Annotated in this window: 89 protein-coding genes, 1 other RNA gene and 1 pseudogene; 45 read left to right on the top strand and 46 right to left on the bottom strand. The window is 58.8% G+C overall.

Features of this window, described 5'->3' with window-relative positions; genetic code table 11:
- Window positions 1–327, top strand: a 327-nt coding sequence (locus ABI171_RS01450; protein ID WP_348090851.1) for a TssQ family T6SS-associated lipoprotein, incomplete at its 5' end; no start/stop codon positions are given.
- Window positions 328–361: 34 nt separating this feature from the next.
- On the opposite strand, the gene ABI171_RS01445 is transcribed toward ABI171_RS01450, so the two are convergent.
- Window positions 362–1279, bottom strand: a complete 918-nt coding sequence (locus ABI171_RS01445; RefSeq protein WP_348090850.1) for a LysR family transcriptional regulator — start codon at window positions 1277–1279, stop codon at window positions 362–364.
- A 136-nt stretch (window positions 1280–1415) separates the two neighbouring features.
- On the opposite strand from ABI171_RS01445, the gene ABI171_RS01440 reads away from it, so the two are divergent.
- The gene (locus ABI171_RS01440) at window positions 1416–2690 is read left to right on the top strand and encodes an SGNH/GDSL hydrolase family protein (protein ID WP_348090849.1); all 1275 of its coding nucleotides are present in this window, start codon (window positions 1416–1418) and stop codon (window positions 2688–2690) included.
- A gap of 179 nt (window positions 2691–2869) precedes the next feature.
- Window positions 2870–4945 carry an NADPH-dependent 2,4-dienoyl-CoA reductase gene (locus ABI171_RS01435; RefSeq protein WP_348090848.1) on the top strand — a complete coding sequence of 692 codons (2076 nt, stop codon included), beginning with the start codon at window positions 2870–2872 and terminating at the stop codon, window positions 4943–4945.
- Between the two features lie 143 nt (window positions 4946–5088).
- On the opposite strand, the gene ABI171_RS01430 is transcribed toward ABI171_RS01435, so the two are convergent.
- Entirely contained in the window at window positions 5089–5400 is a 312-nt protein-coding gene (locus ABI171_RS01430) for a hypothetical protein (RefSeq protein WP_348090847.1), read from the bottom strand.
- Between the two features lie 30 nt (window positions 5401–5430).
- On the opposite strand from ABI171_RS01430, the gene pip reads away from it, so the two are divergent.
- Together pip and ABI171_RS01420 are read left to right on the top strand one after the other, a co-directional pair.
- Complete coding sequence (pip, locus tag ABI171_RS01425) at window positions 5431–6414, top strand: prolyl aminopeptidase (protein ID WP_348090846.1); 984 nt, start codon at window positions 5431–5433, stop codon at window positions 6412–6414.
- Between the two features lie 76 nt (window positions 6415–6490).
- On the top strand, window positions 6491–6997 hold the full coding sequence (locus ABI171_RS01420) for a BON domain-containing protein (protein ID WP_348090845.1): 507 nt from the start codon (window positions 6491–6493) through the stop codon (window positions 6995–6997).
- Between the two features lie 6 nt (window positions 6998–7003).
- On the opposite strand, the gene ABI171_RS01415 is transcribed toward ABI171_RS01420, so the two are convergent.
- A complete protein-coding gene (locus tag ABI171_RS01415) occupies window positions 7004–8326 on the bottom strand; it encodes a cytochrome c peroxidase (RefSeq protein WP_348090844.1) in 1323 nt (440 codons plus the stop codon).
- 128 nt (window positions 8327–8454) lie between these two features.
- Window positions 8455–10878, bottom strand: coding sequence for an alkaline phosphatase family protein (locus tag ABI171_RS01410; RefSeq protein WP_348090843.1), 2424 nt, complete (start codon window positions 10876–10878; stop codon window positions 8455–8457).
- Window positions 10879–11108: 230 nt separating this feature from the next.
- Between ABI171_RS01410 and ABI171_RS01405 the strand changes: the two genes are divergently transcribed.
- The 8 genes and pseudogenes from ABI171_RS01405 (at window position 11109) to ABI171_RS01370 (ending at window position 19932) form a co-directional block, all read left to right on the top strand.
- Complete coding sequence (locus tag ABI171_RS01405) at window positions 11109–11579, top strand: hypothetical protein (RefSeq protein ID WP_348090842.1); 471 nt, start codon at window positions 11109–11111, stop codon at window positions 11577–11579.
- A 145-nt stretch (window positions 11580–11724) separates the two neighbouring features.
- Entirely contained in the window at window positions 11725–12987 is a 1263-nt protein-coding gene (locus ABI171_RS01400; protein WP_348090841.1) for a glycosyltransferase family 9 protein, read from the top strand.
- A gap of 223 nt (window positions 12988–13210) precedes the next feature.
- The gene (locus tag ABI171_RS01395; protein ID WP_348090840.1) at window positions 13211–14350 is read left to right on the top strand and encodes a branched-chain amino acid ABC transporter substrate-binding protein; all 1140 of its coding nucleotides are present in this window, start codon (window positions 13211–13213) and stop codon (window positions 14348–14350) included.
- Between the two features lie 56 nt (window positions 14351–14406).
- Window positions 14407–15111 (top strand): YafY family protein, encoded by a 705-nt coding sequence (locus ABI171_RS01390; RefSeq protein WP_348090839.1) that lies wholly within the window; start codon window positions 14407–14409, stop codon window positions 15109–15111.
- A 90-nt stretch (window positions 15112–15201) separates the two neighbouring features.
- Entirely contained in the window at window positions 15202–15834 is a 633-nt protein-coding gene (locus ABI171_RS01385) for a glutathione S-transferase family protein (protein ID WP_348090838.1), read from the top strand.
- 326 nt (window positions 15835–16160) lie between these two features.
- Window positions 16161–16280: pseudogene (locus ABI171_RS01380) on the top strand (helix-turn-helix domain-containing protein); the annotation flags it as partial.
- A gap of 220 nt (window positions 16281–16500) precedes the next feature.
- Complete coding sequence (gene aspT / locus ABI171_RS01375) at window positions 16501–18186, top strand: aspartate-alanine antiporter (RefSeq protein WP_348090837.1); 1686 nt, start codon at window positions 16501–16503, stop codon at window positions 18184–18186.
- 81 nt (window positions 18187–18267) lie between these two features.
- On the top strand, window positions 18268–19932 hold the full coding sequence (locus tag ABI171_RS01370; protein WP_348090836.1) for a bifunctional aspartate transaminase/aspartate 4-decarboxylase: 1665 nt from the start codon (window positions 18268–18270) through the stop codon (window positions 19930–19932).
- A 54-nt stretch (window positions 19933–19986) separates the two neighbouring features.
- Here the strand turns inward: ABI171_RS01370 and ABI171_RS01365 are convergent, their stop codons facing one another.
- On the bottom strand, window positions 19987–21264 hold the full coding sequence (locus ABI171_RS01365; RefSeq protein WP_348090835.1) for a cytochrome-c peroxidase: 1278 nt from the start codon (window positions 21262–21264) through the stop codon (window positions 19987–19989).
- Between the two features lie 204 nt (window positions 21265–21468).
- Here ABI171_RS01365 and acpA point away from each other — a divergent pair, with 204 nt between their 5' ends.
- Window positions 21469–23634 (top strand): acid phosphatase, encoded by a 2166-nt coding sequence (acpA, locus tag ABI171_RS01360; protein WP_348090834.1) that lies wholly within the window; start codon window positions 21469–21471, stop codon window positions 23632–23634.
- A gap of 82 nt (window positions 23635–23716) precedes the next feature.
- Here the strand turns inward: acpA and ABI171_RS01355 are convergent, their stop codons facing one another.
- The 3 genes from ABI171_RS01355 to ABI171_RS01345 all read right to left on the bottom strand — a co-directional run bounded on the left by ABI171_RS01355 (window position 23717) and on the right by ABI171_RS01345 (window position 26125).
- Window positions 23717–24700: a pyridoxamine 5'-phosphate oxidase family protein gene (locus ABI171_RS01355; RefSeq protein ID WP_348090833.1), complete on the bottom strand. Its 984-nt coding sequence runs from the start codon at window positions 24698–24700 to the stop codon at window positions 23717–23719.
- 59 nt (window positions 24701–24759) lie between these two features.
- Window positions 24760–25395, bottom strand: a complete 636-nt coding sequence (locus ABI171_RS01350; protein WP_348090832.1) for a glutathione S-transferase — start codon at window positions 25393–25395, stop codon at window positions 24760–24762.
- Window positions 25396–25558: 163 nt separating this feature from the next.
- Window positions 25559–26125, bottom strand: coding sequence for a TetR/AcrR family transcriptional regulator (locus tag ABI171_RS01345; RefSeq protein ID WP_348090831.1), 567 nt, complete (start codon window positions 26123–26125; stop codon window positions 25559–25561).
- Window positions 26126–26270: 145 nt separating this feature from the next.
- Here ABI171_RS01345 and ABI171_RS01340 point away from each other — a divergent pair, with 145 nt between their 5' ends.
- The 3 genes from ABI171_RS01340 to ABI171_RS01330 all read left to right on the top strand — a co-directional run bounded on the left by ABI171_RS01340 (window position 26271) and on the right by ABI171_RS01330 (window position 28178).
- On the top strand, window positions 26271–26687 hold the full coding sequence (locus ABI171_RS01340) for a MarR family transcriptional regulator (RefSeq protein WP_348090830.1): 417 nt from the start codon (window positions 26271–26273) through the stop codon (window positions 26685–26687).
- Window positions 26688–26784: 97 nt separating this feature from the next.
- Window positions 26785–27048 carry a hypothetical protein gene (locus ABI171_RS01335; protein WP_348090829.1) on the top strand — a complete coding sequence of 88 codons (264 nt, stop codon included), beginning with the start codon at window positions 26785–26787 and terminating at the stop codon, window positions 27046–27048.
- A gap of 128 nt (window positions 27049–27176) precedes the next feature.
- A complete protein-coding gene (locus tag ABI171_RS01330) occupies window positions 27177–28178 on the top strand; it encodes an alginate lyase family protein (RefSeq protein WP_348090828.1) in 1002 nt (333 codons plus the stop codon).
- A gap of 166 nt (window positions 28179–28344) precedes the next feature.
- Here the strand turns inward: ABI171_RS01330 and ABI171_RS01325 are convergent, their stop codons facing one another.
- From ABI171_RS01325 to ABI171_RS01315, 3 genes are read right to left on the bottom strand one after another with little or no spacing between them, the layout of a single operon-like run.
- Complete coding sequence (locus ABI171_RS01325) at window positions 28345–29082, bottom strand: LuxR C-terminal-related transcriptional regulator (RefSeq protein WP_348090827.1); 738 nt, start codon at window positions 29080–29082, stop codon at window positions 28345–28347.
- Window positions 29083–29096: 14 nt separating this feature from the next.
- Entirely contained in the window at window positions 29097–30110 is a 1014-nt protein-coding gene (locus tag ABI171_RS01320; protein ID WP_348090826.1) for a response regulator, read from the bottom strand.
- Window positions 30111–30163: 53 nt separating this feature from the next.
- Window positions 30164–31483 (bottom strand): HAMP domain-containing sensor histidine kinase, encoded by a 1320-nt coding sequence (locus tag ABI171_RS01315; protein ID WP_348090825.1) that lies wholly within the window; start codon window positions 31481–31483, stop codon window positions 30164–30166.
- Between the two features lie 161 nt (window positions 31484–31644).
- On the opposite strand from ABI171_RS01315, the gene cqsA reads away from it, so the two are divergent.
- A complete protein-coding gene (gene cqsA, locus ABI171_RS01310; RefSeq protein ID WP_348090824.1) occupies window positions 31645–32895 on the top strand; it encodes an alpha-hydroxyketone-type quorum-sensing autoinducer synthase in 1251 nt (416 codons plus the stop codon).
- 64 nt (window positions 32896–32959) lie between these two features.
- Here cqsA and ABI171_RS01305 read toward each other — a convergent pair whose 3' ends face one another.
- The gene (locus tag ABI171_RS01305) at window positions 32960–33385 is read right to left on the bottom strand and encodes a helix-turn-helix domain-containing protein (RefSeq protein WP_348090823.1); all 426 of its coding nucleotides are present in this window, start codon (window positions 33383–33385) and stop codon (window positions 32960–32962) included.
- Between the two features lie 100 nt (window positions 33386–33485).
- On the opposite strand from ABI171_RS01305, the gene ABI171_RS01300 reads away from it, so the two are divergent.
- Window positions 33486–34097: an NAD(P)-dependent oxidoreductase gene (locus tag ABI171_RS01300; protein WP_348090822.1), complete on the top strand. Its 612-nt coding sequence runs from the start codon at window positions 33486–33488 to the stop codon at window positions 34095–34097.
- Window positions 34098–34148: 51 nt separating this feature from the next.
- Here the strand turns inward: ABI171_RS01300 and andAb are convergent, their stop codons facing one another.
- From andAb to andAc, 3 genes are read right to left on the bottom strand one after another with little or no spacing between them, the layout of a single operon-like run.
- Complete coding sequence (gene andAb, locus ABI171_RS01295) at window positions 34149–35225, bottom strand: anthranilate 1,2-dioxygenase ferredoxin subunit AndAb (RefSeq protein WP_348090821.1); 1077 nt, start codon at window positions 35223–35225, stop codon at window positions 34149–34151.
- 8 nt (window positions 35226–35233) lie between these two features.
- Window positions 35234–35719 (bottom strand): anthranilate 1,2-dioxygenase small subunit AndAd, encoded by a 486-nt coding sequence (andAd, locus tag ABI171_RS01290; RefSeq protein ID WP_348090820.1) that lies wholly within the window; start codon window positions 35717–35719, stop codon window positions 35234–35236.
- A 3-nt stretch (window positions 35720–35722) separates the two neighbouring features.
- Window positions 35723–36997, bottom strand: coding sequence for an anthranilate 1,2-dioxygenase large subunit AndAc (gene andAc / locus ABI171_RS01285; RefSeq protein ID WP_348090819.1), 1275 nt, complete (start codon window positions 36995–36997; stop codon window positions 35723–35725).
- A gap of 227 nt (window positions 36998–37224) precedes the next feature.
- Between andAc and ABI171_RS01280 the strand changes: the two genes are divergently transcribed.
- The 4 genes from ABI171_RS01280 to pcaD are packed head-to-tail and all read left to right on the top strand — an operon-like array spanning window position 37225 to window position 40490.
- The gene (locus ABI171_RS01280) at window positions 37225–38376 is read left to right on the top strand and encodes a muconate/chloromuconate family cycloisomerase (RefSeq protein ID WP_348090818.1); all 1152 of its coding nucleotides are present in this window, start codon (window positions 37225–37227) and stop codon (window positions 38374–38376) included.
- Between the two features lie 21 nt (window positions 38377–38397).
- Window positions 38398–38688 (top strand): muconolactone Delta-isomerase, encoded by a 291-nt coding sequence (gene catC, locus ABI171_RS01275; protein ID WP_348090817.1) that lies wholly within the window; start codon window positions 38398–38400, stop codon window positions 38686–38688.
- 56 nt (window positions 38689–38744) lie between these two features.
- On the top strand, window positions 38745–39656 hold the full coding sequence (gene catA, locus ABI171_RS01270; protein WP_348090816.1) for a catechol 1,2-dioxygenase: 912 nt from the start codon (window positions 38745–38747) through the stop codon (window positions 39654–39656).
- 57 nt (window positions 39657–39713) lie between these two features.
- Window positions 39714–40490 carry a 3-oxoadipate enol-lactonase gene (gene pcaD / locus ABI171_RS01265; RefSeq protein WP_348090815.1) on the top strand — a complete coding sequence of 259 codons (777 nt, stop codon included), beginning with the start codon at window positions 39714–39716 and terminating at the stop codon, window positions 40488–40490.
- Here pcaD and ABI171_RS01260 read toward each other — a convergent pair.
- Window positions 40459–41376: a LysR family transcriptional regulator gene (locus tag ABI171_RS01260; protein WP_348090814.1), complete on the bottom strand. Its 918-nt coding sequence runs from the start codon at window positions 41374–41376 to the stop codon at window positions 40459–40461. The genes pcaD and ABI171_RS01260 overlap by 32 nt on opposite strands.
- 107 nt (window positions 41377–41483) lie before the next feature.
- Here ABI171_RS01260 and ABI171_RS01255 point away from each other — a divergent pair, with 107 nt between their 5' ends.
- Entirely contained in the window at window positions 41484–42479 is a 996-nt protein-coding gene (locus ABI171_RS01255) for an AraC family transcriptional regulator (protein WP_348090813.1), read from the top strand.
- A gap of 69 nt (window positions 42480–42548) precedes the next feature.
- Here ABI171_RS01255 and ABI171_RS01250 read toward each other — a convergent pair whose 3' ends face one another.
- The 4 genes from ABI171_RS01250 to ABI171_RS01235 are packed head-to-tail and all read right to left on the bottom strand — an operon-like array spanning window position 42549 to window position 48138.
- Window positions 42549–44162, bottom strand: a complete 1614-nt coding sequence (locus ABI171_RS01250) for a carboxylesterase family protein (protein WP_348090812.1) — start codon at window positions 44160–44162, stop codon at window positions 42549–42551.
- A gap of 56 nt (window positions 44163–44218) precedes the next feature.
- Window positions 44219–45511 carry an MFS transporter gene (locus ABI171_RS01245; protein WP_348090811.1) on the bottom strand — a complete coding sequence of 431 codons (1293 nt, stop codon included), beginning with the start codon at window positions 45509–45511 and terminating at the stop codon, window positions 44219–44221.
- The gene (locus ABI171_RS01240; RefSeq protein WP_348090810.1) at window positions 45508–47019 is read right to left on the bottom strand and encodes a carboxylesterase family protein; all 1512 of its coding nucleotides are present in this window, start codon (window positions 47017–47019) and stop codon (window positions 45508–45510) included. Before ABI171_RS01240 ends, ABI171_RS01245 begins: the two co-directional genes overlap by 4 nt.
- A gap of 39 nt (window positions 47020–47058) precedes the next feature.
- Window positions 47059–48138: a porin gene (locus tag ABI171_RS01235; RefSeq protein ID WP_348090809.1), complete on the bottom strand. Its 1080-nt coding sequence runs from the start codon at window positions 48136–48138 to the stop codon at window positions 47059–47061.
- A 279-nt stretch (window positions 48139–48417) separates the two neighbouring features.
- Between ABI171_RS01235 and ABI171_RS01230 the strand changes: the two genes are divergently transcribed.
- Complete coding sequence (locus ABI171_RS01230; RefSeq protein WP_348090808.1) at window positions 48418–49374, top strand: LysR substrate-binding domain-containing protein; 957 nt, start codon at window positions 48418–48420, stop codon at window positions 49372–49374.
- A gap of 2 nt (window positions 49375–49376) precedes the next feature.
- Here the strand turns inward: ABI171_RS01230 and ABI171_RS01225 are convergent, their stop codons facing one another.
- Window positions 49377–50171 carry an IclR family transcriptional regulator C-terminal domain-containing protein gene (locus tag ABI171_RS01225; protein WP_348090807.1) on the bottom strand — a complete coding sequence of 265 codons (795 nt, stop codon included), beginning with the start codon at window positions 50169–50171 and terminating at the stop codon, window positions 49377–49379.
- 165 nt (window positions 50172–50336) lie between these two features.
- Here ABI171_RS01225 and ABI171_RS01220 point away from each other — a divergent pair, with 165 nt between their 5' ends.
- The 5 genes from ABI171_RS01220 to ABI171_RS01200 all read left to right on the top strand — a co-directional run bounded on the left by ABI171_RS01220 (window position 50337) and on the right by ABI171_RS01200 (window position 54148).
- Complete coding sequence (locus ABI171_RS01220; protein ID WP_348090806.1) at window positions 50337–51035, top strand: 3-oxoacid CoA-transferase subunit A; 699 nt, start codon at window positions 50337–50339, stop codon at window positions 51033–51035.
- A gap of 21 nt (window positions 51036–51056) precedes the next feature.
- Entirely contained in the window at window positions 51057–51698 is a 642-nt protein-coding gene (locus tag ABI171_RS01215; RefSeq protein WP_348090805.1) for a 3-oxoacid CoA-transferase subunit B, read from the top strand.
- 40 nt (window positions 51699–51738) lie between these two features.
- A complete protein-coding gene (gene pcaF / locus ABI171_RS01210; RefSeq protein ID WP_348090804.1) occupies window positions 51739–52941 on the top strand; it encodes a 3-oxoadipyl-CoA thiolase in 1203 nt (400 codons plus the stop codon).
- Window positions 52942–53026: 85 nt separating this feature from the next.
- Window positions 53027–53566 (top strand): isochorismatase family protein, encoded by a 540-nt coding sequence (locus ABI171_RS01205; RefSeq protein ID WP_348090803.1) that lies wholly within the window; start codon window positions 53027–53029, stop codon window positions 53564–53566.
- Between the two features lie 108 nt (window positions 53567–53674).
- Window positions 53675–54148 (top strand): transposase, encoded by a 474-nt coding sequence (locus tag ABI171_RS01200; protein ID WP_348090802.1) that lies wholly within the window; start codon window positions 53675–53677, stop codon window positions 54146–54148.
- A 155-nt stretch (window positions 54149–54303) separates the two neighbouring features.
- Here ABI171_RS01200 and ABI171_RS01195 read toward each other — a convergent pair whose 3' ends face one another.
- The gene (locus ABI171_RS01195; protein ID WP_348090801.1) at window positions 54304–54750 is read right to left on the bottom strand and encodes a ProQ/FinO family protein; all 447 of its coding nucleotides are present in this window, start codon (window positions 54748–54750) and stop codon (window positions 54304–54306) included.
- Between the two features lie 242 nt (window positions 54751–54992).
- On the bottom strand, window positions 54993–55943 hold the full coding sequence (locus ABI171_RS01190; protein ID WP_348090800.1) for a YafY family protein: 951 nt from the start codon (window positions 55941–55943) through the stop codon (window positions 54993–54995).
- A 108-nt stretch (window positions 55944–56051) separates the two neighbouring features.
- Here ABI171_RS01190 and ABI171_RS01185 point away from each other — a divergent pair, with 108 nt between their 5' ends.
- The 7 genes from ABI171_RS01185 to treF all read left to right on the top strand — a co-directional run bounded on the left by ABI171_RS01185 (window position 56052) and on the right by treF (window position 66996).
- Complete coding sequence (locus tag ABI171_RS01185; RefSeq protein WP_348090799.1) at window positions 56052–56696, top strand: LysE family translocator; 645 nt, start codon at window positions 56052–56054, stop codon at window positions 56694–56696.
- Window positions 56697–56998: 302 nt separating this feature from the next.
- The gene (locus ABI171_RS01180) at window positions 56999–58348 is read left to right on the top strand and encodes an MFS transporter (protein WP_348090798.1); all 1350 of its coding nucleotides are present in this window, start codon (window positions 56999–57001) and stop codon (window positions 58346–58348) included.
- Window positions 58345–60912 (top strand): nitrite reductase large subunit NirB, encoded by a 2568-nt coding sequence (gene nirB, locus ABI171_RS01175; protein ID WP_348090797.1) that lies wholly within the window; start codon window positions 58345–58347, stop codon window positions 60910–60912. Before ABI171_RS01180 ends, nirB begins: the two co-directional genes overlap by 4 nt.
- Window positions 60913–60922: 10 nt before the next feature.
- Window positions 60923–61270, top strand: a complete 348-nt coding sequence (gene nirD / locus ABI171_RS01170) for a nitrite reductase small subunit NirD (RefSeq protein WP_348090796.1) — start codon at window positions 60923–60925, stop codon at window positions 61268–61270.
- Window positions 61267–62505 (top strand): FAD-dependent oxidoreductase, encoded by a 1239-nt coding sequence (locus ABI171_RS01165; RefSeq protein ID WP_348090795.1) that lies wholly within the window; start codon window positions 61267–61269, stop codon window positions 62503–62505. The genes nirD and ABI171_RS01165 overlap by 4 nt, the downstream gene beginning before the upstream one ends.
- 12 nt (window positions 62506–62517) lie before the next feature.
- Window positions 62518–65268, top strand: a complete 2751-nt coding sequence (locus ABI171_RS01160; RefSeq protein ID WP_348090794.1) for a molybdopterin-dependent oxidoreductase — start codon at window positions 62518–62520, stop codon at window positions 65266–65268.
- Between the two features lie 84 nt (window positions 65269–65352).
- A complete protein-coding gene (treF, locus tag ABI171_RS01155) occupies window positions 65353–66996 on the top strand; it encodes an alpha,alpha-trehalase TreF (RefSeq protein WP_348090793.1) in 1644 nt (547 codons plus the stop codon).
- A 26-nt stretch (window positions 66997–67022) separates the two neighbouring features.
- On the opposite strand, the gene ABI171_RS01150 is transcribed toward treF, so the two are convergent.
- Window positions 67023–68216, bottom strand: coding sequence for an MFS transporter (locus ABI171_RS01150; RefSeq protein WP_348090792.1), 1194 nt, complete (start codon window positions 68214–68216; stop codon window positions 67023–67025).
- 92 nt (window positions 68217–68308) lie between these two features.
- A complete protein-coding gene (locus ABI171_RS01145) occupies window positions 68309–68614 on the bottom strand; it encodes a hypothetical protein (RefSeq protein ID WP_348090791.1) in 306 nt (101 codons plus the stop codon).
- Between the two features lie 196 nt (window positions 68615–68810).
- Here ABI171_RS01145 and vapB point away from each other — a divergent pair, with 196 nt between their 5' ends.
- From vapB to ABI171_RS01130, 3 genes are all read left to right on the top strand, one after another.
- The gene (gene vapB, locus ABI171_RS01140) at window positions 68811–69047 is read left to right on the top strand and encodes a type II toxin-antitoxin system VapB family antitoxin (protein ID WP_348090852.1); all 237 of its coding nucleotides are present in this window, start codon (window positions 68811–68813) and stop codon (window positions 69045–69047) included.
- Window positions 69047–69457, top strand: coding sequence for a type II toxin-antitoxin system VapC family toxin (locus ABI171_RS01135; protein WP_348090790.1), 411 nt, complete (start codon window positions 69047–69049; stop codon window positions 69455–69457). Before vapB ends, ABI171_RS01135 begins: the two co-directional genes overlap by 1 nt.
- Window positions 69458–69568: 111 nt before the next feature.
- Window positions 69569–71623: a M3 family metallopeptidase gene (locus tag ABI171_RS01130; protein ID WP_348090789.1), complete on the top strand. Its 2055-nt coding sequence runs from the start codon at window positions 69569–69571 to the stop codon at window positions 71621–71623.
- A gap of 52 nt (window positions 71624–71675) precedes the next feature.
- On the opposite strand, the gene ABI171_RS01125 is transcribed toward ABI171_RS01130, so the two are convergent.
- From ABI171_RS01125 to ABI171_RS01030, 20 genes are all read right to left on the bottom strand, one after another.
- A complete protein-coding gene (locus ABI171_RS01125) occupies window positions 71676–72614 on the bottom strand; it encodes a S1/P1 nuclease (protein ID WP_348090788.1) in 939 nt (312 codons plus the stop codon).
- A gap of 319 nt (window positions 72615–72933) precedes the next feature.
- Window positions 72934–73227, bottom strand: a complete 294-nt coding sequence (locus ABI171_RS01120) for a phage protein Gp27 family protein (RefSeq protein WP_348090787.1) — start codon at window positions 73225–73227, stop codon at window positions 72934–72936.
- Window positions 73228–73268: 41 nt separating this feature from the next.
- Window positions 73269–73619 carry a Mor transcription activator family protein gene (locus tag ABI171_RS01115; RefSeq protein ID WP_348090786.1) on the bottom strand — a complete coding sequence of 117 codons (351 nt, stop codon included), beginning with the start codon at window positions 73617–73619 and terminating at the stop codon, window positions 73269–73271.
- A 26-nt stretch (window positions 73620–73645) separates the two neighbouring features.
- Window positions 73646–74269, bottom strand: a complete 624-nt coding sequence (locus tag ABI171_RS01110) for a regulatory protein GemA (protein WP_348090785.1) — start codon at window positions 74267–74269, stop codon at window positions 73646–73648.
- Window positions 74256–74322, bottom strand: an RNA gene (locus ABI171_RS01105) — hammerhead ribozyme type II. Before ABI171_RS01105 ends, ABI171_RS01110 begins: the two co-directional genes overlap by 14 nt.
- Window positions 74323–74327: 5 nt before the next feature.
- On the bottom strand, window positions 74328–74600 hold the full coding sequence (locus ABI171_RS01100) for an HU family DNA-binding protein (protein WP_348090784.1): 273 nt from the start codon (window positions 74598–74600) through the stop codon (window positions 74328–74330).
- Between the two features lie 160 nt (window positions 74601–74760).
- Window positions 74761–75381, bottom strand: coding sequence for a DUF3164 family protein (locus tag ABI171_RS01095; protein ID WP_348090783.1), 621 nt, complete (start codon window positions 75379–75381; stop codon window positions 74761–74763).
- A 13-nt stretch (window positions 75382–75394) separates the two neighbouring features.
- A complete protein-coding gene (locus ABI171_RS01090; RefSeq protein WP_348090782.1) occupies window positions 75395–75748 on the bottom strand; it encodes an HTH domain-containing protein in 354 nt (117 codons plus the stop codon).
- A gap of 2 nt (window positions 75749–75750) precedes the next feature.
- Window positions 75751–76014 (bottom strand): hypothetical protein, encoded by a 264-nt coding sequence (locus ABI171_RS01085; protein ID WP_348090781.1) that lies wholly within the window; start codon window positions 76012–76014, stop codon window positions 75751–75753.
- Window positions 76015–76026: 12 nt separating this feature from the next.
- Window positions 76027–76227 carry a hypothetical protein gene (locus ABI171_RS01080; RefSeq protein WP_348090780.1) on the bottom strand — a complete coding sequence of 67 codons (201 nt, stop codon included), beginning with the start codon at window positions 76225–76227 and terminating at the stop codon, window positions 76027–76029.
- Between the two features lie 17 nt (window positions 76228–76244).
- Window positions 76245–76520 carry a hypothetical protein gene (locus tag ABI171_RS01075; RefSeq protein WP_348090779.1) on the bottom strand — a complete coding sequence of 92 codons (276 nt, stop codon included), beginning with the start codon at window positions 76518–76520 and terminating at the stop codon, window positions 76245–76247.
- Window positions 76513–77301: a hypothetical protein gene (locus ABI171_RS01070; protein WP_348090778.1), complete on the bottom strand. Its 789-nt coding sequence runs from the start codon at window positions 77299–77301 to the stop codon at window positions 76513–76515. The genes ABI171_RS01075 and ABI171_RS01070 overlap by 8 nt, the downstream gene beginning before the upstream one ends.
- Window positions 77298–77498 carry a hypothetical protein gene (locus ABI171_RS01065; RefSeq protein ID WP_348090777.1) on the bottom strand — a complete coding sequence of 67 codons (201 nt, stop codon included), beginning with the start codon at window positions 77496–77498 and terminating at the stop codon, window positions 77298–77300. The genes ABI171_RS01070 and ABI171_RS01065 overlap by 4 nt, the downstream gene beginning before the upstream one ends.
- The gene (locus ABI171_RS01060; protein WP_348090776.1) at window positions 77495–77782 is read right to left on the bottom strand and encodes a hypothetical protein; all 288 of its coding nucleotides are present in this window, start codon (window positions 77780–77782) and stop codon (window positions 77495–77497) included. The genes ABI171_RS01065 and ABI171_RS01060 overlap by 4 nt, the downstream gene beginning before the upstream one ends.
- Before the next feature lies 1 nt (window position 77783).
- A complete protein-coding gene (locus ABI171_RS01055; RefSeq protein WP_348099202.1) occupies window positions 77784–78947 on the bottom strand; it encodes an AAA family ATPase in 1164 nt (387 codons plus the stop codon).
- Window positions 78948–79027: 80 nt separating this feature from the next.
- Window positions 79028–80812 (bottom strand): integrase, encoded by a 1785-nt coding sequence (locus ABI171_RS01050; RefSeq protein WP_348090774.1) that lies wholly within the window; start codon window positions 80810–80812, stop codon window positions 79028–79030.
- Between the two features lie 18 nt (window positions 80813–80830).
- Window positions 80831–81826 (bottom strand): hypothetical protein, encoded by a 996-nt coding sequence (locus ABI171_RS01045; RefSeq protein WP_348090773.1) that lies wholly within the window; start codon window positions 81824–81826, stop codon window positions 80831–80833.
- Between the two features lie 13 nt (window positions 81827–81839).
- On the bottom strand, window positions 81840–82157 hold the full coding sequence (locus ABI171_RS01040) for a helix-turn-helix domain-containing protein (RefSeq protein ID WP_348090772.1): 318 nt from the start codon (window positions 82155–82157) through the stop codon (window positions 81840–81842).
- Window positions 82154–82432 (bottom strand): hypothetical protein, encoded by a 279-nt coding sequence (locus ABI171_RS01035; protein WP_348090771.1) that lies wholly within the window; start codon window positions 82430–82432, stop codon window positions 82154–82156. Before ABI171_RS01035 ends, ABI171_RS01040 begins: the two co-directional genes overlap by 4 nt.
- Window positions 82433–82443: 11 nt before the next feature.
- Window positions 82444–82935, bottom strand: coding sequence for a hypothetical protein (locus ABI171_RS01030; RefSeq protein WP_348090770.1), 492 nt, complete (start codon window positions 82933–82935; stop codon window positions 82444–82446).
- Window positions 82936–82938: 3 nt separating this feature from the next.
- On the opposite strand from ABI171_RS01030, the gene ABI171_RS01025 reads away from it, so the two are divergent.
- The gene (locus ABI171_RS01025) at window positions 82939–83361 is read left to right on the top strand and encodes a hypothetical protein (protein WP_348090769.1); all 423 of its coding nucleotides are present in this window, start codon (window positions 82939–82941) and stop codon (window positions 83359–83361) included.
- Window positions 83362–83645: 284 nt separating this feature from the next.
- Here ABI171_RS01025 and ABI171_RS01020 read toward each other — a convergent pair whose 3' ends face one another.
- Window positions 83646–83840, bottom strand: coding sequence for a DNA-binding protein (locus ABI171_RS01020; RefSeq protein WP_348090768.1), 195 nt, complete (start codon window positions 83838–83840; stop codon window positions 83646–83648).
- 61 nt (window positions 83841–83901) lie between these two features.
- Between ABI171_RS01020 and ABI171_RS01015 the strand changes: the two genes are divergently transcribed.
- From ABI171_RS01015 to ABI171_RS01000, 4 genes are all read left to right on the top strand, one after another.
- Complete coding sequence (locus tag ABI171_RS01015; RefSeq protein WP_348090767.1) at window positions 83902–84342, top strand: helix-turn-helix transcriptional regulator; 441 nt, start codon at window positions 83902–83904, stop codon at window positions 84340–84342.
- A gap of 2 nt (window positions 84343–84344) precedes the next feature.
- Window positions 84345–85073, top strand: coding sequence for a hypothetical protein (locus tag ABI171_RS01010; RefSeq protein WP_348090766.1), 729 nt, complete (start codon window positions 84345–84347; stop codon window positions 85071–85073).
- Between the two features lie 89 nt (window positions 85074–85162).
- Window positions 85163–86041 (top strand): hypothetical protein, encoded by an 879-nt coding sequence (locus ABI171_RS01005; RefSeq protein ID WP_348090765.1) that lies wholly within the window; start codon window positions 85163–85165, stop codon window positions 86039–86041.
- A gap of 90 nt (window positions 86042–86131) precedes the next feature.
- The gene (locus ABI171_RS01000) at window positions 86132–87184 is read left to right on the top strand and encodes a hypothetical protein (protein WP_348090764.1); all 1053 of its coding nucleotides are present in this window, start codon (window positions 86132–86134) and stop codon (window positions 87182–87184) included.
- Window positions 87185–87286: the final 102 nt, after the last annotated feature.

Raw genomic sequence — 87286 nt, 5'->3', positions numbered from 1 at the left:
GTGGCGCCTGAGCCGCCGGCGCCACCTGCGGCCTTGAGTGACGGCATTGCCTTGTATAACAAGGGCAGCTATAGCGCTGCTGTGAAGCGCCTCGCCAATGCGCCGGAAATCTGGTCGGCTGAGATTGGCTTCCAGACCGAAGCCTTGAAATACATGGCGTTCAGCTATTGCGTCACTTCCAGGAAGAAGCTGTGCCGGCAGCAGTTTGAAAAGGCCTTGAGACTGGATCCGAATTTCGACCTGGCGCCGGGAGAAAAAGGCCATCCGCTGTGGGGTCCGGTGTACAACCAGGCCAAGCGCAGCGTGGCGGCCAGCGCCAAGAAGTAATGGTTTGAACGGCCGCCAGCCGGAGGCCGCACCGTCAGCGCCGAAACGCCGGCGCTGAAAAACCCGGCAGCAACGGGATTTTTTCGCTCAGGAATTGCATGAACAGCGTGGCGCGCAAGGATTGATAGCGACGCGACGGATACAGCAGCGAAGCTTCCTGCCCGGGCGTGCTCCAGGCCGGCAGAATCCGCTGTAGCTGGCCTGATTCGAGTAAATCGTGCACCAGCCAGGACGGACAGATCCCCAGGCCGGCGCCCATCATGAAACTCTCGCGTATCGCCATCGAGCTGTTCACCTGATAGCGGCTGCGCGTAACAATCTCTACCGTACCCTCGGGGCCGCTAAGCGTCGTCACTTCGCCATTCGCCGGCCGCGCAAAGCCGATGTAGCGATGCACGGCGAGATCATCGGGAGTCCGGATTTCAGGATGACGCTGCAGGTAGGCCGGCGCCGCCACCAGATAGCGTTCCGCACTGGCGATCTTGCGCGCGATCATGTTCGGCGGCAGCGAGCCGGCCAGGCGCAATGCGACATCGACGCCGTCCTCCACCAGATCGACAAAACGGTCATTCAATATCAGCTCGACTTCAATCTCGGGATACAACGCCAGAAATTCCAGTACCAGCGCATTCAGCCGCAGCTGGCCCAGGCCGAGTGGTGCGTTGACGCGCAGCAGTCCGGCCGGCCGTTCGGTCAGGCCGCGGGCGTCGCTGACGGCTTCGTTGAATTCTTCGAGCACCCGTTTGGCGCGCGTATAGAAACGCCGTCCCTGCGCGGTTGGCTTCAGGCTGGTGGTGCTGCGTTCCAGCAGCCGCACGCCGAGCTCCTTCTCCAGCGCGGCGATGATTTTGCTGATGGTCGGCTGCGTGCTGTGCTGCTCGCGCGCCACTGCCGACAGGCTGCCGAGCTCGACCGCCCGGACGAAGCTGCGGCAGGCTTTGATCTGATCCATATCATTCCAATTTGGAATAGGTAATATGCGATTATGATCTCTAGTACGATGGTTGTGAATAGCCTATCTTGAGTTATAGCTTGGTCTCATAGCTTGATCTGTATCGAATCCTCGATGGATCCACTTGGAGTCTTGCATGAATATTCAAAAAATCCTGGCAACCTTGGCCTGCCTTTCCGGGTTCACCAACGTCGCCTTGGCTGCCGCTCCAGCACTGGAAGAGTCCTCTGCCACGCTGCATTGGATCCCCAGCTGGATTGCCAGTCCGCAGCCGGTGTGGGAGCCCGGTTTTGCCTTGCCGACCAACATCCCCGCTAGCTTATCGAACCAGACCATACGCCAGATCGCCCGGCTCAGCATCGGCGGCAAGCACGTCCGGATCACCTTGTCGAATGAATACGGGACCACGCCGCTGACAATCGGCGCGGCGCATATCGCGCTCGCCGGCGATGCTTCGGCGATCGCCACAGGCTCGGACCGGGCGCTTACCTTCGGCGGTCGCACGTCGGTGACGATTGCGCCGGGCGCGCCGGTGGTTAGCGATCCGGTTGACCTGGAGATTGCGCCGCTGGCGGAGGTCGCGGTCAGTCTTTATCTGCCACAGGCCACGGCGCTTACCACCTTCCACTGGGATGGCAAGCAGAGCGCCTATATCGCGCCGGGTAACCTGGTCGCTGCTGCCGCCATCAAGAGCGATGTCAGTATTGAAGCGCGCTTGTTCCTCAGCACGATCCTGGTCGATGCGCCCGCTTCTAGCAGGGTGGTGGCGACTTTCGGCGATTCGATTACCGACGGCGCCGGTTCCACTTCCAACCGCAACCAGCGCTGGCCCGACTTGCTGGCGCAACGGCTGGCCGGACAACAGGTCGCCGTGTTGAATGCCGGGATTTCCGGCGCCAGGATCTTGAGCGACAAGATGGGTGTCAATGCACTGGCGCGCTTTGACCGCGATGTGCTGAGCCAGCCGCATCTCGATACGGTGATCCTGCTGATGGGTATCAACGACATCGGCTGGCCGGGCAGCAGCCTGGGTCCCTCCGACCCGGCGGTTTCGGTGGACCAGCTGATCGCCGGCTACCGGCAACTGATCGCGCGTGCCCATATGCGGCATGTGCGGATAGTCGGCGCCACCCTGACGCCGTTCGAGGATTCCTTGCATGGTTCGGATTTGCATGGCTACTATACGCTGGCCAAGGAGCAGAGCCGGCAAGCGGTGAATCAATGGATACGCGGTAGCGGCGAATTTGACGCGGTCATCGATTTCGACGCCATCACCAGGGACCCGCAACATCCGCGGCGCTATCTGCCGGCCTATGATTCAGGCGATCATTTGCATCCTGGCGACGCCGGCTACCGGGCCATGGCCGAGGCTATCGACTTGACTAGGCTTTTACAGAATGGTCAACGCTGACCGGGCGTTGCGACAACTGGTTATCATGGGAGACCATGCGGATTTGAAATAGGTCTTTAACTCTAATCGGGACTAAAACCGCGCTGTTGCAGCGATTTGGAGGGATTTTTCAGGTAGATTCCAGCCCTGTAGCTGATAGAAAAATCCTCGCGGCCTCTCAAAAAACCTATAAAAGACCTATGTCCCATCCTGTCTATCCTCATCTGCTCGCCCCTCTCGATCTCGGTTTCACTACGCTGAAAAACCGGGTGGTGATGGGGTCGATGCACACCGGCCTGGAAGACCGCTTTTTCCATTATGGCAAGCTGGCCGAATATTTCCGGGCACGCGCCAAAGGTGGTGTCGGCCTGATCGTGACCGGCGGCCTGTCGCCTAACCGGCAGGGCTGGCTGCTGCCTTTCGGCGGCACCATGAACAGTTTTGGCGATGTCTATAATCACCGGCGACTGACCAGCGCGGTGCATGAGGAGGACGGCAAGATCGTGATGCAGATTTTGCATGCCGGCCGCTACGGCTACCAGCCGTTGGTGGTGTCGGCCTCGGCCATCAAGTCGCCGATCTCGATGTTCAAGCCGCGTGCGCTGACCGAGCGCGGCATCCAGTCGACCATCGACGCCTATGTGCGTAGTGCGAAGCTGGCGCAGCGGGCCAATTACGATGGCGTCGAGATCATGGGCAGCGAAGGTTATCTACTCAATCAATTCCTGTCGCCGCGCACCAATCGTCGTAGCGATCGCTGGGGCGGAAATATCGAGAACCGCATGCGGCTGGCGATCGAGATTGTGCAGCGTATGCGCGAGGCGGTGGGTGAGCGCTTCATCATCATGTATCGCTTGTCGCTACTCGATCTGGTCGAGGGCGGCAATACCGGAGAGGAGGTGGTGGCGGTGGCGCAGGCGTTGGAAAAGGCCGGCGTGACGCTGATCAACACCGGCGTCGGCTGGCACGAAGCGCGGATTCCGACCATCGTCACTTCGGTGCCGCGCGGCGCTTTTCGTGAAGCGACAGCCCGTCTCAAGCGCAGCGTCGGAATTCCGGTGATTGCCTCGAATCGCATCAACACACCGGAAGTGGCGGAGCAGATCCTGGCCGAGGGCGATGCCGACATGGTGTCGATGGCGCGGCCATTCCTGGCCGATCCGGAATTTGTGCTGAAGGCGCAGCAGAATCGCGCCGATGAAATCAATACCTGCATTGCCTGCAACCAGGCTTGCCTGGATCATACCTTCCAGAACAAGCGCGCCAGCTGCCTGGTCAATCCGCAGGCTTGCCATGAAACCGAACTGGTTTACCGGCCGGTCGTCAAGGCGCGGCGGGTGGCGGTGGTCGGCGCCGGGCCGGCGGGTCTGTCAGCGGCCAGCGTGGCGGCCGAGCGGGGACATCAGGTGATCTTGTTCGAGGGCGCGGCGCAGATCGGCGGGCAGTTCAATATCGCCATGCGGATACCGGGCAAGGAAGAATTCAGCGAGACGATTCGTTATTTCCAGCATCGTCTCAAGCGGACTGGCGTGGAGCTAAAATTGAATCATCGGGTCAGCCGCCAGGAACTGGAGGCGCTTGGTTTTGACGATGTGATTGTGGCGACCGGCGTTGCGCCGCGCAATTTGCGGATTCCGGGGATTGAGCATCCCATGGTGTTGTCTTATCTGGATGTGTTGCAGCGTAAAGCGCCGGTCGGCAAGCGGGTGGCTGTGATCGGGGCCGGCGGGATTGGTTTCGATCTGTGTGAGTTTTTGCTGCACGATGCGGATGTGCCTTTGCCGGTTCCGATTGCTGCGTGGATGGATGAGTGGGGTGTGGATCCGTTGGCTATGGAGTCGGGGGGATTGCGGCCGGCGGCGCTGGTTGTGCCGGTGCGGGAGATTCATTTGCTGCAGCGTAAGCAGAGCAAGGTGGGGGCCGGGCTGGGTAAGACTTCGGGCTGGGTGCATCGGAGTGTGCTGCAGCGGAATGGCGTGCAGATGCTGGCGGGGGTTGATTATCAGCGGGTTGATGATCGGGGTTTGCATATCGCCGTGGGTGGCGTCAGCCGGTTGCTGGAGGTGGATAACGTGGTGATTTGCGCGGGACAGGAGTCTTTGCATGAACTGATTCCGGCGGAGTTGATTTTGCCTGGCAAGCCTGGCGAGCCGGTTAAAACCAAAGCGCAGCAAACCGGCTTGTGTTATCACGTGATTGGCGGGGCATCGTTTGCCAGCGAGCTGGATGCCAAGCGTGCAATACGTGAGGGCGCGGAATTGGCAGCAACGCTGTAGTTAAATGGGGTCAGAGTTTTTTTACGACAGCTTTATCGTCGTAAATTACTCTGACCCCTTTTAACTGGCTACGGAGTACGTGCGTTAGTAAATAAAGAATTTGCTGCTCCGTGGATGCTTGCCGGGGGTAGCCCGGCAGCTACTCACTTTCTTTTGCTTGCCTGCGCGGCCCGGCCAAAAGAAAGTAAGCAAAGAAAAGGCGACCGCAAAGCCCTTGCCTTCCCTTCGGTCAGGTCCCCAAAAGAGGCGCGTGGCAAGTTCTCAATGCGGGGTACTTCAAAAGCAACTGCAACCGCAACCGCAACCGCAACCGCAACCGCAACCGCAACCGCAACCGCAACCGCAACCGCAACCGCAACCGCAACCGCAACATCAAAGGCTATCGCCCCCGGCGGGGTTATCTGGCTTGTCTTTCTTTGTGTGCTGAACGGTGTCGCCAGATTTGTTATGATCATTGTTCTTCACTCCCACAAGGAAAACAATTCATGACTACCAGCCAACCCGCTGCGCAGCAAACTCCTCCTCAATTACTGGGGCTTTATCCGCCGCTGGAACCGTTCAAGTCGGGTCTGCTGGATGTGGGTGACGGCCATCAAGTTTATTGGGAATTGTGTGGCAATCCTGAAGGAAAGCCGGCGGTGTTCTTGCATGGGGGGCCGGGGGGCGGGTGTAATGCGGACCATCGGCGCTTGTTCAATCCCGAAAAATATTGCGTCATGCTGTTCGATCAGCGCGGTTGCGGGCGCTCTACGCCGCATGCCAATCTTGAGGCGAATACCACCTGGCATCTGGTGGCCGATATCGAGCGGTTGCGGGAAATGGCCGGGGTCGATAAGTGGCAAGTATTCGGTGGCTCGTGGGGCAGTACCCTGGCCTTGGCGTATGCGGAAAAACATCCCGGGCATGTCAGTGAACTGATTTTGCGCGGGATATTTACCGGGCGCCGTGAAGAGATACAGTGGTATTACCAGGACGGCGCATCGCGCCAGTTTCCGGACAAGTGGGAAAATTTCGTCGCGCCGATTCCGCCGGCGGAAAGGCATGAGATGGTGCAGGCTTACAGCCGTCGCCTGACCGGCAGCGATGAGACGGCCAAGCTGGCTGCCGCCAAAGCCTGGAGCGTGTGGGAAGGCAGCACGGTCAAGCTGTTGCCCGATCCGTCGCTGGCCGAGGCGCATGAGAATCCGGAATTTGCGATCGCTTTTGCGCGCATCGAAAATCATTATTTCATCAACGAGTGTTTCTTTGAAGACCAGCAGTTGCTGCGCGATGTCGACCGGCTGCGCGGCATTCCCGGCGTCATCGTGCAGGGGCGCTACGACGTCTGCTGCACGCCGAAAACGGCGTGGGAATTGCATAAGGCCTGGCCGGAAGCAGAGCTGCATATTGTCGAGGATGCCGGCCATGCGTATAGCGAACCGGGTATCTTGCACCAACTGATCAAGGCAACCGATAAATTCGCCGGCTGACGAGATGGCCGCGGCCGGAGTGCGCCATGCATTCCAGCTGCATTGTGCGCAACGACGGTTTGTTCTGGGGACCGGTATGTTACGACCACCTCGCTTGTTTTCTGCACTGAGCGCCCTGCTGGCGACGCTTGCGCTGGCGTCCCCGGTTCGCGCTGAAACCTTGAAAAACTGGTTCAACGATCCTTTCATCCAGGTCCGTAGCGCCGTGCCGGATTGTCCACCGCCACTGGGGCCTCTGGTGAACGAAGCAGAGGCGCATCTGGAATCCCACTGGCGTACCGAACGCGGCACCAGCTGCTGGCTTGCCGGGCAATGCAGCAAGCCGAATTCTTATCTATATGACGCGCCGATTGCGCATGCGGTGCAGGTCCATTTTGCCAATGATCCGGCGTTTGCCCGCAGCAGTTTGTGGTTGACGTTCCAGCGACGCTTTGTCTTGGTTGAAGGTTGCAGCGCCGATCCCGCCATGACTGCCGCCGCGCTGGAAGCATTTGTCCGCGCCGAGCCCGATGTGGAGCGCGTGATCGTGAATTTGCGCGCACCGGGCCAGAGTAAAGCGCCCTATCCGCTGGCGTCGCCCTGACTACTCTTACTCGATGCGCGCCGCGCCTGATTTGGCCGAGTAGCCGTCGTTCAGTGTCTTGAGAAAAGCGATCAGGTCGCCGATGTCTTCATCGTTGAGCGCCGGCGCCTGGCCTGCCTTGCGGTTGAGCGGTGCGTCGAGGCTATCGATATTGTCGCGATAACGCCGCGGCAGATCGTCGAACTTGACTACCTTGCCTTTGACCTTGGGGTACCACTTGCCAGGATCGGTATCGCGTTCCACATAAAAATGCAGCATGTCCTCCAGCGTATGGAAGCGGCCGTTATGAAAGAAAGCACCACGCGTCGCCACATTGCGCAAGGTGGGCGACTTGAACATGCCGCAAAATTCCGCTTCTTTCGCCATGTCCTTGCGGTCCGGCCCGCAGATGCCGAGGTCGACGTAGTCTGGGTTGTGGTTCGCCGCGATTTCAGGATTGCGCGGCACGCCCAGCGCCTGGAAGCCGAAATCGGTGAACTGCGCGGGTCGGCCTCCCGGCCCCGGCGTATCGATGTGGCACTTGGCGCAATTGCCCTTGTCGGGATTATTGAACAAGCCGTAACCGCGCAATTCGGCTGGCGTGAAATCAGCGTTGCCGGCCATCGCAGCGTCGAACTTGCTGGTGTAAGGATGGAAGCTGGCGTCTTCGGTCTGGAACGCCTCCAACGCCAGCGTCGCCTTTTCCAGCGCCGCCGCCGGTTGGTCGAAGATGCCGGCGCCATACACTTGCCGTAACTGCGCTGCATAGGCGGTCGTCTGCAGTCTGGCGACCACCTCTGCAGGATTCCGGTTCGCCATCTCGTTCACATTGAGCAAAGGAATCAACGCCTGTTCATGCAAGGAATCGACCGCGCCGTCATGCGTAAAGCCGCCGGTCGGCCCCTCGTCTTCGGTATCGTCCGGCCCCGGCACGTAATAATGACGGGTGAACTTGGGCGTGAAACCCAGGTACCGCAACGACGGCGTCGCGCGCGTGCCCTGCCGCTGCATATCGGAGCCGCCCAGCTGCACCGCCAGGTTGTTAGGCGGACCATATGCGTGATCGGGACTGTGGCAGGTAGCGCAAGACATCGTACCGGAAGCCGACAGCGACGCATCGAAGAATAATTGCTTGCCTAGCTGCGCCGCCGCGCTCAGGGTGGCCGCCGGCTCAGGATAGCGCACCCACATTTTCAAGGCAGGCTTCGGCGCTGCCGCCACTGCTGCAACCCGCGCCGGCGTATCGCCATCATGGCAAGCACTCAACAGCACCGCAGCCGCAGCCAACGCCAGCCATCCGGCAGCGCTGTAAAAATACCCGATACCAAACTCACTATGATTGCTACTCAAGACTATCAATCCATTCCAATATATTCACCAAAAATCAATTAGGGTCAGAGTCGCTCGGATAGAGTCGAATATTGCGCACTGGCTATATTCCACTCTATCCGAGCGACTCTGACCCCAATTAAAGGAACTTAGAAGTTGAACATGGCCATCAGGTCGCCGATGGCGGTGGTGTTGACCGGACGGTACTGGTCGGCGGCGACGCTGACCGGGTTGGGCAGGTTGTCGCGGCTGCGTGGCGACAGTGGCGGCAGACGCCAGTTGCGTTCGATGAATTTCAGCACCGACGAATGATCGTAGTAGGTGTGATCGACAAAGCCGGCGCGGGCATACGGCGATACCAGCAGGAACGGAATGCGCGGGCCGTCGCCGAAGAAGTCGACGTTCTGGATGTAGCCGCTGTCGAAATGGCCGCCGCCTTCATCGGTGGTGACCAGGATCGCGGTGTGTGCCCACAGCGTTGGATTGGCCTTGACCTTGGCGATCAGGTCTTGCAGGAAGGCTTCATAGCGTGCCGGCGCAGAGTAGCCAGGGTGGCCGCTGTCGAGGTTCTTCGGCACCACGAACGAGACCGCCGGCAAGCTGCCCTTGGCGATATCGCTATAGAACGTGGTCAAGCCGGCCAGGCTGGATTTCAGGCCGCTGTTCATGACGTTGCTGGAGGCTACCAGCGGATCGCCGATGGCGTTGTACTGCGCAGCTTGCGCAATCGCTACCGGGAAACCGAGGGCGGCGGCGTCGGCCGTTACGTCGGCGATTTCACGGCCGCCGGTATACCATTTCCAGGCGACATTTTTCTTCGCCAGGCCTTCGGCGATGGTCGGTACGGTTTGCGGCGGGTAGTTGTAATTATTCGGGCCGATCGGTTGAACGTTGCCGTTCATGTCGTAACCGGGATTGTAATTGTTGACCAGGTAGTATTTACCGGCATCGCAATTACTCTTGACCTTCTTGCCGCTGAGGAATGCCAGAATCGTGCCGACTCCCGGCTGGCTGGCATCCGAGCAATTGACGTAGGAGCCGCCCTGATAGCCGTCCTGCGAATAAAAGTTGGGAGTTTGCGCCAGCGGATTCGGATTCTCGATCTGGTTCGCGGGTGGTGTGCCGACCGCGCCGCCGTTATTGAAATACGGCAGGTCACCGGTGGATATGGTGAAGAAGTTGGCGCCGGTGCCGCCCATGATGCCTTGGTGATAGTTATCGCTCAGCGCATATTGCCGGGCCAGCGATTTGAAGAAAGGCGCATCGCCGCTAGCCATGTTGAGGAAGCCCATCAGTTCACCGCCCTGGCCGGGATTGCTCGGGGTGATGCCCTTGGTATCGCCGCCCTGGCCGACTGTCGCCGCCACCCAGGTAAACAGATCCAGCTTGGAATTGTCGCCGCCGGTCTGCTGCCACATCTGGAAAAAACGATGCACCGGATCGCCGGTCTGAGCGCTTGCCGCCGTCCCGTAAGGCACGTACTTGGTCAGCTGGAACGGGCCGCTTGGCAGGTTGCCCGGAAAGCGGGTATCCGGCACACCACCCGGATCCTGGAAGGTCGGTGGTTTGAGTTCACCGATCGCAGTCGGTTGCGGCAAGGTGGCGTAGGCGGTGGAGCGGGTCGGGTTGATCGTATAGGCGGTTTGCGTCGCGCCCTGGTTTTGCATGGCCAGGCTGAAGTTCGGGCCCGGCGTGCCGTCGGCGTTGATGATGCCTTGCGACAATAAATTTTTCACGGTTTGGCCGCTTGGCGGCTGGTACGCGCCAAACACCGCATCGAAGGTCTGGTTTTCGCCGACGACCACGATGACGTTTTGGATCGGCGTTGTGGTCGGACCACTATTCAGCGCCACCAACGACTGGATCGCGGTTGCCGGCAACGCGCCGCTCACATTGCCGGTAGCCGGAATCGTCAGCACGGCGCGGTTGGCGTCAGCGCCTACCGCGATCTGGCCGGTGTGGACGGTAAAGCGGGCCAGGTCGAACAGATTGTCGAGCGGATCGCTGGCAATGGCTTGATACGTGGTGCTGCCGATCGGGTCGGCGGTTTCGCTGGCGGGCACGCCCATCGCAGTAAACAAGGCTTGCAGCGGCAAGGAGACGTCGCTGACCGCTTGCGCAATGCTGGCGGAACTGATTTTCGCCGCGCTGATTTGCGCAGCAGTCGGGCTGCCGCCAGGGATCAGGCCGAGCACGCGCTGTGTCACCAGCGAAGTCAGTGGATTCAGGTTGGCTTGTATCGCATTGCCGGCGCCGCTCGGATTGATGACAGAGGACAAGGTGGCGGCGCTGCCGTCGGCATCGTTAAACGGCGCGGTCAGGACAAAAGGACCGGTGCCTTTCAACGGCAGGGTGAACTTGCCATTGCCATCGGTCAATGCCGTCTGCACATTCTGGCCGCTGCCGTCTGTGATGGTCACCGTCACGCCCACCAACGCTTTGCCGGTAGCGGCGACGCCGCTTACCATGGTGCCGCCGCTGAGGGAATTGCTGCTGCTGCTGCTGCTGCCGCCGCTGCAGCCGCACAGATAAGCGAGCGTTGCGCATGCCAGCGCCAGGGAATGAAGTTTCATGAATTATCTTGTTGTCGGATGGTTGAGTTGTCGGGCCAAAAAGCAGGCGTGGCGGGCGTGCGCAGCATGCGCTTGAGTAATCTTCTATTGTTACAAGCAAATATGACTGCCTGATGTCAGGAAACTTTAGGGTTTGCGAAAAACAACAAACCGTTTAGAGTAGGTTGTCCATTGCGCCGGATTAATTATTGTGTTGCATGGTGTTGTTGTGTGGAAATAAAAGGTGGTCTATGAAAACGTCTCTGATGTCCTTGCTGCTGATTGCCTTGCTGGTTTCAGACAGGGTGCTGGCCGATGACATGCCGATGTCGATGGCGGACATGCTGGCCGACAAGGACGTGATGCAAGCGGCCAATGCATGCTTGTCCAGGCATCCGAAAGGCGACAATATTTTTGTTGAAAACGTCTATCCGATGAACCGCGGCCTGGTGGGCATCGTCACCGCCGATGGTTCCGGCCGCCGCTACGATTGCAACGCCGATCTTGAGACTGGAAAAGTGCGCGGCAGCGAGCCGATCATCGAACCGCGCGGGCCTTTGTTCGTGTCGGTGCGGCAGATGCCGGCGCCACCCAAGGGAGAATGTTTTGCCAGTAATCCGATAGTGATCGGCAAGCAATTGCAAGGCTGGATGCTGGTACAGACGGGGAAATGTAGCGGGGTTTCGTGGAATGGCATCGCCGTCGCGGCGAAAGGTTCATAAAGACCGCTCTGCCAGAAGCAAGGAATCCAGCTGAATTCCGTTAGAATATCTGCAATATAACTGCAGTAGCCACTCGCAGCTGCGCGGCCATTTTTATCGCGGGCCGGCGTTGCCAATGTTCACCGATAAGGTTCGCCCAGCCAACATGCATTCTCTCCACGAACTGACGACTTCCTACGCTGCGTACCAGCAAGAGACAAATATCAGGACTGCGCTGGATCTTATCGACAAACTGCGCTTTGCCGGCAAGGCGGACGACGCGATCGACCTGGCGTCGAAATGGTCGGATACTGCTGCAGCGCCGATATCGCGTGCGCAGTTGGCTTACGCCATGAGCTGCCTCGGCATGCTCGTGCCGGCCGAACGCATTTTGCAAGAGGTGCTGCCGCAATTCGAGACCGATGGCGAGACCCGCTATCAGCTCCTGCTGGAGCTGGCGATCGTGAAATATTGCATGGGCAAGTTCCATGAGGCGCATTTGCTGCAACGCACGTTGCACCAGCCGGAATGGTGCGAAATATGGACCCGGCTGGTTTCTCCAAATCACGATAACAACTGGTTTTTACCACATAAGGACAAGGTGCTTTACGACCAGCCGGTAGCCGGTAAAACCATCATGATCGCCGGTGAAGGCGGCGCCGGCGATTTGCTGCTGTTTTCCCGCTACGTGAAAAGGCTGCAGCAAGAGGGCGCGGCGCTGATTTATTGCCATGTGCCTCCTGCGCTTCAAAGCCTCATGGTAAATAGCGGCTTGCCGATCGTGGCTGTCGACGACACCTTTAGCCAGATGGCCGAGTGCGATTTTGTCACCTGGACCTTCGCATTGTTTACTCGTTACCAGAAGAGTCCGTATTTCCCGGCGGCGGAAGAAAGCTATCTGGCGCTCTCGGCCAGCCATGCGCTAGCCGACGGCCTGCAGGAAAAGCTGCGCCGGAGCGGCAGCGGCCGGCGCCGGATCGGGCTGGTCTGGCGCAGCGCCACCCAGGTGCGCCACGAGCCGTATCGTTCCATGGATCTGCAGGCATTGGTGCCGTTACTGGAAAGCGCCGACGCCGATTTTTTCTCGCTGCAGGTAGACATTTTGAGCGAAGAGGAAAAAGTGCTGATGGAGCGCCACCAGATCGTCGACCTGGCCCCTCACCTGGCTTCGTTCGAAGACAGCGCGCATGTGCTGGAGCAGCTTGACTTGCTGATTTCTGTCGATTCGGCGCCGGCGCACCTGGCCGGCGCGCGCCAGCGGCCGGTATGGCTGGTGCTGGCAGGGTCCTGCGACTATCGCTGGTACGATTGTCAGCGCTTCACGCCCTGGTATTCTTCCATGCGACTGTATCGCCAGGCCAGACTTGGCGACTGGCAGCCGGTGGTGGCAGCGATGAGCGCCGACCTGTCGGCGCAAATCCCGGCATAGTCTTAGGTCAGCCGGTTGTCGAACGCCTTGGGGAAGATAAAGCCGCGACCGCCACATTAGCGATAAGCAGAGTGCCGGTTTTAGGTAGAATCCATGGGTAAAATAAAATCACTGGAGCTGCTGCGGGAACCGCCGCCACCGGACAAATCCGCATAAAACGTGGAGCCGTGGGCGCAAGGCGGGGATAATGCGGCACTTCAGCCACTTGAATCCGGGAGATAAAATGCAGATCAATGCCAAAGCCACGTTGCTTGCCGCCGCTATTACCTTGACGCTGGCCACCACCGTGCAGGCGCAGGAACAAGTCGTGAAGATTGCCCACGTCGGCCCGATCACCGGCCCGGTCGCCCATGTCGGCAAGGATAATGAAAACGGCGCGCGCATGGCGATCGACGACCTCAACGCCAAACACCTGGTGATCGGCGGCAAAAAGATCAAATTCGTGTTGCAGGCCGAAGATGACGGCAGCGATCCGAAGCAGGCGACCAGCGTCGCCCAGAAGCTGGTGGACGCCAAAGTGGCGGCGGTGATCGGTCACCTGCAATCCGGGACTTCGATTCCCGCTTCGAAGATTTATTTCGACGCCGGCATTCCGCAGATTTCGCCCTCCGCCACCAGCACCAAATATACCGAACAAGGCTTCAACACCACTTTCCGCGTGGTGGCTAACGACTCCCAGCTCGGCGCCGCAATGGGGCGCTATGCCGCCAAAACCTTGCACGCCAAGAAGGTTGCAGTCATCGATGACCGCACCGCTTACGGCCAGGGTCTGGCGACTGAATTCCTCAAGGACGCCAAGGCCAATGGCGTCGATATCGTCTCGACCCAATACACCAACGACCGCGCCACTGATTTCAGCGCCATCCTGACCGCCGTCAAAGCCAGGCAGCCGGACCTGATTTTCTTCGGCGGTATCGACGCCAGTGCAGGCACCATGCTGCGGCAGATGCGCCAGCTCGGCATTACCGCCAAATTCATGGGTGGCGACGCCATCTGCACCGGGGCGCTGCCACGTCTGGCCGGCGAAGGCCTGCTGGATGACCAAGTGTATTGCGCGATTGCCGGCGGGGTTGAAAACCAGGCACCGCTGGACGCATTCAAGGCTGCCTACAAGCAGAAATACAATGCCGACATTGTCCAGTATGCCCCTTACACCTACGATGCCGTGATGATCATCGCCAAAGCCATGCAAGAAGCCAATTCGGTCGATCCGAAGCAGTATTTGCCGAAGCTGAGCAAGATCGAGTACACCGGCGTCACCGGCAAGATTGCGTTTGACGACAAGGGCGATATCAGGAACGGCACGCTGTCGATTTACACCTTCCGCAATGGCCAGCAGGTTTTGCTGTCGCTGACCAAGTAAGCAAGTAAGGCGTAGGACCAGGCGCTGGCGGCGCGACGGGATATCAGGAGGCGATATTGGCACAGGCAGCAAGTCGTACCGGACGCTTATTCATGCTGATGGATGCATTGCGCAGCTATCGGCGGCCGGTCACTGCGGCCCGCCTGGCCGAGGATTTGTCGGTCTCGGTGCGCACCATCTATCGCGATGTGCAAACCTTGGTAGAACTCGGCGCGCCACTGGAAGGTGAAGCCGGACTCGGCTATGTACTGCGTTCCGGATTTTTCCTGCCGCCGCTGATGTTCAGCGAGGATGAGTTGGAAGCGTTGGTGCTGGGCGCGCGCTGGGTCCAGCGCCAGGGTGACGCCGGTCTGACGCAAGCCGCCGCCAATGCGCTCAGCAAAATCGCCACTGCTTCCCCTGCCGACCTGCGCGACAACATGGCGAACATGGGTTTGTGGGCCGCCAGTTTCGCTCAGGAGCCGGTCAATAATCTCGCGTTGGGGCCGATCCGCGAGGCGATCCGGCGTCAGCACAAGCTCAGCATCAGTTATCGTGACGAACGCGGCAGCGCCACCGAACGCCTGATCTGGCCGATTGCGCTGGCTTTTTTCGAGGGCAAGCGGCTGGTGATCGGCTGGTGCGAACTGCGCAGCGGCTTCCGCCATTTCCGCTGCGACCGGATCAACCAGCTGACAGCCACCAGGCAGCGCTATCCCGAACACCGCAGCGTGCTGCTGCAGACCTGGCGGCGTGAAAATCCGTTCACCGAAGACCGGTAAAAATCACTTGTCATAACACTACTGACACAGACTGTCAGCAGCCCGGGACTAAGATGCTTCATCGCTTCAACCACCCCGGGAGATTTCATCATGCGCCTCTATCATCATCCGATTTCATCGAACGCCCGCCGCGCCGTCATGACTGCGCATCACTTGCAGCAACCGGTGGAGCTGGTGCTGCTGGACCTCTCCAGCGGCGACCAGCGCAAACACCTGCTGAGCATCAATCCGAACGAGAAAATCCCGGTGCTGGTGGATGGCGATTTCATCCTGTGGGAATCCTGCGCGATCATGCAATACCTGGCCGACAAGACCCCGGGCCAGGCCGTCTATCCTACTGAATTGCGGGCGCGGGCCGACGTCAACCGCTGGATGTTCTGGTCGGCTCAGCACCTGGCGCCGGCGATCGCGATTTTTTACTGGGAAAATTTCATCAAGGGACTGATCGGCGCCGGCCAGCCAGACCAGGTGGAGCTCAGGCGCGGCGCGGTCGACCTGGAATCGTTCGCCACCGTGCTGGACGGCCATCTGGCGCGCCGCCAGTGGGTCTGCGGCGACGGACTGACGCTGGCCGACATCGCCATCGCCGCGCCACTGATGGCGGCTGGCCCGGGCCGGGCGCCCTTGGAGCAATACCGCCATCTGCAAGCCTGGTTCAACCGCATGCAAGAGCTGGATGCATGGCGCCAGACCGAGTTCGATGAAGAACTGATGGTTGCCTGAGGAGATGGCAACCCGTCTAGGTCCGGCGCCGGCAAGGATATAATCCGGCAATGGACCTTCCCCCGATTTTCAGCCCCCTGCCTCAGCAGCAGATCCTCAGCCGCCTGACAGGCATGCGCTGAATCGCCGTCATCGCGCAGTTGCTGGTGAATGTCAACAGCCTGTCCTTGCTGCGGTATTTTTCCGGCGGCGCCATCAATCCCTTCATCTCCTTCCTCCTGCCTGCCTTGGCGGTCGCCGCTGCGATCCTGCCATGATGTCTGGCGTTCGTGCTGTCGCTGTATGCGTTTGCCGGTTATTCCGTGCTGACCTGTGTTTACCCGCCGCAGCATATCCAGTACGTAGTGGCTCAGCTTCAAGGCAATGTGTCGTCCAACGCGCGCGCCTTGAACATGCATCGCCGCACCTTGCAGCCGCGGCTGGCGAAGAAACCGGTGATGAAGTAGTTTGATGGCGTCAATTTCATTGTGGAGTGAAATTGATCTGGCGCAAATACCGCGCGAATAAGATCCGTTTCACCTTTTGGAGGCTGATGATTTGCTTTTCGGAAATGGCAATTCTGCTATGATGAAAATACTTTTTGACAACTTATCAAAACGCAATTTCATTTTGCGGTTTCCATTCGCAATTTCAATTTTCACCACTCATCATGAAAGGTTGCCCGTTATGGAATGGTTGCATGACCTCTTCAAGAAATCTCCCGAGATAGCGCTGTTTCTGTCACTGGCAGTCGGCTACTACATCGGCAAGCTCAAGTTCGGCAAGTTCCAGCTCGGCGGCGTCGCCGGCTCGCTGCTGGTGGCGGTGCTGGTGAGCCAGGTCGGGGTGCAGGTCGATCCGGGCGTCAAGGCAGTCTTGTTCGCGCTGTTCATCTATGCGGTCGGCTATGAAAGCGGCCCGCAATTTTTCAATTCCCTTGGCAAGCAATCGATCCGCGAAATCATCCTGGCGGCAATCCTGGCGATCACCGGGCTGGCGACAGTGGTCATCATGGCGCGCCTGTTCGGTCTGGACAAAGGACTGGCGGCGGGCATCGCGGCCGGCGGCCTGACGCAGTCGGCGATCATCGGCACCGCCGGCGACGCCATCACCAAGCTCGGGCTGGGAGCGGCCGAAGTGGCGCGCTTGCAAGGCAATGTCGCAGTCGGCTATGCCGTGACCTATGTGTTCGGCTCCTTCGGCGCCATCATCGTCTGCGTGAATATCCTGCCGAAGCTGATGGGACGGACAATTCGCGAAGATGCGATCAAGGCCGAGACCGCCATGCAGGCCGGGGTCAAGGTGCTGGGGCCGGAACAGCATGCGGCTTTGCCGGAACTGGTCGGCCGCCTGTACGAAGTCACGCAGGGCAAGATCTCGGTCGAAGAAGTGGAAAATCTGGATCCGGCTACCGCCGTCACGATTGAACGCGTCAAGCGTGGCAACCAGGTAATCGAAGTCAACCCGCAACTGCTGCTGCAGCCGCATGACATCGTGCTGGTGGTCGGCCGCCGTGAGGCGGTGGTAAGCACTTCCGGTTTTCTCGGCAAGGAAGTGTATGCGGTGGAAGGCATGGAACTGACCATGCAGCATCGCGAAGTGGTGCTGACCAACAAGGAATTCCATAACAAGAGCGTGGCGGAAATCCGCACCCAGACCGCTGGCAAAGTCCGCCATGGCATCTATGTGGTGCAGCTTGGCCGCATGGGCCAGGTGCTGCCGATGCAGCCGGAAACCATCGTGCAAGTGGGGGACGTGGTGTCTATCTATGGCGCCGAACAAGACGTCAAGCGGGTCGCCGATATCGTCGGCTATGTGCTGCTGCCAACCGCCAAAACCGATTTCGTCTATCTTGGCGCCGGCCTGGTGGTGGGTTTGCTGGCGGGCCTGCTGGTGGCCAAGGTCGGTTCGATTCCGCTGACCCTGGGCAGCGGCGGCGGCGCCCTGCTCTCTGGCTTGCTGTTTGGCTGGTTCCGTTCCAAGCACCAGTCCTTCGGCGCCATGCCGGTGGCGGCGGTGCAGATCCTGAAAGATCTCGGTCTCGCCGGTTTTGTGGTGGTGGTCGGCTTGTCGTCGGGCTTGCAGGCGGTGCAGACCGTCAAACAGCAGGGCTTCACCATCTTCGGCGTCGGCATGGTGGTGACCATTTTGCCGATGATTTTGACCATGCTGATCGGCCGTTACGTGCTGGGCTACGACAATACGGCGATATTCGCCGGCGCCCTGAGCGGTTCGCGCAGCGCTAATCCGGCGTTCGGCGAAGTGCTGGACAAGGCGGAAAATTCGATCCCGACCGTGCCTTTCGCCATCACCTATGCGCTGGCCAATGTGTTCCTGACCTTGCTGGGGCCGTTGATCGTGGCGCTGGTTTGATTCCACCGTCATCGTCATAGTTTGTGCATCAATCCGGGTCCGCTGCGGCGGACTCACACACATCAATAAGGAGTATCGGAAATGGATTTCAGTAACCCAGACAAACTCGCGCTGCTAAGCCCGTTTGAATTGAAAGATGCATTGATCCAGGTTGCCTCGAAAAGCGACCGTTCGATGTTGAACGCCGGCCGCGGCAATCCGAATTTCCTGGCGACTACGCCACGCCACGGCTTCTTCCAGTTCGGCTTGTTTGCCATGAGCGAAGCCGAGCGTTCCTATATCTATATGGATGGCGTCGGCGGTTTCCCGCAGCGCGATGGCATCGAAGCGCGTTTCGAAATTTTCACCAAGGCCAATCAAGGCGTCGAGGGTATCCGTTTCATCGAAGCAGCGGTGTCGTATGTACGCGACCAGCTGGGCCTGTCGGCCGGCGCTTTCATTTATGAAATGTGCGAAGCCATCCTCGGCTGCAATTATCCGGTGCCGGACCGCATGCTGCGCCTGAGTGAAAAGATCGTCGGCCAATACATCCACCGCGAGATGATCGGCGACCACCCGTTCGTCGGCAATTTCGACATGTATGCGGTCGAAGGCGGCACCGCCGCCATGACTTACATCTTCAACAGCCTGCGCGAAAACCATATCCTCAAGGCCGGCGACACCATCGCGCTCGGCATGCCGATCTTCACGCCCTACATCGAGATTCCGCATCTTAACGATTACCAGCTGGTCGAGCTGCTGATCGATGCCCCGCCGGAGAACAACTGGCAGTTCACCAAAAAGGAACTGGACAAGCTGCTGGACCCCAAGGTCAAGGCCTTCTTCCTGGTCAACCCGAGCAATCCGCCATCGGTCAAGATCAACGACGAAACCCTGGGCTATATCGCCGAGATTATCAAGAAACGGCCGGACCTGATCATTCTCACCGATGACGTCTACGGTACCTTCGCCGACAATTTCGTCTCGCTGTTTGCGATCTGTCCGTACAACACCATCCTCGTGTATTCGTTCTCGAAATATTTCGGCGCGACCGGCTGGCGCATGGGCGTGGTCGCCACCCACGAAAAAAATATCCTCGACGACAAAATCGCCGCTCTGCCGGAAGCCCGCCGCAAGGAACTGGATCAGCGCTACAACTCGATCACCACCGAGCCGCGCGCCCTGAAATTCATCGACCGCCTGGTGGCCGACAGCCGCACCGTCGCCCTCAACCACACCGCAGGCGTCTCGACGCCGGTGCAGGCGCAGATGACCTTGTTTTCTCTGTATTCGCTGATGGATGAACCGCAGAACTACAAGAAATCGATGAAGCGCATCGTCTTGCGCCGCAAGGAAGCATTGTACCGGGCGCTGGGTTTGCCGCTACCGCTGGATCCGGATTCGGTCAGCTATTACCATCTGCTGGATCTGGAAACCCTGGCCACGCAGATGTACAGCGCGCCATTCGCCAAGTGGATGGTCAAGCATCTGAAGCCGAATGAAGCGCTGTTCCGGCTGGCGGAAGAAACCGGTGTCATCCTGTTGCCGGGACGTGGCTTTGGCACGGCGCATGCATCGGCGCGGGTCTCCTTGGCGAACCTGAACGAATATGATTACGCCAACATCGGAACGGCGATTCGCAAGCTGGCGCTGGAATTTTATACGCTGTTCGAGAAAAGCGCAGGCGGCGATAAAGGCGCCAAGAGCGTGAGTGGCGCCAAGGCCGTAGGCGGCAAGACCAAACCTGCGAAAAAATCCAAGAAATAAATATCGCAGTGCGTTACAAGAAGCCCATGCCATGGGCTTTTTTTCGAGGCTCTACTATGGCCGGTAGCCGTCGTTCAGAGTTTTGAGAAAGGCGATGACGTCCTTGATTTCGCCGTCCGTCAACGCCGGCCGGTCGCCAGGTTTGCGATCAAACGGCGCTTCTGCGTTGACATTGCCGCGATATGCCTCGGGCAGATCGTCATATTTTTGCACTTTACCGTCTTTACCCTTCGGATACCATTTCTGCGGCTGGGTATCGCGCTGCACATAGAATTTCATCACCTGTTCCAGGCTGGTGAAACTGCCGTTATGGAAAAAGACTTTGCGCGTGGCCACATTGCGCAAGGACGGTGTCTTGAACAGGCCGCAATACTCGGTCTTGTCTTTCAGGTCGGTGCGGTCCGGGCCGCACAGACCCATGTCGTAATATGCCGGATCGGCGTTGGCCGGGATATGTGTGTTGCGTGGCACGCCGATGGCGATCAGGCCGTAATCGGTAAATTGCGGGAACGCGCCGCTGGGTGTAATTTCGCTGATGTGGCAAGAGGCGCAATTGCCTTTGGCGGGATTGTTGAACAGCTGCAGGCCGCGTAGCTCTTGTTTGCTGAGCTGGGTTTGCCGGCGCAAAAAGGCGTCGTATTTACTGTTGTAAGGATAAAACTCGGTCGGGCTTTCCTGGAATACCTCCAGTGCCATCAAAGTCCATTTGAAAGCTTGTTCCTGGCTGTCGAAAATATCTTCGCCGAAGGTCTCGCGGAACTGCGCGGCGTAAGGCGCTTTCTTTAGCTTTTCGACCACTTCGGCCGGACCGGTATTACCCATCTCATGCGCCGACAACAAGGGAATCCGCGCCTGATCATGGGTCGACGGCGCGCGGCCGTCCCAATTATGACCGCCGGTCGGGCCGGCATCGATGCTGTCGTCGCCGTCGTCATCGAAGAAGTGTTCGGTGAACGCCGGTACGTTCTGTATGTAGCGCAGCGATGGCACCGCGCGGGTACCGAGAATGTCCATCTGCTTGCCGCCCAGTTGCACCGCCAGGTTGTTTGGCGGCCCGAAGGCATGCTCGGGACTGTGGCAGGTGGCGCAAGACATCTTGCCCGAGGCCGACAGCGACGGATCGGAAAACATGGTGCGGCCGAGCGCGGTCATGGCGGCGACCAATGGCTGCTTTTTCAGCGTCGGCGCGTAAGTCGCGCCGACATAGGCCGGCGCTGCCGGCTGTGCCACTGTGGCTGCCGCTGTGGTGACGGCATCGGCATGCTGCTGGCCGCAGCCGTTCATGAAGAGCGCGCCGAGGCCGCTCAGGAGTGCAATGACCGCTGGTTTCATGGTAATGGCTGGAAAGCGAGATAGTGACGAAGCTGCCGCAAGCGCTGTTCATTGTTGTTATTCGACCGGCAAGACTAGCACTGCTCTGTGACAAAACGATGACGCATTTTTGCAAAAAAATAAATATTAATTGAACGCCAGTATTTCACACAGTTGAAATATTCGAAGCATAGGATTGCGTCTTTTATCACCCGGGGAGGGGTTATGACGCGGACCACAACATGGCTGCCGGCGACGGCGGCTACAGTGACTGTAGTGACATTGACTGTGGCATTATCGGTGAGCTTGAGCGCATGCGGCGGTGGCGGCGGTGGATCGATTGGCGGCGATACCGGCGCTGTCACCAGCGGCCAGGTGACCGGCAGCTACTACGAAAATGCACAAGTGTGTTTTGAAGACAAAATCAAGAAGGCGACTTGCGATTCCGCATCGCCGGTAGTCAAGACCGGCGCCGACGGTTCTTACGCGCTGCGCGGCCAGGGCGCCGTCGTGGCCACCATCGACACCGGCGCGATCCATCATGAAGTGCTAGGCGACAAAGGCACTGCCGTCGCCCAAAAACTGGTGTTCCGCGCGCCTTCCGGCCGCAGCGCCTATGTCAGCGCGATTTCTACCGAACTGGCAGCCGCCATGGACGCTAACGGCGGGAATTTCGCCGATGCCAGCAAGAAGCTGGCCGCCAAAATCGGTACCGCCGAAGCCAATCTGCTGGCCGATATCAACAAGCTTGGCGGTAACGACCTGGCTCTGCTGAAAGCGGAAGCCGCGGCAGTCAATGCCGCCATCGCCAGCGCCTTGGCGCAAGGCGGTACGGTTGATCTGAGCCAGGCGTTGGGGAGCGCGCTGGCGATGAACAACATCCAGAACGTGGTCGTGATCTTTGCGGAAAACCGCGGTTTCGACAATTTGTACGGCTTGTTCCCGGGCGCGAACGGTATTCCCGGCGTGAATCCAAGCTCGGCTTCGGCCTACGTCCCGCAGAAGGATTTCGACGGCAGCACCCTGCCCGTCCTGCCGCCGACCTGGGGCGGCATGACTCTGGCCGGCCAGAGCACGGTCATCACCCAGGCGCAATCAGCCAATCTGCCCAACAAGCCGTTCCAGATCGACGACGTCAACAGCCCGATCTATATGCCGTCGGCGGTCATCACGCGCGACCTGGTGCATCGTTTCTACAATAACCAGATGCAGATCAACGGTGGCAAGAACGATAAATTCACCGCTTACTCCGACGCCGGTGGCCTCAGCATGGGTTACTACGACGGCAGCAAAATGAAGTTATGGAATATCGCCAAGCAATACACGCTGGCAGATAATTTCTTCATGGGCGCTTTTGGCGGTTCTTTCCTGACCCACCAGTACCTGATCTGCGCATGCGCGCCGACCTATCCGAACGCCGACGCTGCAACATCGCCGGCCAAGAACAGCATCTCGGCCGTCAATCTGGATGCCAACGGTAACCTGATCGGCTTGACACCAGGTACCGGCAGCCCGACGTCGGTGCTGAACGGCGCCCCGGCCTATCAAAAGGACAGCACCATCACGCCGAAAGATGCGGCCGGCATGTTCTATGCCGTCAACACCATGCAGCCGCCGTACCAGCCTAGCGGCAACAACGTGGCCGCCGTGGCTGCCTACGCCGATCCGAGCAAGGCCACCACCTTGCCGACGCAATCGCAAACCACCATCGGTGATCAACTGAGCGCCAAGGGCATCAACTGGGCCTGGTATGCCGGCGCCTGGAACGCCGCATTGGCAGATGCGCCGAACGCCAGCCGCAGCGTCATTTATAGCGGCAAGATCCAGTTCCAGCCGCATCACCAGCCGTTCAACTACTACAGCCGTTTCGATCCGGCGACAGCCACCGGCGCAGCCGAACGCGCCAGCCATCTGAAGGATTTCGACGCCTCGTTCCTGCAAGATGCGGCGGCCGGTAAATTGCCTGCGGTGGCGTTTTACAAACCACAAGGTAACCTGAACCAGCACCCAGGCTATGCCAGCGTCGCTGACGGCGATGCGCATATCGCTGATGTCATCGCCAAATTGCAAGCCAGCCCGCAGTGGAAGCACATGCTGATTGTCGTGACTTACGATGAAAACGGTGGTTTCTGGGATCACGTCGCGCCGCCTAAGGGCGACCGCTGGGGCCCGGGCACGCGCCTGCCGACACTGCTGGTGTCGCCGTACGCGAAAAAGGGCTTTGTCGATCACACCCAGTACGATACGGCGTCGATCCTGCGTTTCATCACGCATCGCTATTCGTTGCCGGTGCTGGCGGGTATCATCGCGCGCGACAAGGCGCTGGTGGCCAACGGCGGCAAGCCGATGGGCGATCTGACTGGCGCCTTGACGCCGGTGCCTCAGGAGTAATCGTTGGAGTAATCGCTGAAGTAAAATTCGCGAACAAAGAAAGCCGGCGGCCTTGCAAAAGGCCGCCGGCTTTCTTACGTTGTTACCAGGAACCCATGGGCGCCAGGAAGGGCGATTGCTCTGCGGCGCTCCAACGCAACGGCAGCGAGGCCTCTACACGTATCGCCTGTTCAACATGAAAGCGCAGCAAGCGCTCCGCTCCCTTGAATGCGGCCACTTCCGGGCCGTCCCAGATCAGCTCTGCAGTCACCGCCAGATACAGCAGATCGCCACTGACGAAATCGATGAACAGCAAGCCGGCGCGTGGATATTCGACCAGGTTGCCGATGGTATTGAAATAAAAATTGCCGACGAAATCCGGCACGGTCAGCGTCTTCGCATCGTCGATGCGGACAAATCCCGGCTTGCCGCCGCGATGCGAAACGTCGACGCCGTCGCCCTGCCCCGCGCCGGCAGCCACGGATTTATCACCCAGGTAGGCGGTGGCGATGAAGAAAGTATCCGCCGCCCCGATCAGATCGCGCATGGCATCGTCGAGCTCGTCGGCGCGATGGACCGGCGGCGCCGCCGCACCGGCGCTGTCGACCAGGCTGGGCCGGCGCGCCTGGATGTACTTGGGACAGTTGCCGAAGCTCTGTTCGACTTTCAAGGTCCAGCTATCCGCACTCAGTTTTTCAATCCTGCCATTCATGCGGTTGCGACGCCGGGTATGCGGCTCGATGCCCAGCAAGCCGATAGCGGCGTTGCCGGCCAGCGTTTGCTGCAGCGGGTCGGCCGCCAGCAGATGCGGGTGCACTTCCAGATGCTCGGCATCCGGCGACGTCACGAAGCCGGGCGCACCGGTCACGATCGATGCCCACGGCTGTTGTTGTTGATCGAGGCTGCCGACGATCATGAACGGTAACTGGCTGAAGAATTCGCGATGCTGGTCGGGCATGCTGCTGCGGATGAACTGGCTGCGCGACGCCATTTTTTCCAGCACGCCGGCGCGCTGCTGCACCGCCTGTTCCCCGCGATGGAACACCGATTTTCCGGCGCCTGCGCCAGTTGTTTCGGGATTGATCATGATTGCTTACCTCATCACATGGTTGAGCGACCTGGGCGACCGCCTCAGGTCTCGCGTACTTATGCGGCCAATGGCTGGTTGGCGCGCATGGCGACAAAGCCCGGCAGCGCTTCAATCCGACGTAGCCAGCGGCGGATATGCGGGTAGCCGTCGAGCGCAATGCCGCCCTCCGGCGCATGGGCGATGTAGCTGTATGCGGCAACGTCGGCGATCGTCACCTGAGACCCGGTCAGGAATGACTGGCCGGCCAGATGCGGCTCCAGTATGCCGAATAGCTGGGCGGCGGTGGCGCACGCGGCTTCGCGGTCTAGCGGCGCGCCAAACAAGGCGACCATACGGGCGCTGGCCGGGCCGCGGAAAATTTCGCCGGCTGCCAGGGACAGGAAGCGTTGCACGCCGGCGGCGCCGAGCGGATCGCGCGGCAGCCAGCTGGCATCGCCGTATCGACTCGCCAGGTAGACCAGGATGGCGTTCGAATCCGCCAGCGTGACCGTGCCGTCTTCAATCACCGGCACCTGGCCAAACGGGTTTTTCGCCAGGAATTCCGGCTTTTTCTGATCGCCGGCGCCCAGGTTGACGTCGATCATTTCAAACGGTAAGTCCAATAGCGACAGGAACAGCTCGACGCGGTGGGCGTGGCCCGAAAACGGGGAGCGATAAAGGCGGAGGGGCTGGCTTGGACGAGTGGCTGACATGGCGAATCTCCTGATGGGATTTAATTGGGCGCTGACAAAATGCGGCACAAACGCCAAAGAGTATGAAGCACGTTCCCGTACCGAACAATCGGTACAATACAAAGCCAGCACTATCCTGTCAAGTAAAAACCTGCGAAACCGTTGTTTAAGCCGACGTGGAAAGTCAGGCGGGTGCGCCCAGCAGGATATTCGGGAAGTTTTCAACCATCCGCATGAAGGGGCCATTGCTGCCTAAGGCGCGCGACACCACTAGCGAGCCTTGGATCGCTATCACGGCATTTTCGGCACGGATGGCAGCGTCGACCTTATCGATGCCGGCATCCTCCGCCAGCGCGGCCAGCAAGGCCATCAAGTTGCGCATGCGGCTGCCCAGATGCTGCTGGAACAATGCGCCCGCCTCGCCGATGGTGAAGACATCGGTCAGGCAAGGCGTCATGCCGTTAGCGTAAAATTCTGCCAGCTTGGCGGCGAACTGCTGCGCGCGGACAGCCGGTAATCCCTCGCCGGCCAATGTGGGCAGCACATTGTGGGTGACCCAGGCGCCGACCGCCGCCATGGCCGCGCTGGCCATATCTTCTTTGCCGTTTGGAAAGTAATGGTACAAACTGGAGCGGCCCAGGCCGGTGGCGTCCGACAGGCGCGACAGGCTGCTGCCCTCGTAGCCGAAGCGGCGGAAAGCGGCCAGGATGCGTTCGATGACTTCGTCGCGGGTAAGTGCAGGAGTGGACATGGTGATTTGTACCGAATGTTCGTTGTTATCAATGTAGTGGTCAAATGCCAAAACAGCAAGCACTTAGCGCACAAAAAAGACAAAAACAACATAACGCCATAAAATAATAGTTGCCTAGCTAATCATATTTACCTACACTTGTTCCATGTTTGATCACTGCCTCTATTTCAACACCACCGCGCTGGCGCGCATCGTCGAGCGTGAGTGGAATGCCGCTTACCAGCCCTTCGACCTGACGGCGCCGCAGGGCTTTGTGCTGCGCGCCGTGTTGCGGCGGCCTGGATTGCTGAGCAGCGAAGTGGCCGATGTCTTCGGTATCGCCAGGCCCACCGCGACCCGTTTGCTGGATGCCTTGCTGAGCAAGGATTTGATCGAACGCCGTCCCTCGGCCGATGATGGCCGCGAATGGAATATTTTCCCCACCGCCGCCGCGCTGGCGCTGGATGTGCCGATCAATGCCGTCAGCGCTGAGATGGCGCAACGTTTGCGGGCCCGGATCGGCGGCGACCGCTTTGATGGTTCGATCGCGGCCCTGCGTGGTATCCGGGAAAGCATCGGCTGAGGCAATGCCGATCGACAGAGAAGTGAATGCGCCAGCCCGGCGCATTATTTTTCACCATTTAGTTGTTTAGCTAACTTCTTTTCAACCAGGAGCCGCCATGCCAGCCATATCGGAAATTTCGCAGAAACCCACGCGCCGTTTCGCAGCATTGGCAACACTCGCGGCCTTTATCCTTGCGCTCCTGCTGCTTGGCATCGCTGGTTATCTGTTGGCCGCACCCGATATGTCCACCGCGCAGGAGGCATGCATAGCGGCGCACGCCGCCGACCAAGGCATCGACCGCCAGCAGCTAAGCAGCGAGGTCCGCTATCAATCCGCACTGGTCGCGATACTGTCGTCCTGCACCGGCATGGCGCCATAAAATTGCAACAAGAAGATACATCGGCGGTAGGCAGCGTGCGCCTGTGATTAAATTCCGGTGTGCGCCGATATTGTTCTGAAAGCGTCGGCGCTACATCGTTAATACCCACGCACATTTGAGGAAGCCGCATGCCGCGCCGACTATTCCAACTGATCCTGCCGCTGTGCCTGTGCCTGTGCCTGTGCAGCGGCAGCGTCTTCGCCGCCTGTCCCGAGGCGCCCGCAGGCTTGCGTGATATCGAAGCAAACGGTTACTACTCGGATGCGCATTATTCCATCATCGATCCGGTACTTAAGGCCAAGAACGAAGCCGCAGTCAAACCGTTCAGCGATTACCTGGCGAACGTCAGCGCCAACGCCGACCGCTACATCGCCAGTGGCGATACCGCCGCCGGCCAATGCGCATTGAAATGGCTGGATCGCTGGGCCGTGGATGGTGCGATGCTGGGCAAGGTGGTCAGCAGCCAAGCCCAGTACGAACGTAAATGGACCTTGGCCGGGGTGGCGCTGGCCTATATCAAATTGCGGCCGCTGGCCGAGCCGGCGCAACGCGCGCATATCGAGGACTGGCTGCCGCCGCTGGCAGATGCGGCGCTGGCCTTCTTCGATGATCCCAGGCACAAGCGCAATAATCACTATTACTGGGTAGGCTTGGCGGTAATGGCGACCGGGGTCGCCACCGGCGATGCGCGCTATATCAACGCCGCCAGCAAGATCTATGACAGCGCGCTGAACGACATCGGCGACGACGGCAGCTTGCCGCTCGAGCTGAATCGCGCCGGCCGGGCGCTGGCTTATCATAATTACGCGCTGGCGCCGCTGGTGATGATGGCGGAACTGTCGCGGCTCGACCATGACGACTGGTATCAGCGCCGCCACAAGCGGCTGCAGAAGCTGGCGCAGCTGGTCTTGAGCGGCATCGACGATCCGGCATGGTTCGTCGAGAAAACCGGAGTCCGGCAAGAAATACCGAAAGGCGGCATCATCGGCTGGATCGCATTCTATCGCCAGACGGCGCCGGAACTGACCGCGCCGTCGCAAGAGCTGATGGTGCAAGCGCCGTTCCGCAACGCGCAGTTAGGCGGCAATCTCAGCGTGCTGGCCGAGAGACACTTCTTCGAGCAGCAATAAATGCAGTCTGAACCGGATATGGAAATCAAGCAGCCGGCCGCGATAGCTCCTGCGACTTGTAGTGTGCGTGAGCGCGGCTGAGATACAAGGAGAGCAGGGCCCACAGCAATGCCATACCTGCGATGGTCAAGCCATCAATGCGAAATGCCGTTACTTGCGTGCCATGTTAATTATTGGGTTTGATAATACCCATCATGACCGCCCGGCTGATCGCATGCCGGGTGCTGTAGACGCCCAGTTTCATCGCCACGTTCTTCATGTGGAAATACACGGTGCGCTGGGATATCCCCAGGATCAGGCCGATTTCGCTGCTGGTCTTGCCGTCGGCGCTCCAGCGCAGGCATTCCAGTTCGCGCGCAGACAACAGCGATTCCTGGTTCGGCGTGGCTTTACGCCACAGCAGTTCAGCGGCTTCTTGCAGATACAGGCCGAGCAGCAGGGCGTCGGCCTGGGCGCCGGCGGTCAGCGCCAACGGCGGCGTCGCGTTGCAGTAAAAATCGAGGCGGTTCACCGATTGCCTGGTGTGCAGCGCCAGGCTCATGCCCTGGGTGATGCCCATGGTTTTCAGCAGCGGGTAGATCTGGCCGCCGTGCAGCAGACAGAGTTGCTCCACTTGCCAGTTGAGCGGCAGGCAGGAGCGGGCCAAGTGCTGCTGGACGGGATCGGTCTTGTCGTCTGCCGGCTGGTTGAACAGTTGCAGGGTGGCGCCGGGCAGGGTGCCGAACATTTGCACCAGCGAGGCGCCGTTGGCGCCGGTGACGTCCATCTTCAGCATGAAATCGCAGATGCCGAGCTGCGCCAGCAGACGCTGGGCGCGCACGCGCAATTGTTCCCAGTCGGGCGCTTGCGCGATCACCAGCAGATCGGGTGAGGATAATCGGGGAGCGGCTTCGCTTCGCAGCATGGGATTTTCTTCGGTTATGATTTTACGTCAGCGGATTGATCGCGCAAAAACTCCGCGAACGAATAAAAAGACTCGCGCATATAGTGTGCCGGGAAATCAAACAGCGCCCAATAATAGTCTTGCGTCCCAAAACAAATCTGCGCCGGCAGACAATATGATATCCAATCGTGGCGCAAGGCGTCGGTGTACATGCCGCCGCTGTCGGAAAAGAACGGCACCAGCCGCATTTCCCGCAAGCCGGTCAGCAATTCCAGCGGCGCGCCATAGTCTTGCGCCACCTCCAGCTGCGACATCAGGCTGGCCTCGGTTTCCACCACCATCAGCGTCGCCTTGCCCTGGATATCAAAGAACAGGATACCGGTCGGGTTAGGAAACAAATAATACTCGACAAAGCCATGCCGTTTGCAAAGTTGTTCGACCAGCGCTTCCAGCGCCGGGTCCGACAGGAAAGTGTAGGAATGGCGCGACAGCAGGTCTTTCAGCGTCAGCGACTGGGCATGGAAGAATTCTTTCTGCAGGGTGCGGATTTCCGCTTCCAGGTGATCGAGGGCGTCATGGTCGCCTTTCTTGATAAAACGGTCTATCAGGCCGCGGTTGAACGCCTCGATGGCGATTTTTTCGTCCGCCTGGCCGGTAAACAGGATCTTTTTACAGGGCAGGTCCTGGACTGCCTGGCAAAACGCCAGGCCGTTCATCTGCGGCATCGCATAGTCGATCACCAGCACCGACGGCAGCATGAAACGGCGGCGGTTCATCGACTGCCGGTAGATCTGGTCGATATCGACCGCTACCGTACGGCGATCGAAGGAAACGCTTTGTTCGTCATAATTTACCCGGATCGACTGGCTCTTGCTGGGCGAATGGCGATAGGCGTCACGCAGCCATTCCAGGGCGGCCTGGGTATCGTGGAAAACCTTGCGCGCCATCTGCGGCGGCAGCTGGAAAGCCAGGCTGTCGAGGAAACTCTGGCTATCGTCGATCAGGATAGTCAAAGTGGGATGTTGATAAACAGGTAATGAAATGTTCATGTTGGCGCATTGCAGGCGCAATGACTTTAGTTGCGCTCGATTAGGTAAGACTGCTAATTTAACAGAGAGCGCACCTCTGCCGCTTTTTGTTGCACTATAGGTGGAAATTCCAAGACAAAAATCGTATAGCCCAGCGGCCGCGAAACCACCCGTATGCGAGCGCCCCAGGCGCTCAGTACATCTTTGCAAAACGCCAGCCCGATGCCGGTGCCGTTGTGTTCGGGATAGGCATAGAAGCGCTCGAAAATCTGTTCTGTGCGGCCTGCTTCGATGCCGCTGCCGGTGTCGATGAACAGCAGCCTTGGCCGCGCCCGGGCGCCGTCCAGCACGATCCGTATGCGGCCTTTTCCTATGCGCTGGATGGACGTCAGCGCATTACGTAATAAATTGATCAGGACCATCGAGCAGAGTTCGGTCTGACCGAGCAAGCGAAAATCGGAATGGATGGTGATGGCGACCAGGTCGCGCTGTTCCTGATTGACGAATGGATAGCGCTGCATCATCAGGTCGACTGCCGCCGCCATCGATACTATATCCGTGGCGATCAGGTTTTCCCGGCCGGTAGAGGCGCTTAGCAGGAACAGGTCGATGACGTTGTTCATGTGCCGCACCTCGAATTCGATTCTGGCCAGGGCTTTTTCCATGGGTACCTGGCTGGGCGAGCTCGGTAATGCATTTTCCTGCAGCAGACGGCTCAGGCCGCGGGCATTGGCATTGATGCTGCGCAAGGGCGTACGCAATTCGTGCGACACCGTCGCCAGGGCGGTCGCCATGCCTGCCAGTTTTTCCTGGGCCAATACTTTTCTGCCGACCTTGGCCAGCGATACGGTAATGATGGCAAAAATCTGGATTGGCAACTGTTCCAATATCTGCTGCATCTGCGGCATGTTGCTGCCGTTGACCAATAGATAGACCAGGACCGCCAATCCGCTGCCGACGACATACGCCAGGAAGGCGACCGTGGTATCGAAGTAAAACAAGATGATCAGCGCGATCAGGAGCGATTCGCTCCAGACCGGCGAGCCATTATTCATCAGGAACATGAAAGTGAAGAAAAACGGCAACCCGTAAGTCAGGCAGACAAAAAAGTAGGCAGCCAGCCATTTCTTCTGAGGCAGGCGGCGTGTCAGGATAATCGGCGCGCACAGGACTACGCCCAATATGCGCAAGCCGAGGTTTTCATACGGCTGGGGAAACCAATAGCTCCAGACGACATAGTAAAGAGGCATGCCGACGACTGCGATCCATGCCAGGATGATCAGGCGATTGACGGTCTGATTATATTGCCTGTTAATGCTCAGCCACCAGCGGCTGGTTGCGCGCTCCCAAGCCTGCCAGCGCTCGCTTTTCCAACTAATAATGTTTTCGATCATGGGAATCGGATATTTGGCATGTCAAATTTCCATACGATAATTTGAAGAGGTAACGGCGGCTCACGGAATTCTGCACACACGCGTGTTACCTGGTTCCACGTTCCAGACAGGGACCTGGCAGCTCTGTTTGGCATTTCATCTGAAAGTATAGGGGGAAAATCATGTCACTAACAGCAAGCTATCACGAACCGCTCAATTTGGCTGCGGAGCAGCGTCTTCCAGCCTTCGTTTCTGTCCGGCTGGATGAATATTATCAAGAACGCTTCGAAAAACTATGGGGCGGCGAGCACCTGTTGCACTGGAGCGCTCCTGGTCCTGACGCCATTTACTTATCCAGCAACGATTATTTATGCATCGCCGCCGAGCCAGCCCTGATCGAGGCGCAGGCGGCGCGTCTCAAATATGGCGAGGCGGATTTGCTGATGTCCACGGTGTTCGTCCGCGAAGGTAGCGCGCAGCCGTGTCTGGAAAAAAAACTGGCGGATTTCATGGGCGCCGAAGACGGCCTGGTCACGCAGTCAGGCTGGAGCGCGAATGTCGGTCTGCTGCAAACCATTGCCGGTCCCGGCGTGCCGGTGTATCTGGACATGCAGGCGCATGCGTCGTTATGGGAAGGCGTGCAGGCTGCGCAGGCGCGGGCGGTGCCGTTCTTGCACAACGATGTCGACCACTTGCGGCGCCAGGTGCGCAAACACGGTATCGGAGTTATCGTGGTCGACGCCCTGTACAGCACCAACGGCAGCCTCTGTCCTTTATCGGAAGTATTGGCGGTGGCCGAGGAGAGCGGCTGTATCCTGGTGGTAGATGAGTCGCATTCGCTCGGCACGCATGGGCCTGCCGGCGCCGGTCTGGTGGCGGATCTGGGATTGTCCGACCGTGTGCACTTCCGTACCGCCTCGCTTGCCAAGGCATTTGGCGGACGGGCCGGATTCATTACCTGCTCCAGCAAGTTCAAAGGCTATTTCCTGTCGACTTCCAGGCCCGCCATTTTCAGCTCTTGTCTGCTTGGCCACGAATTGGCCTGGTTCGATGCTGCGCTCGATTTTATCCGTCGCGCCGATGACCGGCGTACTGCTCTGCACCGTAATTCGCGCCGCATTCGTTCTGCGCTGAGCGCGTTGGGTTATAACGTCAGCGACGGTAGCGAACAGATCATTGCGCTCGAAGCCGGTTCCGAGCCAATGACTCAGATCGCGCGCAAGGCGCTGGAGGCGGAGGGTATTTACGGCGCCGTATTCTGTGCGCCGGCAACGCCAAAAAATCGTGCTCTGGTGCGGCTGACGCTTAATTCCGGATTGACCGAGGTCGAAATCCAGCGCATCTTGGAGGCGTGCGCCAGCATCCGCGACCATGTACGGCTGGCTGACTGGTCTTCCAGCCGCCGCTTGGCGCTGTCCGGAGCCGGTTGCTAAGCTGGGAAACTGATTGCAACCTGCGCCTTCCCGCAAATCTGCCGTTGCAGTAAGTGGGAAGGATTCAGCTATCAGCCATATCATATTGCCGCCGTGCGCCGCGGATCACCGTCTGATGGCTGCAGGCCCAGTCGGCTAGTACCTTGAGCGGCATGCAAAGCGAGCGCCCTAATCCGGTGAGCGCATATTCCACCTGCGGCGGCGTGCTCGGGATCACCGTGCGCGAGACCAGGCCGTCGCGCTCCAGATGACGCAAAGTCACCGTCAGCATCCGTTGCGAAATGCCGCCAACCTGACGCCGCAACTGGTTAAAGCGCGCAGGGCCGGGCTCGAGCGTAGTGAGCACCAACACGCTCCAGGCATCGCCGATACGGTCCAGTACATCGCGGATCGGGCAGGGCAAGTCTTCGCGGGCCCCGGGCCGGCCTCTGCCGCGTGCCGCCGGCAAGGTTGCGGGGAGAGTGGTTACCTGCATGTTCCTATCGTTCATCAAAGTGCCTTCTTGCGCTTAAGTTTCAAATAATTATACTGGTTACTTTAAATAACTACCCAGGCCAACGCAGCGCGGCCACAACTTAAAGGAAACCATCATGAAGATTGCCATCATCGGCGCTACCGGCAATGCCGGTTCCCGGATCGCTGCCGAGGCGCTGCAGCGCGGCCATAGCGTGACCGGCATCGCCCGTTCCGCAGACCCGGCGAAAACCCCTGCCGGCGTCGAGCTGCGCCAGGGCGACGCCACTCAGCCTGAGCAACTGGCTGCATTGATTCGCGACCACGATGTGGTGGTCAGCTCAGCCAAATTCAGCACGCTGAAAGCGCCGACCCTGCTGCAAGCCGTGAAAAGCGCGGGCGTCAAGCGCTTGCTGGTGGTCGGCGGCGCTGCCAGCCTGGAAACCGCACCCGGCGTGACCTTGCTGGATAGCCCTGATTTTCCGGCCCAATACAAAGTGGAGGCCGTGCCAGGCAAGCAGTTCCTGGATGATCTGCGCACGGAAACTGCAGTGGATTGGACTTTCCTGTCGCCGCCAGCCATGTTTGCACCGGGCGAACGCACCGGCAAATTCCGCGTCGGCCAGAACCAGTTGATGGCAGACGCGCAAGGAAAGAGCCACATTTCGATGGAAGATTATGCGATTGCCTTGCTGGATGAAATCGAGCAGCCCAAGCACCTGAAGCAACGCTTTACCGTGGCTTACTGAGACTGAGGCGGTCTTGTCAGCCCAGTTTCAGAATCGGGCCGGTTAGCGCATTCATGGGCGGCTGTCGGCTTTCGACAGGAAGGCGTCGGCAAAAAAATGCGTGGCCGGCAAGCCGCAGTTGGCGGCAAAATCGCGTCGCGCCGCTTCCACCACCACCGGCGCACCGCAGGCATATACCTGGTGCTGCGACAGGTCCGGATGATCCTCCATGACAGTCAGGTGGACGAAGCCGGTACGGCCCTGCCATCCGCCCTGTGGTCCCAGCTCCGGCTCCGACAATACCGGCACATAGCGGAACCAAGGCAGGCTTTCGGCCCAGCCGCGGCATAGCCCGTCCATGTATAAATCGGGTTTTTTGCGCCCGCCCCAGTACAAGCACATGCTGCGGGTACTGCCGTTGCGGATCGCATCTTCCACCAGCGCCTTGATCGGCGCGAAGCCGGTGCCGCTGGCCAGCAGGATGATTGGGTGATCGCCCTCGCGCAGGAAGAAGCTGCCACACGGGCCTTCGAGTTTGAGTCTGTCACCGGCGCGCAAGCCGGAAAACACCTGGTCGCTGAACACGCCGCCCGGCAAGTGCCGCACATGCAGTTCCAGGCCGCCGCCGGCCGGGGTCGCCATCGAATAGCTGCGCCGCTGGCCATCGGCCAGCAAGACGTCGACATACTGGCCGGCGATATAGTCCAGCGCCGCTGTTCCCGCATCGTCGGCGCGCAGGCGGATGACGGCGACATCCGGCGCCGCCCGTTCCACCGCTTCAACCACCACCTGCAAATGCCGGATTGCCGCCTCATGCGGCAATTGCGGCGCCGCGCTCACTTCCACCGCCACCTCGACCCTTCCGGCCACCACCCGCACCGGGAAGCTGCGCACCGCCTCGGTCACCGGCGCGCAGCGCGGCGCGCCGCTCTTGATGTCGAACAAGCCCTGGTGCAAGGGACATTCGATGCAACCGTCCTCGATATAGCCATCGGACAGCCTGGCATTGCCATGCGTGCATAAATCCCTCAGTGCGAACAGTTCTTCGCCGAGGCGGAATACCGCCACCGGCTGGCCGCCGGCGATCACCGCGACCGCTTCATCTTCATTGAAATCATCGGCCGTGCCGATATCGTGCCATGCGCTCATGATCGCTCTCAAATCGGTGTGGCCAGCAGGGTTTGCACGCGCAGCGTGTCATACACCACGCGCCGTTTCGCATAGCGCCAGCCGGCGCCGGTGCGGACTACCCGGTCCAGGTAACGGCCGGCCTGGTACACATGCGATTCGCCATCCTGCAGGGTTTGTATCACCACATAGCTGGATTCGGTCTCGACGGTATCGGCGTCGATGCGCTTGATCATCAGACCGGAAGTCATGTGGCGGTAGCTGTGCGCTTCGTAGATGTTGGCATGGCGCAGGGACAGCACGCGGTCGCGCAACATGCGTTTGCTGTCGCAATAGATGATGCCGATCGGCAGGCCGGCATCGGCGTTTTCACGCGGGATGATTTCATACAGGCAGTCGTCGATGAAGAATTCCGGCCAGTCCTCCAGGCGGTCGTTGTCCAGCGCGTGTACATAGGCTTCCTGCAGCTGATGTAATTCAAACCACAACAGCATTTTTTCCATCGAATTTTCCATGATTTACGCCTTGTCGAAACCCATCAGTTTTTGATACCCCAGCCAGAATTTGCGGATCAAGCCTTCGGTGATCAGCGTGTCTTCCTGCTCCGGATCGTCTTTCGCCATTTCCATCACCGAGCAATCGTCGGGATCGCGCGCGGTGCCGCGTTGCACCAGTTCGGTCGCCTCGGTATCTTCCATCGATATATAACCAGCCGGCCCGACCAGGTTGGCTTGCTTGATGCGCAAGGCGCGCAGTTCGGGCGTATCGTCGGCATAGCCGAAGAAGTGGAAAATCAGCTCGAAATTCTTTGGCCCTTTCGGCAGCAGCTGACGCGCCACCAGCGTGTTGTGGATTTGCTGCACCACCAGTTGCGGAAAGATCGGCTGGATATGATTGGTGGTCATTTCCTCGTATTCCTTGATCTGCCCCAGCACGGAATCGTCTTCCAGCGTGAAGCCCTCGTCAAAGGAACGGATTGCCTGCTGTTTATAGGCGTCTGAGGTTTCGACTTCGTTCTTGGTGGCGGTGATGATGCTGTGCAAGCCATGGCGCTTGTCGGCCAGAGAACGTGCCTTCATGCCGACCCGGAAAATATTGAAAGTGGTGTGGAACAGATGCAGCAGGCTGGCGTGATACGGATCCTTGACGTTTTCCAGGTACAGCTTCCAGTTCGACTTCGAATACTGGCGGGTGCAACCGAGGTAGACGATCGGTTTGTGGAAGATACGGTCGATCCAGGGCCGCATTTCAGCGCCGATATAGTCGGCCAGGGGCTCGACGATCTCGCTGAAGGTGGCAAATACCAGGCCGCGGTAACTGTCTACCCGCAACTGGCGCAAACCGTGGCACTTCGGATCGAAATCCTTGGGCATGCCGCTCATGCCTTTTTGGCCACGCCGGAACGGCACACCCAGCAGGTTGCCGCGCGAATCGAAACTCCACTGGTGATAGGCGCAGCTATGCGAGCTGGCGTTGCCGCGCGGGGTGCGGCAGACCATGGCGCCGCGGTGCGCGCACTTGTTGACCCAGGCCGCTAGCGCGCCATCTTCGGTGCGGGTTACCACCACCGGGGTGTCGCCTATGAAAGTGCTCTTGAAGTCGCCGTTGTCGGGAATCTCCGCTTCCAGCGCCAGAAAGCTCCAGACCGGCCCGCGGAAGATCCGCTCCTGCTCCAGGTCGTAGACTTCCTGCGAGCTGAATACCTTGTAGGGAGTCCGCGAGCCATCGCTGCGCGGAAACTGCACTAAAGGGACGTAGCCGGACGGTTTGCTGTGAATGATTGTCTCTTCCATCATTTTTCCTTTGGTATTTTTGTCAATTGGCGGCGGGCCGTTGCTTGACTAATAGTAGGCAAATCCAGTGCCGCAAAATAGCCGCCGCTTGCATGTTTGAGAGCGCTTACTATCCGTATTTTGCAAACTCATTCCGCTATACCTTGGAGGTATGGAGGCCGTCAAAAACGGTCTTGGACAGTGTTGCGGCTTTATTTTTATGATGAGCGACACGACCTGAGATCCCGATGATGAATCCTGTAATTGAAAAAATAGAAGTCCTGCTGGTGGATGTACCGACCATCCGGCCGCACCGGTTATCGATGGCGACCATGCATCACCAGACTCTGGTGCTGCTGCGCATTGATAGCAGCGACGGTGTCAGCGGCTGGGGCGAGGCCACCACCATTGGCGGCCTGGCCTACGGCGGCGAGAGCCCGGAGAGCATCAAGGTCAATATCGATACCTATATTGCACCGCTGCTGATGGGACATGACGCCAGTCGCATTGCGCAACAAATGGCGTTGATCCGCAGTACGGTGCAGGGCAACCGCTTTGCCAAATGCGCAGTCGAGACGGCCCTGTTCGATGCCCAGGCCCGGCGCCTGGGCGTGCCGCTTAGCGAACTGTTCGGCGGCCGCCTGCGAGATTCCCTGCCGGTCGCCTGGACCCTCGCCAGCGGCGATACCGGACGCGATATCGCTGAAGCGGAAAAGATGCTGGACCTGCGTCGCCACAATATTTTCAAGCTGAAAATCGGCTTGCGGCCGGTGCGCGAGGATGTGGCGCACGTGGCGGCGATCAAGCGCGCACTGGGTGACCGCGCAAGTGTCCGGGTCGACGTCAACCAGGCCTGGAGCGAAACCGAAGCGATGCTGGGCATGGCCTTGCTGGCGCAGGCCGGAGTCGATCTGGTGGAGCAGCCGATTGCCGCAAAAAATCACGATGGCATGCGTCATCTGCGCGCAAAGAGCAGTATTCCTTTGATGGCCGATGAAGCGCTGCACGGCGCGTTCGACGCCATGGCATTGGCGCGCCACCACGCGGTTGACGTGTTCGCCGTCAAGATCACGCAGTCTGGCGGCCTGGCAGGCGCGAGGCAGGTGGCGGCGATTGCGGAGGCGGCGCATATCGACCTTTACGGCGGCACCATGCTGGAAGGCGCGGTCGGCACCATGGCCTCGGCCCAGCTGTTTGCCGGTTTTTCAACGCTGGCATGGGGCACCGAATTGTTCGGCCCATTATTATTGACCGAGGAAATCCTGCAGACGCCGCTGGTGTACAAGGATTTTTGTTTGCAGCTGCCGGCGACGCCGGGTTTGGGGATTACGCTCGATCAGGATCGCCTGGATTTCCTGCGGCGCGACAAGAAATCGGCCAGCGTATTCGCCATGCAATGATTTAAAAACCAAGGAGACGATATGTTATTCAAGGTACGAATGGAGGTCCGGCTGCCCGTAGATATGCCGCAGGCAAGGGCGGACGAGTTGAAGAAAACCGAGCGCGAACTGGCGCAGACTTTGCAGCAGTCTGGCAAATGGCGTCATCTATGGCGTATCGTCGGCCAATACGCCAATATCAGCATCTTCGATGTCGAGAGTTCCAGCGAGCTGCACGAACTGCTGACGTCCTTGCCGCTATTCCCGTACATGCAGATCGAGGTGGAGGCTTTATGCCGTCACCCGTCTTCGATTCACGCGGACGAACGCTGATGGCAGGCCTGTTGCAATAACCCACCCTATATCAATTACACGTTTGAGGAGACAATATGGACAAGAACACCATCAACGCATTGCTGAAAAAAATCCGCGATACGGAAACCGGCAAAGGCAATCCGCGCACCAAGGAAATCGTCAATCGCATCGTACAGGATCTGTTTTATGCGATAGAGGATCTGGATGTGCAGCCGGAGGAGTTCTGGGTGGCCGTCAACTACCTGACCGAAGCCGGCCGTTCCGGCGAGTACGGCCTGATCGCAGCCGGACTCGGCTTCGAGCATTTCCTGGATTTGCGCATGGATGAAGCGGAAGCCTACGCCGGCATCAGCGGCGGCACGCCGCGCACCATCGAAGGACCGTTGTATGTCGCCGGCGCGCCGGAGACCGTTGGCGACGCAAGGCTCGACAACGGTAGCGAACCGGGTGAAGTGCTGTTCATGCAAGGCCAGGTGTTGGGCGCTGGCGGCCAGCCGCTGGCCGGCGCGCTGGTTGAAGTCTGGCATGCGAATCATCTGGGAGGCTATTCTCATTTCGACCAGAGCCAGCCGGCTTTCAATCTGCGCCGCAGCATACGCACCGATGCACAAGGCCGTTATCGTTTCCGCAGCGTGGTTCCGCTGGGTTACAGCGTGCCGCCGGACGGTGCCACCGACAAGCTGTTGAAACAACTCGGACGCCACGGCTCACGCCCCGCGCACATCCATTTCTTCGTTTCCGCACCGGGCCATCGCAAACTCACTACCCAGATCAACATCGAGGGCGATCCGTTGCTGTGGGACGATTTTGCCTTCGCCACCCGCGAAGGCCTGGTGCCTGCCCTGGTACGCATCAGCGATCCGGCGGCCTTGGATGCGCATCAGGTCAGCGCGCCGTTCTACTCGATAGATTTCAACTTTACCTTGCATGCAGAACAGCCAGCCCTGCCGCATGCCGATATCGTTCGCCCGCGCGCTAGCGCATAACATCTAGCTGATCATAAGCGCCTGGCGCCACCCCGATCAGCAAGGGAAAATAGCAAGATGCCGATACTGAAGATTGATTTCGAAGATGTTGCGTATACCTTGGACGGTCCCGCCGGCGCCCCTGTCGTCATGCTCTCGAATTCGCTAGGCACCACCATGTCGATGTGGGAGCGGCAAGCGCAATTCCTGCAACGGCAATATCGGGTACTTCGCTACGACACGCGCGGTCACGGTCAGTCGGCAGTGCCAGCCGGTCGTTACACGGTGCAGCAATTGGGCAACGACGTGCTGCAGTTGCTGGATGCGCTGGATATCGAGAAAGTCAATTTCTGCGGCATCTCGATGGCAGGCATGATCGGCATGTGGCTGGGGATTCACGCCCCCTCGCGCCTGGAAAAGCTGGTGATCGCCAACAGCGCGGCACGCATAGGCACGGCCGAAGGCTGGCACGCGCGCGCCCAGCTGGTGCTGGCCAGCGGCATGGACGACGTCGCCGACGGCGCCGCCGGTCGCTGGTTTACACCCGCTTTTATTGCGCATGCGCCGGATCAGGTCGCGCAATATGTACAGAGCTTGCGCACTTGTTCGCCGGCAGGTTATGCCGGCTGTTGCCAGGCACTTGCAGACGCGGATTTACGCGAAGGCATAGCCGCAATCAAGACGCCGACCTTGCTGATCGTCGGCCGGCATGATCCGGTGACCACGGCCGCTGATGCGCATTTCATGCAAAGCCGCATCGGTAATTCCCGCTATGCCGAGTTGCTGGCATCGCATCTGTCGAATATCGAAGCGAGCGATGCTTTCAATCGCCTGCTGCAGGATTTCCTGACCTGAGGAGCATCGGCGCAATGCCAGCCACCAGCGCGCGGAAATTTTGCAGCGCCGGCGAATGATCGTTAGCACGGAAATTCATGATCACCGGCGAAAACACCCCCTTGTTTGAGAGCGGACGATAAACCACATCGGCCCGATGCAAGCCCTGCACCGACTCTGGCACCAGCGCCACGCCGACCCCGGCGGCGACCAGGCCGATGGCGGTTTGCATTTCATTGGCTTCCTTGACGATCGCCAGCCTGAGGCCGCGCTCGGCAAAGATTTTCAATACCTGGTCGGCATAACTGGGGCGCGGTTTGGCTGGATACAAAATGAAGTCTTCTGCGGCCAGCTGGGCCAGCGCCACCTTGGTTTTTTTCAAGAGCGGATGGCCGACCGGAAACACCGCGACCAAAGGTTCCTCGATAATGGTCTGGCAAACAATGTCAGGATCGTCGATATGCAAACGGCCGAAACCGACATCGATGCGCCCGGATTTCAAGGCCTCGATCTGTTCCATCGTGATCAGTTCTGAAAAGCCGACCTCGATGCTGGCGTTATTCTGGCGAAAGCGCTTGATCAGCTCAGGCAGCAAGCCATACAAGGTCGACGGCACAAAACCGATGCTGAACCAATGCTGCTGGCCGCTGCCGATGCGCTGCGTGGCAGCCTGGATTTCGTCGATGCGCGACAGCACTTGCACCGTCTGCTCGTAAAAAAACTTGCCGGCCTTGGTCAACGCGATGGGGCGTGAATCGCGATTCACCAGTTCGACGCCGATAATCTCCTCCAGCTGGCGGATCTGCCGGCTCAGAGGCGGCTGGGCGATATGCAAGCGCTCGGCGGCGCGGCTGAAATTCAGCTCGCTGGCCAGTGCGCTGAAGTACCTGAGATGACGAAGTTCCAATATACCTCCAGAGCATAGTGGGCGACAGAATCGATATTGTACGTTTTCTGCGCAAAGGTTTACCATATGTGAGCGTGCCAGTGACGGCATACCGATACGAGGTTGATATGCACAGCCAATCACTTAGCCTGGCGCCGCTCTACCGGCGCCATGTATTTCAGTCCAGCAAGAAGGTCGATTGCCACGTGCAGGTCGCCAGGGAACTGTCTGCGCATGACTTGTACTGGAAAGGCGACAATGTCGATACGGTGTTGTTCAAGGCGACTATCCGGCAAATGCAGGTTTTCATGCTGAAGTATGGTGCCGAAGTCGTCGTCAGGCCCAAACTGTTTGACGGTTTCGTATTGGTACACATGACGCTGAACGGCATTGCGGAAATCGAGTCGGACGGGCAAAAAATATGCATTCCTCAGGGGCGTGCAGCGGTGATTTCACCAAAAAAGAATTTGCGGCTGTGGTGGCAGGCCGGCTCCGAACAATTGATACTGAAAATCCCGGCCTCCCTGTTTGACATGATCGGCGCACCTGACGCCACGGGCATCGCCTGTATTCCCTCGCTGTTCTTGTTGCCGGAACAAATGTCGCCGCATTGGGAATTGCTGATGCAATCCTTGTTGGGCGTGCTTGGCCTGGCAGCGCAATCCGAACAACATGCCGTATGGATTAATCATTTCGAGCAAGGCGCTGTACAATTTTTGTGGTCACAGCTGACAGCGACTTCTCTGATAATTCCAGAGACTGCGGAAACACTTTCGTCCGAAAACGTAACCGGCGCCGGCAAGTTCAAGCGGCTCGACGCATTGGAACGGTATATCCAGGAGCGCTTGTGCGATCCGCTATCGCTGGCCGATCTGGCGCGTGTGGCCGGGGTCAGCGTACGGGGATTGAATGCGTTGTGCCATCAGCATCATGGCGTCACGCCGATGGACATGTTGCGCAATATCCGGCTCGATGCGGCGCGTCGGCAACTGCTGTCGCAACCCTCGGCAAACATCACCGAGATTGCCTTCGCCCTGGGCTTTGCCCACCTGGGGCGTTTTTCCGCCTACTACCGCCAGCGTTTCGGCGAGCTGCCAAAGCAGACGCGCTCCTGTCATCACTAAATTTGCATACGGCGGAGTCCGGGCATGGAGTCCCGGCCTCCGCCTGCGCTGCCGGTCAGACGCTCTGCCTCAATTCAATTGCTGGATCAGATCCAGCCGCGTCTTCCAGGGATCAGGCTGGATGGCGGTTCGGGTTGCACCGGCGGCGGACATGTCGAGCAAAGCATCGCTTTTTACGTCATACCGTGACCATTGCGGCAAGCCGCTGCCATTGGGGCTGCCGGTTTTTGCGAACGCCACCCAATAATTGTTCATCAGCTGAGCCATTTGCTGATCCTGGCTGGTTGCCGCCGCGCCGTAGCTTGCGTTCAAGGTGTTGAAGACATATGGCAGCTCGCTGGCGTGAGGCGCGCCGCTTACCTGATTGCGTATCGAAGTCGCCACATACGAAAACCGGTACTCGTAGACCGGCATTGCCTGTGCAGAAAGTGTCTGTGCGACGAAGCGCGCGGGTTCGACCATCAACTGATCGCTGGCAATGCGTATCGCTACTGCGGCCACATTGCCGGTTCCTTGCGGATCATAGGCGGCCAGCGCTGCGGCCCGGTTGGCCGGTGCAAAAGATGCCAGCGCCTGGTCCATGGTGGTTGCGCTCGGAAAGCCCAGATCTGCGTTGGTGGCGCCGACGATCAGTGGCACCGGCCAGGCCTTGCCGGCCGCGTATATCTTCCCAGGTTCGTCGACGATCAGCTGACCGTCGATCATGGTATTGGAAAAAGTGTTGAAATTCGCGCCAAGGGTTGCCATATTCAAGCCGGAGACAATGGTATTCGCCGGTAGCGCGCGTAACGCCGCCAATGCGGTGGCGTCTTCGCCGCTGATGCCGACACTGCCGGCAAACGTAACGCCGACCTGCTCGCCTGAAGGCAGGCCGTTGGGCCCGGTTTCATGCAAGCGGCGGCCCGGTACGAATTGCGCGCGGCCGCCACCTGATTGCGCGATGGCCCGGTTAAACATTCCTTTGGATAACGGCGAGGTCATTAAGACATGCACCGCAAAGCCGCCGGCAGACTGGCCAAATACCGTGACGTTATTGGCATCGCCGCCAAACGCTCCGATATTTCGTTGCACCCAGTGTAGCGCCGCGAGCTGGTCCATGAAGCCATAGTTACCCAATAATCCGGTCGGATTTTCCTTGGTCAATGCGGGATGGCCGAAAAAACCGAAGCGGCCCAGGCGATAGTTGAAACTGACCAGTATCACCCCCTGCTTGGCAAATTGCGTACCGTCGTAAACCGCAGATGCGGAACTGCCGTTGACGCCACCGCCGCCGTAAATCCAGACGACGACGGGCAGCTTCTTTTGTGTTGTATCGGCGGGACGCCATAGATTGAGGACCAGACAGTCTTCGTCAGGCACCAGGCCGCTGGAAGGCGCAGCATCCGAGCTAAGCGGCAGCTGCATGCAATCGTGGCCGAAGCTTTGCGCCGGACGGATTGCGCTCCACGCAGCCGGAGCTTGCGGCGGCTGCCAGCGCAACGGGCCGACTGGCGGCGCGGCGTAGGGGATGCCTTTGAATACAAGTATGCCGTCCTGGGTAGCGCCTTGTACCGCACCGCTGTCGGTTTGAGCCACAGTGCCATTGGCGCCCGGCAAATTGGCAATGCTGTCGCCGCCGCTGCATCCGGTCAGCGCTGCTGCAAACAATGCCGCGACGATGAATGATGAATGAATACTATGCATGATGTCTCCGTATCTTATGTTGTTGCTATTGGAAAAAAACAGTATGTGCATGCCCGCTAGGATGGTTTGCGCTGACAGGCATGGAAGGCCGCGATGGCGACTGCGGCAATCAATACCGGAATGCAGGCGCTCAAGACAATTTCCCTGGTTGGCCGCTGCAGCGCCAGCAGCAGCCCGCCCGCGGCCGGTCCGAGTATGGAACCGATGCGGCCGACCGCTGCTGCGCAACCTATGCCAGTGGTGCGTGCGGCGGCTGGGTAGAGCGTGGCGGCGATGGCGCTTTGGCCGATGGTTCCTGCCAGCAGGCCGGCGCCGATGACGGCAATTCCTAACAATGCCTGTTGCTGGGTGAGGTCGATGGCGGCCACAACGGCAATTGCCGCTGCACCAAGCAGAGAGCTGAAAATCAGCACGCGTGCGGCCCCGAAGCGTGCCGACAAGGGAATCAGAAGAAGCGCTCCGAGCAAGCCGCCGATGCTGAGAAAGGCAATCCCGGCAGGTGTTTCACCGGGACTGAAGTGAAAATCCAGCAGCAAGATCGGCAACCAGAAATACAGGGCATAGACAGTGATGAAAATCAGGAAGGAGAAGCTCCACAGCAGTGTGGTGGGCAGCGCCAGCGATCCCCTGAAGAGTGCTCGGATCGATGTTTCCGATGAGGGTGGCGGAACATCGAATTGTTGACCTGGCAGATTATTTGAACATGTTGCGGCGGGCAAGCGCCACCAGATAAATGGCAACAGCAGGGCCGGCAGCAAGCCGCCCAGGCAGAATACGGAGCGCCAGCCGTATTCTGCAATCAGGTGGCCGCCGAGCATGCCGCCAAAGGCACTACCCAGGCCGATGCCGGCGGTCACGGTTATCGCGATCACTTCCCGATGGCGCGCCGGACAATATGCGGACGCCAACGCGACGGCTGCCGGCAAGGTCACGCCCAGGCCGACGCCGGTAATCAAGCGCAATATGGCCAGGCTAGGCAAGGAGGCAACGAGGGCAGTCGCCATCGAGCCCGTTGCAAACAGCAGCACGCTGCAGAAAATCGCCCGCCGGCTGCCGAGGCGGCGCGCAAGCGGGCCGCTGATCATATAGCCGAGCACGGCTCCCATGCTGGTCGCTACGAATGCGGGAGTGAAGGCAGGCGCCGGTAGCCCCCATTCACGCGCCAGCGTCGGTGCAACAAAACCAATCGAGGTAGTGTCGAAGCCGTCGAAAAAAACCACCAGGAAGCAAATGACGATCAAATCCCATCGCGAAATCCTGCCTTCCTGATCGAGCGCCCGCTGCTGCGGAATGGCATGGCTGTTGGTGGCCGGGTTCCGTGGGCCGGGAATCTGGCTGGCCTGGCTCATGATGCTTGCCACGCATTGCCGGCCAGGTCGCCCACCGTTCCCGACACCACGTCGAAGCGCATGGTTGCTCTGTGTGCAGCGTCAAAAAGCGGCCACGGAGGAATGCCGGCGTGATTGGGGTTGCCGTTGCGGATGAAGCCGATCCAGCTCGCGCGCATCATGGCCGATAGCGCATCGACTTGCGACATGTCGGCGCCGGCCATCATTGGCGCATCTGCAAATGCAGTGCGGGTGCCGAACACAAATGGCAATTCAAGACAATGGCCGGCAGCCAGCTCGTGATTGGGAGAGGGCCAGTCAAACTGATACAAATGTACCCGGCGGCCGTCTTCAACAGCCTGCATGGCCCAGTCCAGGGTGGGGCCTAGAAACAGTTGTTCACCCGCGAAATCCATCAGCAGCTGGGCTGCCGAGGCGCCCGGACGGCGTGCGCTCAGCCGGATTATTTCTGCAGGGGGAATCGGCGCTTCGGTCAAGGCCTGCACGGCCGGAAGACGATAGTAGAAGACATTGGCTTCTTCCCGGGTACTGCCAATCAATACATCCAGTCTGGCCGCAGCTTTTTGCATGGCCGCCGCCATCTCTGGCGAGCGCGGCAGGATGACGCCGTCAGCGGTTGGGATGAACGGCAACGCCACAGGGTCGCCAGGTTTGGCTTGCGCAATCACGAAGCGGAAAGTGGCGGCCTGGGCATCGAGTATGGCGCGTGTCGAAACCTGGCAAATCCGGGCGCGCGCTTGGGCATGTCCGGGATCTATGCCGAGCGCCTTGATGAAAACTTCTGCGATAACGGTCGCCTGTTCCGGTTCATAAAGCTTCAGCCCCAATGGCGCGCTTTGCATGATTGCGCGCTGCGCCGGCACTCGCGCTGCGCCCGATTGCGCCAGCAGCAAAGCGATCGAATGCGAACCTGCGGATTGTCCCATCAGCGTGATTTGTGCGGGGTTGCCACCGAAATTGGCAATATGGTCGCGGACCCATTCCAGCGCCAGCCTTTGATCCAGTAGCCCCAGGTTGCCGGGTGAAATGCCCGGCGCGTACAAATAGCCCAGGGCGCCGATGCGATAGTTGACGCTGACAAAGACCAGGTCGCCTTCGCTTGCCAGCCGGCTGCCGTCATACCAGGGCAACGCGCCGGCGCCGCTGATATAGCCGCCGCCGTGGAACCAGACCACTACCGGCCGCCGCTTGCCATCGGCGGCGGGTGTGCGAATCGTCAGGGTCAGACAGTCTTCATCTTGCGGCAGGTCGAAATCACCCATCGCCAGGCTCAGGCGCGACGGCAGCTGGGGCGCAATCGGCCCGGGTTGCTGCGCATCGCGCACGCCATCCCATGCTTCTGCAGGCAGCGGGGCGGCAAATCGCAGCTGGCCCAACGGCGCCTGGGCATAAGGAACCGCATGAAAAGAATGCAAGCCGTCTTGCTCATAGCCGCGTAACTGTCCTAAAGCCGTGTCAAGCAGTACGGTTGTTTTTTGATTGCGACGTTGAGTCGGATTTTCAGTCATATATTGTCGTCCGTGGTGAGTGAGAGGAGCGCGAAACCGTTAGAAGCTATGGCGCAAACCGATGGTGAAACCGTTGCCGCGGCTGAGATTGCTGACCTTGTCCGAGATCAGCGCGGCATAGACGTCGCTGCGTTTGGACAGGTTGTAGTCATAGCCAAACGAGAATGTGGCGCGCTGGAGATCGGTTTTTGCGGTTTGCTGCATTCTGGTTTGCGCCCAGGACGCCATCAGCTTGCCGCCGGCGGCAGGCACAGAAACACCCAGCTGAGAGGTGGTCAGCGTGATTTCAATGGGGGTGGTATTTTGCAGCCGAGTCTGACTCAGCTGGCCGAACAACTTGAGTACATTGAAATCGTAGGCGACGGCGAGTTGCGCCGTATTGTCATCGGTTGCTACGTAATTTGGGCGGGCAGCGGTCACCAGCGCCGGTACGGGCGCGCCGAATTGCAAGGACATCTGGCTGAGTTTTTCAAATGACAAGGAGGCGGCAAGAGCGCCGGCTTCGTAGTTGAAGCTGCCGCCGAAGCGTTTGCCGTTGCTGCCGCCTTCGCTCATTGCATAGACAGCCAGCATCGAGAAGCCGGCCCAGACCGGCGAGCTGTAACCGACGCTGTTAGCCCACGATGCATCGCTGGTCGAACTGCCCGTGATCATTGGCTGCAGCGCGCTGGGCAGATAGGTTTGCAGGATATAGGGAGTGATGGAGGCGCCGCCAAACGGGCCGAATCTGATGGTGGTGAGCCAGTTAGGGCTTGGCAGGCGGCCTATGCGCAAGCTGCCTGCGCCGTCTTGCGACAAGCCCACCCATGACTGCCGCTGAAACATGACATCGGAATTTCCGCGCCCGAGTTCGCCGGTATCGGCCCGGAAGAAACTTTCCATGGTAAAGACGGCTTTCAGTCCCCCGCCCAGGTCTTCCGAGCCGCGTATGCCAAAGAAGGAGGTTGTCATGTCGCCATTGCTGACGGTGGAAACGCGCGACTGTCCGCTTAGCTGTTGCGATGAAATGCCCAAGTTGACCAAGCCGTAGATCTGTGTGGCTGACTGGGCGTTGGACTGGCTGCAAGCCGCTGCAAGAATAGAAAAAACAGGAATGAATTTGAAATTTATATTGCGCACTTTAGTCTCCATTTATAGCGTTATCTGTGAACGCTTGAGGTTGAAGATAGCGAGCAAAAGGAGTCTCTAGCAATGGGTAATTTCGGGAAGCAACGTCCTGTAATTGGAACGCGGCCTGGTATGGCTGCTTATCGTATTGCCATTTCTTGTCGGGACAACTGCGTCTACACTCTGGAACCAGATATTTCAACATTTGGGAAAAACGGCAAATTGCTTGAATAGAAAGCCGACAGACATGTCCAGCCTGGCATGTTGCTACCCGGTATGAGGTGAGTGAGGATGCGAAAATCCAGTGTTGCTGCATTCGGCCCGGAACGGGTGAGTCAGTTGACCGGCGCTGCGGATGACTTGATGCTCTTGGTGGAAGTGATCGAGGCCGGCGGTTTTAGTGCGGCCAGCGCGCGCACCGGTGTGCCGAAGTCCAGGTTGAGCCGCCGCATCGCAGCGCTTGAAGAGCAGCTCGGCGTGCATTTATTGTTACGCAATTCCCGCTATTTTGAAGTAACCGAGATTGGCCGGCAGCTGTATGAGCACGGGCGCAGCATCCGTTCGGAAACGTATGCGGCGATGACATTGGCGCACAACAGCCAGGAAGAAGCCCACGGTAGCCTGCACATTGCCTGCCCGATTGCACTTGCCTCGGTCATTGTCGGCCGCGTCGCCACCGAATTCGCACTCGCCCATCCCCGCGTTCGTCTGTGTCTCAGCAGCACCATGGGTACGGTTGAATCGCTGACCAAGCATTTCGACCTGGTGCTGTTGCCATCAGCGCAAAGCCTGCCTGATTCAGACATGATTGTGCAACGGCTGGCGTTTGCTCCCTATCTGTTGGTCGCCACGCCGGCTGTCATCGAGTCAGCAGGTTGTCCCGCCGAGCCTGATGCGCTGTCGGGCGTCGATGCGATCGGCTGGGGTAGCGCCGAAGAGTCGTCACGCTGGCATCTGATCGGACCGCAGAAGGAACACGCCGAGGTGGAAACCCGCATACGTTTTTCCAGCGACAACCTGCTGGTGATCCGGCAGGCCGCATTGGCCGGGCTTGGCGTCGCGCGCATGTCCGACGTTCTCTGCCGCCAGGATATTGCAGAAGGTCGGCTCAGCGTGGTGTTGCCAGGCTGGGCGCCGCCGCCCATGTCGATCTACGCTTTGTATGCGTCACGTCGCCATATCAGCATTGCAGGCAAGCTTTTCCTGAGCGAACTGGTAAAACAATTCGACCAGATGTTCTCGGCCTAGCGTCATTTTTGCGCACGCACCAGCAAGTTGATTTTGGCTGCCGCCGCCAGCAGCATCGGCAGGCAATGTTCCAGCAACTGCGCCGGTGGCGGATTGTTGACCTGGCCGCTGATGTTGATGGCGGCCACCACGCGGCCGTTGCGGTCGACCACCGGCGCCGCCATCGACACCAGTCCGGGCTCCAGCTCTTCGTTGACCTGGCACCAGCCCTGTATCCGCACTTGGCGAATGATCTCGTGCAGGCGCTGCGGATCGGTCACGGTATGCAGCGTATGCGGCGGCAATGACGCCACGGCCAGGCGTTGCTGCACGACCTCGTCCGGCAATCCCGCCAGCAGCACCCGCCCCAGCGAAGTCGAATAGGCCGGCAAGCGGCTGCCGACGCCGAGGTTGATCGACATGATCTTGTGCGCCGGCACCCGCAATACATAGACGATCTCGTCGCCGTCCAGCACGGCGGCAGAGCAGGATTGGCGCAGGCTCTGCACCAGGTCTTCCATCACCGGCTGCGCCTGGGTCCATACCGGCAGCGACGACAGGTAGGCGAAGCCCAGTTCCAGTACTTTCGGCGTCAGGCGGAACAGGCGGCCATCCATCTCGACATATCCCAGGTGCAGCAAGGTCAGCAAGATGCGCCGGGCGCCGGCGCGGGTCAACTCGGCGCCGGCGGCGACTTCGGTCAGCGTCTGCGCCGGCGCATGCGCGCCGAAGCTGCGCAGCACGGCGAGTCCACGGGCAAATGACTGGACGTAGCTGTCGCCAGGCTTGGGATCGGCTTGATCGGATGGATGCGGCATGTTCAACTTTCATTTTGTGTCTAGTGCAGACGTGCAGGCGCAACAAATCAGCGGTTGACATCGACCTGTCAGCTGACTATTCTTTTCAAATAAGTTCTTTATACGAATATTTGTTCATTATAAGAACTTTATTGTGATTTTCAACTGAAATGTTCGTAAAGAGCCATGATCAACAAAATTATCCCTTCGCTAGAACAAGCCCTCGCCAATATTCCTGATGGCGCCACGGTCATGATCGGCGGCTTCGGCGGCGCCGGCCAGCCGGCAGAACTGATCGACGCCTTGATTGCGCAGGGCGCGCGCGAACTGGTGATCGTCAACAACAATGCCGGCAACGGCGAAACCGGCCTGGCCGCGCTGCTCAAAGCGCGGCGGGTGCGCAAGATCATCTGTTCTTTCCCGCGTCAGGCCGATTCGCAGGTGTTCGACGGCTTGTACCGCGCCGGTGAACTTGAGCTGGAGCTGGTCCCGCAAGGCAACCTGGCGGAACGGATACGCGCCGCCGGCGCCGGCATCGGCGCCTTCTTCACGCCGACCGGCTACGGGACGCAACTGGCCGACGGCAAGGAAACCCGCGAAATCAACGGCAGGATGTATGTGCTGGAACATCCGATCCACGCCGACTTCGCCCTGATCAAGGCGGAGGCCGGCGACCGCTGGGGCAACCTGGTCTACCGCAAGACGGCGCGCAACTTCGGCCCGATCATGGCCAGCGCGGCGAAGGTGACGATCGCCTCGGTGCACGAGATTGTGGAGTTGGGCAGCCTCGATCCCGAGAGCGTCGTCACACCGGGATTGTACGTACAACGCGTGGTGCAAGTGCCGCGCAGCGCCACCGGCCCGGCCGGGTTCAAGCAACGATAATAGACAAAAAGAGAGAAGACGATGAATAAATGGAGCAGAGAACAGATGGCGGCGCGCGTGGCGCAGGATATTCCGGATGGCGCCGTGGTCAATCTCGGCATCGGCCTGCCGACGCTAGTGGCGAATCAGCTGCCGGCCGGTCGCGAAATCATTTTGCATAGCGAAAACGGCGTCATCGGCATGGGTCCCGCGCCGGCCGAAGGCGAGGAAGACTACGACCTGATCAATGCTGGCAAGCAGCCGGTGACCTTGCTGCCGGGAGGCTGTTATTTCCACCACGCCGACAGCTTTGCCATGATGCGCGGCGGCCATCTGGATGTCTGCGTGCTGGGCGCGTTCCAGGTTTCCGCCGGCGGCGACCTGGCCAACTGGCACACCGGCGCGGTCGATGCGATTCCGGCGGTGGGCGGCGCGATGGACCTGGCGATCGGGGCCAAGAAGACCTATGTGATGATGGAGCATCTGACTAAAGCCGGTGAAAGCAAGCTGGTCGACAACTGCACCTATCCGCTCACCGGCATCGCCTGCGTCAGCCGCCTATACACCGACCTGGCGGTGATCGATCTCACCCCGCAAGGTGCGCAAGTGACTGCCATCGTCGACGGTTTGTCATTCGAAGAATTGCAAAAACTGACCGCAGTAACGCTTATCAAGGCGCATTGATCACGCAGCGCCGATCACACCGATTCAGGAGAATTCATCCATGTCACACGCTTTCATTTGCGACGCTCAACGCACCCCCTTCGGCCGCTACGGTGGCGCCTTGTCCAGCGTGCGCGCCGACGATCTCGGCGCGGTTCCCATCCGTGCACTGATGGCGCGCAATCCCCAGGTCGACTGGCAAGCCGTGACCGATGTCATCTACGGCTGCGCCAACCAGGCGGGAGAAGACAATCGCAACGTGGCGCGCATGTCGGCGCTACTGGCCGGCCTGCCGCCGGAAGTGCCGGGCGCCACGCTCAACCGCTTGTGCGGCTCGGGCCTGGATGCGCTGGGTACGGCGGCGCGCGCCATCAAGAGCGGCGAAGCTGGACTGATGATCGCCGGCGGCGTCGAGAGCATGAGCCGTGCGCCGTTTGTGATGGCGAAGGCAGAGAGTGCATTTTCCCGCAGCGTAAAAATGGAAGACACCACCATCGGCTGGCGCTTCATCAACGCCCTGATGCAGCAGCAATACGGCGTTGATTCGATGCCGGAGACCGCCGAAAACGTCGCCGTCGAATTCGGCATCAGCCGTGCCGACCAGGACGTGCTGGCGTTGGCGAGCCAGATGAAGGCCATCGCTGCACAAGAGAGCGGCTATTTCGATAGCGAAATCACGCCGGTGACGATCGCGCAGAAAAAAGGTGAGGCGATCATCGTCAACAAGGATGAACATCCGCGCGCCACCAGCCAGGAAGCGCTGGCCAGATTGAAACCTGTGGTCAGGCCGGACGGCAGCGTAACCGCCGGCAATGCCTCCGGAGTCAACGACGGTGCATGCGCCTTGCTGTTGGCCGATGAAGCCAATGCCGCCAGATACGGCTTGACGCCAAGAGCAAGGATCGTCGCCATGGCGACCGCCGGTGTCGCGCCGCGCATCATGGGCATCGGCCCGGCGCCCGCTACCTTGAAGGTGCTGGCGCTGAGCGGCCTGAGATTGGATCAGTTCGACGTGATCGAGCTGAACGAAGCCTTCGCAGCGCAGGGATTGGCGGTACTGCGGCAGCTTGGTCTGCGCGACGACGATCCGCGCGTCAACCCGAACGGTGGCGCGATCGCGCTCGGCCATCCGCTCGGCGCTTCCGGCGCCCGGCTGGCGACCACGGCGGTCAATCAGTTGCAGCGGATCAAAGGACGTTATGCGCTGTGTACGATGTGCATCGGCGTCGGGCAGGGGATTGCACTGGTGCTGGAACGAGTCTGATCCTGGCGGCATGCGCCATCCGACTGAGAAAGTGCGCGGCAGGGTATAAAATCGAATATGTCTGAATCAACCTGCCGGTTAGCCAATGCCTTATCTCTGTGATGCCTCTAGTTCGACGCTGCTGATTGTCGATTTGCAAGAAAAACTGATGCCGGTGATAGGCGACGGTGAGCATGTCCTGCGGCGCGCCGTATTGCTGGCGCAAGCTGCGCACCTGCTGGCAATTCCGGTGATCGGCACGGCGCAGCAGCCCTTGCGTCTGGGGCGCACGGTGCCATCCATCGATGCGTTGCTGGACCAGAACATAGAGAAATCCAGTTTCGACGCCTGCGCGCAACCGGAATTTCTGGCCGCAACGGAGAATGGCCGCGATGAGCTGGTAGTGCTAGGTTGCGAAGCGCATGTGTGCGTTTTGCAAACTGTGCTCGGCCTGTTGCACCGGCAGCGGCGCGTCAAGCTGGTCAGCGACGCCATCGGCTCGCGCCGAGCCGGCGACAAGGTTGCGGCTATCGATCGTGCCCGCGCCGCCGGTGCGGAAATCGTTACCAGCGAAATGCTCCTGTTCGAATGGATGCGCAACAGCGAACATCCCAGATTCCGCGAAATACTCAAGCTGATCAAATAGCCGTGACGTCATCTGCACTTGCAGAATTCAGTAATCCCTTATGCATTTTTTGTTCGAAATGATCAAAAATAGAGTGGTCAATTTTGATGGCCACCATCAGGGTGCAATATGGAACTGCAGGAGCTACGGGAACTGCGAGAAGAGCATTGGCAACAACTGCAACCTTTGTTGCTCGGAGGAGATAACGATCCTGGCGTCAGTGGCCGCGACAATCGCCTGTTTTTCCGTTCGGTGCTGTGGGTAGTCGCCGAGCGTGCCAAATGGTCGGCCCTGCCGCCCGAGTTCGGCCGCTGGCAAACCTCTTATGTGCGTTTCATGCGTTGGAATCAGGCTGATGTCTGGCGACAGATGGCGAGCCATCTGGGCAATGGCAGTGAATTGCGCGCAATGCTGGATGCGATTGTCGCCTTTGGCGACGGCTACACGCGGCGTGCGACACAAAGGAAAACCAATAAAAACAACAAGATTGCCTATTGCGCGGCGCTGGCGAAAACGACGCCATCACGTGAATGTTCTTCAGGCGAGGAAAATGCAAAAACGGATATGGACGCCAACTGGATCTGGCGGCTGACGCATAAATAATTTGGGAATTTCTTGTCGTGCAACGTCAGGATATCAAGCCGCTGTTATCGTTAACATTGTGTAACAGCGGCTAATCAGGCCGGCCGAATATCGAAGGCAAGATAAGCAGGCAAGCAACGCAGGCCGGTTTGCCTAGAGCAAGCCGGCCCGCTATGTCAGCGATTGCGGGAGAATTTGGCGGTAAGCTGGTTCAGCTTTTCCGCATGCTGCTGCGCGGCTTTTTCGGCCGCCAGTTGTGCAGCTTCGGCGGCGCGTTGCAGTTTGCGTTGTTCCGCATTTTTCTTGAAACGTTCACGCAAAGTCTCGGTAGCATGCGTGCGGTGCACGTCGGTGACTTCGTCCGTGCTATTGCCTTCGAGATCGAAACGGTGTGTGGCCTTTTCCATCCCTTTCAGATAGCGCAGCGAGTTGGTGTGCATGCCCAGGGCGATACGCAAAGTCTTCCGATTGATTTCAGGCGACAGCGCGATGAGTTGCTTGTCGATGCCGATGGCAAGCGGCAGGTAATCGCGAAATACCGCGAATTTATCCTGGAGTTCTTTGAGCAGAACGCGGGCAGTTTGAACAGGGTTGGGAGTAGAAGCAGCAACAGGTGTATTCATTGACAACAAATGCGGTGTGTTTTAGAACGCTCAGGATATCACGTAGATGCCGCAAAGCTCTTGGAAGGGCCTCGTTTTAAGGCCCGGACGATGTTTTTTCCCCATCTTGTTGTTCTGCGGAGAACTGTAAGGCGTTGAATTTACATCACAGCCAGTTTACCTTGTGGCGGCCGGGAAGAATACTGTCACTCTTGGCAGGCAGTGATTGGATACCGGGCCAAGGAGTACCAGCAGCCGTGAAACTATTTTTTTGCCAGCTGCAGTAACCTCAGCGCGCAGCTTGTGACGGCGTCGCGCAACGCCGCCGGATGATGGATTTCAAACGCAAACGGCAGGTGCGCCAGCTGCCGCGCAAACCAGTCGAGGTCGTCGGACTGGTTGTGCAGCAGCACCCCGTCCTCGGTTTGTTCGAGGATGCCGATGGCATCGAACAACTGTTCGCGCGCGGATTTCAGATCCGTCTTCAGCAGCACTTCAATGGCGAAAGCGCGTGGAATGGAGGCGACGGAAAACGCTAGATGGGTCAGCGCGTCGAAATTCGCCGGCCGGGTAAACTCTTGGTCCAGCTGCCGTACCTGGCCGACCCGGTCCAGCCGGAACGAGCGCAAATCCTTGCGCAGATGGCACATGCCCGCCACATACCAGCGGCCGCCGCGATAGGCCAGGCCGTAGGGATCGAAATCGCGTTCGCTGTCGTCACCCTGCGCGCTGCGATAGTGCATGTGCACCCGCTGCCGGGTTTGCGCCGCGGCGCTGAGGGCTACCAAGGCTGCATTATTGTCGGGCGAGGTGGCTTGCGAGAAGTCGAACCTGACCGTTTCATCGACCGCGCTGACCCTTCGTTTCAGATTGGACGGCATGATTCGTTCCAGCTTGGCCTGGGCGCTGGCCACCGCCGGCGCAGCCTCTGCCAGCCCCAAGCTGCGCGCCGCCAGCAAGCCGATCGCCAGGGCTAGCGCTTCGTCATCGGTAAACATCATGGGCGGCAGCTTGAATCCTGCCATCAGCGCATAGCCGCCGTGGCGGCCGCGATCGGTGGTAATCGGGATTCCCATTTCTTCCAGCGTCACGATATAGCGGCGCAAGGTGCGGCCATCGATCTCGAGGCGCGCAGCCATCTCGGCCCCGCTCATGCGGCCATGGGTTTGCAGCAGTTCCAGCACTGCCAGTACGCGTGTGGTCGGGTGGTACATGAGGCAAAGAATAAATTATATATAGGGCTAATTCTGTCCTAAATACATTTTATCTTGGTTTCAGCGGCAAAAAACGACAATGCGTTCTCAAATCGGGAGACTACAAAAATGCAATCGATTAATCTTTGGCTTTATTTCATGATTGTCCTGGGCGTCATCGTACTACCCGGCCTGGACATGGCCTTCATCATGGCAAGCGCGCTGGTGGGCGGACGCCGCTCCGGCCTGGCCGCGGTGGCCGGAATCATCGCTGGCGGCATCTGTCACATCGTCATGGCGGTGCTGGGCCTGGCCGTCATCCTGAAATTATGGCCGGCGCTGTTCAACCTGGTCTTGCTGGCAGGCTCCGTTTACATAGCCTGGATAGGCTGGTCTTTGCTGCGCAGCGAGAACGCCTTCCGTCTTACGGCCAGCGCGGAACGGAGCACGCCGGCCAAGGCGCCGGCGACCACTTTTTTACAAGGCATGCTGACCAGCTTGCTTAACCCGAAAGCCTACGTTTTCATGCTGGCGATCTTCCCGCAATTCCTGAAAATCGATGCCGGTCCGATCTGGAGGCAGGCGCTGGTGCTGGGGGTAATCACCTGGTTGACCCAGGCCGCCGTGTATGGTCCGATCGCCTTGCTCTCAGGCCGCGTCAACGGCTGGTTCGAGGGCAATCCGCGCGGCGGCGCCATCACCGGCCGCATGATCGGCGCACTCTTGATAGGCGCGGCGATGTTCACCGGGATCGAAGGGTGGCAGGCGATCTAACTTTGCACTGAAACAGAGTGCGGCGCACCATTTTCAAGCAAGAATGGCTGCTGCCGCACCGGCGCAGAGCGCATTGCGCTTGTCCAATTCGTAAGCCCAGGCCGTAAACCCAATGAAATCAAGGGTTTGAAAGGATGGCACGGCCTTTGCTCAACAACAGGCAGGATCAACGACGATCCCACACATTCTGAAGCAGATCCAACGATGGATCTGTCGGACAAAGGCGTCCTCTCGACTCGACCGCATTGCCGGTTGAGCGAGAGGACGCCTTTTTGTTTTTGAAGACAAAAACGGTGGACAACATGACCAGCAAAGCGACCAGTATCCAGCTCTTCAGCCTGCGCACGCCGCAGATGCGCGCCTTCCATCTGACCTGGATGGCGTTCTTCGTGTGTTTTTTCGCCTGGTTCGCCTGCGCGCCGCTGATGCCATTGATCAAAGGGCAGCTCGGCCTCAGCATGGCGCAAATCGCCAACATCAATATCGCGGCGGTGGCGGTGACGATCCTGGTGCGGCTGCTGGTCGGTCCGCTGTGCGACCGCTACGGTCCGCGCAAAACCTACGCCGGGCTGCTGCTGATCGGCGCCTTGCCCGTGTTCGGCGTGGCGCTGGTGCAGAGCTATGAAAGCTTCCTGTTCTTCCGTCTGTGCATCGGCGCGGTGGGGGCCAGCTTCGTGATTACCCAGTATCACACCTCGGTCATGTTCGCGCCCAACGTGGTCGGCACCGCCAATGCCGCTTCGGCCGGCTGGGGCAACAGTGGTGGCGGCGCAGCGCAAGGTTTGATGCCGTTGCTGGTGGCGGCCTTGCTGATGCTGGGCGTGAGCAGCAGCATGGGCTGGCGCCTGGCTTTGCTGGTGCCGGGCGTGTTCATGCTGATCATGGCGGCGCTGTACTGGCGCTATACGCAGGATTGCCCGGAAGGCAATTACGCCGAAATGCGCGCCCGCGGCATTACGCCCGAAGGCGGCAAAAAAGGTGGCTGGGCCAGCTTCCGGGCGGCCAGCGCCAACTACCGGGTGTGGCTGCTGTTCGTCACCTACGGCGCTTGCTTCGGCGTCGAAATATTCATCCACAACATCGCCGCGATCTACTACGTCGACCATTTCGGCCTGTCGCTCAAAAGCGCCGGCATGGCGGCCGCCAGCTTCGGTTTGCTGGCCTTGTTTGCGCGCGCGCTGGGCGGCTGGGTATCGGACAAGCTGGCCAACCGCAAATCAGGCGCGGGTCTTGATAGCCGCGCCACCTTGCTGTTTGCATTGATGCTGGGCGAAGGCCTGGGACTGCTGTGGTTCGCCCATGCCGAGAGCGCCATGCTGGCGGTGGCCGCGATGCTGACATTCGGCTTGTTTACCCATATGGCTTGCGGCGCGACGTATGCGCTGGTGCCGTTCATCGACCGCAAAGCGCTGGGCGGCGTGGCCGGCATCATCGGCGCCGGCGGCAATGTCGGCGCGGTGGCCGCCGGTTTCCTGATGAAAGGCCTGGGCGATACCCAGCAGACCCTGAGCGTGCTCGGCGTGCTGGTAGCGCTCTCGGCGCTATGCGCGATTGCAGTGCGCTTCAGCCCGGCGCACAAGGCGCAGGAACAGGAATTGCATGACAACGCATTAGCCGGCCGCAGCGCAACCGCTCAAGGGATAGCAGCATGAAAATCATCGTCATCGGGCACGGCATGGTCGGTCACAAATTTCTCGAATGCCTGGCGGAAGCAAAGGCGCCTGGCATGGAAGTCACGGTGCTGTGCGAAGAGCCGCGCCCCGCCTATGATCGCGTGCATCTATCGGAATTTTTCGCCGGAAAATCGGCGCAGGACTTGTCGCTGGTGGAGCCGGGCTTCTTCGAGCGCACCGCCATCCAGCTCAAGCTGAACGCCAAGGCCCAACTGATCGACTGCGCCGCCAAGTCGGTTGCGTTCAATATCAACGGCGTCAGCGAAACGCTGCCTTACGACAAACTGGTGATCGCCACCGGTTCCTATCCCTTCGTGCCAACCTTGGCCGGCAACCAGCGCAAGGATTGTTTCGTCTATCGCACCATCGAAGACCTGGAAGCGATGCTGGAATGCGGCAAGCGCTCCAAGACCGGCGTCGTGATCGGCGGAGGACTGCTGGGCTTGGAGTGCGCCAAGGCGCTGCGCGACATGCAGCTGGAAACCCACGTGGTGGAATTCGCTCCGCGCCTGATGGCGGTGCAGGTGGATGAAAGCGGCGGCCGCATCCTGCGCCAGAAAATCGAAGAACTGGGCGTCACCGCGCATACGCAAAAAAACACGCTGGAAATCGTCGACGGCAAGACTGGCACGCATCGTATGAATTTCGACGACGGCAGCCATCTGGATACCGACATGATCGTGTTCTCGGCCGGCATCCGCCCGCGCGACGAACTGGCGCGCGACAGCGGCTTGAAGGTTGGCGATCGCGGCGGCATCGTGATCGACAACAGCTGCCGCAGCTCTAATCCGGATATCTACGCGATCGGCGAGTGCGCATTGTGGAATGGCCGCATGTTCGGGCTGGTGGCGCCCGGCTACGACATGGCCCGTATCGCCGCCAAACAGATATTGGCGGAATTCACGGCCGATGGCAGCGCAGTCATACCGGAATTCACCGGCGCCGACATGAGCACCAAGCTCAAGCTGATGGGTGTCGACGTCGCCAGCATAGGCGATCCGCACGGCAAGGAAGCCGGCAGCCGTTCCTTTCAGTTTACCGATGAGCGCAAACAGATCTACAAGAAAATCGTGGTTTCCGAATGCGGCAAATTCCTGCTGGGCGGCGTCATGGTGGGCGACGCCAGCGAGTACGGCACCTTGCTGCAGATGATGCTGAACCGTATCGAGTTGCCGGCCTCGCCTGAATTCCTTATTCTGCCGCAAGCCGATGGCCAGGTGAAAGTCGGACTGGGAGTCGACGCCCTGCCGGACTCGGCGCAAATCTGCTCCTGCAACGATGTCTCCAAAGGCGTTTTGTGCGCGGCGGTGAACGCCGGCGCCACCAGCATCGGCGCGTTGAAAAGCTGCACCAAGGCCGGCACTTCCTGCGGCGGTTGCGTGGCGCTGGTGACGCAGGTCATGAAGGCCGAAATGAAGAAACAGGGCATGGCGGTCAACAACCATGTCTGCGAACATTTTCCGTATTCACGCCAGGAGTTGTATCACCTGGTCAAGGTCGGCCAGATCAAGACCTTTTTCGCCTTGCTGGAACAGCATGGCAAAGGCCTCGGCTGCGACGTCTGCAAACCGGTCGCGGCCAGTATCCTGGCTTCCTGCTGGAACGATTTCGTGCTGAAGAAGGAGCACGCCGGGCTGCAGGATTCCAACGATTATTTCCTCGGCAATATCCAGAAGGACGGCACCTATTCCGTGGTGCCGCGCATGGCCGGCGGCGAAGTGACGCCGGACGGCCTGATTGCCGTCGGCCAGGTCGCCAAGAAATACGGCTTGTACACCAAGATCACCGGCGGCCAGCGGGTCGATTTGTTTGGCGCCCGGGTAGAACAATTGCCGCTGATCTGGGAAGAACTGATCGCCGCCGGCTTCGAGTCCGGACACGCTTACGGCAAGTCCTTGCGCACGGTCAAATCCTGCGTCGGCTCGACCTGGTGCCGCTACGGCCTGGACGACAGCGTCGGCCTGGCGATCGAACTGGAAAACCGCTACAAGGGTTTGCGCGCGCCGCACAAGATCAAGTTCGGCGTCTCTGGCTGCACCCGCGAATGCGCCGAAGCGCAAGGCAAGGACGTCGGCATCATCGCCACCGAGAAGGGCTGGAACCTGTACGTCTGCGGCAACGGCGGCATGAAGCCGCGCCATGCCGAACTGCTGGCAGCCGACCTCGACAAGGCGACACTGATCCAGACCATCGACCGTTTCCTGATGTTCTACATCCGCACCGCCGACCGTTTGCAACGCACCAGCGTCTGGCGCGACAACCTGGAAGGCGGCCTCGATTACCTGAAACAGGTGGTGGTGCAAGACAAGCTCAATATCGCCGCCGAGCTGGAGGCCGACATGCAGCATGTGGTCGACACCTATGAATGCGAATGGAAGAAAGCCGTGACCGACCAGGAGACCCGCAAGCGCTTCCAGCATTTCGTCAACAGCGACCAGGCTGACAACAACGTGGTGTTCGTGGCAGAGCGCAGCCAGATCCGCCCGGCCACCATACAAGAACGCAAGCGCATCACTATTCCGGTTGTGGTTGAAACGGCTTAAAGGAAATCCCATGCACAATGACCTCCAATGTACGCGCTGGATTGCAGTCTGCACGCTGGACGACATCGTGCCGAATACCGGCGTTTGCGCCTTGATCAATGGTGAGCAGGTTGCGATTTTCCATGTCATCGACGGCGAGCATCGGGTTTTCGCGATCGGCAACTACGATCCCAATTCAGAGGCGTCGGTGCTGTCGCGCGGACTGGTTGGCAGCCTGGGCGAACGGATCGTGGTCGCTTCGCCCATCTATAAACAGCATTTCGACCTGCAAACCGGCGAATGCCTGGAAGCGCCCGAGCATTCGGTCAGTGCTTATCCGGCGCGTATCGCCGACGGCAAGGTCTGGGTCGGCGCATGAACGCCAGGCCGCTACCTGCCAACAAGCCATCGCTGGTGGTGATCGGCAATGGCATGGCCGGCATGCGCACCGTGGAGGAGCTGCTCAAGCTGGCGCCGGAGCTGTACGACATCACCGTGTTCGGCGCCGAGCCGCATGGCAATTACAACCGGATATTGCTGTCGCCGCTGCTGGCCGGCGACAAGAACATGGACGACATCATGCTCAATCCGCGCGAGTGGTATGGCCAGAACGGCATCACCTTGCATGCCGGCGATCCGGTGGTCAGCATCGACCGCCATCGCCGCCTGGTGTGTTCGCGCGCCGGCGTTGACATCCGCTATGACCGCTTGCTGCTGGCGACCGGCTCCAAGCCTTTCATCATTCCGGTGCCTGGCCATCAATTGCCCGGCGTGATCGCCTTCCGCGATATCCAGGATGTCGAAACCATGCTGGCGGCGGCGCGCAATTATCGGCATGCGGTGGTGATCGGCGGCGGCCTGCTGGGCCTGGAAGCCGCCAACGGTCTGCTGCGGCAGGGCATGGATGTGACCGTGGTGCATGTGATGGACAGCCTGATGGAAAGGCAGCTGGACAAATCGGCGGCAGTGTTGCTGAAAAAGGCACTGGAACAGAAAGGCTTGCGCTTTTTATTGAACGCTCAGACAGCTGAGATCATCGGCGATACGCAGGTAACGGCGGTGCGTTTCAAGGATGGCAACGAGATACCGGCCGACCTGGTGGTCATGACCGCCGGCGTGCGCCCGAACATCGGCCTGGCACAGCAGGCCGGCCTGCATTGCGAACGCGCCATCGTGGTCGACGATACTTTGCAAACCTATGATCCGCGCATCTACGCGGTAGGCGAATGCGTGCAGCACCGCATGGCGACCTTCGGACTGGTGGCACCGATCTGGGACCAGGCGCGTGTCTGCGGCGCCCATCTGGCGGGCGCCGGCCATCGGCGCTATGTGCAGCAGGCCACCGCCACCAAGCTCAAGGTCACCGGCGTCGATTTGTACTCCGCGGGCGATTTTATCGGCGGCGTGGGCAGTGAAGACCTGGTGCTGCGCGATCCGCGCCGCGGCGTCTACAAGCGCCTGGTAATCAATGGTCCGCACATCATCGGCGCGGTACTGTACGGCGATGTCAAGGACGGTCCCTGGTACTTCGAGCTGATCCAGAACAAGACGGACATTTCTGCAATGCGCAGCCAGTTATTATTCGGCAAGGCGCTTTGCGCTGAAGCCGCCTGACCGGGAGCCGGCGTGAATGCTCCACAGATTTTTCCGTTGCAACCGGCCGGCAAGCTTGTCGGCACGCTGACTACCTGTCCCTATTGTGGCGTCGGCTGCGGGGTGCGCGCCACGGTAAGCAGCGACGGCCAGATCGACATTGCCGGCGACGAAAGCCATGCGTCAAACTTGGGACGTCTCTGTGTCAAAGGCTCCGCATTGGGAGAGACGGTAGCGCTTGACGGCCGTTTGCTGTATCCGAAAATGCGCGAAGGAGAAGGCGACCGGCAAACGTTGCGGCTGGCCTCCTGGGATGCCGCGCTGGACAAGGTGGCGCATGGTTTTCGCCGCATCATCGAGCAGCACGGACCGGATTCGGTGGCGCTGTATGTCTCGGGCCAGCTGCTGACCGAAGACTACTATGTCGCCAACAAGCTGATGAAGGGCTACATCGGCAGCGCCAACATCGATACCAATTCACGGCTGTGCATGTCGTCTGCCGTCGCCGGCCACAAGCGCGCGTTCGGCGCCGACCTGGTGCCGGTCTGCTACGAAGACCTGGAGCTGGCCGACCTGGTGGTGCTGGTGGGATCGAATACCGCCTGGTGCCATCCGATCCTGTTTCAGCGCATCGCCAAGATCAGGGAAAGCCGGCCGCAGATGAGGCTGGTGGTAATCGATCCGCGCCGCACCGCGACTTGCGAACTGGCGGATTTGCATTTGCCGCTGAAGGCCGGCAGCGATGTCTGGCTGTTCAACGGCTTGCTCAGTTTCCTGGCGCGCGCGGGTGCTGCCGACGACGGCTTTGTCGCCGCGCACACCAACGGTATGGCCGCCGCGCTGGAAGTGGCCGAGGCCGACTGCGCCGATCCCGCATCGGTGGCGAAAATCTGCAAACTCGATCCGCAGGATTTGCTGACCTTCTACCAGTGGTTTGCAGAAAATCAAAAAACCGTCACGGCCTTTTCGCAAGGCGTCAACCAATCCTCATCGGGCACCGACAAGGTCAACAGCATCATCAATTGCCATCTGTTGACCGGCCGCATAGGCGCGCCGGGCATGGGGCCGTTTTCGATCACCGGCCAGCCGAATGCGATGGGCGGGCGCGAAGTGGGCGGCATGGCGAACATGCTGGCGGCGCATATGGACCTGGACAATCCCAAGCACCGCGAAACCGTACAGACGTACTGGGATTCGCCGTGCATGGCGGACCGGCCGGGTTTGAAAGCGGTGGACTTGTTCCAGGCGATTGAAGACGGAAAGGTCAAGGCGGTATGGATCATGGCCACCAATCCCGTGGTCAGCCTGCCGGATGCCGACCAGGTCCAGCGCGCATTGAAAAAGTGCGAACTGGTGGTGATCTCCGACATCATGGAAAAAACCGACACCAACGCCTTTGCCCATGTCTTGCTGCCGGCCCTGGGCTGGGGTGAAAAAGACGGCACTGTCACCAGCTCCGAGCGGCGCATCTCACGTCAGCGTGCATTTTTGCCGGCTCCCGGTGCGGCGCGCGCGGACTGGCAAATCATTTGCCAGGTGGCGCAGCGCATGGGTTACGCCGGATTCGATTTCACTGCCGTACATCAGATATTCGATGAACACGCCGGCTTGAGCGCTTATCGCAACAACGCCGATGGTCCGCATCGCATGTTCAATCTGGACGGCTTGCGCGGCATGGACAAAACCCGCTTCGATGCCATGCAACCGGTGCAATGGCCGCTGGCGACATCGCCATCAGGTGAACAACAAGGTACTGCGCGCTTGTTTGCCGACGGCCGTTTTGCCCATGCCGACGGCAAGGCGCGCTTTACTCCCACGCCGCCAAGGGCGCCGCAACACGCCACCGACGGCGACTTCCCGCTCAGCCTCAACACCGGCCGCGTGCGCGACCAGTGGCACACCATGACGCGCACCGGCAAGTCGCCCAGGCTGGCCAACCATGTGCCGGAATCCTTCATCGACATGCATCCGCAGGACGCCTTGCTGTACGGTGTGCGCGAAGGCATGCTGGCGCGCGTGCGCAGCCGCTGGGGTGCGATGGTGGCCAGGGTGCAGCATGGCGGCGGCATCGCTCGCGGCACGATTTTCGTGCCGATCCATTGGAACGCGCAGTCCGCCTCGGATGCGCGGGTTGGCGCCGTGGTCAATCCGGTGGTCGATCCGGTTTCCGGCGAGCCGGAGTTCAAGCACACGCCGGTGTGCGTCGAAGAATTCCCTGTGGCCTGGTACGGTTTTGTGCTGAGCCGCAGCCAGCCGCTGCTGGACGATATCACCCATTGGACGCGGATTCAAGGGCGGCGCTTTAACCGTTACGAACTGGCCGGCCGTAGTCCGATTGCGGATCACAGTGCGTGGGCCGCATTGATGTTGGGCGTAAGCGACGTGGATGCCGACTGGCTGGAATACGAAGACGCTAGCGCCGGTGTCTATCGCGCGGTGCATGTGGTCGACGACCGCATCGAGGCTTGCGTTTTCCTCTCGCCACGCCCGGACCTGCCGTCGCGTGCCTGGCTGGCCAGCCTGTTCCTCAAGGATCAGCTGGCGGACGCCGACCGGGTCGGCCTGCTGATCGGCCAGCCGATAGAGAAGGGCGCGGATACCGGGCCGACCGTCTGCTCCTGCTTTGCCATTGGCCGCAACACCATCTGCGATGCGGTCCGCAAGCAAGGGCTGGGCAGCGTGGCCGAGGTGACCGCCTGTCTGAAGGCTGGCGGCAATTGCGGGTCCTGTGTGCCGGAGATCAAAAAGTTGCTATCGGAAATACTGGCGAAAGAGAGCGCATGAGCGTTTGAGCCGGCCAGGTCCGATGTAGCGGCTTAAGTAAGTTACCATGCTCCATAGTGAAAATACGTCGCCATGGAGAAACGCATGACTTTAGCGGTTTCGCAACATCGTTGTTCTCGCTTCGCAGTGATCGCCGTCGCCGCCAGTCTGGCGCTTGGTGCATTCAATCCACCGGCTTTTGCCGAAGCATCTTCCGCGGTCGGATCCGTTGCCGTGTATCCGACGCCGCCATCCGAGCTGTATCCGGAATTGTTCGCGGCAGTGCAGTTCGAACATGTTTTCAAGGATGGTAAAACCTTTGTCGACGCTGTCCCGAAGATGTCTCCGGCGCTCATAGCCGCACAATACAAACGTGAAAAGGATCGCCCCGGCTTCAAGCTCGCCGATTTTGTCCAGCAACGCTTCACTCTGCCGCAAGACAACCCGGACGCCTATGTCAGCGACCGCACGCAATCGCTGGAACAGCATATTGCCGGCTTGTGGCCACACCTGACCCGGCAGCCGCAAAAAGCTGACGCCGCTTCTTCCTTGCTGCCGTTGCCCGAACCATATGTGGTGCCCGGCGGCCGCTTTCGCGAGGTGTATTACTGGGATTCCTATTTCACCATGCTGGGTTTGCTGCAAAACGGCAAGCCGCAATCGATACGCGCCATGGTCGATAATTTCGCCAACCTGATCGACCGTTACGGCCATATTCCCAATGGCAACCGCAGCTACTATCTGAGCCGCTCGCAACCGCCTTTCTATTTCAAGATGGTCGGCCTGCTTTCCATGCAGGACGAGGCCGCTGCCTATGCGCGCTATCTGCCGCAGCTGCAACGTGAATACGCATTCTGGATGGATGGCGCGAATGGTCTCAAGCCCGGAACCGCCTATCGCCGTGTGGTGGCGCTGGCCGACGGCAGCATCTTGAACCGCTATTACGATGACCGCGCCACGCCGCGCGATGAATCGTATGCGGAAGACGTTGCGTTGGCGCAGCACAGCGGCCGCCCTGCCGCCGAGGTCTATCGCGATGCGCGCGCGGGCGCCGAAAGCGGCTGGGATTTCAGCAGTCGCTGGTTCGCCGATGGCAAGACGCTGGCTACCATCGAAACCACTGCTATCTTGCCGGTCGATCTGAATAGCTTGTTGTATGGTTTGGAAAACGCTATCCGCCTTGGCTGCGAACGTGTGCACGATATGGCTTGCAGCAGCGATTTCACGCAGCGCGCAGAACGCCGCCAACTGGCGGTGCAAAAGTATTTGTGGGATGAAGCCGCCGGCCATTACGTGGACTACCAGTGGATCAAACAGCAATCGACCAACCGTCCGAGTGCTGCCACCTTGTATCCGTTATTTGTCGGTCTCGCTACACCAGAGCAAGCCGCGCGCGTGGCCGAGTGGGTGAGCAAGAAACTGCTGAAACCGTATGGCGTGGTGACGACGCCGGTCGACAGCGGCCAGCAATGGGATGCGCCCAACGGCTGGGCGCCGCTGCAATGGATAGCAGTAGATGGCCTTAACCGCTATGGTCAGACCGTTCTGGCGCGCGACATAGCTACGCGCTGGATGGGCAAGGTACAGCAGGGCTACGGCAACAGCGGCAAGCTGGTGGAAAAATACGATGTGATGGGCAGCGGCGCCGAAGCTGGCGGCGGCGAGTACGCCTTGCAGGACGGCTTCGGCTGGACTAACGGCGTGGCCATGCAATTGATGACGATTTATCCTGAACTGAAGCGTCCCTAGGAACCGGGGCGCTTCAGAACAAACGATCAGGCCGCTGTCGCGGGCTGGTCCTTAGGACCGATCAGCCACCAGATCAGCAGCCCCGCCGCGCTCAAGCCGGCGCCGGTCATCGACACCCCGAACCAGCCGGCAAAGCCGTACATGGCGGTCGACAGCAAGGAACCGCAAGCGCCGCCGATGAAATAGCAGGTCATGTAACCGGCGGTCAGACGGTTTCTCGAATCCGGATGCAAGTGGTTGATGACGCTCAGGTTGGTGACGTGCACCGCTTGCACCATCAGGTCCAGCACCAGGATGCCGATGATCAGCGCCAGCAGCGAACTTTTGGCGAACAACAGCGGTAGCCATGACAACAACAGCAAGGCTAGTCCGATGGTGGTCGACGAGCCCGCCTTGCCGCGGTCAGCCAGCCGTCCGGCATGCGAGGCAGCCATGGCGCCGGCGGCGCCGACCAGCCCGAACAAGCCGATGGTGCCGTCGGAATAGTTGAAAGGCGCGGCCGCGAGCAGGAACGAAATCGAGGTCCACAGCACGCTGAACACGGCAAAGATGATCGCTCCCAGCAAGGCGCGGATACGCAGCACCGGCTCGGCGACAAACAGGGTCAGGATCGATGTCAGCAAGCGTGGATAGCTCAGGGTCTGCGACTGATGATGGCGCGGTAGCGCCCGGCCCAGCGCGATCGCCACGATGATCATCAGCACCGCGCCAAACCAGTACACGGTTTGCCAGCCGCCCAGCGCCGACAGGTAACCGGCCACGGTACGCGCCAGCAAAATGCCCAGCAGCAGGCCGGTCATCACGTGGCCTACCACTCTGCCGCGCTCATGCGGTGCCGCCAATGTAGCGGCAAAAGGCACAAGCACTTGCGACACCACCGAAAACAGGCCGGTCAGCGCGGTGCCGATCAAGACAAAAACCATGCTCTGCGCGGTAGCCGTGATCACCAGTCCGCAAGCGGACAGCAAGGTCATCACGACGATCATTTTCTTGCGTTCGATGATGTCCGCCAGCGGCACCAGTAGCATCAGGCCGAGCGCGTAGCCGAGCTGGGCCACCGTCACGATCAGGCCGGCGCTGCCGTTGGAAATGCCGAAGCGCGCGGCGATGGTGTGCAATAGCGGTTGCGCGTAATAGTTGCTGGCCACCGCGACGCCGGTGGCGATGGACATCATGATCACCAGGCCGGCGCTGAGCTTGGTGGATTGTGGTTCTGCCATGTTGAAGTGCCTTGAAAAATACAAGCCGACACTGTAGCCCTTATCCGGACCGGCTGCTGCGCGTGCCGGTTTTCAGCATGCGCGGCAGCCGGCTAATGCGATCTTCTGTATTCCTTGTAGATCAGGGACAAGACGACAGGCAAGCCGGTGGCGTTGCCGAAATTGACCGGATCGTCGGTGCGCGGATACGCCGTGGGATAGGCGCGCAGCAGGTTCAGGTGGGTCAGGTCGAAATTGCCGGATTGCTCCAGGGCGCGCATCGCCTGGTTTTCTATTTCATGCATCAGCGACCAGGTGAGGATTTCCCCGGCATTGCGATGGCTCGGCACAAGGCGTGCGATTGTCGCTTTCAATCCTTCGGTAATCGCGTCAAGTTCAGATCTTCTAACCACTTGCATAAGAATTTTCCTCACTTCAATTTAACTGTATATACGTACAGTATAAGTTGAATCTAAGAAAAACCCTATTGTGCAAACGTAAATTTCCAACGAATATTTTGATTCATGATTGACAAGTGTGTACACACATGTATTTACATTTTATCGGGAGCCGTTTATGATGCACATATCCTACTTTCATCGAGCGATGCTGGACATGCAAACCACCAAAGTCTTCAAGAACGGCAATTCCCAGGCGATCCGGATTCCTGCAGACCTGGCCTACGAGCGCACCGATATCGAGCTTGAGATCGAGCGGGTCGGCGATGAATTGCGGATTCGTCCGGTGGGACGTCCGCTGGGCGGCGTCCTCAAGAAATTCGCGCAGTTCGGCCCGGATTTCATGGCTGACGGCCGCGGCGAGCATGAGCAAAGCGAACGCGAGGCCCTCTGATGGCGCGCTACATGCTCGACACCAATATGTGCATCTACCTGATGAAAAATCAGCCGCAGCAAGTGGCGGAGCGTTTCGCCGCGTGTTTTGTCGGCGACGTGGTGATGTCGGCGATAACCTACGCCGAACTGGAATACGGCGTCACTGCTTCGGCCAATCACGCGCGCGAACGGCAGCACCTGGCAGCGCTGATAGAAGACATTCCGGTAGCCGCATTTGATCGCGCGGCGGCGGGCGCCTACGGTCCGATCCGCGAAGCCACCCGCGAACGCAAGAAAGACCATCTCGACAAACTGATCGCCGCACATGCTCTTGCGCTCGACGTGGTGCTGGTCACCAATAATGCACGCGATTTCGCAAGCTATCCCTGCGTCAAAATAGAAAATTGGATCACATCCGGTAATGGCTGATTCGGTTATGTGACAGACGCTGGCCAGTATGAATATCTGTGCGCTAAAACAAGGCGCAAGGCATACAATAGTGGCCTCACTATCAGTCAGGAAGTCAGGATGCCCGTCGCCATGTCAGATACTCACGCCACAAATCCCCTGTTGCAAGACTGGAATACCCCTTACGGCTTGCCGCCTTTCGACCAGGTCAAGGCCGAGCATTTCGTACCCGCTTTTGAAGTAGCTCTGCCAGCCCACTTGGCCGAGATCGACGCCATCGCTGCGCAATCGGCGACACCAACTTTTGCCAACACGCTGGCCGCTTTCGATGAATCCGGCCGACTCAACAACCGCATCAGCCTGCTGTTCGAGAACCTGACCGCCAGCGAAACTTCGCCGGCTCTGCAAGTGGCAGAGGTCGAACTGGCGCCCAAGCTGGCGGCGCACAAGAATGCAATGTACCTGCATGCCGGTTTGTTCGCGCGGATCGATGCCTTGCACGCCAAGCGCGTCGATCTGGATCTGGATCCGGTGCAACTGCGCCTGCTGGAACGCGTGCACCTGGACTTTGTGCGCGCCGGCGCCAACCTGCCGCCGCAATCGCGCGCACGCTATAGTGCGGTGATGGAAAGACTGGCGGCATTGAGCACGCAGTTCACACAAAACGTCCTGGCCGATGAATCCGGTTTTGCACTGACGCTGGAAGATGAAGCGGCGCTGGCCGGGTTGCCTGCTTTCTTGCGCGCATCGGCGCAGGCTGCGGCGCAACAGCGTGGTCTGCCAGAGGGTAGCCATGTGGTTACCTTGTCGCCATCGCTGGCCGAACCGTTCCTGACATTCTCCGATCGGCGCGATTTGCGTGAAGCAGTCTGGCGCGGGCGCGTAGCGCGCGGCGCGCATGCCGGCAGCCATGACAACCGTCCGGTCGCGGCTGAAATCATGGCCTTGCGCCAGGAGCAGGCGCAACTGCACGGCTACGCCACTTACGCCGACTACCAGCTGATCGACCGTATGGCCGGTAAACCGGAAGCGGTATCGGCCCTGCTCGGCAAAGTATGGGAGCCGGCCAAAGCCAAGGCGGAAGAAGACCGCGTGGCACTGACAGAAATGGCGCGCAGCCTGGGCCAGCCGACCCCGATCGCGGCATGGGACTGGCGCTACTTGGCCGAGAAAGTGCGGCAGGCGCGCTACGATCTGGACGACGCCGAATTGAAACCCTACTTCGGACTGGAAAACATGATCGGCGCCATGTTCGATTGCGCTCAGCGCCTGTTCGGCATCAGCTTCGTCGAGCAGCACGGCGTCGCCCTGCATCATCCGGAGGCCCGCTTGTGGGAAGTGCGCAGCCGCGAGAACGCCCTGATCGGTCTCTTCATCGGTGACAACTTCGCTCGCGCCAGCAAGCGCAGCGGCGCCTGGATGCACGTCTTCCGCAGCCAGTCCGGCCATAACGGCGGCACGCTGCCGATCGTCATCAACAACAATAATTTCGCTAAGGCAGTAGCTGAGCCTGCGCTGTTGAGTTTCGACGATGTGCGCACCCTGTTCCATGAGTTCGGCCACGGTTTGCACGGCTTGCTGTCGCAGGTGAAATACGAGCGCCTGGCGGGCACCCAGGTATTGCAGGATTACGTCGAATTGCCGTCGCAGATTTTCGAGAACTGGGCCGAGGAAGAAGTCGTGCTCAAGCGTCATGCGCGGCACTTCCAGACTGGCGAAGCGATTCCGTCATCCCTGTTGGAAAAACTCAAGCGCGCGCGCCGGTTCGACCAGGCCTGGGCCACCATCATGTATGCCGGTCCGGCGCTGATCGACATGGCGCTGCATTCGCTGCCGAACGGCAGCACGGTCGACCTTGATGCTTTTGAGGCGCAGCAGTGCGAATTGCTGGGCATTCCGCAAGATATCGGCCAACGCCATTACCTGAGCCACTTCCAGCATCTGTTCGCCGGTTCCGACTACGCTGCCGGTTACTACGTGTACATGTGGGCGGAAGTGCTGGACGCCGATGCCTACGACGCCTTCATCGAGGCCGGCGATCCGTTCCAGCCGGCGATTGCTGAACGCTTGCAGCGGCATATCTACAGCTCGGGCAACAAGCAAGATCCGGCGCTGGCGTTCCGGGCGTTCCGCGGCCGCGATCCGAAGGTGGAGCCGATGCTGGCTAAACGCGGGCTGATTGCCTAGAAGATTGTGATTCCTGAGCGCCCCGGCGCTCAGGACCTGCATCAATCGTTACTTACTTCTTCCCGGAAAATGGCGAAGAAAATACCGATGCGCTGGAACTGCCGTTGCCGCCCAATGCATCATTCAATACTTTCGCCAGGCGCACGCCGGCACGGCTCAATTGCAGGGCAACCACGCTGGTGGCGTTGCTGACATAGCTGGCCGGCAGCTTGTACTTGCCGTTCGATTCAGGCGTCGGCAGTTTGCCGTAGGCGTCGGTGCGGGCCAGCGCGAAGGCTTCCAGCGACCAGTCGCGCGGCGTCTGCTGCTGCCATTGAGCGATCTCGGCGTTGGTGATCTTGGCGATCAATGCCGACGCCACCTGGCTCTGGTCGGTACCCAGCTTGTTGACGAATGCGGTATCCCAATAAGCGTGCAGTTTGCCGGAGGCGATGCCGGTGGCCGATACCGTTTCATCGTTGCCGCCGCGGTCATTGGAATCGCTGGAGTGCAGCGGCTGATGCAGATCGCCGACAAAGTGCAGCAGGAATTGCAGCGCCAGCAGGCGTTCCGCAGGGTCGGTGTTCGGGTCGCGCAATTCGGTAGTGAACTGGTCGATTTTATCCACCACGCAGTCTTGCGCTACGCCGCCAGACGCCGGGGTGTTGGCCGGCAGGCTCGGATGGCCGAAGCAGGCGGCGTCGATATCGCCATCGCTGATTTCGGTATCGACGAAATGCCAGGCTGCGGTCTCGCGATGTGAACTGCGGTACTTGTCAGCCCAGGTCGCCTCGGAGGCAATGTCGCCGGCGGTCAGGCCGGTGGCGTCGTTGGCCAGGATGGCGTTGACCTGGGAGCGGACGTCGTCGGTCAGATAGTGGTTGGCGATGGTGCCGACGATCATGTGGCCCTCGTCGCCCCAGGCCAGGGCGTTCTGGGTTGTCAGTAGCAATGGCGCGGCGCAAGCGACGCCGCTGATCAAGGTGAGGAATAACTTGCGATTCAGTTTCATGGAGACTCCATTCGGGAAAAGGGAAAAGTTTCTCTAGTACACTATTTGTCGCCCGAATATATGCCGCATTTATGACCGCAGCATGTCATTGGCACAGCAACCTGCCAGGACTGACAGGTCCACAGCAGGCTGAATGAATTTTGCTCATACAAACTTGAGAGTTTGTCGCTTGACGTAACACGGCTGAAGCAAGAAAATTGAGTGAGGGGGAATAAGATAAATGAGGACGTAGGAACGAGATAAATATCCGAAACACTCCGCGATACTCCGAAATTTGTCGTCACGGTTGTAACGCATTTACAAGAAAAGCCTCGGGATTTTAGCTGGCGATCGGTTGCTGAATTGCCGCAAGAATTTGTTCTGAACTGATCGATACAGAAGTTGTCTTCGTCTCTCCAGTCAGACAATCAATTAATACGACGATGGTTGCTCCTGGCGATACAATCCGGCGCGCATCATTTTTTTTCAATTCTACCGCATACCGGTGCAGCGACGAACGCGACACGGTCATACCGGCCTCGCGCAGTTGGGTAACGATCTCGTCATACCGGCAAAATTTGTACTGTCGCAATAATGCATCGACGGCCTGCTGCTGTTCCTGGGTCAAATACATGACCATATTTACTCTACTCATCGTTGGTCTTTTAAATATAGTTACGAACCGCCAGGTGCCGAATCGTCGTCAAACAAGCGTGGCTGCCGCTTGTCCATTTCACGCATGTGGACTCGCTTGATCAGCTTATAGATCCACTGCAGAGAGATACCGTATTTGCGTACCAGCTCCATGTGATTATTGCCCTTGAACTCGGTATAGATCTGTAAGTGCAGGTCCGACAGCTTGTAGTAATAGTCTCTCGGGATAGAAATAACTTGCCCTCCCCAATGTTCGGCCAGGTGATCGGCCACTGTGGCACCGATTAGATCGGCGATATCGGCTTTGACGCCGTGCGCAGCAGCGATTTCGGAGGCATGCGACGCCACATCGGCGAGTAATTCCCGACGCATTCCCTCCATCCGCGAGCTGCGCTTTCTCATTTTTCCCTCGCTTTTAGCCGCACCAGCAGCTGCTGAGCGGTTGTTTTGGTGATTTTTTCAGCGCCAAACCACAGTTTGGCCAGCTCGACGGCGGAACTGGACGGTGATTTGCCCTGAGCGTGTAGTCGTTGAGCCAGCGCGTCGATCTTGCGCTCATCACGCCATCGCCATTGTTTGAGTTTCTCGATCGTCACCTGGGCTTGCTGGCTATTGAGCCACTGCAGCGCATCGACCCCGGTTTCCCGCGTTACCCAGGTCGTCAGCGCAGATTCGTCGGGATTTTGCACGTAGCCAAGCGCATGCAGTTCCAGCCACAGGCCACGCATCATTTTAGACTGAGCATCGTCAGCCATCCGTCGTGCCGTGACTTTGGAACGCACCTGGAAACCTGACCGCTTCATGTGTTCCAAAGTCCTGGTCAGTTCTGGAACGCTCATCCTGGTTGTCGAATTCGGCAATTCCAAACCAGCCAGCATGGCGCGGTAGGTGTCGTCATCCATGCCCAACTGGCCCTTGGCGATATGGATCAGCTGCACCAGGCGTGCCCTGTTCTGACTGCTGTTTGCGCGTTGTGGTGTTGGATATGTCCGCATAGTTTCTCCTGGTAGGTAGCTGCTCATCAGTGCCGGGCCGCAACGCCTGGCAGACCGCGCTTTGCAGCGCGGTTTCGCCTACTGGTTACTGAATGGCGTCTTTCAACGCCTTAGCGCTCACAAACACAGCTTTGGTCTTGGCCGAAATCTCCAGCGCCTCGCCTGTCTTCGGATTACGACCGGTGCGCGCCGCTGTGACCTTGGTTTTGAGCTTGCCGATGCCAGGCAAGGTCACCTCATCGTTACCGGCCAGCGCTGCCTGGGCCGCGTCACCGGTCGCTTTGAGGATGTGTTCGATATCGGACTTGGCAAATCCCGTCTTGTCCGACACGGCTACGATCAGTTCTGCTTGATTCATGGTGTTCCCTTATATATAGATGGTGGTTAAAAGTGCCCCGTAACGTGGGGCATCCGGGTTACGCCTGATGGAAAGGACACCATCGCAACCAGCTACTGTTATTCAACCGCTGCGCCACCTGCAGCTGGGCGCTTGGCAACAAAAACCTGCTAATGCGTGTTCAAGCCGTCGCTATGTCGAGACTGATAGGAACGTACTTGTCGGTATCGCCCACGCGCTCGTAAAACCGGATGTATTGCTTGCTGCCGACCACCTGGACAGACTCGGCGATCGCTGTCATCGCCCGCTGCCAGCGCGGGTCGCTGATCTCCAGGCGGCGCAAAGCGAGAATGCGGCCGGTATTGAGGTTGCCTTCCTTGTCGGCCTGGAAAGCACCTTGCACCAGCACCTTGATTTCCGGGCGGCTCTCGCGGCTCCATTCGTCGATGCATTCGTCAATCAAGGCTTTGGCGGCCTGCAGGCGCTCATCAAAAGTGATGTTGTCGGCGCTGGCCACCGAAATCTTGATAGCGCCATCAAAGCTGTGCAACGTCACGTTGCCCTTTTTGCCACCGCGCTTGACGCCATATTCCTCGCCGGACAGCTGGACAAAGGCAGCAACATCTTCAAATACGGACGTTTTAAAGGTGGCGATGGTGTCGCTGACGGCGCGTGCCTTATCAACCAGTTCAGCAACCAGCTTGTCGCGGGTGTGATCGATAGGTTTGATCATGCTGTCAGGGATCAAATGCCCCTTGGCATCGCGTTTGTATCCATCAGGGATCGCAGTGATATCGTTCATAGTTCCATCATCCTCAAGTGTTCAAATTGAGCTGCCCCAGCAAAACGGGCAACGTGATCTTTCTCATACGCGCTTCCAGCATCAGGCTGTGCAGCGCACGGCTGCGCAGGAAGTGACAGCACTCTTCCAGCTCCGCAGCCGTTTCGGCCACGTAGTAGCCGGTTTCAGGTGCCCCAACTACGGCGACACCTTGTTCTCGCGCATCGGAAATCAGCTTGCGCAGGCTGCGTTCGGTGACGCCGATCTGCGCGGCCAGGCTCGATGCGTTGATGCCATGCATCCGGCCCTGGTGCCGTGTCGTCAAACCATGAATCAGTAGCTTCAGCAATTGATCGGGGGTATCGCGCAACGGCAGGCCGGTTTGCATGGCTATCTCCGTTCTGAAGTCGGGAGATCAACCCAGCGCGGGACGGAGATAATTCTGCCGGCGGCGTCGTATTGGCCTGGAATAAATACCCGTGCCGCCTCCAGCAGATAGACGGGTGAACCAAGTGCGATGCCGCGTTCTTCCGCCACTCTTTCCGCATCGATCTGGTCGGCATAAATAAAACGTGGCGCCAGGTTGGGTGGCAAATTGCCATTTCGGTCAAAACCCGATTCCGGCAATATCATCAAGAATTTATCGACAATCATTGATTTCTCCGGTTATGTTGGTTTAGGGCCATGCTCTGATGCATCCGGAGCTGCCGCAGTAGCATCACCTGCCTGCTGCAACTCGCGCAATGCCTCTACAGGAGCCTTTCCCATCAGCGCGGCCAGCAAATTCATGGCGTAACTGCCGGTTGCGCGAACAGTGACGCCATCGGCACGGTTCGTGACTGTGATGCGTGATTTTGGCTTTGCCATTGAAGTTCTCCTGGTCATTACTGCAAAGTCTCCGATGGGGTCGTGACGATCTTGACGCTTTTGGCGATCACGGCATCGACCGCCGCCAGCACCTTGGCTGTGTCACCGCGCATTCTTGCGACAACAATCTCTGTAAGATCGCCGGCAATGGAGACGGTGGTCTGTTTGGCGGCATTGCGCTCCCGCAATGCGCCTAGTAGCGCCGCCTCCAATTCGTCATACGTCGGCTTTTTACCCGCCGTATATCCATCAAAAATCGCCTGCTCCCAGGGCGCCATGTGCGGCTTATCCATGATTGGCTCCCAATAATCCAACGAAGGCTACCAATGCCCGCACGTGTTCGGACTCCAGCAGCAGCGTGGCGCCGTGGGCCGTCAGCACCATGCGACCAGAACGCTGCCACGCCATGATTTGCAAACTGCCGACTTGCATCGACGCTGCAATGGCGTCCTGCGTTAGATCCTCTGGCTGTGCTGGTTGCACGGACAGTGTCGCCCCAGCAGATGCTGCGAAAGCCGGAATGATTACTGGCGTCGGTGGCGTAACATCGACCCGGTGCGAACGCTTGACGCCCGCTCCATCGCCCAGGCGATAGACGTCGCCCTGGCGCACAATGCGACCAACCTTCATTGCATAGCCCAGGTACTGTTGCGGTGTATGCCGCTTGTTCAGTCCCATCGCCGCATGAATCTCGTCCGACGTGGCGACGCCGTGGCTTTGCAGGTAGTCGATGGCGATCTGTACTTTGGTTTCCGTGGGCACTGCCGGCGCTGTATTCACAATGGCTGGTGGCGCGATGACAGGTAGAGCGACGGCAGCAGCGGCAACTGTTGTGACTGTCGCCTCGGCCGGCTTGCCCCATCCCAGGAACGCCGGGTTACTCTGGAACGCATATGTCTTATGGCCGTTAGGGCCTTCCGTCTTTTCCGTCAAGACCTCACCAAGGCGTATCGCCTCGGCCAGCTCGACGTGGACCGCATCCACATCGCAGTCCGCCTGGTCGGCCAGGCGCACCAGCAGAATGCCAGGCGTCCGTTTGATCAGGTCTTTGAGCTTATTTGCTAATTCGGTCATATCCGACTCCATTTGATGGCACCGTCGTTGCTCCGGCAGGCATGCTTATCGGCAGTAGTGCATGCCTTGCCGGATTTCACAGGGATGGCCGCATACTGATCCTGGCCATGCGTGGTCGCACAGGAGCCGCACGCGATCATGGCCGCCGTCCAGAGCAAGATGCCCAGGCGGGTGTGCAGGAACTTGAGGAAACTCATAGCAGTTCCTCCACATCCAGGCCCTTCAGGCGACGATTCAGGCTCTTGCGCTTGCGCTCGTTGTTGTCCAGCAGGTCCGCACACGCTTTTTCCAGCACGGCCACATACTTTTTTTCCTGCTCCAGGGACTGCTGGATCTCGGCATCATCGAAATCCAGGCCGCGCAAGCGCCACTGCAACCGGAGGCGCCGCAATTCTCGGGTCCGTCGTTTCACGGTGCGCGGCGCCAGGGCCTTGAAGGCCCGCGCCACCAGGGCGACAATGGTCAGGTGATTGATCGCCATATCAAGCTCTCACCGCTGCGGCGATCAACTCACCGGTGATCCGTGGAGCGCCGATCTTGACCGCTTCATTCATGGCGCCGGCCACCAGGTTGTTGACGGCCAGCGGATAGCACAAGGAGGTGGTTTTAACGGCACGGTTGCCCTTGCCGCCCTCGGCTTCCGCGTGGCGCAGCCGATGTCGGATCTCGTTGACCGCGCTGGCGTCGAACAGGCTGTCAAAATTGACATCTACCCGGGCAAACTTATGACGCAGATAGGCTTCGACATGGTTGTCCAGCGGCGGCAGCGTGATCGTCTCGCAACGTTGCACGACCTCCCGCACCTCCGGGTTGGACTCGGACAGCTTCCACCCCAGCTCGGTCTGACCGATCAGCACAATGGATAACAGTTTCTTGAATCCATCCTGCAGCTCAAAAAATCGTTTCAGATGTTTCAATGTTGGGATCGGCAGGCCATGCGCCTCTTCGATGATCAAAACATGGCGGCGCCCGGTCTGTGCCGACGCCTTGAGCAAATCGTGCATCTGGTGGCCACGAGCCTCGCCGCCGCGCTTAGGCTTGGCATTCGGATCGATGGTGGTGATGATCGAGGCAGAGATGTCGATCGATTTGAGCATCTTGCCCTTGGCGTCGTTATCCTCCAGGCCAAGTACATACGGCTCGATCACGGTAATCGGCTCATGATTGACGTTGATCCACTCAATCAGGTCTTGCCGCAACGTGGACTTGCCGGCGCCAGACTCACCGATGACCGCCAGCATGCCGCCGTGCTTGGCGGTTTGCCGGATAGTGGCGCGCACGTACCGGATATCGTCGGACAAGAACACGTCGGCGTCACAGGTCATCTCATCCGTGAACGGGTCACGCGCAATCTTGAACTTGCGCCGGGCATCAGCGGTCAAGGTGTGTTTTCGTAGTAGCATGTCGGCAGACTCCTTTTCATTTGTGGATGGGCGGTCTTCCGGCGTAGCGTTGGTCTTGGCAGATGGCGCTACGTCGGATTCTTCTTTAAACAGGTTGCGGATATGACCGTTATGGCCACCGTGAGCGAACACGAATGCCTTGATTTGCGAGGTAATCACATCGCGCTCGGTCGTCCGTGGCCATTCGTCATGGTTGATGATCTGCGCCAGGGACCCCTGGCTCATCGGCCGGCCGTTGGACAAGATCACCTTGGCGGCCAGCGCCGCCTGCGGTACACGCAGCTCGACTCAGTTTCAGTGCCATAAGTACCCCTCCGGTACGGTTAAACAGCCCGCAATCCGCCGACCGCACGTTGCGGGGCAGCTTGGGCAGGATTAATAAATTGTTCGATCAACGCCGCGATCTGGTCTTCCGGCACACCGTCGGCATAACGAGCGCTCAGGAAGGCGTTTTCTTCATCCGTCAGATGGCGGCCGATGCCAGCAACGAAGCGCAGCATTGCGGCGGTGGCTGTCAGCATGGCAATTTCCGGCTTCAGATGATCCGGTGTATCGATTGCTGCACCCTGACGCGGCAAGTAGGTCGGTAAAGCGACATCCTGCAAATACGAATGGGCGTTCAGCTTGGTGGCAAATGGTGTTGCCTTCTTGTTTCTGGCTTTCTTGATCTCATCCGCGTCCATCTCTGGGTACGCCAGCGTATCCATTGCCTTGGCCGCTTGCTCAATCGCCGTATCCGGCATGGCCTTGTATTCCTCGCCGATGACGCTGCCCGACATCGCCTGGCCGAACTGATCGAAGTTGCGTTCTGGCTCGACGCGGTAGGTCAGCATCTCGCCGTCGTACCGTGGCGCCTGGATCTGGATGGCACAGTCGCCGTAGACCAATGACCGCACGACTACCGTGTCGCCGACGCTCACGCCATCCAGGCCGCGCAAGCTATACAACAGGGACCGGTCGGCATTCGGATGTTTGAAGTCGACGGTCATATTCGACTTGACCTTGCGCTCCTGCTCCCGCGCAGCCATCAGTGCACGGCATACGTCGACTGCTGGCAACAGGCGCAACTCGGCCGCTGTGATCAGCTGCCACAAGTCATATCGGGCTATCGGCTGCGCCAGCCCATCCCGACGCAAGCGCGTGTCCTGACCGGGGATCAGATTGGCGTTGTAGGCATTGGCCCAGGCAAACGCATGCTCGTTCAACTCACGGATATCGCTGACCGGCTCAAAGCGCAGGCGCGACTCGAACTGTGTTTCGATGATGTTGTTGCCAACTTCGACGCCGCCCTTGGCACGGGAATTGCCGGCTTCGTGCTCTAACGGTTGAACTTCCAAGTGGGACAACAAATTCTTGATGGCCGCGCTGGTATTGGCCGTGCCCTTGTCCCACAGTACGAATTTCGGCACGCCCTGGAACAGACGCCCTTGTTGCTGTCCCCAGGCGAACATCAGGAACTCGAACAGGCTGTGCTGATTCTCGCCTGCGGCTTCGACGTACCAGGGCACCAGCAGCCCGCTGGCGCGGTCGTACATCACGTAGCGATAGACCTTGTATTTGATCTTGGCGTAGTTCTCCAGCTTGTTCTTGTAAAATTCACGATCACGCATGATATGCTGCCGACCGTTCATGTAATAGATCAGGCACAGCGACGGATCAACCTCATGCACATGGTTAGGGTGTAAAGCGCGTAACGACTGCACCGGCGCCACGTTGCGTTGGGCGGCGACATTGAGCTTACGGTCCCGGATTAGCCTATTGAGCTGGCCATTGCTCACATTGAAGGCAATGCCGTTCTGTTCCAGCATGCCTCGTGCGGTCGTGGTAAATAGTGTCTGCTTGCCGTTGTCGCGGATCGCCTCGCGTTGCGTCGCCCCCAGCATCGTCAGCGCTGCCGCCGTCACGCTGGTGGAACCTTTGTCGGCACGGGCCTTGCGCTGCGTTGCCCAGCCACAAGACTCTTTCAACTGGCGATAGATGGTTTGTGGCGACCAGCCGAGAAAGCTGTGCGCGGCGGCGATAATGGGACCGCGCTGGCCGTGGCTGGCAGCGTCCAATTGTCGGGCCAAATCGCGCAGATAGTCGCGAATGTCGGGCGTGATTGCCATGTCCACCTCGGCCTCCTGTTATTCGACCGTCAGCAGTTGCTGACGTGCGGCGTCGACATCACCGCCGAAGCGCGTCCGCAGAGCGTGCTGTGCATTGGCCACCAAGGTGGCGGTGCGTTCAATCGCGTCCGATAGATGCAACAGCACTGTCAGCACCTCCATTGGCATATCGGCGGCGGCTTCGGGGTCGTAACCTGGTGCGTTCGCCAATTCGACTGACACCCAGCTATCCAAGGCTGTGACAGCCTCCAGGTGCCGCGCCACCAGCTGGTCGATGAGCGACTGGCGCTGGGCGATCTCTTCCTTGAAAGGCGCTACACGCTCGTCCCACGGGGCAGTACGCAGCTGGAGCTTTTCCAGGGCAATCTTGACTTGCTTTTTTTCGGCGTCAGATTTCGCAGCGACCTTGTCCAGCGCTTTGTATTCGGCTTCCAACTCCTTCACCTTGCTGGTCAGCGCCGTTTTTTCCTTGGCGTGCTTCGTGACGACGTCTTCCAGCAATTCGACCAAAGATTCCTTATCGCCAGATTTCGCCATTTCAATCAAGGCAGTTTTGTCGTCGTCAGGCAACTTTCGCAATTGACGCAGTTCGCGATATCCGGCACCGATCCGATTGAGATTCCCCAGCGCTTCTTCGCCGAATATACGAAGATTGAGCAGATCCTCATCGATCTTGGACTTAGTGCTCCCGATAATTCTGCAAAATCCTTCCCAAGTGCCGACGTCGGCAATTTCGCCACCTTCTGCATCGAGCCCTTTTTTCCCCGCAATCGCCCGGTACATCTTGGTTTCCTTGATATGGGCGAGTTTTCCCAAACTGACGACGTCGGCAAATTTCGATATTGCGCGTGCCATCTGCACCTGACCGAGTATCTGATTCATCAGATCGCGTTCTTCGGCATACGAATTTTGAATTTGCGTCAACTCTTGACCTGATGCGTCCGCGTTATTCAGCGCTACCTCGTTCATCGGGGTTTCAACGATCTTGATCACTTTGTTGCTTGTCCGTGCCATATTTTCTATCCTCTCAGTTAGTCAAAGTAAAATTGCGCTTGAGTGTTGCCAGGTCACTCTCGGCACGGCCGAAAGCGTCCATAACTCGCAATGTCAGGCGTGAAAAATGCGTCGTAATATGGAAACGACCGGTAGCGTCATCTTTCCGTACCCAGCCCTTTTCGATCAGTACGTCGGCGGTACGGGTGACATACGGCGGTGGGCACTTCAAAGCGCCGGCCAGGTCTTTATTCGACAGGCCACGTATAGGCTCGGACGACAGGATTTCCAGCATCGTCAACGCCCGCAGGATCTGCGCGCTGGGCCTGCTCTGCTCTTTGTCAGCGCTCATGCAGCCATCCCTCCAGCGGTAATTCTGAAACCGAATTCAGCGGCAATCTTTTCGCTGTCTTCCTGCGTGATGTCAAATGCTGCGGAACCTATCCACAGCATGGGGTCGTGAGTGCCCAGGTCGATTCGGCAGCTCTCGCAATCGGCGGTGGCATATGCCACGTGGTAGGTGGATTTTTGGTCATGTACGCTAGCGCTGACTGTCTCGTTGCTCATCCGAATCGTGAGCACTAGGTGCCGGCCGATGGATGGTATGGTTAGTTTTTTAGAAAACATAATCTCCCCTTTCAAAATTCAAACTCTGGCGTTGCATGTTTGCTGACATTGGCGTGATGGAAAGCGACCTGCTCAATGTGCGAGGCCAATGCATCCAAGGTGGTGCCAGCATCGGCTTTACCCGAGTGGAAGTCGGTCAGAAGCTGCATCGCCGCGCCGAAGCCGTTATGCAACGCGACCACGTCGACGTCCGTCAGTGCGCGGCCGGTCGGGATGTCGATCAGCAGCTTGCCCTTGCTAGCAGCGAACCACCGGGTAACGAAGTCGATACCACAAGCGTTCTCGTAGGCGGGAACCAGTACCGTGGGCATACGCCCGTTTTCTATCCACTTGTAGAGCGACCAGTGATCCGCTTGGCCCATCAATTCCGCGATACGCTCGATGGATAGATTGAGTCGCTCTCTGGCGTGCTCTTTGCACAGCTCCATTGCCTGGCGCAGACTGGTCGGCTGGATACGTCTCCAATTCCGGCGCGTTTTTGCGGTCACTGTTTTCCCCTTCATTTCATGCGTTCCAAACAAAAATCAGTTGTGCATCTGTTCAAGCCGATGCGGCGTCGTCAACAATGGCTGCATACCGATACACAACAGGAGATGGATATGGTCGAAACTGGAATGCTGGAAAAACTGATCGACAAAGCGATAGGCCCGTATATCGATGAATTGCGCGGGGAGCTATGGGCGCATCATTGGCTGCTGTCAGAACTGGTACGGCAGTTACCGCGTGAGTCTGTGCGTCATGTCGCGCAGGTAATGGATCAGGCTCGACTGGAGATGTCGCCTGCCGAAAAAGCGTCCGTTGCAACAGCCTGGGAGCGGTGGCAGCCGTATCTGATGCAGAGAGCCGACGTGTTAGAAGGCGATACGCCGCCACAATTTCGCCCTCACCAGCCAAGGTCTGCGCTTCGTCGGCCAGCGACGGATCGATAGCCCGGATTTCAGAAAATACATGCGACAGCAATGTAAACCTTGTGGTCGAACCGATAACTGGTGTATCTTTCCGTATGGACATACTGATAAGTTTGTCTAGTGCCGGGCGTCCAAGTGCCGTGAAATCGGGCAGAAACTCGGCCGATAGCTCGGTCGGCGTAAAATCGGACTCAGCGCGCAGTGTGATGAGGCCCTGCTGGACTAGGGGAATCAGTGCTTGGCAGACTGATTCTCCAAAATCGGCTAGATAGGCGAATGGATGAATTGGAATTGTCATGACCATCTCAGGCAGCAAGTTGGTCTGCTGGCTTCTTCAGGCCCAGTTTGACGGCGATGTCATGAGCCTTGCCGTAGTGGGCTTTGTCGAAGCCGTTTAAGACACGGTAAACGGCTTGCTGTGTGTAGCCGTTCTCGCGTGCCCATTGTGAAAATGTAATACCGCGTTGACGAAAACTTTGTTTGACTTGCTCGGGGGTCATTGGCGTGACTCCTATATATAAGTTATTTGGTTGTTCTTTGTGATTTGTTAGATTGGATTATGTGATTGATAAATCACATTGTCAAGGATATTTTGTGACTTATAGATCAATTTACGAGCGATTGAAGGAGGAGCGCAAGCGCCTCAACTTCACGCAACAGGAGGTCGCCGCGATTGCAAATGTGGAGCGCGAGACATGGAGTCGGTACGAATCCGGAAAAATTTCACCGGGAATGGAAGTGCTAGCGGCCATCGCCCTCGCTGGTGCCGATATTCAGTACATCGCGCTTGGAACGCGTTCAACTGCAGCGCTGACACCGGATGAAACCGAGCTGCTGGAGAAATACCGCAGTGCGCCGATAGCCGTCAAAGCTGCCGCGATCGCGGCGCTCATCGGTGGTTCCGCCCCGGCAAAAGCACCGCGATATACCGTTGATTTTGGCAACGCAAAAATCGGCCAATCGGCCGCTGGCGACATTGTGAATAAGGCAAGGAAAAAATAGGCATGACCGAGAAGAAAGTCGATTTCAATGGGGCTAATATTGGACAGGCAGCTGCAGGTGATGTGGTGAATGAAGGGTCACAATTTAACAACAGCAACGTCATCAACCTGCATGTGAACGGACAAAAAGATGCATCAAAATTGTCAGTGGAATACCTGACAAACCATCAAAAGCGCGCCATTGGCAAGCTCATCGAAAAGATTGTTGAGGCGACGGAGGAAGAGCCGCTGGACGTCTGGAACCAGATATTGGCGCGTACCGGCGCCAAGCAAGTAAAACTCATTCCTAAAGAGTATTTTGTCGAGCTCGATGCCTATCTCAAGGATTGGCTGACAAAGACAACACAACCGGCGCAATTTTCTTCGACACGGCCAGCGGCGCCACGCTCGCATCGAACCATACCGCGCTCGTATTTTCTGGTGTCTGTTGCGCTTGGGATCGCGATAAGCGTCGCCGCTGCTGCATTGGTCGTACAAAATTTTTCTCTGGAACAGCGGCTGCAGGCCGCTACTACGCGCTTGACCGTATGCGAATTTGGCGGAGCATACTATTCGGTCGGCAGCGTCGCAGATATCAAGGGCTCTCCTGGCGCGACATGTACGATGGTGAAAGACGATCTCCCTCCACAGTGGAATGTGGCGAAGCAGAAAATAGACAAAAAGTCGTCGGTAGCCAGAAATCCAATACGCCGGAAACCAGCCAGCGAGGTAGCAGATCCGGCGCCACTCTAGGATAGCGACGAGTATCTTGGCTGTGAATAGACACTGATGTTTGCCGCACCCGAAAATTGTTTCATATCTTACGATTAGTGGAGAGCTCCTTGAGTCTAAATCATGGATCGCGCATCATTGCCAACCCCAAAGTCCAATATGTGTCTGGCAAAAAAGGGATAGGTATCTATCAACTCTGCTTTGGCATTCAGTTTGGCATTCCGAGTTGGCCGAACGAGTCAAATACGGCTATTTTACGAAACGTGCGGTTGCGCATATCAGCAGGAGCAAAGCACAGTGACCTGCATTTCCTGGGTATGGCGGAGACGGCGTCGTCGTTTACCATACAACCAAATCAGCATTCGCAACAACAGGAGCTATTGTTTGAGCTCAATCTAACTCCGCAACAACTGTTCGCTCTGGATGAAATTCAGAACGGTGCCGGACTGTACTTTACGGTTCATCTATACGGCGAAACGGTGGGGATGTCTGGGACATTACCTGCCCATGATGATATCAATCATCACGTCACCCTCAGTGATTGGGCTCGTGTTCTCCACGAACTAAATTATGCCGACATTCTTGTCATAGGAGTCGCACTTCCGCGAGTGATGCAGGACAGTAAAATGTATCCAGCAGTTACGCTTATACGCCAAGCGAATGAAGATCTGCATTCCGGGCGCTATGACGCCGTTGTAACTCGATGTCGTTTGGCGCTCGATAGCGTATACGCTGCCATGACCGAAAAGGAATCGGTCAATGTTGCCATCGAAAAATTTAAGACAAAAAAGAGGACGATGACAAAATTTGAACGCGAGCTTTTGATTGTGGAGGCAGCGAGACATTACACTCAGCCTGCCCATCATGTCGACGACGACGATGGTAATCCCGAGTGGTACAGCCGAAGCGATGCGCTATTGATCTTAGGGGTTGCTGCGGCTGCAGTTTGTAGCGCAGTTAGTCGGGCAGCGGCGCCTGCAGTTATTTAGCGGACTGTATGATACCTGGCTCAATTCTTTAGATCAAATGTGGACTAGGACACATTTGACTTTCTCCACCCTACGATTGAAAAGATACTCATGGCTCTCTACGAACTTTCTGCTCCCTCTTTAAATGAAATTCCTGTCTCTACTTACAGCGCACTCAAACTTCGCGAGCGTGAAGACATTCAAGGAGTGATTCGGGATCACATCCAGGTTGTTCTACCTGACCTGATGGTGCTTACGGAAGAATTTGGGGATTGGGAGGATAGTAGGCGACGCATTGATCTGCTCTGCCTGGACGTCGATAGCCAATTGGTTGTCGTCGAATTGAAGCGGACCGAAGACGGCGGACATATGGAGTTGCAAGCTTTGCGTTACGCTGCGATGGTCTCTACAATGCGTTTCGACCAAGCTGTCGAGGCACATCGCAAGTATCTTACCTCGCGTGGCCTTTCACCCGAGACGGCTGAGCCGTCTATTCGAAACTTCCTCGATATCCCCGAAGGCCCAGTCTCTTTGGCGGCCAAAGTCCGAATCGCATTAGTTTCAGCCGATTTTTCTAAGGAAATTACTTCCACGGTTCTTTGGCTTAATGCGCAAGGACTCGACCTTACATGTATCCGTGCCCGCCCTCACTCGTTCAGAGGCCACGTGCTGATGGATGTTCAGCAAGTTATTCCTTTGCCCGAATCTGCAGAGTATCAAATAGCCATACGGGAAAAGACGATTGAAAGTGCTGTCGCCGAAACACACGGGCGCGATTTCACCCGCTATTTCGTTCGTACAAAGTCGGGCCACGATCATACGAATCTTCCAAAGCGGTGGTTGGTCTTCCATGTAGTCCAGGAGGCGATTCGGTTGGGCGTAAGTCCGGATACCATCCGCGAGGCAGTATTGTGGCGAAATACAGGCATATTTGTCTCAGCTGATGGCGATCTTTCTGGCGAACAGTTGATGGCGACTGTTCCACGGAAGTCGAAAAATCGCTTTTTCTGTGAAGATGACGAGGTTTTTCATGTAGACGGAAAAACATACGCTCTCAGCAATCAGTGGGGCGGCAGAACGTTAGAGGCCGTTTCTGCTATCGTGGCCAAATTGCCGCAAGAACACGGGCTAAGCTACGAGGAGGGTGTAAATAATTTTGTGTAAACGGTCATTTGGCAGGACACTGCCGCCATCAAGGAGAAACAATGACCGTCGCAACGCGTAACAAACGGGCCAAGCCCGATCCAGAACTGCTGAAACTGGCTG

Source organism: Collimonas sp., assembly GCF_039923675.1.
Taxonomy (GTDB): domain Bacteria; phylum Pseudomonadota; class Gammaproteobacteria; order Burkholderiales; family Burkholderiaceae_D; genus Collimonas.
Note: the sequence above shows the minus strand (reverse complement) of the source record. Positions and strands in the feature narration are given on the sequence as shown.

What these genes read in the sequence shown, in the direction of transcription:
- ABI171_RS01180 (WP_348090798.1), top strand. Translation starts at nt 56,999, where the DNA reads ATGACCAGCAAAGCGACCAGTATCCAGCTCTTCAGCCTGCGCACGCCG.
- ABI171_RS01445 (WP_348090850.1), bottom strand. Translation starts at nt 1,279, where the DNA reads ATGGATCAGATCAAAGCCTGCCGCAGCTTCGTCCGGGCGGTCGAGCTC.
- ABI171_RS01280 (WP_348090818.1), top strand. Translation starts at nt 37,225, where the DNA reads ATGATGAATCCTGTAATTGAAAAAATAGAAGTCCTGCTGGTGGATGTA.
- ABI171_RS01060 (WP_348090776.1), bottom strand. Translation starts at nt 77,782, where the DNA reads ATGGCGATCAATCACCTGACCATTGTCGCCCTGGTGGCGCGGGCCTTC.
- ABI171_RS01400 (WP_348090841.1), top strand. Translation starts at nt 11,725, where the DNA reads ATGCATTCTCTCCACGAACTGACGACTTCCTACGCTGCGTACCAGCAA.
- ABI171_RS01010 (WP_348090766.1), top strand. Translation starts at nt 84,345, where the DNA reads ATGACCGAGAAGAAAGTCGATTTCAATGGGGCTAATATTGGACAGGCA.
- ABI171_RS01135 (WP_348090790.1), top strand. Translation starts at nt 69,047, where the DNA reads ATGGCGCGCTACATGCTCGACACCAATATGTGCATCTACCTGATGAAA.
- ABI171_RS01330 (WP_348090828.1), top strand. Translation starts at nt 27,177, where the DNA reads ATGCCGCGCCGACTATTCCAACTGATCCTGCCGCTGTGCCTGTGCCTG.
- ABI171_RS01035 (WP_348090771.1), bottom strand. Translation starts at nt 82,432, where the DNA reads ATGTTTTCTAAAAAACTAACCATACCATCCATCGGCCGGCACCTAGTG.
- acpA (WP_348090834.1), top strand. Translation starts at nt 21,469, where the DNA reads ATGACGCGGACCACAACATGGCTGCCGGCGACGGCGGCTACAGTGACT.
- ABI171_RS01110 (WP_348090785.1), bottom strand. Translation starts at nt 74,269, where the DNA reads ATGAGCAGCTACCTACCAGGAGAAACTATGCGGACATATCCAACACCA.
- ABI171_RS01190 (WP_348090800.1), bottom strand. Translation starts at nt 55,943, where the DNA reads ATGTACCACCCGACCACACGCGTACTGGCAGTGCTGGAACTGCTGCAA.
- pcaD (WP_348090815.1), top strand. Translation starts at nt 39,714, where the DNA reads ATGCCGATACTGAAGATTGATTTCGAAGATGTTGCGTATACCTTGGAC.
- ABI171_RS01440 (WP_348090849.1), top strand. Translation starts at nt 1,416, where the DNA reads ATGAATATTCAAAAAATCCTGGCAACCTTGGCCTGCCTTTCCGGGTTC.
- andAd (WP_348090820.1), bottom strand. Translation starts at nt 35,719, where the DNA reads ATGGAAAATTCGATGGAAAAAATGCTGTTGTGGTTTGAATTACATCAG.
- ABI171_RS01345 (WP_348090831.1), bottom strand. Translation starts at nt 26,125, where the DNA reads ATGTCCACTCCTGCACTTACCCGCGACGAAGTCATCGAACGCATCCTG.
- andAc (WP_348090819.1), bottom strand. Translation starts at nt 36,997, where the DNA reads ATGGAAGAGACAATCATTCACAGCAAACCGTCCGGCTACGTCCCTTTA.
- ABI171_RS01385 (WP_348090838.1), top strand. Translation starts at nt 15,202, where the DNA reads ATGCGCCTCTATCATCATCCGATTTCATCGAACGCCCGCCGCGCCGTC.
- ABI171_RS01230 (WP_348090808.1), top strand. Translation starts at nt 48,418, where the DNA reads ATGCGAAAATCCAGTGTTGCTGCATTCGGCCCGGAACGGGTGAGTCAG.
- catA (WP_348090816.1), top strand. Translation starts at nt 38,745, where the DNA reads ATGGACAAGAACACCATCAACGCATTGCTGAAAAAAATCCGCGATACG.
- ABI171_RS01185 (WP_348090799.1), top strand. Translation starts at nt 56,052, where the DNA reads ATGCAATCGATTAATCTTTGGCTTTATTTCATGATTGTCCTGGGCGTC.
- ABI171_RS01165 (WP_348090795.1), top strand. Translation starts at nt 61,267, where the DNA reads ATGAACGCCAGGCCGCTACCTGCCAACAAGCCATCGCTGGTGGTGATC.
- ABI171_RS01205 (WP_348090803.1), top strand. Translation starts at nt 53,027, where the DNA reads ATGCCTTATCTCTGTGATGCCTCTAGTTCGACGCTGCTGATTGTCGAT.
- ABI171_RS01420 (WP_348090845.1), top strand. Translation starts at nt 6,491, where the DNA reads ATGTTACGACCACCTCGCTTGTTTTCTGCACTGAGCGCCCTGCTGGCG.
- treF (WP_348090793.1), top strand. Translation starts at nt 65,353, where the DNA reads ATGACTTTAGCGGTTTCGCAACATCGTTGTTCTCGCTTCGCAGTGATC.
- ABI171_RS01335 (WP_348090829.1), top strand. Translation starts at nt 26,785, where the DNA reads ATGCCAGCCATATCGGAAATTTCGCAGAAACCCACGCGCCGTTTCGCA.
- pip (WP_348090846.1), top strand. Translation starts at nt 5,431, where the DNA reads ATGACTACCAGCCAACCCGCTGCGCAGCAAACTCCTCCTCAATTACTG.
- ABI171_RS01070 (WP_348090778.1), bottom strand. Translation starts at nt 77,301, where the DNA reads ATGACCGAATTAGCAAATAAGCTCAAAGACCTGATCAAACGGACGCCT.
- aspT (WP_348090837.1), top strand. Translation starts at nt 16,501, where the DNA reads ATGGAATGGTTGCATGACCTCTTCAAGAAATCTCCCGAGATAGCGCTG.
- ABI171_RS01200 (WP_348090802.1), top strand. Translation starts at nt 53,675, where the DNA reads ATGGAACTGCAGGAGCTACGGGAACTGCGAGAAGAGCATTGGCAACAA.
- ABI171_RS01080 (WP_348090780.1), bottom strand. Translation starts at nt 76,227, where the DNA reads ATGGCAAAGCCAAAATCACGCATCACAGTCACGAACCGTGCCGATGGC.
- ABI171_RS01065 (WP_348090777.1), bottom strand. Translation starts at nt 77,498, where the DNA reads ATGAGTTTCCTCAAGTTCCTGCACACCCGCCTGGGCATCTTGCTCTGG.
- andAb (WP_348090821.1), bottom strand. Translation starts at nt 35,225, where the DNA reads ATGAGCGCATGGCACGATATCGGCACGGCCGATGATTTCAATGAAGAT.
- ABI171_RS01050 (WP_348090774.1), bottom strand. Translation starts at nt 80,812, where the DNA reads ATGGCAATCACGCCCGACATTCGCGACTATCTGCGCGATTTGGCCCGA.
- ABI171_RS01085 (WP_348090781.1), bottom strand. Translation starts at nt 76,014, where the DNA reads ATGATTGTCGATAAATTCTTGATGATATTGCCGGAATCGGGTTTTGAC.
- ABI171_RS01250 (WP_348090812.1), bottom strand. Translation starts at nt 44,162, where the DNA reads ATGCATAGTATTCATTCATCATTCATCGTCGCGGCATTGTTTGCAGCA.
- vapB (WP_348090852.1), top strand. Translation starts at nt 68,811, where the DNA reads ATGCAAACCACCAAAGTCTTCAAGAACGGCAATTCCCAGGCGATCCGG.
- ABI171_RS01045 (WP_348090773.1), bottom strand. Translation starts at nt 81,826, where the DNA reads ATGGCACGGACAAGCAACAAAGTGATCAAGATCGTTGAAACCCCGATG.
- ABI171_RS01320 (WP_348090826.1), bottom strand. Translation starts at nt 30,110, where the DNA reads ATGAACATTTCATTACCTGTTTATCAACATCCCACTTTGACTATCCTG.
- catC (WP_348090817.1), top strand. Translation starts at nt 38,398, where the DNA reads ATGTTATTCAAGGTACGAATGGAGGTCCGGCTGCCCGTAGATATGCCG.
- ABI171_RS01240 (WP_348090810.1), bottom strand. Translation starts at nt 47,019, where the DNA reads ATGACTGAAAATCCGACTCAACGTCGCAATCAAAAAACAACCGTACTG.
- ABI171_RS01215 (WP_348090805.1), top strand. Translation starts at nt 51,057, where the DNA reads ATGAATAAATGGAGCAGAGAACAGATGGCGGCGCGCGTGGCGCAGGAT.
- ABI171_RS01395 (WP_348090840.1), top strand. Translation starts at nt 13,211, where the DNA reads ATGCAGATCAATGCCAAAGCCACGTTGCTTGCCGCCGCTATTACCTTG.
- ABI171_RS01255 (WP_348090813.1), top strand. Translation starts at nt 41,484, where the DNA reads ATGCACAGCCAATCACTTAGCCTGGCGCCGCTCTACCGGCGCCATGTA.
- ABI171_RS01075 (WP_348090779.1), bottom strand. Translation starts at nt 76,520, where the DNA reads ATGGATAAGCCGCACATGGCGCCCTGGGAGCAGGCGATTTTTGATGGA.
- ABI171_RS01305 (WP_348090823.1), bottom strand. Translation starts at nt 33,385, where the DNA reads ATGAACGATAGGAACATGCAGGTAACCACTCTCCCCGCAACCTTGCCG.
- ABI171_RS01150 (WP_348090792.1), bottom strand. Translation starts at nt 68,216, where the DNA reads ATGGCAGAACCACAATCCACCAAGCTCAGCGCCGGCCTGGTGATCATG.
- ABI171_RS01300 (WP_348090822.1), top strand. Translation starts at nt 33,486, where the DNA reads ATGAAGATTGCCATCATCGGCGCTACCGGCAATGCCGGTTCCCGGATC.
- ABI171_RS01325 (WP_348090827.1), bottom strand. Translation starts at nt 29,082, where the DNA reads ATGCTGCGAAGCGAAGCCGCTCCCCGATTATCCTCACCCGATCTGCTG.
- ABI171_RS01340 (WP_348090830.1), top strand. Translation starts at nt 26,271, where the DNA reads ATGTTTGATCACTGCCTCTATTTCAACACCACCGCGCTGGCGCGCATC.
- ABI171_RS01220 (WP_348090806.1), top strand. Translation starts at nt 50,337, where the DNA reads ATGATCAACAAAATTATCCCTTCGCTAGAACAAGCCCTCGCCAATATT.
- ABI171_RS01350 (WP_348090832.1), bottom strand. Translation starts at nt 25,395, where the DNA reads ATGTCAGCCACTCGTCCAAGCCAGCCCCTCCGCCTTTATCGCTCCCCG.
- ABI171_RS01125 (WP_348090788.1), bottom strand. Translation starts at nt 72,614, where the DNA reads ATGAAACTGAATCGCAAGTTATTCCTCACCTTGATCAGCGGCGTCGCT.
- ABI171_RS01120 (WP_348090787.1), bottom strand. Translation starts at nt 73,227, where the DNA reads ATGTATTTGACCCAGGAACAGCAGCAGGCCGTCGATGCATTATTGCGA.
- ABI171_RS01100 (WP_348090784.1), bottom strand. Translation starts at nt 74,600, where the DNA reads ATGAATCAAGCAGAACTGATCGTAGCCGTGTCGGACAAGACGGGATTT.
- ABI171_RS01130 (WP_348090789.1), top strand. Translation starts at nt 69,569, where the DNA reads ATGTCAGATACTCACGCCACAAATCCCCTGTTGCAAGACTGGAATACC.
- ABI171_RS01195 (WP_348090801.1), bottom strand. Translation starts at nt 54,750, where the DNA reads ATGAATACACCTGTTGCTGCTTCTACTCCCAACCCTGTTCAAACTGCC.
- ABI171_RS01405 (WP_348090842.1), top strand. Translation starts at nt 11,109, where the DNA reads ATGAAAACGTCTCTGATGTCCTTGCTGCTGATTGCCTTGCTGGTTTCA.
- ABI171_RS01315 (WP_348090825.1), bottom strand. Translation starts at nt 31,483, where the DNA reads ATGATCGAAAACATTATTAGTTGGAAAAGCGAGCGCTGGCAGGCTTGG.
- ABI171_RS01020 (WP_348090768.1), bottom strand. Translation starts at nt 83,840, where the DNA reads ATGACCCCCGAGCAAGTCAAACAAAGTTTTCGTCAACGCGGTATTACA.
- ABI171_RS01025 (WP_348090769.1), top strand. Translation starts at nt 82,939, where the DNA reads ATGCGTTCCAAACAAAAATCAGTTGTGCATCTGTTCAAGCCGATGCGG.
- ABI171_RS01030 (WP_348090770.1), bottom strand. Translation starts at nt 82,935, where the DNA reads ATGAAGGGGAAAACAGTGACCGCAAAAACGCGCCGGAATTGGAGACGT.
- ABI171_RS01365 (WP_348090835.1), bottom strand. Translation starts at nt 21,264, where the DNA reads ATGAAACCAGCGGTCATTGCACTCCTGAGCGGCCTCGGCGCGCTCTTC.
- ABI171_RS01430 (WP_348090847.1), bottom strand. Translation starts at nt 5,400, where the DNA reads ATGATCATAACAAATCTGGCGACACCGTTCAGCACACAAAGAAAGACA.
- ABI171_RS01095 (WP_348090783.1), bottom strand. Translation starts at nt 75,381, where the DNA reads ATGAACGATATCACTGCGATCCCTGATGGATACAAACGCGATGCCAAG.
- ABI171_RS01040 (WP_348090772.1), bottom strand. Translation starts at nt 82,157, where the DNA reads ATGAGCGCTGACAAAGAGCAGAGCAGGCCCAGCGCGCAGATCCTGCGG.
- ABI171_RS01410 (WP_348090843.1), bottom strand. Translation starts at nt 10,878, where the DNA reads ATGAAACTTCATTCCCTGGCGCTGGCATGCGCAACGCTCGCTTATCTG.
- cqsA (WP_348090824.1), top strand. Translation starts at nt 31,645, where the DNA reads ATGTCACTAACAGCAAGCTATCACGAACCGCTCAATTTGGCTGCGGAG.
- ABI171_RS01225 (WP_348090807.1), bottom strand. Translation starts at nt 50,171, where the DNA reads ATGCCGCATCCATCCGATCAAGCCGATCCCAAGCCTGGCGACAGCTAC.
- ABI171_RS01435 (WP_348090848.1), top strand. Translation starts at nt 2,870, where the DNA reads ATGTCCCATCCTGTCTATCCTCATCTGCTCGCCCCTCTCGATCTCGGT.
- ABI171_RS01245 (WP_348090811.1), bottom strand. Translation starts at nt 45,511, where the DNA reads ATGAGCCAGGCCAGCCAGATTCCCGGCCCACGGAACCCGGCCACCAAC.
- ABI171_RS01145 (WP_348090791.1), bottom strand. Translation starts at nt 68,614, where the DNA reads ATGCAAGTGGTTAGAAGATCTGAACTTGACGCGATTACCGAAGGATTG.
- ABI171_RS01000 (WP_348090764.1), top strand. Translation starts at nt 86,132, where the DNA reads ATGGCTCTCTACGAACTTTCTGCTCCCTCTTTAAATGAAATTCCTGTC.
- ABI171_RS01370 (WP_348090836.1), top strand. Translation starts at nt 18,268, where the DNA reads ATGGATTTCAGTAACCCAGACAAACTCGCGCTGCTAAGCCCGTTTGAA.
- ABI171_RS01355 (WP_348090833.1), bottom strand. Translation starts at nt 24,700, where the DNA reads ATGATCAATCCCGAAACAACTGGCGCAGGCGCCGGAAAATCGGTGTTC.
- nirD (WP_348090796.1), top strand. Translation starts at nt 60,923, where the DNA reads ATGCACAATGACCTCCAATGTACGCGCTGGATTGCAGTCTGCACGCTG.
- ABI171_RS01090 (WP_348090782.1), bottom strand. Translation starts at nt 75,748, where the DNA reads ATGCAAACCGGCCTGCCGTTGCGCGATACCCCCGATCAATTGCTGAAG.
- nirB (WP_348090797.1), top strand. Translation starts at nt 58,345, where the DNA reads ATGAAAATCATCGTCATCGGGCACGGCATGGTCGGTCACAAATTTCTC.
- ABI171_RS01115 (WP_348090786.1), bottom strand. Translation starts at nt 73,619, where the DNA reads ATGCGTCGGGAATTACTCGCCGATGTGGCGTCGCATGCCTCCGAAATC.
- pcaF (WP_348090804.1), top strand. Translation starts at nt 51,739, where the DNA reads ATGTCACACGCTTTCATTTGCGACGCTCAACGCACCCCCTTCGGCCGC.